Origin of the sequence: Streptomyces sp. NPDC001270 (genome assembly GCF_042896695.1) — a bacterium.
In the GTDB taxonomy this organism is placed as follows: Bacteria; Actinomycetota; Actinomycetes; order Streptomycetales; family Streptomycetaceae; genus Streptomyces.
The window spans coordinates 1-110,918 of record NZ_JBIAXM010000031.1 but is presented as its reverse complement, the minus strand read 5'-3'; the positions used below and the strand labels follow the sequence as shown (position 1 = coordinate 110,918).

Genomic DNA, 110,918 nt, shown 5'->3' with positions numbered 1-110,918 from the left:
ACTCACCCTCTCGGGCTTTCCTCCGGGCGCTTCCCTTCGGTGTTTCCGACTCTATCAGACCTTTTCTCGGTCCGATTTCCTCGGTGCTTTCCAGGATCTCGCTCTCGCGTTTCCCTTTCCGGCGGTTCCGACTTTATCAGATCCTTTCGGCGTCTGATTCCCAGTCGGCGGGGTTTGTCTTCCTGGCTTGCGGGCCGTTCCGACGAGTGAGACTTTAGCGGATTCCCGGCCCCCGAGCTAATCGGGGTCCTGCGTTCTTTCGAACGTGGATTCCTCATTTCACAAATACACACCACAGCCCACGGCGACGTATCGCCGATTGCTGGCTGGTACCTGCGGAATGGCTGTCCGGGGACCGACCGAGGTCGGCGCTCACGTCGGACAACTCGGAGAACAGTACGTAGCCGTTGGGGGTGTGTCAACTCACGGCCCGGGGCTGTCGGGGGCGTATCGTGGGGGTCGTGATGACGCGTACGTGTAACCAACAGTGGTGGGCCGCCTGACGGCGGCCGGAGTCACGTATGCATCCAACGGCCGCCGCCTCGGCGGCCGTACTCGTATCTCCCTCCGGATCCTCCGAGGGCCGGCCGCCCGGAGCGGCGGTCCCTACCAGGAGGTGGAGAGGGAATGACACGGGTTTTCAGCGGGATCAAGCCGACCGGGCACCTGACGCTGGGGAACTACCTGGGGGCCATGCGGCGGTGGGCCGACGTGGACCAGCACCAGTCGGACGCCTTGTTCTGCATCGTCGATCTGCACGCGCTGACCGTGGAACACGACCCGGCGCGGGTGCGCCGGCTCAGTCGGCAGGCGGCGACACTGTTGCTGGCGTCCGGACTGGATCCGCAGTTGTGCACCGTGTTCGTACAGAGTCACGTCGACGAGCACACGCGGTTGTCGTACGTGCTGGAGTGCGTGGCGACCGACGGTGAGATGCGGCGGATGATCCAGTACAAGGAGAAGTCCGCGCGGGAGCGGCAGCGGGGCGGCAGCGTGCGGTTGTCGCTGCTGACGTATCCGGCGCTGATGGCGGCGGACATCCTGGCCTACGGGGCCGACGAGGTGCCCGTCGGGGACGACCAGACGCAGCACGTGGAGCTGACGCGGGATCTCGCGGTGCGGTTCAACCAGCGGTACGGGCACACGTTCGTGGTGCCGAAGGCGACGCGTCCGGAGGTGGCTGCGCGGGTGATGAACCTTCAGGAGCCGGCGTCGAAGATGGGTAAGTCGGACGATTCCGGTCCGGGCATCGTCTATCTGCTCGACGAGCCGGACGTGGTGCGCAAGAAGGTGATGCGGGCCGTGACCGACAGCGGGCGGGACGTCGTGTACGACCGGGAGGCGCGGCCGGGGGTGGCGAATCTGCTGGAGATCCTGGCGGCGTGCACGGGTGGGAACCCGGAGGTCTTGGGCGGTGTATATGAGTCGTACGGCGCCTTGAAGAAGGACACCGCGGAGGCCGTGGTCGAGGTGCTGAGGCCCGTACAGGCCAGGCACAAGGAGTTGTGCGCGGATCCCGCGTATGTGGAGGGGGTGTTGCGGGATGGTGCGGAGAAGGCGCGGGTGATGGCGCGGCCGACGGTCGATGCGGCTTACCGGGCTGTCGGGCTGCTGGAACCCGGGGCCAAACCGGCGTCGAAGGCGGTGTCGGGGTCAGTGCCGGGACCGGTGTCGGAGCCGCCGGTGCTGAACGCGGCTCCGTAGGCGCGGTGGGTTGCCGCCCCGGGCGAGGCGGCTCACCGGGACCCGGTAGCGGTTCCCGGCAGCGGCTTCGGCTCGTCCGGGGTCAGTCCTTCTTGCCGGAGGCCAGTTCGCGGCTGCGGTCGCGGGCGGCTTCGAGGGCGGCGATGAGGGCGGCTCGTACGCCGTGGTTCTCCAGCTCGCGGATGGCGTTGATCGTGGTGCCGGCCGGCGAGGTGACGTTCTCACGGAGTTTGACGGGGTGCTCTCCGCTGTCCCGGAGCATCACTGCGGCGCCGATGGCGGACTGGACGATGAGTTCGTGGGCCTTGTCGCGGGGCAGGCCGAGCAGGATGCCTGCGTCCGTCATGGCTTCGACCAGGTAGAAGAAGTACGCCGGGCCGGAGCCGGAGAGGGCGGTGCAGGCGTCCTGCTGGGACTCGGGGACTCGGAGGGTCTTGCCGACGGCTCCGAAGATCTCCTCGGCGTGGGCGAGGTGTGCGGCGGTGGCGTGGGTGCCGCCGGAGATCACGGACATGGCCTCGTCAACGAGGGCGGGGGTGTTGGTCATGACGCGGACGACCGGGATGCCTGGGACCAGGCGTTCCTCGAAATAGGAGGTGGGGATACCGGCCGCGCCGCTGATGATCAGGCGATCGGCGGGGAGGTGCGGGACGAGTTCGTCCAGGAGGGTGCCCATGTCCTGCGGCTTGACCGTGAGGATGAGGGTGTCGGCGGTCTTTGCGGCCTCGGGGTTGGTGACCGGGGTGACTCCGTGGCGCGCGCGGAGTTCCTCGGCCCGTTCGGGGCGGCGGGCGGTGACGAGCAGGTCGGCGGGCGTCCAACCGGCTCGGATCATTCCGCTGAGCAGGGCTTCGCCGATCTTGCCGGTGCCGAGGACGGCGACTTTGTGGGTCATGGTGCGGGTGCCCTCCGGGGGTGCGTCTTCCGGGGTACATCCTCGCACCGGGGGTCCGGTGTGGGGGGTGTTGTCCGCTGGGCGGACGTGCCTTCGGCAGTCGGGTCACGAGCCGGGTCACGCCGTACGGCGCCGCAGGGTGGCCGCACCGAGGCCCAGGACCAGCACCGCGCAGCCCGCCACGATGACGACGTCCCTGATGAAGGTCCCCGTCGTGTCGGTGTGGTGGAGGACCTCGTTCATGCCGTCGACCGCGTAGGACATCGGCAGGACGTCGGAGATGCCTTCCAGGACGGGATGCATGGCGGGGCGGGGAGTGAAGAGACCGCAGAGGAGGAGCTGGGGAAAGATCACCGCGGGCATGAACTGGACCGCCTGGAACTCCGAGGCCGCGAAGGCCGAGACGAACAGGCCGAGGGCGGTGCCGAGCAAGGCGTCGAGCAGGGCGACCAGCAGGAGCAGCCAGGGCGAGCCGACGACGTCCAGGCCGAGGAACCACACGGCGAGCCCGGTGGCCAGGGCGGTCTGGATGATCGCGAGCGCACCGAAGGCGAGGGCGTAGCCCGCGACGAGGTCGGCTTTGCCGAGGGGCAGGGCGAGGAGTCGTTCGAGGGTGCCGGAGGTGCGTTCGCGCAAGGTGGCGATCGACGTGACCAGAAACATCGTGATCAGCGGGAAGATGCCCAGAAGGGAGGCGCCGATGCTGTCGAAGGTGCGTGGGCTGCCGTCGAAGACGTGGCGGAGCAGGACCAGCATCACGCACGGGACCAGGAGCATCAGGGCGATGGTGCGCGGGTCGTGGCGCAGTTGGCGCAGGACCCGGGTCGCGGTGGCGGTGGTGCGGGAGAGGTTCAGGGGGCTGGTGGGGGTGGCGGGCTTGGTGGCCGTGGCCATGGTCGTCGTTGTCGTACTCATCAGGACGTCTCCTTGGTCCGGTCGGCTGCGGCCGCTTCGTCCACGAGGTGCAGGAAGGCCGCCTCGACGGTGGCCGCGCCGGTGCGGGTCCGGAGGGCGTCGGGGGTGTCTCCCCCGGCCTCCGGCCGGGAGGTGCCCCCAGCGAGGATCTCGCCGTCGCGCATGAGCAGCAGACGGTCGCAGCGCTCCGCCTCGTCCATGACGTGGGAGGAGACGAGCAGGGTGGCGCCGCGGGTGTCGGCGATGTCGTGGAAGAGGGTCCACAGGTCGCGGCGCAGGACGGGGTCGAGGCCGACGGTGGGTTCGTCCAGGACCAGGAGTTCGGGGGTGCCGAGCAGGGCCGCGGCGAGGGAGACGCGGCTGCGCTGGCCGCCGGAGAGGTTTCCGGCGAGGGCGTCCGCGTGGCTGGTGAGGTCGACGTCGGCGATGGCGCGGGTGACGTCGTCGTGGCGGCGTGTGGCGGCGGCCCGGCCGGGGGTGAGGATCGCGGCGAAGTAGTCGAGGTTCTGACGGATGGTCAGGTCGTCGTAGACGGAGGGGTGCTGGGTGACGTAGCCGATACGGGTGCGCAGGGCGGGGTGGCCCGCGGGGCGGCCGAGGACGTCGAGGGTGCCGGTGACCTTGGCCTGGGTGCCGACGATCGCGCGCATCAGCGTCGATTTGCCGCATCCCGACGGGCCGAGCAGACCGGTGATCTGGCCGCGGGGGATCGTGAAGTCCAGGCCGCGCAGGACGGTGCGGGGGCCGCGTTCCACGGTCAGGGCCGCGGCGTGCACGGCGGGCGTCACGGGCACGCCCGGAGGGCCGGAAGCATTATTCATCACGTGATGAATAATGCTCTCGGCGCCAACGGGCGTCAAGGGCCCTCAGACGTTGCGGGCGACCAGCAGCTCCACGTCGTAGACCTCCTCCACGGTGCCGTCGGGGAAGGCGGCCAGGAGGTGGGTGCGCTCCTGGGTGAGGAATGCGGTGGCGTTCTCCTCGCCGTGGGTCAGGAAGATCGAGTGACTGCTGATGTTGGCCAGGTGGGTGTCGAGCGGGACGCGACGGCTCCAGCGGACCGTGCGGTGGGTGAAGTCGAGTCGGCCGCTGGGGTCGGCGAGGGCGGTGCGGACGCCGCTGCCGTTCTTCGCGACCACCCTGTCCTGGCCGAAGTGGCGTTCGATGCGGTCCGCCTGGGCGTCGATCCAGGGGATGTCGAGGGCGTTGGTGTTCCACCACAGCGCGAGGGCGCCGCCGGGGCGCAGCACCCGCAGCGCCTCCGGCACCGACCGGGCGGGATCGGTCCAGTGCCAGGACTGGGCGTAGGTGATCAGGTCGACACCGGCGGCGGCGAGGGGCAGAGCGTTCCCGTTGCCCCGGACCACCGGGACACCGGGGAGGCCGCGCCGGAACTCGGCGGCCATGCCGGCGCCGGGCTCGACGGCCACCACGTCGGCGCCTCGGCCGCGCAGCAGCGCGGTCGCGATTCCGGTGCCCGCGCCGACGTCCACGACCCGGGCGCCGGTCAGCGGACGGGCGGCCAGTTCCTCGATGGTGTCGAAGAGGGCGGCCGGATAGGAGGGCCGGTTCGCTCCGTACTGCGCGGCGGCGGCGTTGAAGGAGTGGGCCCGCGCGGTGTGGGAGGGGGGTGGGGTCGACGGTGGTGTAGTGGTCATACGGCCATGGTCCTGCGGGCTGAGCGGAAAGCGACAGCGGGGAGGAGGATGCCGGGCTGTCGTGAGGGTGTGGCGGGCGGTCGTGGGGGGTGGCACGCGGAGGTACGGCGGGCGGTCGTGCGCGGTGCGGTGCACAGTTGCGCGGTGCGGTGCACAGTTGCGCGGGGTGGGGCAGGTGGTCGCGCGGTGGTGTGGTGTGGCGGGGGGCGTGGCCGTGCTCAGCGGGGGCGTTTCTTCTTCGAGGGGTTGCCGGTGCGGCGGGTGGCGCGGCGTTCGTGCCGGTCGCGGGCCGCCTCGTATTCCGTGCGGTGCAGTCTCTCGCCGGGGGCCTCGATCAGGGAGCGGAAGAAATAGGCGAGGAGGGAGCCGACGAAGCCGATGGCCAGGAGGCCGCGGAGGGACGCCTGGCGGTCGGGGTCGGGGCGCTTGCCGAAGCGGTCCCAGGTGTTGCGGAAGGCCAGCGCGCTACAGATCGCGAACATCGCCACGACCAGTACGGTCACGAAGGACCCGGTGTCGGCGATCTGCAGGCCCTGGTAGGCGAAGCGGAGGATCAGGCAGGCGACGGCCGCCGCCGCGAGAGAGCCCGCGGCGACGCCTGCGCGGCGGGCCGCGTAGCCGTCGTCGTGGTTCACCCAGGACGTGCCGAAGAAGCGCAGGGGCTCGGGGCGGGGGCCGGTCGGGCCGCCGGTGGAGCCCGCGGTGGTGTCCGGGGTGCCGGGTTCGTCGCTCACGGGACGATTATGGCGCCGAACGGTCGCGGGCTCCGGGGCGGGTCAGATGGCGCAGCGTGAGGCGACGTAGCCGTCGCTACCCGTGTAGACGTAGGCGTCGGAGATGTACTCGCCGTTGTCGATGTTGTCCCAGATGTTCGAGGTGCCGTACGGGCCGCTGACCGTGGTGCCCGGCGCCTGGCAGAAGATCGGGACGTGCATGCCGGCCGGGAGGACCCGGATGATGCCGTAGTTGGTGCCGGGGCCGCTGCGGACGTTCAGCCGGACGCCCGGGGCCACCGGGTAGGTGCGTACGGTCGCCTGCGCCTCGACGGACTCGGTCCCGGCCTCGGCCCGGACGGCGTTCGCGGTCGCTTCCGCGGTTTCAGCAGTTTCCGCTGCTCCAGCGGTTTCCGCCGCTTCAGCAGGTGTCGTGTCGTTGTCTTCCATCGTCCCGTGCGTCCCCTGCGTCCCCTGCGTCCCGTGCGTCCCGTGCGTCCCGTGCGTCCCGTGCGTCTTTGCAGCCACTTCCGTCGCTTCCACACCGTCGACAGACATGAGAAACCTCCCCCCGTCACACCCCATGACCACCATGGGGCCCCGTTGATTCCCCTGATTCGAGCCACGAAACACTCGTGCGCGGCTCGCACGCGGAGGCTAGTGCCGCCGCTGTCCCGTACGAGTCATCGACTAGGCTCCGAGCGTCGCGCGCGCGGACGAACAGCACGGGGGTGGTCCCATGGCGCCACAGAGGAACATCGGAGCGGGCGCGGAAGCGGAACTTCCGGAGTACGCCGGTCATTACCGTCTGGAGGCACACCTCGGGGCGGGCGGCATGGGTGTGGTGCACTTGGCCCGCAGCACCTCGGGGCTGCGGCTCGCCGTGAAGGTCGTACATGCCGAGTTCGCCAAGGACCGTGAGTTCAGGGGACGTTTCCGGCAGGAGGTGGCGGCCGCCCGGAGGGTGAGCGGTGCTTTTACCGCGCCCGTGGTCGACGCCGATCCGGAGGCCGAACGGCCGTGGATGGCGACCCTGTTCATTCCCGGTCCCACGCTTGCCGATCATGTGAAGCGGAATGGCCCGATGGAGCCTGCGCAGTTGCGTCGGCTGATGGCCGGGCTGGCCGAGGCGCTGCGTGACATCCATCGGGTCGGGGTCGTGCACCGCGATCTGAAACCCAGCAACGTCCTGCTCGCCGAGGACGGTCCGAAGGTCATCGACTTCGGGATCTCGCGGCCGAAAGACAGCGAACTGCGCACCGAGACCGGCAAGTTGATCGGTACGCCTCCGTTCATGGCGCCGGAGCAGTTCCGGCGGCCCCGCGAGGTCGGCCCCGCCGCGGACATCTTCACGCTGGGGTCGGTACTGGTGCACGCGGCGACCGGGCGCGGTCCGTTCGACTCGGACAGCCCGTATGTCGTGGCTTACCAGGTCGTCCACGACGAACCGGATCTGACCGGTCTGCCGGAGAATCTCGCCCCACTGGTCCTGCGCTGTCTCGCCAAGGAGCCGGAGGACCGGCCGACGCCCGACGAGTTGATGCGGGAACTGCGGTCGGTCTCGGCCTCGTACGACACGCGGCCGTTCATACCGACGCAGCGGACGCAACAGACACAACAAGGGCATCAGGAGCAACAGGCACAACGAGATCTGCAGGGAGAACAGGCACAGCAAGGGCACCAGGCATGGGGTGAGGTCCGGGAGCCGGGCGGTGCGGATCATGCGGGGCCCAGTGGTCATCCGACTCACGGGGGGCGCGCGGGACGGCTGGGTCACGCCGACGGCGCGGAGCGGGCTGCTCACGCCGGTCGCCCGGATCCCACGGGCCGCGCTGATCGTACGGATCGCACGGATCTCGCGGATCTCGCGGATGGGGCTGGTGGCGCTGTTGGTGCTGATCAGCGGGTCGCGGACCCGGGTGCGTCCGGGGATCCCGGGGTCGGTACGGCGGAGGGGGCCGTGGCCTCGCGGGCGCCGCGGAGGCGGTGGCTCGCCAGGCGTGCGGTGCTCGTGGGCGGGGCGCTCGCCCTGGCCCTGTGCGGTGTGGCCGCCTCGGTGCTGTGGTTCGACGACGGTGGCAAGCCGACCCCTGTCGTGACCGGGGACGCGTCCGGGGACGCATCCGGATTCGACGCGTGGCGCGCCGAGCCGGCCGGCAAGGGCTCCGGCATGCCCCGCTGCACCTACGGCGGCGACAAGGTGCTGTGCTTGCGTTCCGGCCTGGCCTACGCCCTCGACCCGGCGGACGGGTCGCTGCTGTGGCGGCACACCGTCGCCGGGGAGCGGACGAGTGTGGCGCCCGGCCTGTCGGGCGGGCTTCTGCACCTGCCGTCCGACGAGGGGCGGCAGGTGGAGGCGGTCGACCCCGCCTCCGGGACGACGCGCTGGAAACGGGAGGTGCCCGGGTACGGTGCGCCGCGCTTCGCGGGCGGCATGCTCCTGGTCACCGGCGCCGACGGATCGGTCACCGGCGTGGACGGCCTGACGGGTGCCACGAAGTGGACGCGGCGGGTGGCCTCCGGGGCCGAGACGCCCTCCTTGGCCTGGTTCTCCGGCGATTCGTCGGCGTACGCGACCACCTCGGCCGACGGGACGCACACGCGGGTGACGGCCGTGGATCCCGTGACCGGCGACGAGCGCTGGCAGGCACGGCTGGCCGGGAATCTGAAGCCCGTCGGCAGCCAGGGCGGCTCGCTGTTCCTGCTGTCGGTCGACGGTGTCACCGGCGAGACGGACGAGGTGGTGCGCTACACACCGGGCTCGGGGACCACACGCCGGGTGCCGCTGCCGGTGCCGCGGCTGACTCCGCAGGCCACCGTCCGCGGCGATGTCGTGTACCTGTTGTCCGCGGGCGGTGCGCTGGAGGCCGTCGACGTGGACGCCGGCAAGCGGTCGTGGCATCTCGAAACGTCCGTGAGCCGCGGCTCGGAACCGGTCGCCGACGACCGGCACGTCTACTTCAGCGCGGCCGACGGGCGGCTGCTCGCGGTCGACGCCCGCGACGGGCGCTTGGTGGGGCAGACCCCGCCACGGCTCGGCACGAACTCGGACGAGGTCACGGCCGTGCTCCCGGCCCCCCTGCTCATCGACGGCCACCTCTACGCCGGTGCGCCTGACGGCACCGTCTTCGCCCTGGACGCCCGCGACCCCGCGGCCTGGTGACGCCGAGCCGCACGCCTCCCGAGGACCGACTCCCGGAGCCGATCGCCTCCCGAGCACCGAGCGATGACCGAAACCGGATTGTTCCCCGGCCCAGGTGGCCACCGGGCGGGTCCGGTGCACCCCCCGAGCGGGTCCGACCACCTGCGGACGGCCCGGTGACCTGCGGACGGCCCGGTGACCTGCGGACGGTCCGACGGCCCGCGGACGGCCCGGTGACCGCGGACGCCTCGGTGACCGCGGACGCCTCGGTGACCTGCGGACGGCTCCAGTCCCCTGTGGACGGCTCCGAAGGTGTGCCGACAGACGGCGGGGCCGCCCCCGTCGGAGGGGCGGCCCCGTGCCCGGCTGTGCCGGGAAGGTCAGCCCAGCCTGCTGACGTCCCGGACGGCGCCCTTGTCCGCGCTGGTCGCCATCGCCGCGTAGGCCCGCAGCGCCGCCGAGACCTTACGGTCGCGGTTCTTCGGGGCGTAGACGCCGTTCAGCGCCTGCTCGCGGCGGGTCAGCTCGGCCTCGTCGACCAGCAGCTCGATGGTGCGGTTCGGGATATCGATGCGGACGCGGTCGCCGTCCTCGACCAGGGCGATGGTGCCGCCGGACGCCGCCTCGGGGGACGCGTGGCCGATGGACAGGCCGGAGGTGCCGCCGGAGAAACGGCCGTCGGTGACCAGCGCGCAGGTCTTGCCCAGGCCGCGGCCCTTGAGGAACGACGTCGGGTAGAGCATCTCCTGCATGCCGGGGCCGCCCTTGGGGCCCTCGTAGCGGATGACGACCACGTCGCCGTGGGTGATCTGCTTGGCCAGGATCTTCTCGACGGCCTCCTCCTGCGATTCGCAGACCACCGCGGGACCCTCGAAGGTCCAGATGGACTCGTCGACGCCGGCCGTCTTCACCACGCAGCCGTCGACGGCCAGGTTGCCGCGCAGGACGGCCAGGCCGCCGTCCGTTGAGTAGGCGTGCTCGACGGAGCGGATGCAGCCGCCCTCGGCGTCCTCGTCCAGCGCCTCCCAGCGCTCCGACTGGGAGAACGCCTCCGCCGAGCGGACGCAGCCGGGGGCCGCGTGCCACAGCTCGACGGCCTCGGGCGACGGGGAGCCGCCGCGCACGTCCCAGGTCTTCAGCCAGTCCGCCAGGGACGGGCTGTGGACCGCGTGCACGTCCTCGTTGAGCAGGCCCGCGCGGTGCAGTTCGCCCAGGAGGGCGGGGATGCCGCCGGCCCGGTGCACGTCCTCCATGTAGTACGTGCGGTCCTTGGCGATGTTGGGCGCCACCTTCGCCAGGCACGGCACCCGGCGGGAGACGGCGTCGATCTGCTCCAGGCCGAACGCGACGCCCGCCTCCTGGGCCGCAGCCAGCAGGTGCAGGATTGTGTTGGTGGAGCCGCCCATCGCGATGTCCAGGGCCATGGCGTTCTCGAAGGCGGCGAAGGTCGCGACGTTGCGCGGCAGGACCGTGTCGTCGTCCTGCTCGTAGTAGCGGCGGGTGACGTCCATGACCGTGCGGGCCGCGTCCTCGTACAGCGCGCGGCGGGCGGTGTGGGTGGCCAGGACCGAGCCGTTGCCGGGCAGGGCCAGGCCGATCGCCTCGGTGAGGCAGTTCATCGAGTTCGCGGTGAACATGCCGGAGCAGGACCCGCAGGTCGGGCAGGCGTTCTCCTCGATGCGGAGGATGTCCTCGTCGGAGACCTTGTCGTTGGCGGCCTCGGACATCGCGTCGATCAGGTCCAGCGTGCGGACCGTGCCGTCGACCAGGGTGGCCCGGCCGGCCTCCATCGGGCCGCCGGAGACGAAGACCGTGGGGATGTTCAGGCGCAGCGCGGCCATCAGCATGCCCGGGGTGATCTTGTCGCAGTTGGAGATGCAGACCAGGGCGTCGGCGCAGTGCGCCTCGACCATGTACTCCACGCTGTCCGCGATCAGGTCGCGGGAGGGCAGGGAGTACAGCATGCCGCCGTGGCCCATCGCGATGCCGTCGTCGACGGCGATGGTGTTGAACTCGCGCGGGATGCCCCCCGCCTCCCGGATCGCCTCGCTGACGATCCGGCCGACCGGCTGGAGGTGGGTGTGGCCGGGCACGAACTCGGTGAAGCTGTTGGCGACGGCGATGATCGGCTTCCGGCCGATGTCCGCACCTGGTACACCGGAGGCGCGCATAAGGGCGCGGGCGCCCGCCATGTTGCGGCCGTGGGTGACTGTGCGGGACCTCAGCTCGGGCATCGTCGCTCGCTCCTTCGAACCTTCGGAGACCTTCTGCCGGAGGGTTCTGACTCCGGAGAGTTCTGACTCATGCCGAGCGTACGCCGGTCATCCAGGGATCGGGACGGCGTGTCCGAAATGCGGGATGCCTGTCTCGGCGAGCCGGGGTGCGGAGAGGGCGTGCGCGGGCCCATGGCGCCGGGCGCCGGGGCAGGCTGTGCCACCGGCGCGCGACACGTCGTACGGGCAGGTCGCACAGGCCAGTCGGGTCGTACGGGCAAGTCGCACAGGCGGGTCGTACGGGCGGGTCGTACGGGCGGGTCGTACGGGCGGGTCGTACGGGCGCGTCGTACGGGCGCGTCGTACGGGCATGTCGTACGGGCATGTCTCACGCGCCGGTGAGATGCCCCTGCACCACCGGCGCCAGCCGCGCGATGACCTGTTCCACGTCCGCCGACGCCAGCGGCTCCATCTTGATCACGTACCGCAGCATCGCGCACCCCACCAGCTGTGCCGCCGCCAGTTCGGCGCGCAGCTCCGCGTCCGGCGCGTCCAGCCGCCCGGCGACGCGGCTCAGCACCTGGGTGACGATCATCCGGCGGAAGACGGCCGCGGCGGTCTCGTTGTTGACGGCCGAGCGGACTACGGCCAGCAGGGGCGCGCGGTAGACGGGGTTCTCCCAGAGGCCGAAGAGGAAGCGGGTCATCCGCTCGCCGGCCTCCTCCAGCGGGCCGTCCGCCACTCCGGGCGTCGCGTTCAGCGCGGGTGCCAGGGTGAGCGCGACCGCCTCGAAGACCTGCTCCTTGGTGCCGAAGTAGTGGTGGACGAGCGCGGAGTCCACACCCGCCGCCTTCGCGATGCCGCGTACGGAGGTCTTCTCGTAGCCGCGCTCGGAGAACTCCTCACGGGCCGCGGCCAGGATGCGCTCGCGGGTGTCGCCCGCCTCGGTGCGCGGGGGCCGGCCGCGGCGGCGGGCGGTCGTCGGGTCCCGGTCCGGGGTGGCGCCGCTCATCGCCGCGGCACCTTCACCGCGGAGGCCAGGTGGAGCCGGGTGAAGGCCAGCGCCTCCGCCAGGTCGGCCTCGCGCTCGGCGCTGGACATGGCCCGCCGGGTGTTGACCTCGATGACGACGTGTCCGTCGAAACCGCCGAGCGCGAGCCGTTCCAGCAGTTCGGCGCAGGGCTGGCTGCCGCGTCCGGGGACCAGGTGCTCGTCCTTGCCCGACCCCCTGCCGTCGGCGAGGTGGACGTGGCCGAGGCGCGGGCCCATCCGGTCGATCATCTGGAGGGCGTCCGTGCGGGCGGTGGCCGTGTGGCTGAGGTCGATCGTGAAGTGGCGGTAGTCCTCCCTGGTGACGTCCCAGTCGGGGGCGTACGCGAGCATCTCGCGGTCGCGGTAGCGCCAGGGGTACATGTTCTCGACCGCGAACCGTACGTCGGTCTCGTTCGCCATCCGCCACACCCCGGTGACGAAGTCACGGGCGTACTGGCGCTGCCAGCGGAACGGCGGGTGGACGACGACCGTGCCGGCCCCGAGCCGCTCGGCGGCCGAGCGGGCGCGCTGGAGTTTGGTCCAGGGGTCGGTGGACCACACGCGCTGGGTGATCAGCAGACAGGGGGCGTGCACGGCCAGGACCGGGATGCGGTGGTAGTCGGCCAGCCTGCGCAGCGCCTCGATGTCCTGGCTGACCGGGTCCGTCCAGACCATGACCTCGACGCCGTCGTATCCGAGGCGCGCGGCGATCTCGAAGGCGGTCGCCGTCGACTCCGGGTAGACCGAGGCCGTCGACAGGGCGACCTTCGCATCCGGGATACGGACGGGGACGTCCCTTGCTTCAGCCACGAAGGACAGGGTACGGGGTGGCGTTGGTGCGGGTGCCGGACGCCCCGTTCGCCGCTCGGGGCGTCCGGCACCCGGGCGGGTGGGAGTCGGCGCGACGGGAGTCGGCGCGGTGGGCGGTCCGGCTGCGTCCGGGACCGCGGTTCCACGCGGTGGGCGGGTACGCGGGTACGGGGCGAGACGTGCGACGCGGGCGGGTACGGGTGCGGCATTCCGCGCAGACGGGCCGGGGGTGAGGCATTCCGCGCGGGCGGACCGCCGTGAGGCGCGTTCCGCGCGGGCGGGCCGGAGAAAAACTGCGACGCGGGCGGGTACGGGTGAGACATCCCACGCAGACGGGCCGGGGGTGAGACATTCCGCGCGGGCGGACCGCCGTGAGGCGCATTCCGCGCGGGCGGACCGGAGAAGACCTGCGACGCGGGCGGACCGGAGCGAGACGCCCGGCGCGGACGAACCGGAGGAGACCCGCGGCGCGGGCGGACCGGAGCGAGACGCCCGGCGCGGGCCCGAGGTGAGGCATCGAGCGCGCCGGATGCGGCGGGGTGGCGCAAGCGATGGCTGAGGCGGAGGGCGGCCGTTCCAGGGAGTGGATACGGCCTGCCGCATCGACCAGGACGTTCAGGACGCGCCCATGTGGTCCAGGCGGCGCAGGATCACGCCCTCCCGCAGGGCCCAGGGGCAGATCTCCAGGTTCTCCACGCCGAACAGGTCCATCGCGCCCTCGGCGACCAGGGCGCCGGCGAGGAGCTGGCCGGACCGGCCCTCGGAGACCCCGGGGAGTTCGGCGCGCTGCTCGGCGGTCATGCCGGCCAGACGGGGCACCCATGCCTCCAGTGACTCCCGCTTCAGCTCGCGCTGGACGTACAGGCCCTCGGCGGAGCGTGCGGCGCCCGCGATGCGGGCCAGTTGTTTGAAGGTCTTGGAGGTGGCGACCACGTGGTCGGGGGCGCCGAAGCGGCTGAACTCCCCCACCGTGCGGGCGATCTCGGCCCGTACGTGCCGCCGCAGTGCCCGCATATCCTCGGGCCCCGGCGGGTCGCTGGGCAGCCAGCCCGCGGTCAGCCGGCCGGCGCCGAGTGGCAGCGAGACGGCCGCGTCGGGTTCCTCGTCGATGCCGTAGGCGATCTCAAGGGAGCCGCCGCCGATGTCCAGGACCAGCAGTTTCCCAGCCGACCAGCCGAACCAGCGGCGGGCGGCGAGAAAGGTGAGCCGGGCCTCCTCGGCGCCGGTGAGCACCTTCAGTTCGACGCCGGTTCCGTCCTGCACGCGCGCGAGGACGTCATCGGCGTTGCTGGCCTCCCGTACGGCGGAGGTGGCGAAGGTCAGCAGGTCCTCGACGCCCTTGTCCTCGGCGGCCTGGAGGGCGTCGCGGACGACCCCGACCAGCCGGTCGACGCCGTCGGACCCGATCGCCCCGTCCGTGTCCAGGAGTTCGGCGAGCCGCAGCTCCGCCTTGTGCGAATGCGCGGGCAGCGGGCGCGCACCCGGGTGCGCGTCCACCACCAGCAGATGCACCGTGTTCGATCCAACGTCCAGGACACCGAGTCTCATGAACGGAACGCTACTGCCACCTGGGATGCCGGCCGTCCCCGGAGTCGGCTGGGGCGGCATACCCTGGACAGGTGCCAAAGACGAAAAAGGCGAAGGACCACAAGGCCCCCAAATCGTCCAACGGTTCTTCGCAGCCGAAGCCACCGAAGAATCCGCAGAACTCGCAGAACCCGCAGAAGGTGACGAAGGCGAAGAAGGCGAAGAAGGCCGAGCAGGCGGCGCCGGGCGCGGCAGCCGACGAGAAGGGGCTCGACTTCGCGCGGGCGTGGGTGGAGTTCCCCGACCCGGCGGACGGCGAGCAGGTCTTCCGGTGCGATCTGACCTGGCTGACCTCTCGGTGGAACTGCATCTTCGGCAGCGGCTGCCAGGGGATCCAGGCGGGCCGCGCGGACGACGGGTGCTGCTCGCTGGGCGCGCACTTCTCCGACGAGGACGACGAGAAACGGGTCGCCGAGCATGTGGCGCGGCTCACGCCGGAGATCTGGCAGCACCACGACGAGGGCATGGAGCACGGCTGGGTCTCGGAGGACGAGGAGGGCTCCCGGCAGACGCGCCCGTACCAGGGGTCGTGCATCTTCCAGAACCGGCCCGGTTTCGCGGGTGGCGCGGGCTGCTCGCTGCACATCCTCGCCCTGCGGGAGGGCCGCGAGCCGCTGGAGACCAAGCCGGACGTGTGCTGGCAGCTGCCGATCCGGCGGACGTTCGACTGGATCGACCGGCCGGACGACACGCGGGTGCTCCAGGTGTCCATCGGTGAGTACGACCGCCGGGGCTGGGGGCCGGGCGGGCACGACCTGCACTGGTGGTGCACGTCGGCGACCTCGGCGCACGGCGCGGGCGACCCGGTGTACGTCTCCTACCGGGCCGAGCTGACCGAGCTGATGGGCAAGGCCGGGTACGACCGGCTGGTCGAGCTGTGCGAGGAGCGGCTGGCCTCGCACCTGCCCCTGCTGGCAGCGCATCCGGCGGACCCGAGGTAGGCGCCGCACCCGGCGGACCCGAGGTAGGCGCCGCACCCGGCGGACCCGAGATGGGCATCTGCGGCACGCCGGTCGGCCGCTCCCGCCGCCGGCGCAGCGCTCCCGCTCCCCTCCCCCTGCTCGGGCGCCGTCGCGTTCCTGAGGGTGCTCCCTCGGACGTGTCCTGCGCAGGGGCGATGGGGCGGGGCGTGCCTAGCCGTCCGAGGGGCTCGGATCCGTGGTGTCGGCGAGTGGTGGGGGCGAGGACGGCTGGGTCGACGGGGGCGGCTCGGACGGGGAGGCGCTGGTGGGCGTCGGGCTCGGCGTGGGACTGGTCGGGGTGGGTGAGCCGCTGGTCGGCGGGGCGGTGGGGGCCGATGTCGTGGGTGTCGGGCCGGGAGTGCCGGTACTGGGCCGTCCGCCCGGGTCCGACGGGCGGGTGGGAGCGCTGCCGTACCCCTGGATGGAGACGACGGCGCCCGCGGGTGCCACTGCGATCCGTGCGGTCCAGTACCCCGACGGCTCGCGCAGACGGTCGACGTGCACCTTGATCGTCAACGATTCGCCCGGCCGGAGCGTTCCCGAGCCGCGGCTCAGATAGAGCCAGCCGGCCGAGGTGGACGCCGACCAGCGGACCGGCGAGGGGCCGTCGGCGGTGAGGGTGACGAGGGTGGTCTCACCACTGCCGCGGGCCGACACCGTGAGGTGCCCCGCGTCCTTCCGCCCGGCCCCGGAGACGCTGACGACCTCGACGGAGACGTCGGGTGTCCTGTCGTCCAGGAAGCGGGCGCCGGATCTGGTCCCGGTGTTGCCGGTGTTCTCGTAGCCGCCGGTCATCTCCCCGCGGAGGCCGCCCGCGTCGTGCGCCTCCCGCGCGGTGGCGGCGGGGCCGTCCCCTTCGCCGGCCGGTTCGCCCCGGTGGGCGGCCCAGAGGGCGAGCACCGGCGCGGCGACGACGGTGGCGACGACGGTCGTGGTGACGGCACGCGCGCGCAGCCGGTCGCGGCGGGCCGCCCGGTCCTTGGGGTCCATCGGGAAGCCGCGCCGGTCGAAGCGGGGCACCGCGGTGCCCCGCGCGCGCGGGTGGTGCGCCAGGGCGTGGTGCAGGGCCGCGCGCGGGGCCGTGAGCACGGGCAGTTCGGCGGGGGTGACGGCGGCGCCGGGCCAGCGGCCGGGCGCCGCGCGCTCGGCGGTGCGGCGGCAGCGCGGGCAGTCGTCGACGTGCCGGACCAGTTCGCGTCGTACGGTGCTGCTGAGGACGAGTCGGTGGTCGCCGGCGAGGCGGGCCACCGCGGGGCAGCCGCCGGTCTCGACCACGGCGAGCGCGGCCCGCGTGCGCTCCACCTCGCAGGCGGCGGAGGCGAGCAGGTCGCGGGCGGCGTCCTGGTCCATGCCGAGGACGGCGGCGATCTCCTGGGCGGAGAGGTGGTGGCGGACGGCGAGTTCGAGCGCCTCGCGCTGCTCCGGGGTGGTCCCGGCCGCCTCCGGCCAGGCGAGCAGGGCGAGTTCGTGCCGCCGCTGCCGTGCCTCCTCGGTGGGCGGTGCGTCGGCGGCCTGCGGGTCGGGGCGGCGCGCGGTACCGGGTGGAGTCCCGGTACCAGGACCAGCTTGGGTCCCGGTGCCGGGCTGAGCCCCGGTGCCGGCCTGGGTCCCGGTGGCGGGCTGGGTCCCGGTGGCGGGGCGGCCGGAAGCGTGGGTGGCCGGATGTTTCTGCTTGGCCTCGGTCAGTTTGCGCAGGCATGCCCAGCGGGCCAGCGCGTACAGCCAGGACCTGCGGTCCTCGGCCGGCTCCGGCCCGCGGTGGCCGCGCCGTTCGGCCAGCGCGAGTGCGTCGCCGAGCGCGGCGGTCGCCGTGTCGTGGTCGCACAGCACCGAGAGGCAGTAGGTGAACAGGCCGTCCAAGTACGGCTCGTGGCGCGTCGGCGGGCGGTGCGCGAGCGTGCGGGCCGCGGATCGGTCACGCGCCTCTCGGTGCGCTCGATGTGCGCCGGTGGTGCGGGTCGAGGTTTCCGGACTGCTGTTCATCCGTGCGACCGTAGGCGGCCGTGGATGAGCTGTTCTCCCACCTTGAGCAGTTTTAATCCATACGGGTGAAACGATCCCTCATAAGGGGACAAGAACGTCGCATTCAGTGGCTTGTTCCCTGCGGCGGTGGCCGACGGCCGTATCCGGACGGCGGCCCGACGGCGGCCGGTGTCCGTGCCGTCACGGCGGCCCGCGTCCGGACTGTCACTGCCTGCGGCTACGGTTTCGTCCATGGCTGCCCGTACCAAGACCTCCAAGGACCGCCCGTCCTACCGCTGCACGGAGTGCGGCTGGCAGACGGCCAAGTGGCTCGGCCGCTGCCCCGAGTGCCAGGCGTGGGGGACGATCGAGGAGCACGGCGCGCCCGCGGTGCGGACGACGGCGCCGGGCCGCGTCACCAACTCCGCGCTGCCCATCGGCCAGGTCGACGGCCGTCAGGCGACCGCCCGCTCCACCGGCGTGCCCGAACTGGACCGGGTGCTCGGCGGCGGCCTGGTGCCCGGCGCGGTCGTCCTGCTCGCGGGCGAGCCCGGCGTCGGCAAGTCCACGCTGCTGCTCGACGTGGCCGCCAAGTCGGCGAGCGAGGAGCACCGCACCCTCTATGTCACGGGTGAGGAGTCGGCGAGCCAGGTCCGGCTGCGCGCGGACCGCATCAAAGCCATCGACGACCATCTGTACCTGGCCGCCGAGACCGACCTGGCCGCCGTCCTCGGCCACTTGGACGAGGTCAAGCCGTCCCTGCTGATCCTCGACTCCGTGCAGACCGTGGCCTCCCCCGAGATCGACGGGGCGCCCGGCGGCATGGCCCAGGTGCGGGAGGTGGCCGGCGCGCTCATCCGCGCCTCCAAGGAGCGCGGGATGTCCACGCTGCTGGTCGGCCATGTCACCAAGGACGGCGCCATCGCGGGCCCGCGGCTGCTGGAACACCTGGTGGACGTGGTGCTCCACTTCGAGGGCGACCGGCACGCGCGCCTGCGCCTGGTGCGCGGCGTCAAGAACCGGTACGGCGCGACCGACGAGGTCGGCTGCTTCGAACTGCACGACGAGGGCATCACGGGCCTCGCCGATCCGAGCGGACTGTTCCTGACCCGGCGCGACGAACCGGTCCCCGGCACCTGTCTGACCGTGACCCTGGAGGGCCGCCGCCCGCTGGTCGCCGAGGTGCAGGCACTGACCGTCGACTCGCAGATCCCCTCCCCGCGCCGCACGACCTCCGGCCTGGAGACCTCCCGGGTGTCGATGATGCTGGCGGTACTGGAGCAGCGCGGCCGGATCAGCGCGCTCGGCAAGCGGGACATCTACTCCGCGACGGTCGGCGGGGTGAAGCTCTCCGAGCCCGCCGCCGATCTCGCCGTCGCCCTGGCCCTGGCCTCGGCCGCGAGCGACACCCCGCTGCCGAAGAACCTCGTCGCCATCGGCGAGGTCGGTCTTGCGGGCGAGGTCAGACGGGTCACGGGCGTGCAGCGCAGGCTCACGGAGGCGCACCGCCTGGGCTTCACGCACGCGCTCGTGCCGGGCGATCCGGGCAAGATCCCGCCCGGGATGAAGGTCGCGGAGGTCGCCGACATAGGGGATGCGCTGAGGGTGCTCCCCCGCTCCCGTCGCCGAGAGGCCCCGCAGGACGCGGAGCACCGCCGGTAGACTTTGCCCTGGTCTCGCCCGTCCGTACGAACGCCGTGCGGGACGTGGGCGCCCCAGAACCTGCGACCGGAGGAGTGCAGTGGCAGCCAACGACCGGGCGGCGGCTCCCGGAAAGTCCGGTGGGAGTACCGGTACCGATGGCCTGATGCGCGCCTCGCTGAGCGCCGTGGCACCGGGTACGGGCATGCGCGACGGCCTGGAGCGGGTTCTGCGGGGCAACACCGGCGGGCTGATCGTGCTGGGCTGCGACAAGACCGTCGAGGCGATGTGCACGGGCGGGTTCGTGCTGGACGTGGAGTTCACCGCGACCCGGCTGCGCGAGCTGTGCAAGCTCGACGGCGGCATCGTGATCTCCTCCGACCTGTCGAAGATCCTGCGGGCGGGCGTCCAGCTCGTCCCGGACCCCACGATCCCGACGGAGGAGACCGGCACCCGGCACCGCACGGCGGACCGGGTCTCGAAGCAGGTCGGCTTCCCGGTGGTCTCGGTCTCCCAGTCGATGCGGCTGATCGCCCTGTACGTCGAGGGCCAGCGTCGCGTCCTGGAGGACTCCGCGGCGATCCTCTCCCGCGCCAACCAGGCCCTGGCGACCCTGGAGCGCTACAAGCTGCGCCTGGACGAGGTCGCGGGCACGCTGTCGGCGCTGGAGATCGAGGACCTGGTGACCGTCCGCGATGTGTCGGCGGTCGCCCAGCGACTGGAGATGGTGCGCCGCATCGCCACCGAAATCGCCGAATACGTGGTCGAACTGGGCACCGACGGCCGGCTGCTCGCCCTCCAGCTGGACGAGCTGATCGCGGGCGTGGAGCCCGAGCGCGAGCTGGTGGTCCGGGACTACGTGCCGGAGCCGACGGCGAAGCGCTCCCGCACGGTGGACGAGGCGCTCTCGGAGCTGGACGCGCTCAGCCATGCCGAACTGCTCGAACTCCCCACGGTGGCCCGTGCCCTGGGCTACACCGGCTCCCCCGAGGCACTGGACACCGCGGTGTCGCCGCGTGGTTTCCGCCTCCTGGCCAAGGTGCCGCGGCTGCCCGGCGCGATCATCGACCGGCTGGTGGAGCACTTCGGCGGCCTCCAGAAACTCCTCGCCGCGAGCGTCGACGACCTCCAGACGGTGGACGGCGTCGGCGAGGCCCGGGCCCGCAGCGTCCGGGAGGGCCTGTCCCGGCTGGCCGAGTCGTCGATCCTCGAACGCTACGTCTGACCCGTTCACCCGCCCGCCCGCTCGCCACCCCCTCCCGAGGACCGGCCGCGGAGTGCCGGCTGATCGGCGCCACGTACTCACGCACCCCTGGCCGGACCCGTCCCGCACGCGTCCGCCCGGCGCTCGGTGGCACGGCTCGCCGCCCTGCGGCCCCGGCGGCCACGGCGCTACTTGGCCGGGTCGTCGACCTTGATCGGGGCGCCGGTGTCGGAGATGAAGACCACCAGGAGCCTGGCGGGCTCGGTCCGGCTGGTGTTGACGGTGGCCAGGTGGTGGGCGCCGGGTTCCTCGACCCAGTTCTGGCCCTGGTGGTAGGTGCGGGCCGGCTGACCGGCGAGTTGGCTGCGGACGGTGCCGTCGAGGACGTACGCGTAGACGAACGCCTGGCCGTGCCGGTGCGGAACGGCGCGCGCGTTCGGCGGGAAGTCGACGACGGTCGAGGTGAACGTCTTGCCCTTGACGTTCGGCAGGGGCTGTTCGAGCAGCTTGGTGAGCTTCTCGGACGGGTAGGCCGTCGCAGCCGCCGGGGCGGTGGCGGATGCCCTGGGCGCGGGCTCGTCGGCACCGGTCCGGTCGGCGGCCGGGGCGCAGGCCACGGTCGCGAGCACTACGCCGCTGGTCAGCAGCGCGGAACGGGTGGGCATGCGGAACATGGGGGGCTCCCTTGCTCAGGCTTCTCGGTCTTGGGTGACGCCTTCTCGTGTCGTGGGTGACGCCCTCTCGGTCTGGGCTGATTACTTCTCGGTCTACTTCTTGGTCTGAGGTGACTGCTTCTCGGTCCCGGCGACGCGGATGATCGTCTTGCCGGGGGTGCGCCTGCCGGGGGCGAACGCGGCGGCGGCCTCGGCGAGCGGCCGGACCGATCCGACGATCGGCTTGAGCCGCCCGTCCCGCAGCCGCCGGGCGAGGTCGGCGAGGCGGGCGCGGTCGGGCTCGACGACGAAGAAGACGGCCCGCCCGTCCTCCGGATGGACGGTCACCGGGTGGGCGATGGTGACCAGCGTGCCGCCGGGACGCACCAGCGCGGTGGAGCGGTCGAGGATCTCGCCGCCGATCACGTCGAACACCACGTCCACGTCGCCGATGTCCTCCAGCCGCTCCGCCCCCAGGTCGAGGAACCTGTCCGCGCCCAGGCCGAGAGCGGTGTCCCGGTCGTCGGCCCGGCCGGTGCCGATCACCCGGGCGCCGGCCTCGCGGGCGAGTTGCACGGCGAGGGAGCCGACGCCGCCCGCGGCGCCGTGGATGAGCACGGTCTGGCCGGTGGTGAGGCGGGCGTGGTCGAAGAGGCCCTGCCAGGCGGTGAGCCCGGAGATCGGCAGGGCGGCGGCCGTGATGTGGTCGACGTCGGCCGGCAGCGGGGCGAGGTTGCGGGCCTCGACCGCGGTGTACTCGGCCAGTGAGCCGTCGCGGCTCCAGTCGGCGAGCCCGAAGACCCGTTGCCCGACGGTCAGGCCGGTGGTGCCGTAGCCCAGTCCGGTGACCACGCCGGACAGCTCGTGACCGGGCACGCTAGGGGTGCGGTCACGGCCGGCCCGGTCGGTCCAGGTGCCGGGCCAGGACAGCTCGCCCGGGGTGAAGCCGGCCGCGTGGACGCGCACGATCACGTCGTTCTCCGCGGCGTGCGGGTGGGGCAGTTCGGTCAGGGTGAGGCCGCCGACTCCGGCGTCGCGGTCCTGAACGGTGATGGCTTGCATGAAGTCTTCCTCAGGGATGGGGGACGTCGACGGCGAGCCGCGCGCCCGGTCGGCGCGGACACCGGTCCCGAAGGAGTCCGGCCGCGCGTCCCGGCCGGACCGGTGCCCGACGACCCGGCCGGTGCCTGACGCCGGTCCGGCCACCGTGGGCGGTCGGCCCTGCCGTGCTCGTACTCCGACCGTAGACGCAAAGCGGCCCAGACCAGTGGGCCATTCCTGAGGCGATTTGCTGGGCCATTCGGGTGGTCTGGTTCTCGGTACGGCGCTCCACCCCGCCGGAGGGACGCGAGGACCATCCGGCGGGGCGCGGCTGCCGACCGTGTGAAGATCGCCGTACGGGCCCTACCGCCTGGTGTTGCCGCCCTTGTCGACGATGCTCGCCTTCCTGCACTTGTTCCAGTCCAGCTCGATGCCGGTGCTGCCGCCGCCCCGGCCGCCCCACTTGATCGTCGGGAGGCGCTTGCCGTAGTAGCCGGGTCCGTACTTGTTGCCCTTGAAGACGTTGCCGCTGCCGCAGGTCTCGCCCTTCTCCAGCCGGCCCCACTCACTGAACATGGCGTACTGGCCGGACTTGGTGAAGGTGTTCCCGCTGACCATGTTGTTCCGGCTGCCGTTCCTGATCCGTACCGGGTCGCCGCTGATCGACGAGAACGTGTTGCCGGTGACGGTGCTGCCCGAGGTCTTCACCAGGTAGACCCCGTGCATCTTCCCGCCGTTGCGCAGCCCGGAGAAGGTGTTCTTCCGGATCACGATGCCGGAGGAGTTCTGCACGTGGACGCCGGCGAACCCGTCGGAGCCGCTGAGCTTCTTGAAGGTGTTCCCGCTGACGGTGACCTTCGAGACGTTCCGTAGCAGGATCGCGTTGTCATGCCCGGAGAACGTCCGGCCGCTGATGGTGAAGCCGCCCGGGCCGCCGTCGATGCACACCTGGTAGTCGCCCCTGGGGCACTTGACCTGTCCCGGGTACTTGGCGGCGGTGGCACCCCAGCTCGGCGCGGCCGTGCCGCCGAGCAGCAGGGCGGTGCCGACGGCGGTGGTGAGTGCGGCGGTCGGTACGAGACGGCGGGTCTGCGCGCCGTGCGTGGTCATGGAACGGCTCCTGTCCGGTGGACGGCGGGACGGCGGAACGGTTGGACGGCGGGGCAGTTGGACGGTTGCGCCGCGCGGTCGTGGGGGGCGTGGAGCCGCGGCAACCCGGCCCTCCCCCGTGGGACCGGGCCACCGCGACAGCAACCGAGACTGGGCGACCGTCTCCCGTCCGGCAACGGCTTTGCGTGTCCGGGACAGGCGTACGGCTGTCCGGGCTGGTCAGCGGCTTGTCCGGACTGCGCGGCCGGGGCATCCGCGGTGTCCTGCAAGGGGGTTGTCGCCGCTGTGGGCCGCACTCACAATGACCGCATGACGATCACGGGGGGCTTACCGGATCCGGGCGCGGCACGGACCGCGGCCGAGTACGTCGCTCTGCTCAGGCGGCTCAAGGAGCACAGCGGACTGACCTTCCGTCTGCTGGAGCAGCGGGCCGCCGACCACGGCGACGTGCTCGCGCGCAGCACCCTGGCGAATGCGCTGCAACGGGACACGCTTCCGCGCGCGGAGATCGTCGCGGCACTGGTACGGGCGTGCGGGGCCGGGCGGGACGTGGCCTCCTGGCTGGCGGCACGGGAGCGGATCGCCTCCGGGCCCGCGCCCGAGCCGGCCACGGAACCCGGCCCCGGTTTCGAGTCCGCGTCCGAATCCGCACCCGGATCCGGGTCCGGGTCCGGATCCCCGTCGAGGTCGTCGGCATTCGCGTCCGTCGGGGACGGCCGGGCGGTCCCGGGCCCCGCCGCGGCGGACGGCCGGAACCGGCGTCCGTCGTTCCCCGGCGGCAGCCGGACCCGGTCGGCCTCCGTCACCGTCGCCGCCTCCCTGGGCGCGGTCGCCCTGCTCGTCGTCGGCGCCCTGGTGCTGGTGCCGTGGGACAAGGGCGGGGGCGACGGGGACAAGGAGGGGGCCGGACCCGCGCCGGGCCTGTCCCGCATTCGCCCGGCACGGGCGCCGGAGTTGTGTCTGACCGACGGTGAGGTGACCGCCGGCGGGGGGAGCAAGGTGGTCGCGGTCCAGCGGCCCTGCGCTCAGGCCGTTCCGCCGCGTACGTATCTGCTGCGGGCGGACGACGGCCTGTACCGCGTGCAGTGGGACCATCCGGTCGAGGGCAAGGGCTGTCTCACCCTCCTGGTCGACGAACCGTTCCGGAACATGCTCGAACCCCGGAACGACTGCACAGCCGGTTTCCAGCGGTTCCGCATCGACCGGGCCGAGGGCACCGACGGATGGCGGCTGCGCCCCGAGAAGGACGACCGCATGTGCGTCGCCATCCGCGGCGACGGCGCTGCGGCGGGCGCGGCGGCGGTGGCGGAGCGCTGCGCGGACGAGGCGGCGGACGGCAACGGGGAGGACGACCGGCAACTGTTCCTCATCGGGCCCGGCTGACGGCACATCGGACAACCGGCGGCCATGGGGACGGCGGACACCAGAACACCGCACCCCAAAGGGGCGCGGTGAGCTGCGCGACCAGCCACAACACCGCCGCAGACAAACACCGCGGCCCAGCAACGCCCCAAAGGGGCGCGGGGAACTGCGCGACCAGCCACAACACCGCCGCAGACGAACGACGGCACATCACGGCACCACCAGCATCACGGCGCCACCAGCATCCCCGCACTACAGGCATCACCGCACAACAAGCGGAGCGCTCAGTCGGCTGCCAGTACGAACGACGTCTGGGCCTTGCTGAAACCGGGTGTCGCCGCCTCCACCAGATAGGTCCCGGCCCCGGCCGAGCCCGCCGGAGGGGTGGCGCAGTGCGGGGCGCTCGGCTTGCGGTCCCACTTCGCGGTGTAGGTGATGCTGCTGCCGGCCGGCACCCGGTACACCAGGCTTCCCGCGCCCTTGGGGCAGTCGGCGGACGACCAGTAGTCGTCCCCGGCGTCCGCCGGTGTGATGGTCAATACGGCGTTCTTCGGGCCGAGATCGACCTTGCAGTCGGCGGCGGAGGAGTTCTTCGCGGTGAGTTCGAAGGTCGGCGTCTGGCCCGGCGAGTAGGAGTTGTGCAGGCTGCGGAGGCTCAAGGTGACCGCCCCGGAGGCACACTTGGGCAGCCCGGAGGAGGCGGGGAGCGTGGGACCCGTACCCGGGCCCGCACCCCCGCCCGTACCATCGCCCGGCCCACCGCCCGTACCATCGCCCGGCCCACCGCCGGAACCGGTACCGGAACCCGCCGTACCGCTGTCGTCCGCCCCGGACGGGCCGTCGGAGGCGCCGCCCGCGCCCGTCCCGGAACCGTCGCCGCTGCCGTCGGAGGCACCGCCGCCCGACTCGTCCCGCCCGCCCGGATGTTCGCTTATCGCGGACCCGGGCTGGGACGGTCCGGGCGTGATCGTGGACGCGGGGTTCTTGCCGTCGGACCCGGCCGTGTCCTTCTTCTTCCCGCCACCGCCGCCCGAGGTCACCATCCAGGTGATCAGCAGCGCCGCCAGGGCGACCACCGACACCAGTAGGACCCTCCGGCGCCAGTAGATGGAGGAGGGAAGCGGCCCGATCGGATTGCGCAGAGATCCCACGGCGCAAACTGTACGAGAGATCGGCGCGCTGGCTTGCGGCACCCGCCGTCCGAGTGCAACTTTTACAGATCATCATCCCGGCAACTGCCGTCGAACGGCGTGCCCTTCACCCGCCGCGCCCCGGCCCGGTGGTGCCGCGAAGCACGTCAGCCCCACCCGTGGCAGGATCGGAGGGCCATGACTGAGAAGCTCCACGACCCCGTGATCGCCTGGTTCGACGCCCATGCCCGCGACCTCCCCTGGCGCCGCCCCCAGGCGGGCCCATGGGGCGTGATGGTCAGCGAGTTCATGCTCCAGCAGACGCCGGTCAACCGCGTCCTGCCGGTCTACGAGCAGTGGCTGGCCCGCTGGCCGCGCCCCGCCGACCTCGCCGAGGAGGCACCCGGCGAGGCCGTCCGCGCCTGGGGCCGGCTCGGCTACCCCCGCCGTGCCCTGCGGCTGCACGGCGCCGCGGTCGCCATAACGGAGCGGCACGGCGGCGACGTACCGACGGACCACGCGCAGTTGCTCGCGCTGCCCGGCATCGGCGAGTACACGGCGGCGGCGGTGGCCTCGTTCGCGTACGGGCAGCGGCACGCCGTGCTCGACACCAATGTGCGCCGGGTCTTCGCGCGGGCGGTCACGGGTGTGCAGTACCCGCCGAACGCCACCACGGCCGCCGAGCGGAAGCTGGCCCGTGAGCTGCTGCCCGCGGAGGAGCGGACCGCCGCCCGCTGGGCCGCCGCCTCGATGGAGCTGGGCGCGCTGGTGTGCACGGCGAAGAACGAGATGTGCTCACGCTGCCCGATCGCCGACCAGTGCGCCTGGCGGCTGGCGGGCAAGCCGGAGCACGAGGGTCCGCCGCGCCGCGGCCAGACGTACGCCGGGACCGACCGCCAGGTGCGCGGCAAACTCCTCGCGGTCCTGCGCGAGGCGCGCGTCCCCGTCGCGCAGGCGGCCCTGGACCGGGTGTGGCACGAGCCGGTGCAGCGCGCCCGGGCGCTCGACGGACTGGTCGCGGACGGTCTGGTGGAGCCGCTGGCGGGTGGCCGGTACCGGCTTCCGCTGAGCTGACGTACAGACAAGTCACAGACCGAGGCGCCCGATGACGCGTCACCAAAAACGGCAAACCAACCCACAATAGGACATAGAGAAGGGCTTCCTTACCCCTCACCTACTTCCGTTACACAACCGACGGACAGCCGATTGCCATCCGCAGGCTGCTCCGCACAGCCCCGTGACAAGCGCTCCGTAACTTCATTTCCGTGCCCGGCAGACCACCGGACCACGGAATGACAGGCACGGAGCCGTAGCAGAACGGGGAACGGAGGCGGTTGGAATGGCGCAGGGCGAGGTGCTCGAATTCGAGGAGTACGTCCGCACCCGGCAGGACGCGCTGCTGCGCAGCGCCCGTCGGCTGGTCCCTGACCCGGTCGACGCCCAGGACCTGCTCCAGACGGCGCTGGCCCGGACGTACGGCCGCTGGGAGGGCATCGCGGACAAGCGGCTCGCCGACGCCTACCTGCGCCGGGTGATGATCAACACGCGGACCGAGTGGTGGCGGGCGCGCAAGCTGGAAGAGGTCCCCACCGAGCAGCTGCCGGACGCGTCCGTGGACGACGCCACCGAACAGCACGCCGACCGGGCGCTGCTCATGGACATCATGAAGGTGCTCGCTCCGAAGCAGCGCAGCGTCGTGGTGCTGCGACACTGGGAGCAGATGTCCACGGAGGAGACGGCCGCCGCCCTCGGCATGTCGGCCGGAACGGTCAAGAGCACGCTGCACCGGGCGCTCGCCCGGCTCCGCGAGGAGCTGGAGGCGCGCGACCTGGACGCACGCGCGCTGGAGCGTGAGGAGCAGGAGCGTTGCGCGGCCTGATGGGCGCCGGGCCCAGTGCCCGAGGGAGTGCGCAGGCGGTGAGCACGGCGGTGGCCGTGCTCGCCGCCCTCGCCCTTTTCGCCACCGCCTGCGCCGCCGGCGGCACGGGCGCCCGCGACGAGGGGCCGGCCCGCGCCGATTCGGTCGCGGGCGCGGCGCCCTCCCCCGCGCCCAGCCCTTCCGACAGCTACCGGCGGGTGAACCCGGTCACCCTCGTCAAGGACGACCCGAAGGTCTCCACCGCGGTCAAACGGGAGCTCAAGCCGTGCGCCGCCGACGAGTACCCGGTCGACGTGTCCTACGGCGACCTGACCGGGGCGACCGTCGACGACGTCGTGGTCAACGTCCTGACCTGCGGCGACGCGGTGGGCGTCGGGGCGTACGTGTATCGCAGTGAGGGCGGCAGGTACGAGAACGTGTTCAGGAGCGAGGAGTCACCCGTCTACGCCGAGATCGACCGCGGCGATCTGACGGTGACCAAGCAGGTGTACGAGAAGGGCGATCCGGTGTCGAGTCCCTCCGGGGAGAACGTGATCACCTACGCCTGGAAGACGGACCGCTTCGACGCGGTCTCCGCCCACCACACCGACTACGGCGACACCGTGGGCGGCGTGGCGGAACCGGTCCCGTCGACGGCACCGGCCAACTGAGGGCCGTCGCCGTGAACTTCGCACCCGAGATGAGCGTCACATGGACGACGGCACCAGAATCACATGAGGACTGAGAGCACCGGGATGGCAGACCAGACCCACGTCCTGTTCGTCGAGGACGACGACGTCATCCGCGAGGCCACCCAACTCGCGCTGGAGCGGGACGGCTTCGCGGTCACCGCGATGCCCGACGGACTGTCGGGCCTGGAGGCGTTCCGGGCCAGGCGCCCCGACATCGCCCTCCTGGACGTCATGCTGCCCGGCCTGGACGGGGTGAGCCTGTGCCGGCGCATCCGCGACGAGTCGACCGTGCCGGTGATCATGCTGTCCGCCCGCGCCGACTCCATCGACGTCGTCCTGGGCCTGGAGGCCGGTGCCGACGACTACGTGACCAAGCCCTTCGACGGCGCCGTCCTGGTCGCCCGCATCCGCGCGGTGCTGCGCCGCTTCGGGCACGCGGGCGGGATCGCGCGGGCCGCGGACGCCGCGGAGGCCGCCGGCGGGATGCTGGCCTTCGGCGACCTGGAGATCGACACCGAGGGCATGGAGGTGCGCCGGGCGGGCCGGCCGGTGGCGCTCACCCCGACCGAGATGCGGCTGCTCCTCGAGTTCTCCTCCGCGCCGGGCACGGTGCTCTCCCGCGACAAGCTGCTGGAGCGCGTGTGGGACTACGGCTGGGGCGGCGACACCCGCGTCGTCGACGTCCATGTGCAGCGGCTGCGGGCGAAGATCGGCCAGGACCGGATCGAGACGGTCCGCGGCTTCGGTTACAAGCTGAGGGCCTGAGCGGAGCGGCGGTATGTGGGGGTTCATTCGGCGTCCGGCACACGGACGACTGCTGCCGGCCGGCATCCGCACGGGGCTGAGGTGGAAACTGAGCGCGGCCATCGCCCTGGTCGGCGCGCTGGTCGCGGTCGCGCTCAGCCTGGTCGTGCACAACGCGGCCCGGGTCTCGATGCTGGACAACGCGCGCGACCTGGCCGACGAGCGGGTGCAGATCGCCCAGCGCAACTACGACCTGTCCGGCCGGCCGAATTTCCCCAGCATCAAGATCGACGACCCCGATCTGCCGTCCGCGCTGCGGGAGCGGGTCGAGCACGGGCGCCGCGCCACCTACGTCAGCGACCACAGCGGCGAGGTGCCGGACATATGGGCGGCGGTCCCGGTCAAGGACGGGCATGTGCTGTCCCTGCACACCCGTATCACCGACCGCAGCACGGACGTGCTCAAGGACCTCGACCAGGCGCTGGTCATCGGCTCGATCACGGTCGTGCTCGGCGGCAGTGCGCTCGGTGTGCTCATCGGCGGGCAGATGTCGCGGCGGCTGCGCAAGGCGGCGACGGCGGCGAACCAGGTGGCCAAGGGAGAGCCGGACGTCCGGGTGCTGGACGCCATCGGCGGTGTCGTACGGGACGAGACCGACGATCTCGCGCGCGCGGTGGACGCCATGGCGGACACGCTCCAGCAGCGGCTGGAGGCCGAGCGGCGGGTCACCGCGGACATCGCGCACGAGCTGCGCACCCCGGTGACCGGGCTGCTGACCGCCGCCGAACTGCTGCCGCCGGGACGGCCCACCGAGCTGGTCCTGGACCGGGCCAAGGCGATGCGCACGCTCGTCGAGGACGTGCTGGAGGTGGCCCGGCTCGACAGCGCCTCCGAGCGGGCCGAACTCCAGGACATCCTGCTGGGCGAGTTCGTCACCCGGCGGGTGGCCGCCAAGGACCCGGAGACGGAGGTACGGGTGGTGCACGAGTCGGAGGTCACGACCGACCCGCGCCGCCTGGAGCGGGTGCTGTTCAACCTGCTCGCCAACGCCGCCCGGCACGGCAAGCCGCCCATCGAGGTCACCGTCGAGGGCCGGGTCATCCGCGTCCGCGACCACGGGCCCGGCTTCCCCGAGGAGCTGCTCGCCGAGGGCCCGAGCCGCTTCCGCACCGGCAGCGCGGACCGGGCGGGCCAGGGTCACGGCCTGGGCCTGACCATCGCCGCCGGACAGGCCCGGGTGCTGGGCGCCCGGCTCACCTTCCGCAACGTACGGGCGGCGGGGGCGCCGGAGCACGTGCCCGCGGAGGGCGCGGTGGCCGTCCTGTGGCTCCCGGAACACGCGCCGACGAACACCGGCAGCTATCCGCTGCTGACCTAGGGCCTCGGCCGCGGACGGGGGCGGGCGCTACGGAGAGGCGCCGAGGGAAAACCTCGATGGGGAGCAACGGCGGGGAGGGTCGGCGGGGAAGCGCCGACGGCGCGAGTCGGCGGGCGCCGCCCGGCCCGCCGACGGGCGGCGGACCGATCCGGTCCGCGGACCAGGCCGTCGGGCCAGATCGGCAGGCCAGATCCTCACCCCCAGCCCTTCGACTCGTCCAGACCGCCCTCGCGGACCTGGGTGAAGGAGAACCAGTTGCCGGAGTCGTCGCGGAACAGCGCCTCCGTGCCGTACGGACGCTCCTGCGGCTCCTGGAGGAACTCCACGCCGTTCTCCTTGAGCCGCCGGTAGTCGCCGTGGATGTCGTCGGTGGTCAGCACCGCGGCGCCGAGCACCCCCTTGGCCACGAGCTTCTTCAGCATCTCCGCGGACTCGGGATCCATCGCGGACGCGCTCGGCACCATCAGGGTCAGCTCCACGTCGGGCTGGCCCGCGGCGCCCACCGTCAGCCAGCGCATGCCGCCCTCGCCCATCGTCATGTCCATACGGACCTCAAGGCCCAGCTTCCGCGTGTAGAACTCCTTGGCCCGTTCCTGGTCGAGTACCCAGACGGTGACGATGCTGACGCTCCTGTCCGCGGCTGTCGTCTCCTGCCCGGTCACCGTAGGCAGCGCCGCGCGCAGTCCGCTTCTTCGGAATTGCTCCGTGCCACGCCGGGGCCGCTGCGGAAGCCGCCCGCGTAGAGCATGGCGTAGCACCCCGGTATGAGCGCGGCGCCGCGTCCCACGTGCTTCGTCCGGTACTCGCTGGGTGTCAGCCCGGTCCAGCGCTTGAACCGGGCGGAGAACGTGCCCAGGCTGCTGAAGCCCACCAGATGGCAGATCTCGGTCACCGAGAGGTCGGCGGTGCGCAGCAGGTCCTGCGCCCGTTCGATGCGCCGGTGCGTCAGATACTGGCCGGGCGTCTCGCCGTACGCCTCTTTGAAGGCGCGGATGAAGTGGAAGCGCGAATACCCGGCGTGCGCGGCCACCGCGTCCAGGTCGAGGCCGGGGTCGGCCCAGTCGCGGTCCATGGCGTCCTTGGCCAGGCGCAACTGGCGCACCTTGTCCATGCGCCGATGGTGACACGCGGCACCGACACCACCACGGCCGGCGGGACGGTGCTGCCCCCGGGGCGGCACCGCGAGCGGCCGAACGGGAAAGGCCCCCGGGGCGTACGACGCCGCCGGGGGCCTTCGGCTCGGAAGGGAGTCGGAGGGCAGGGCCTCAGACCGCCTCCACCATCGGCGCCGGTGCCTGCGCGGCGTCCTTCGCGTCGCCCTTCTGCGGTCCGCCCTTGAGCGGGACCTCCTTGACGAACAGGGACGCGAGCAGCACGAGCACCGCGACCACCGCGCCGAGCAGGAAGGCGGTGTGCGTGCCCTCGGAGACCGCGTACTGGTACGCCTCGCGCATCGCCGCCGGAAGCTTGGCCAGACTCGCCGCGTCGAGCTGGGCGGACGGCAGACTGGCGCCCGCCGCGCCGGCCCGCTCCGCCATGACGTCCTGGACCCGGTTGTTGAACAGCGCGCCCATGATGGCGACGCCGAACGAGGAGCCGAGCGTACGGAACAGGGTGGTCGACGAGGAGGCGACGCCCATGTCCCGCATCTCGACGCTGTTCTGCGCGACCAGCATGGTGATCTGCATCAGGCAGCCCATGCCCAGGCCGAGGACGGCCATGTACACGCCGGAGGTGAAACGGGAGGTGCCCGTGTCCATCATCGACAGCAGGTACAGACCGGCGATCATCAGCACGCCGCCGGCGATCGGGAAGACCTTGTAGCGGCCGCTGTTGGTGGTGATCCGGCCCGCGACCATCGACGTGACCATCATGGCGCCGAGCATCGGCAGGAGCAGCAGGCCGGAGTTGGTCGCGGACGCGCCCTGCACGGACTGCTGGTACAGCGGCAGGAACAGCGTGGCGCCGAACATCACGAAGCCGGTGATGAAGCCGATGATCGACATCAGGGTGAAGTTGCGGCTGCGGAAGATGTGCAGCGGCAGCACCGGCTCGGCCGCCCGGGTCTGCCAGAACACGAAGGCGACCAGCGAGACGACGCCGAGGGCGATCAGTTCCATGATCCGCGCGGACGTCCAGGCGTACTCGGTGCCGCCCCAGGTCGTCACGAGCACGATCGCGACGATGCCGACGGTCAGCAGCAGGGCGCCCAGATAGTCGATGCGCGTCTCGGTCCGCTTCTTCGGCAGGTGCAGCACCGCGCTGATCGCGACCAGTGCGACGGCGCCGAGCGGCAGGTTGATGTAGAAGGACCAGCGCCAGCCCCAGTTGTCGGTGATGGTGCCGCCGACCAGCGGGCCGCCGATCATCGCGAGCGCCATGACACCGGCCATCATGCCCTGGTACTTGCCGCGCTCACGCGGCGGGATCAGGTCGCCGATGATCGCCATGACGCCCACCATCAGACCGCCGGCGCCCAGGCCCTGCACGGCCCGGAAGCCGATCAGCTCGCCCATGTTCTGGGCCATGCCGCTCAGCGCCGACCCGATCAGGAAGATCACGATCGAGGTCATGAAGGCGCCCTTGCGCCCGTACATGTCACCGAGCTTGCCCCAGATCGGGGTGGCCGCCGCGGTGGCGAGCGTGTACCCGGTGACCACCCAGGACAGGTGTTCCAGGCCGCCCAGTTCGCCGACGATCGTCGGCATCGCGGTGCCCACGATCATGTTGTCGAGCATCGCGAGCATCATCGCGATCATCAGCGCGAGCAGGACGACACGCACGCTTCTCGGTTGCTTGTCCTGCTCCGCGGGTTTCTCCTGGCCCGCCGGGGCCGGCTGTGTGTCCGCCATGGTGCGGTACCCCCCTGTGGCGGCTACTTACTTGCCGCCCGGCTAGTTGAGACTACACTCGGAAGGTAGACGCAGTACTTGCCGGTCGTCAAGTAAGTTTCGCGGGAGCTCAAGGAGTACGAAGATGGGCGTCACCATGGACGGCACCAGGCACCCGCGCCGCGGAAACACCCGCCAGCGCATCCAGGACGTGGCACTCGAACTCTTCGCCGAGCAGGGGTACGAGAAGACCTCGTTGCGGGAGATCGCCGAGCGGCTGGAGGTGACCAAGGCCGCGCTCTACTACCACTTCAAGACCAAGGAAGAGATAATCGTCAGTCTCTTCGAGGATCTGACGAAGCCGGTGGAGGAGCTGATCGCCTGGGGCGAGCGGCAGCCGCACACGCTGGAGACCAAGCGGGAGATCATCCGGCGCTACAGCGAAAGCCTCGCGGGCGCCGCGCCGCTGTTCCGCTTCATGCAGGAGAACCAGGCGACCGTGCGGGAACTGCGGATCGGCGAATCGTTCAAGGACCGCATGCGCGGAATGCGGGACATCATCATCGACCGGGACGCGGACCTGGTCGATCAGGTCCGCTGCGTGAGCGCCCTCTTCACGCTGCACGCCGGGATGTTCATCCACCAGGACCTGGAGGGCGACCCCGAGAAGAAGCGCGAGGCCGTTCTGGAGGTCGCCATGGACCTGGTCACCCGGGCGCACAAGGCCGCCCGGGACACCGGGACCTAGTTCCCCGAGACCAGCCCCGAGCCCGGCCCCTCCCCGGACGCCCGGACGCGGAAGGGGCCGGCGCCCGCTCAGACCCGTACGCCGTGGGAGCGCAGGAAGGTGACCGGGTCTATCGCGGAACCGTAGTTCGGGGTCGTGCGGATCTCGAAGTGCAGGTGCGGTCCGGTGGTGTTGCCGGTGTTGCCGGACCGCGCGATGTGCTGGCCGGTGCGGACGGCCTGGCCGATCCGCACGTCGACCCGCGACAGGTGGGCGTACTGGGAGTACGTCCCGTTGCTGTGCCTGATGACGATGGCGTTGCCGTAGGCGGGCCCGTCGCCGGCGCCGTAGCCGCCGGCCTTGACGACGACGCCCTCGTGCGCGGCGACCACGTCGGTGCCGATCGGCACGGCGAAGTCCTGGCCGCTGTGCCTGGCCTTCCACATGCCGCCGGCCTGGTTGAAGCCCGCGGTCAGCGTGTACCGCTGCACCGGGTCGACCCATGCGGCCGCGCTCCTGGCGGGCGCCTGCGCGACGCCGGTCTTCGGCGCGGCGGCTGGGGCCTGCGGCGCGGCGGCCGCGACACCGCCTCCCAGCACGGCCGAGACACCGAGACCGGCGGCCAGGACCGCGGCGCGGCTGCGGAGCAGGGACCTGGAGGAAGGGCGGGACGTGACACGCGGGGACATGGAAACCTCGTGTGATCGGGAACGGGGAACCCGGCCGGGACACGCACGGCCGCCGGTCGGGGCATCTCTTGGTAACCCCGGATCTCCCGCGCCTCCAAAACCCCCATCTACTATGAGATCTAGTACTCGATCGGCAGAAATTAACTACTCTTGACAAAATGCACAGGAACCGGACATGCCGCACAGCAAGGCCAACCCCCCTCAATACCGAGAATTAAATGTCCCGATTTGCCCATAAATGAAGTCTCACTACCCCGGGTAGTAACGGACATTTCGCCTGTGTGGCATATCACGAGCCCGCACCGCCCCACCCCCCTCGAATATGACCGGCGCCACACCGCCGGCACCCCACCGATCGCCCTGCCCCGCCCCGGCGTTCGGCGGACACGCTGCCACTAGGCTCCCCCCGTCCACACGCTGTGCACGACCACGGGGGGAACCGGATGGAACCGGCGGTACTGGGCGGCAAACTGGCGTCGAGCCTGATCGGCCCGCTGGTGCGGAAACTGTTCGTCCCGGACGGCCCCGGCGCCGGTCTGGTCGACCGGCCCGTCCGGCTGCGGGACCTGGTGTCCTTCCGCGGCGAACAGCGCAGCCTGGGCGATAAGCAGGTGCACCGGCTCGCCGGCCGGCTCGTCGAACGGGCCGTGGCGTCCCCCGGCGAGGCACCGTTCCCGGCCGGCGAACGGACCGCCGTGGCCGACGCCCTGGCCGGGCGGCTGCTCGCCCTCGGCGACCTGGACATGGACGACGTACAGGCCGTACGGCTCGGCCACCTGGAGCTGGCCCGGCGGCTGCGCGCGGACGGCCTCCCGCCCGGGGCCGGACTCTCCGCGGACGCCGAGCTGTTCCTCGACACCGCGACCGAGTGGGCCTGCCTGCACATCCTGGAGTTCTTCACCCGGCGCTCGGTCTTCGTGGCCCGCACCCTCGTCGAGCAGACCCGCGCCCAGGCCGAACTCATCGCCAAGGTGGACGAGTTGCTCGCCCGCACCCCGCGGCCCGACGCCCGTGACACGGCGTTCGAGCGCCGCTACCTGCCGTATGCCGCCCGCCGGCACGACCACCTCACCATCTACGGCGTCGACCTGCGCGACTCCCCCGACCGCTGGCCCCTGGAAGTCGCCTACCTGAGCCTGGAGACCACGGGCGACGACGCCGCCACGGCGGACGCCGCCCTGGACGCCGCACCGGACGAGCGCCAGGGCCCAACCACCGTCCGCCTCGCCGCCGAGGAGGCGCTGCGCGGCCACGACCGCGTCCTGCTGCGCGGCGACGCGGGCTCGGGCAAGACGACCCTGGTGCAGTGGCTGGCCGTCACCGCCGCCCAGGACGGGAGCGGCGGGCGCATCCCGTACGTCCTCCCGCTGCGCTCCCTGGTCCGCGCGGGCACCCTCCCGGCTCCGGCCGCCTTCCTCACGGCCGTGAACTGCCCGCTGTCCCCGCCCGAGGGCTGGGCGGAACGCGTCCTGACGGCCGGCCGGGCGCTCGTCCTCGTCGACGGGCTGGACGAAATCCCGGCCGCCGAGCGCCACCGCACCCGGGACTGGCTGCTCGCCCTGGTCCACGCCTTCCCGGGCAACCAGTGGCTGCTGACCTCCCGGCCCACCGCCGTACGCCCCGACTGGCTGGCCGCCGAGGGCTTCCGGGAACTGGCCCTGGCCCCGATGCGCGACACGGACGTCGCCACCTTCGTACGGCGCTGGCACACGGCCGCGGGGGCCAAGGAGTACGAGGCGAGACTGCTGGACGCCCTGCGCACCAAACGCGACCTGGCCCGCCTCGCCACCAACCCGCTGATGTGCGGACTGCTCTGCGCCCTGCACCGCGAGCGCCGCGGCTATCTGCCCACCGGCCGCAAGGAGTTGTACGACGCCGCCCTCACGATGCTGCTGTCCCGCCGGGACCGGGAGCGCGGCATGGACCCGCTGGACGAACCGGAGCTGGGCGAGGAGGCCCAGCTGGAACTGTTGCAGCGACTGGCGTACGCGCTCGTGCTGAGCGGCCGTACCGAGATGGACCGGGAGACGGCCGAGGGGATCGTGGAGCGGTGTCTGCCGTCGATCGCCCTGCCGGCGGGACAGCCGGAGGCGACCGGGGTCCTGCGGATGCTGCTGCTGCGCAGCGGGCTGATCCGCCAACCAGGCGACGGCGTCGTCGACTTCGTGCACCGCACCTTCCAGGACTACCTGGGCGCTCGCTACGCCGTCGAGCAGGGCCACCTCGACGTCCTCGCCGGCCGGGCGGACGACACCCAGTGGGAGGACGTGATCCGGATGGCGGTGGCGCACGCCCGGCCCCGGGAACGGGCCTGGCTGATCAGGCAGTTGCTGGCCCGTGAGGTGCCACGGCTGACCTTGCTGGCGCTGGCCTGCCTGGAGCACGCGACGGCCCTGGACCCGGCGGTGCGGGCGGAGGTGGAACGGCGGGCCGCGGAACTGATTCCGCCGGGTACGAAGGAAGAGGCGAGCGCCCTGGCCGAAGCGGGACCGCTGGTGCTGGAACTGCTGCCGGGGCCTGAGGGGCTGACAAACGAGCAGGCGCACGGAGTGACGGTGACCGCCTCGCTCCTCGGGGAGGAGGAGCCGGAGGGGGCGCTCGCGGTGCTGCGGCGGTTCCGGGAGCACCCGGATCTGACAGTGCGCCGCCAACTGGCGGGGACCTGGGGACGGTTCGGCACCGCCGAGTACGCGGCCGAGGTACTGGACCATCTGGAGCGGGCACAGCTGTTTCTGGTCTGCCGGTCGGCCCAGCAGCTCGCGGCGCTGGCGGGGATGCGGCCCTGGCACGAGCTCTGGATCGCGGGCGGGCACCGGACGGAGGACATCCTGGCCGTCGTGCCGTCCGCCGACGCCGTGACCTCCCTCCAGTTGTCGGACAACCCTCATCTCGGCGACGCGGGCGACCTGCTGCCCTTCGGCTCGCTCGACCGGCTGTGGATCGACGACTGCCCGGCAGCGGGCGGGCTGGACCGCCTCTCGGCGCTGCCGCTCAGGGTCTTCGGCTGCTCCGGCGCGGCCGACCTGACGGGGCTGCCGGCCTTGCGGTCGCTGGCCCGGATCAGTATCGGCCAGCGGCTCCCGGGCACCGCCCTCACCCACGCCCTGCCGCTCGACGCGCCGCTCGATTTCCTCTTCCTCGGCGCGCACAGCACCGATGGCACGGGCCTGCGCGGTTTGCGGCACTGGGGCGGTCTGACGACGCTCAGCCTCGGACCGCTGACCACGGAGCTGACGGCCGACGACTGGCGGGAGGTGGCCGCGCTGCCCGCGCTGACCCACCTCTTCTTCAATTCCCGGATCATCCGGGAGCTGCCGGACTCGATCAGCCGGATGCCCGGACTTCCCGGTGTCGAAGTTCTCCGGATCCCCGCGCTGACCGGCGCCGAGGATCTCTCCGGCCTGGCGTCCAGGCTGCCGAACGTGCGCTCGGTGCACTTGCAGAAGCGGCCGGGCCGCTCCTTCCCGGCCGCCCGTTTCGCGGACCTCTTCCCCGGGGCGGACGTCACCCTGGAACGCCGCTGAGAACGCCGAGAGGGGCCGGTGCCCGAAGGCACCGGCCCCTCTCGGTCGATCCGCCGGAGGCTTACGCCTCCTTGCTCAGGTTGGGACCGGCTCCGCCGGCCGCCTGCTCGATCGGCGGGGCGTCCGGCAGCGCGGACTTCTCCTCGCCGCGGAAGGTGAAGGTCTTCGTCTCGCCCTCGCCCTCCGTGTCGACGACCACGATGTGACCGGGGCGCAGCTCGCCGAAGAGGATCTTCTCCGACAGCGTGTCCTCGATCTCGCGCTGGATCGTGCGGCGCAGCGGCCGGGCGCCCAGCACCGGGTCGTAGCCCTTCTGGGACAGCAGCTCCTTGGCGGACTGGGACAGCTCGATGCCCATGTCCCGGTCCTTCAGGCGCTCGTCCACCTTGCCGATCATCAGGTCGACGATCTTCAGGATGTCGGACTGGGTCAGCTGCGGGAAGACCACCACGTCGTCGACGCGGTTCAGGAACTCGGGCCGGAAGTGCTGCTTCAGCTCGTCCTGGACCTTGTTCTTCATGCGCTCGTAGTTGGTCTTCGTGTCACCCGCGGCGGCGAAGCCCAGGTTGAAGCCCTTGGAGATGTCCCGGGTGCCGAGGTTGGTCGTCATGATGATGACCGTGTTCTTGAAGTCCACGACCCGGCCCTGGGAGTCGGTCAGCCGACCGTCCTCCAGGATCTGCAGCAGCGAGTTGAAGATGTCCGGGTGGGCCTTCTCGACCTCGTCGAAGAGGACGACGGAGAACGGCTTGCGGCGGACCTTCTCGGTCAGCTGGCCGCCCTCTTCGTAGCCCACGTAGCCGGGGGGCGAACCGAAGAGACGCGACACCGTGTGCTTCTCGCTGAACTCCGACATGTCGAGGGAGATCAGCGCGTCCTCGTCACCGAAGAGGAACTCCGCGAGCGCCTTGGACAGCTCGGTCTTACCGACACCGGACGGGCCGGCGAAGATGAACGAGCCACCCGGACGCTTCGGGTCCTTGAGGCCCGCGCGCGTACGGCGGATCGCCTTCGACAGCGCCTTGACGGCGTCGACCTGGCCGATGACCCGCTTGTGCAGCTCCTCCTCCATGCGGAGCAGGCGGCTGGACTCCTCCTCGGTCAGCTCGAAGACCGGGATGCCGGTGGCGGTGGAGAGGACCTCGGCGATCAGCTCGCCGTCGACCTCGGCGACGACGTCCATGTCGCCGGCCTTCCACTCCTTCTCCCGCTTCGCCTTGGCGGCCAGGAGCTGCTTCTCCTTGTCGCGCAGGGAGGCGGCCTTCTCGAAGTCCTGCGAGTCGATCGCGGACTCCTTGTCCCGGCGGACGGCGGCGATCTTCTCGTCGAACTCGCGCAGGTCCGGCGGCGCGGTCATCCGGCGGATACGCATCCGGGACCCGGCCTCGTCGATCAGGTCGATCGCCTTGTCCGGCAGGAAGCGGTCCGAGATGTACCGGTCGGCCAGGGTGGCGGCCTGGACCAGCGCCTCGTCCGTGATGGAGACCCGGTGGTGGGCCTCGTAACGGTCGCGCAGGCCCTTGAGGATCTCGATGGTGTGCGACAGGGACGGCTCGGCAACCTGGATGGGCTGGAAGCGGCGCTCCAGGGCCGCGTCCTTCTCCAGGTGCTTGCGGTACTCGTCCAGCGTGGTGGCACCGATGGTCTGCAGCTCACCGCGGGCCAGCATCGGCTTCAGGATCGAGGCGGCGTCGATGGCGCCCTCGGCGGCACCCGCACCGACCAGCGTGTGCAGCTCGTCGATGAACAGGATGATGTCGCCGCGGGTGCGGATCTCCTTGAGCACCTTCTTCAGGCGCTCCTCGAAGTCACCGCGGTAGCGGGAGCCGGCGACCAGGGCGCCGAGGTCCAGCGTGTAGAGGTGCTTGTCCTTGAGCGTCTCGGGCACCTCGCCCTTGACGATGGCCTGGGCGAGACCTTCGACGACGGCGGTCTTGCCGACGCCGGGCTCACCGATCAGGACCGGGTTGTTCTTCGTACGGCGGGAGAGCACCTGCATGACCCGCTCGATCTCCTTCTCGCGCCCGATGACCGGGTCGAGCTTGGATTCGCGAGCGGCCTGGGTGAGGTTCCGGCCGAACTGGTCGAGGACCAGGGACGTCGAGGGCGTGCCCTCGGCAGGGCCGCCGGCGGTGGCGGTCTCCTTGCCCTGGTAGCCCGACAGCAGCTGGATGACCTGCTGGCGGACACGGTTGAGATCGGCGCCCAGCTTGACCAGGACCTGGGCGGCGACGCCCTCGCCCTCGCGGATCAGGCCGAGCAGGATGTGCTCCGTGCCGATGTAGTTGTGGCCCAGCTGAAGGGCCTCGCGGAGCGACAGCTCCAGGACCTTCTTGGCACGGGGGGTGAAGGGGATGTGGCCGGACGGGGCCTGCTGGCCCTGGCCGATGATCTCCTCCACCTGCTGGCGGACCGCCTCGAGCGAAATCCCGAGGCTCTCAAGGGCCTTGGCGGCGACACCCTCACCCTCGTGGATCAGGCCCAGGAGGATGTGCTCGGTGCCGATGTAGTTGTGGTTGAGCATCCGGGCTTCTTCCTGAGCCAGGACGACAACCCGCCGCGCGCGGTCGGTGAACCTCTCGAACATCGTTAATCGCTCCTCAGAGCGGTCAGGCAGTAAGGGGACGCTCCCCTCTCTGTCCTTCCGCAGCTTAGTCCCGCAAGCGGGGACCGCTCATTCCAACTGCCGACACCGTCCGGATCACCTCCGCTCTCGCGGAGACAAGATGCTGCCTCCTGACCCCGAACGCCGACATGTGCTCCAACCCGATGGTGCGAGACGATGTTCCCGCAGGCCAGACAGTTACCCTCACCATCAGTACGCCGATGGCGAACGTGAGACAGTCCGTTCTGCGTGTCGCCCCCTCCCACTAGGGATGTCTTACCCGCAGGGACTGACACTCCATGCGGAGCGCCCCGGTTCCCTCCGCTATGGGCGAACAACCTTGCGCCTGCTCGGGCCCCCACACGCCCTCTCCTTAAGCACTCTGCGCAGTCATTTGCCTACCTAGCGTAACTCTCAGGGGGCTTCGTCTGTTGCGCTGGGCATGGCTGGCACCGTCCCCGTGGTCCCGTCCCCCCGTCGCCCCTCCCAGCCGGACTCACGGGCCCGGCACTGGTACGAGAACGCACTGGGGTGGGCCACGGTGCCCGGCGAGCCGCTGCGGCTGCGCACGGGCGTGCGCTTCGACGTCCTGGACGTCCCGGCGGAGGCGGGCGGCGCGGCGCTCAGACATCTGGCGCCGGGCTCTCCGGTGGCCGTCGACGGCGGCCGGATGCGGTTCCTGGTGGCCGCGGGCAGCGCCGAGGAACTGCCGGGGCTGCTGGACTGGCTGGAATGGGGTTCGCTGCCGCTGGATCTGCTGGCGCTCGGCGCGGACGGCAGTCTGGGGGCGCCGGCCCTCCCGGGGCCCGGTGCGAGCGGACCGCGGCCGCTTCCCGTCGGCCGTGGCGCGACAGCACTCCCCCCGCACACGGTCCCGGCACTCGCCGTACGCGCGCTCCCCGCGCCGCGGGCCGCGCGGTCCCGGCGTTCTTCCTGTCCGGCAGCGGGGGCCTGTCCCGTTCCCGCACAGGGGGTCTGTCCCGTGCAGGGGGCCGCCGTGTGGCTGCGGCCCCCCGAGCCGGGGTGCGAGGTAGAGACCTCGCTGCCGACGCTGTCGGCCGTGGGGGGCGGTGGGGGCGCCCCCGATCTCGTACGACTGGTGGACACGGTGGCGACTCACTGCCACCGGATCCGGCTGCGGCGCGCGTGCGCCGGGCCGTCGGCTGTTCAGCCGTTGGCCTTCTCGTAAGCCTCGCGGATGGACGCGGGAACGCGGCCACGGTCGTTGACCTCGTAGCCGTTCTCCTTCGCCCAGGCACGGATCTGCGCGGTGTCCTGGCTGCCGCCGGCCGCGGCGCGGGCCTTTCCACGTCCGCCGGAAGCACGGCCACCGGTACGACGACCGCCCTTCACATAGGCGTCGAGAAGTCCCCGCAGCTTGTCCGCATTGGCGGTCGTGAGATCGATCTCGTACGTCTTGCCGTCCAGCGCGAACGTCACGGTCTCGTCCGCCTCGCCGCCGTCGAGGTCGTCGACAAGAAGGACCTGAACCTTCTGTGCCACCGGATTTCCTTTCATCGATAACGTGAGGGCTCGGGGTCTGCGGCGTCCGCCGTTTCACCGCCCCTTGTTATATGCAGTACAGCAGTACGTCGGAAAGCAAACCGCTTTTGCGGGAAAAACACAAACCCCCGGGAGAGAACCGGGGGGCTCCGCAGACCGGAAACATGCGCGTTTCGGACATAGGGAACCTGGGCAACCCCGGAGACCCGGAATACCGGGCAAGCCCCGGCGATCGACGATCACAGATGCAGAAGCATCCGGCTGTTGCCCAAGGTGTTCGGTTTCACTCGTTCGAGACCGAGGAACTCGGCGACGCCTTCGTCATAGGAGCGCAACAGCTCCGCGTAGACATCGGTGTCGACGGGCGTCTCACCGATCTCCACGAAGCCGTGCTTCCCGAAGAAGTCGGCTTCGAAGGTCAGGCAGAATACGCGCCGAACACCGAGCCACCGGGCGGTCAGCAGCAACTTCTCCAGCAACTGGTGACCAACGCCGGCCCCCTTCAGGCCGGGCTTCACCGCGAGAGTGCGGACTTCCGCGAGATCTTCCCACATGACATGCAGGGCGCCGCAGCCGACCACCTCGGCGTTGTCGTCGCGTTCCGCGACCCAGAACTCCTGGATGTCCTCGTAAAGCGTCACGGTCGCTTTGTCGAGCAGGATGCGCTCACGGGCGTACGCGTCAAGGAGGCGGCGCACGGCCGGGACATCGCCGGTCCGGGCCCGCCGGACGGTGATGGCTTTTGCGGTGGCTTCGGGGCGCTCTGCTGACATGAGCGGACGCTATCGCCCGCCGTCTCCCTGCGCCGAGCCGGGGTTCTCGGCCCCGGTATCGGAGAGGGTATCCCCGGTTTCATCCCCGGTTTCCGGGCCCTGGGCGATGCGGACGGCGTCCCTGAGGGCCCGGCGCTGTTCGTCGCTCATCATGCCGAAGAAGGCGACGAGAGCGGCCGCCGGGTTGTCACTGTGCGACCATGCGTCGTTCATCAGGGCGGCCGCGTAGGCGGCCCGGGTGGAGACGGCCTCATATCGATAGGCCCGGCCTTCGGCCTCGCGGCGCACCCAGCCCTTCTGATGGAGATTGTCCAATACGGTCATCACCGTGGTGTAGGCGATCGACCGTTCCCGCTGAAGGTCTTCCAGGACTTCCCGAACGGTCACCGGGCGGTTCCACTTCCACACCCGCGTCATGACCGCGTCTTCGAGTTCTCCCAATGGGCGAGGCACAGCCAGAACAATAGTAGGAGAACCGGTCAATGGCGTGCCGGACGGGCACTTTTAGCGACGTAGACGAACAAAAGGGGTGCTGTCGTCGTCCGGGCGGGGTTCGGCCGGGAGCACGCCTCGGAGCGGGAGGGGGTGGCCGGGGGAGGCCGAGAAGGGCCGAGAGGGGGCCGCGGAAGACGGCGAGAACCGGGGGTGGACCAGGCCGCCGGTCGTGCGTCGGGGGCAGTACCGCGGCACGGGGAACGGCGGGTGTGCGGCGGGCGGCGCGGCCGGTGCGTCACGGGAGGGAGTCGCCGGGTGCGCGGCGGGGGCCGTTCGGGCGGGCGGGCGTCGTCTGCCGGGGCCCGGTTGAGTTTCGCGCCGTGGGCGGCGAGCGCTCCGGCCGGGGGGCGGAGTACGCCGAGGGCGCGGGCGATGCCCGCTGGTGTGGGCGGAGTACGCCGAGGGCGCGGGCGATGCCTGCGGGGGCGGACGGGGCCGCGGTGCCGGACGGGGCGGGTGTGCCGCGGTGCGGGGCGGGTCAGACCTCGGAGCGGGCGGAAGCCTGTCGCACTTCCTCCGCGCGGGCGAGGGCGGCGTCGACGGCGGCGTCCTCCTTGGCCCTGGCGGTCCCGCCCTGGGTCTTGACGATCACCCTGACCACTCCGATGAAGAAGATGGCCATGACGACGGGGGGCACGAGCGCGGAGAGGTAGTCCATGGCCCCAGAGTAGCCACGGGCGGGCGTCGGGCGGGGACCGCCCCTCACCCGGCGGCGAGCCGCTGGCGAGGGGGACCGGCGTTGGCGGGGGGCGTGGGCGGCTTGCGGCGGGGGAAGACCTCGCCGGGGGTCGGGATGGGCCTCGACGGCTTGCGCGGGGCAGGCCGCGGCCGTTCCTCGGGGCGCTCCGCCGGCCGCTCGCGGGGCTTCTCGCCCTGCTCGCCGTTCCCGCCCTTCTCCTCGCCCGCGCCGCCGGGCAGCGCCATCAGCCGGGTGCTCCGGCGGGAGGCGGGGACGCTCGGCACGGCGACGCCGGTCCCGCGCGTACAGCGGTCCAGCAGGGCGGCCGCGGCGGGATTCCCGCGCAGCGCCCGGAGCGCGGCGAGGTCGTCGGCCGTGGGCCGGTGCCCGGCGGCGAGCGCCTCGTCGAGAAGGGCGAGGTAGCCGACGACGGTGCCGGGCAGGGCGGCGCGATAACGGGCGAGGTCGGCCACCAGGAAGGCGCGCAGCCGGGCGGCCTCGCGCATCGCCTCGTCGAGTGATTCGGCGAGCCGGAGACAGTCCTGGACGTCCTCGGCCGAAGCGGGGCCGGGGTGGAGGGCGAGGGCGAGGGCGCGGCGGAGCACACGCAGCTCCTCCGCACCGAACGCCATGCCGCCGCGGGATCCGTAGGGCGTGGGCATATACCGACGATACGCACTAATCAGACAAACTCGGCACAAAGGGGTGCGCGTGGCGTGTACACCCCACCCACCTGGACGCCGTGCCCGGCCCGGTCCGCGCCGCCGAGACGGCGCGGACCGAGCCGGGCACGCGGACGGGCGTTCGAGCGGCCCGTGGCCGGGCGTTCGGGCGGGCGTGTGGGCAGGGCACGTTCGGGTGGGCTCGTGGGTGGCCGTTCGGGCGGCGTGGGTGGCCGTTCGGGTGGGCTCGTGGGCGGCCGGTCGGCCGGGTCAGAGCCGGGACACGTTCCGCTCGTACACGAGGCGCAGCCCGATCAGCGTCAGCCACGGCTCGTGCTCGTCGATGACCGACGACTCGCCCAGGACCATCGGCGCCAGCCCGCCCGTGGCGATCACCGTGACGTCGTCGGGATCGTCGGCCAGTTCCCCGGCCATCCGGCCCACCACGCCGTCGACCTGCCCGGCGAACCCGTACACGATCCCCGCCTGCATCGCCTCCACGGTGTTCTTGCCGATGACGCTGCGCGGCCGGGCCACCTCGATCTTCCGCAGTTGCGCGCCCTTGACCCCGAGCGCCTCGACGGAGATCTCGATACCGGGCGCGATGACCCCGCCGATGTACTCCCCGCGCGCGCTGACCGCGTCGAACGTCGTCGCCGTACCGAAGTCCACGACGATCGCCGGACCGCCGTACAGCTCGACGGCCGCGACGGCGTTGATGATCCGGTCGGCGCCGACCTCCTTGGGGTTGTCGGTGAGGATCGGCACGCCGGTCTTCACCCCGGGCTCCACCAGCACCGCGGGCACGTCCCCGTAGTAGCGCCGCGTCACCTCGCGCAGTTCGTGCAGCACCGACGGGACGGTCGCGCAGATCGCGATCCCGTCGATGCCGTCGCCCAGTTCCTCGCCGAGCAGCGGGTGCATGCCCATCAGCCCCTGGAGGAGCACCGCCAGCTCGTCCGCCGTGCGGCGGGCGTCCGTGGAGATCCGCCAGTGCTCGACGATGTCGTCGCCGTCGAACAGACCCAGCACGGTGTGCGTGTTGCCCACGTCGATCGTCAGGAGCATGGTCTTACTCCGCCTCGCGCAGGTCCAGGCCGATGTCCAGGATCGGCGACGAATGGGTCAGGGCACCGACGGCCAGGAAGTCCACACCGGTGTCCGCGTACGCCCTGGCGTTCCCCAGCGTCAGCCGGCCCGACGCCTCCAGCAGCGCCCGCCCGGCCACGAGGGCCACCGCCTCCTCGCACTCACCGGGCGTGAAGTTGTCCAGCAGGATCAGGTCCGCACCCGCGTCGACGACCTCGCGCAGCTGGTGCAGGGTGTCCACTTCGACCTCGATCGGCACGTCCGGGAACGCCTCCCGTACGGACGTGAAAGCCTGCGCGACCCCGCCGGCGGCGACCACGTGGTTGTCCTTGACGAGCGCCGCGTCCGACAGCGACATGCGGTGGTTGACCCCGCCGCCGCAGCGCACCGCGTACTTCTCCAGGGACCTGAGGCCCGGCGTCGTCTTGCGGGTGTCGCGCACCTTCGTCCGGGTGCCGTCGAGGACGTCCGCCCACGCGCGCGTGGCCGTCGCGACGCCCGACATGCGGCACAGCAGGTTCAGCGCGCTGCGTTCGGCCGTCAGCAGGTCACGCGTGCGCGCGGTGACCGACAGCAGCGGCTGCCCCGCCGCCACCCGGTCGCCGTCCTCCACGTGCCGCTCGACCTCGAACTCGTCGGTGCAGACCACCGAGACCACCGCCTCGGCGACCCGCAGGCCCGCCACCACGCCCGCCTCGCGCGCGGTGAAGTCGGCGGTGGCCCGGGCGTCCTCGGGGATGGTCGCGACGGTGGTCACGTCCTCGCCGCCCGCCAGGTCCTCCTGGACGGCGAGGCCCGCGATGTCCTCGACCTCCACCGGGTCGAGCCCGGCGTCGGCCAGGAGCTGGGCGAGCGCGGGGTCGAGCCCGCACTCCAGGTACGCCTCGTCGCCCGCACCGCCGCAGGCGCAGCCGTCGCCGCAGCCACCGGTCGGGGCGAGGGGAAGGTCGGGGGTGCTCACTTCTGTCACTGCTCCTGGGGACGGTACGGCCGGGTCGGGGGGAAGTCTGCGGTGTCCGTGGTGCGCACGGCCAGCGTGCGGTCCGGATTCAGCCGGACGACGATGTGGCGCCGCCAGTCGGTGTCGTCGCGGGCGGGCCGGTCCTCGCGCCAGTGGCAGCCGCGGGTCTCCTCGCGCAGCCGGGCGGCGGCGACCAGGACGCGGGCCACGCACAGGAGGTTGGTGGCCTCCCAGGTGTCGACGCCCGGCTCGGCGGTCTTGCCGTCCTCGTCGAGGGCGTCGCGGGCCTCGGCGTGCAGTCGCTGGAGCTGGTCGGCGGCCTTGGCGAGGGATGCGTCCGAGCGCAGGACGCCCGCGCCGTCGGTCATGATCCGCTGGATCGCGAACCGGGCCTCGGGGGCGAGCAGCGGGTACGCGGGCCGGTCCGGTCGCCCGGCGGCCTCCGGCCGGGGCGGGGTCGGGCCGGCGGCGGGCGCACCCCGCAGACCCCACGCCTGGTCCGCGTGGTCCGCATGGCCCGGATTCTCCGCCCACTCCGCCTGGTCCGCGTGGTCCGCCGCGATGTCGGCGGCGATCCGCTCGGCGTAGACCAGTCCCTCCAGCAGGGAGTTGGAGGCGAGCCGGTTGGCGCCGTGCACGCCGGTGCAGGCGACCTCGCCGCACGCGTACAGCCCGGGGACCGTGGTGCGGCCCCGGGAGTCGGTGCGGACGCCGCCGGAGGCGTAGTGGGCGGCCGGGGCGATCGGGATGGGCTCCCGGACCGGGTCGATGCCATGCGCGCGGCAGGCGGCCAGGATCGTCGGGAAGCGGTGTTCCCACATGTCCTGGCCGAAGTGCCGGGCGTCGAGGAACATGTGCCCGGCGTCCTGCTCCTGCATCCGGCGCATGATGGCCTTCGCGACGATGTCCCGGGGCGCCAGCTCGGCCAGTTCGTGCTGCCCGGCCATGAAGCGCACCCCGGCGGCGTCGACCAGATGGGCGCCCTCGCCGCGCACGGCCTCGGAGACCAGCGGCTGCTGCCCCTCCGCGTCGGCGCCGAGGAACAGCACGGTCGGGTGGAACTGCACGAACTCCAGGTCGGAGACCTCGGCGCCGGCCCGCAGGGCGAGCGCGACGCCGTCGCCCGTCGACACCGACGGGTTGGTGGTCGCCGAGAACACCTGGCCCATGCCGCCGGTCGCCAGCACCACGGTGGGGGCGTGCACGGCGCCCACGCCGTCGTGCTGGCCCTCGCCCATGACGTGCAGGGTCACGCCCGCCGTCCGGCCGGCCGCGTCCGTGAGCAGGTCGAGCACGAGCGCGTTCTCGATGGTGCGCACCCCGCGCGCGTGCGCGGCCTCCACGAGGGTCCGGGAGACCTCCGCGCCGGTGGCGTCGCCGCCGGCGTGCGCGATACGGCGGCGGTGGTGACCGCCCTCCCGGGTCAGCTCGATGCCGCCCTCGTCGTCCGTGTCGAAGTGGGCGCCGGTGGAGATCAGCCGCCGGACCGCGCCGGGCCCCTCGGTGACGAGGATCCGTACGGCCTCCTCGTCGCACAGGCCGGCGCCCGCGACCAGGGTGTCGTCCAGGTGCTGTTCGGGGGTGTCGCCCTCGCCGAGCGCCGCCGCGATGCCGCCCTGCGCCCAGCGGGTGGAGCCGTCGTCGAGCCGGGCCTTGGTGACGACGACGGTCCTGAGGCCGGCGGCCTCGCAGCGCAGGGCCGCGGTGAGACCGGCGACGCCGGAGCCGACGACCACCACGTCCGCGGCGATCGACCAGCCGGGCGCGGGTGCGTGCAGTCGTATGCCTGTGCTGCTGCCGGTGCTGGTGCCTGTGCTGGTCACGAGGCGGCTCCGAGGGTTCCGAAGGTGAGGGGGAGGTTGTCGATCAGCCGGGTCGTGCCGACCCGGGCGGCCAGGGCGAGGACGGCCTCACCGGTGAAGTCGTCGTCGATCTCGGTGAAGTCGGCCGGGTCGACGAGGGCCAGGTAGTCCAGTTCCAGCGGCGGGTCGTAGTGCGCGGCCTCGTCGAGGACGGCGCGGGCGGCGGCGCGGACGGCCGCCGCGGCTCCCGGTACGGCCTTGGCGACCGCGTGCGCGTCGGCGGCGGCCCGGGACTCCCCTATGGCGCTGAGCGCCTCGGCACGCGCACGCGTGGACGGCACTTCGAGGGCACGCGCGCGCAGCGCCTCCTGCGCGGCGTGCCGGTCGCGGCCCGCGAACAGGGCCCGGGACAGGGCGAGCGCCGTGCGCCGCTCGTCGATCGAGAGGTAGCGGTTGCGGCTCGACAGGGCGAGGCCGTCGGGTTCGCGCACGGTCGGTACGGCGACGACGTCGACGCCGAAGTTCAGGTCCCGCACCATGCGCCGGACCAGCGCCAGCTGCTGGGCGTCCTTCTGTCCGAACAGGGCGACGTCGGGGCGGGTGAGGTGGAGCAGTTTGGCGACGACCGTGAGCATGCCGTCGAAGTGCCCCGGCCGTGCGGCGCCCTCCAGCCGGTCGCCCATGGGGCCCGCGGCGATGCGCACCTGGGGCCGGCCGCCGGGGTAGACCTCGTCCACGGAGGGCGCGAACACGGCGTCGGCGCCGGACTGCTCGGCGATCTTCAGATCGGCTTCGAGGGTGCGCGGGTAGCGGTCCAGGTCCTCGCCCGCGCCGAACTGGAGCGGATTGACGAAGACGGTGACGATGACGAACCCCTTGCCGCCGACGCGCTCGCGCGCGGCCCGGACCAGGGTGGCGTGGCCCTCGTGCAGCGCGCCCATGGTCATGGCGACGGCGGTACCGCCCGGCACCGCGAACCGGTCGCGCAGCCGCGTCAGGTCGTCGGCCGTGGCGGCGAGTTCGAGACGGCGGCGGCTCATCGGTCCTCCCCGTTCCCGGCCGGGTCGGTGCCGTCCGTGCCGTCCGTGCCGTCCGTGCCGTTCCTGCCGCCGTCGGCGAGCACCCCGAGCAGGTCCTCGGCGAGTTCCGGCTTCAGCAGGCCGTGCGCCAGCGCCCGGTCGGCGGTCGCGCGGGCCATCGCCAGGTAGCCGGCAAGGCTCTGCGGGGCGTGCTTGCGCAACTCGTCGACGTGCGCGGCCACCGTACCCGCGTCCCCGCGCGCGACGGGCCCGGTCAGCGCCGCGTCACCGGAGCGCAGGGCGTTGTCCAGGGCGGCGCCGAGCAGCGGGCCCAGCATCCGGTCGGGCGCCTCGACGCCGGCCGCGCGCAGCAGTTCCATGGACTGCGCGACCAGGGTCACCAGGTGGTTGGAGCCGAGGGCGAGGGCCGCGTGGTAGAGCGGGCGCTTGTCCTCGTCGACCCACTCGGGCTCGCCACCCATTTCGATGACGAGCGCCTCGGCGGCCAGCCGCAGTTCCTCGGGGGCGGTGACGCCGAACGAGCAGCCGGCCAGCCGCTGGACGTCCACGGGGCTGCCGGTGAAGGTCATCGCGGGGTGCAGCGCGAGCGGCAGCGCGCCCGCGCGCAGGGCCGGGTCCAGCACCCGCGCGCCGTACCGCCCGGAGGTGTGCACGAGCAGTTGCCCCGGTCGTACGGCGCCGGTCTCCGCCAGTCCCGCCACGAGGCCCGGCAGGGTGTCGTCGGGGACGGTGAGCAGGACCAGGTCGGCGCGGCGCAGGACCTCGGCGGGCGGCACGACGGGCACGTCCGGCAGCAGCAGCGCGGCGCGGCGCCTGGAGGCGTCGGAGACCGCGGAGACGGCTGCCGGGTGGTGCCCGGCGAGTTGCAGGGACGCGGCCAGGGCCGGGCCCACCCGGCCGGCGCCGACGACGCCCACGGTCAGCCGCGCCGGGCGGTCCTTGAGGTCTGGCTGTTGGTCTGTACTCACGCGAGGGTGGCCTTCCCGTTCCAGTCCGCTCCGGGTACCGGACGATTTCTCGTCATGTTAACGCGATCGGATCGAGGGCCGGCCGGTCGTCCACAGGCTGTGGGTTTCCGTACCCCCGGACCTACCCGGAACACCGGGACCACCGGGAACACCAGGAACACCGGGAAGTGGGGGCCGCCGGGAAATGGGGCTGCCGCGCACAGCGGGGCACGGCATGATCCGGTGCATGAATGACACGGCTGGGCAGGACGAAGGCCCCTCGCGGCACGAGCAGGAGCAGGAGCGGCTGCGGCAGCGGCGGACGGCGGCGAACCGGAACGCACGGCACGCGCTGGCACGCGCGAGCATGCGGGCCACGATCCGCGAACGGCTCGAAGAACTGCGGGAGGCCGGCCCCGAGGTGTACGACCTGGACGAACAGGTCGACGCGTACGGCGACCGGATCGTGACCGCGCTGGAGGACCGGGTCGCCGCGCTGCTGGGCACGGAGGCCGCCGCGTTCTTCCCGACCGGCACGATGGCCCAGCAGGTGGCCCTGCGCTGCTGGGCGGCCCGCACCGGCAACACCACGGTCGCGCTGCACCCGCTGTCGCATCCCGAGGTGCACGAGCGGCACGCGCTCAGCCAGGTCTCCGGGCTGCGCCCGGTCCATGTGACCACCGCGGCCCGGCTCCCCACCGCCGAGGAGATACGCGCCCTGGGGGAGCCCTTCGGCACGCTGATGCTGGAGCTGCCCCTCCGGGACGCCGGTTTCGTCCTGCCCACCTGGGAGGAGCTGACCGAGGCCGTGGCGGCCGCCCGGGAGCGGGACGCCGTGGTGCACTTCGACGGGGCCCGGCTGTGGGAGTCGACCGTCCGTCTCGGCCGCTCCCTGGACGAGATCGCGAGCCTGGCGGACAGCGTCTACGTGTCGTTCTACAAGTCCCTCGGCGGCCTGAGCGGCGCCGCGCTCGCCGGCAGCAGGTCGCTGGTGGAGGACGCCAAGGTCTGGCGGCACCGGTACGGCGGCACGCTGTTCCAGCAGTTCCCGGCCGCGCTGTCGGCGCTCGTCGGGCTGGAGCGCGAGCTGCCCCGGCTGCCGGAGTACGTGCGGCACGCGCGCGTGGTGGCCGGCGCGCTGCGCGAGGGGTTCGCCGATGCCGGCCTGTCGTGGGCGAGCGTGCACCCCGAGGAGCCGCACACGCACCAGTTCCAGGTCTGGCTGCCGTACGAGCCGGACGTGGTCGCCGAGGCGGCGGTGCGGCAGGCCGAGGAGACCTCGGTCGCCCTGTTCATGGGCGCCTGGCAGTCCGGCGGCCCGAGCCTCGCCGTCACGGAGGTCACCGTCGGGGCGTCCGGGCTGGAGTGGACGGCGGACGACGTACGGACAGCCGTGGCGGAGTTCACCGCCCGGCTCCCGAAGAGGCCCCGGCCCGGCGCCTGACCCGGTCCGGCCGCCGGCCTGGCGCGGCTCGTGCTCCGGTCCGGCTGTCGGCGCGGTGCGGTTCCTGGTCCGGTCCGGTTCCTGGTCCGGTCCGGCCGCCGGCCAGTGGCGTACCGCCGCGCCGGGACGGCCTGACCGCCCCCTGGTCCACTGGCCCGGGACGGCCGCCGTCGATTGACGGCGGCCGTCAATCGACGGCGGCGTTGTCAGTGGCGGCGTGCACCATGGGGACATGAGCGTGCGCATCGACATCGCGGGGCTGCGGCCGGAGCGGATCGTCGTCGCGCCCTCACCCCTGGCCGAGCTGGGCATGGCGCTGCACGCGCTGGCGGAGCCGGGACACCACCCGGGTCTGCGCGGCTGGGCGGCCGAGGTGACCGCGCGGCTCGACGCGCACCTCGCCGACCGGATGTGCGAGGCGGACTTCCTGTGGCGGACGACGTTCTCGGACCTGTTCATGCCGTTCGCGGGCATCCCCGGCGCCGTCCCGGGCACCACCCTCGCCGAGGAGCTGGACCTGCTGGACAAGCTGGCGGACGGCGACTTCGTGGCCGCGGCCCTGGAGTACACGTGCGTGCTCACGTACGACAGCCACGCTCCGGACATCCTGTCGGACACCGTCCTGCGGCGCCGCGCCCTGGACGCGGCCGCCGCGCGCGGACCGCAGCAGGTGCGGTTCACCGAGCGACTGCTCGACGACCCGCCGAGCGTCCGGGCCTGGCTGCGACGGTTCCTGGAGGACTGCGACGCGGCGTTCTTCGCCGACACCTGGTCCCGGCTCAGCCACCAGATGACGGCGGACGCCCGGCACAAGACCGAGCTGCTGCGGCACAAGGGGCTGGCCGAGGCACTGGCCGCCGTCTCACCGGCCGTGACGCTGGACGAGACCGCCACGCGTATCACCGTGGACAAGCTCACCAAGGGCCGCACGGTCGCCACGAGCGGCCTGCTCCTGATACCGACGAACCTGGGCCGCCCACACCTGAGCGTGCTGCACCGCTACGGCTGGCAGCCCGCCCTGCACTACCCGCTCGCCTCCCCGGAGCCCGCCCCGCTCCCGTCGGTGGAACAGCTCACGCTGCGGATGACGGCGCTGTCCCACCCGGTGCGGATGCAGATATGCCGCCATCTGGCGCGCAGCGCGTACACCACGAGCGAGCTGGCCCAGGTGCACGGTCTGACCGCGCCCGAGGTGTCCCGGCACCTCAGGACGCTGAAGAAGGCGGGCCTGGTCTCCACCCGCCGCCGCGGCCGCTACGTACTGCACCAGCTGGACCTGACGGTCGTCGCCCGGCTGGGCGGCGACCTGCTGGCGGGGCTGCTGCGTTAGGCCGCCGCGCCCGGCCGGCCGAGTCCTGCCGGGCCGGCCAGGTCACCGCCCGGTCCTGCCCGGTCGGCCGTCGCAGGCCCGGTTCGGACCAGGGCCCGGGCCGGCGCGGCATGGCCCGGCTCAGTCGAAGCGGATGTGCCGCAGCCCCACGCCGGCCTGCCGGACCCGGGTCCGCAGCGGACCCTCGGTGTTGGGCAGCAGCGTCAGCCCGGCCAGCACCGCGATCCGGTCCGCCGTCTTGGCCACCGTGGAGTGGTCGGTCCACAGGTGCTCGGCGAACTCCGGCTCGCGCAGCCGCTCCAGGCAGTGGTCGAGCTGCTGGACGGCCCAACTCTCCCGGCGCAGCCCGGCGTTCTTCCCGGAGACGTACCGCAGCAGGTGTCCCAGGCCGCGCTCGCGCAACCGCTTCAGCACCGTCTCCCGCTCGGCGAGGAGCGTGAAGTGCCGGACGTCGTGGCCGAGTTCGCGCAGCCGGCCGACCGTCTCGGCGAAGTGGCCGGAGTCGGTCACCGTCATCGGCGCGATCACCACCCCGTCGTGCTTGCTCAGGGCGAGGTCGAGCACTTCGACGACGCCCTGCCGCCAGGCGGCCAGGTCCTGGAAGTCCGCGCGCAGTCCGGGCGGGAGCATGCGGTGCAGCCCGAAGCCGGGGTGCTCGGGGTCGCAGATCACACTGCCCGGCAGGCGGCGCTGGATCTCGTGCGCGGTCTGTGTCTTGCCGCCCCCGAAGGGGCCGTTGATCCACAGGAGCATGCGCACGACCCTATCGATGCCCTCGCATGCGGGTCAGCCCTGTCCGCCCGCTCGCACCAGACCCGTCTCGTACGCCAGGACCACCACCTGCACCCGGTCCCGCAGCCCCAGCTTGGTCAGGATGCGGCCGACGTGTGTCTTCACCGTCGCCTCGGACAGCACCAGCCGGGCCGCGATCTCGCCGTTCGACAGGCCCTGGGCGACCAGCACCATGACCTCGCGCTCGCGGTCGGTGAGCCGCTCCAGCTCCTTGTGCCGTGGTTGCGGGCCCGCGGTGGGCAGCATCGGGGCGAAGCGGTCGAGGAGGCGGCGGGTGGTGGAGGGGGCGACGACGGCGTCACCGCTGTGCACGGAGCGGATCGCGGCCAGCAGCTCGGCCGGCGGCACGTCCTTCAGCATGAAGCCGGAGGCCCCCGCCTTGAGCCCGGAGAAGGCGTACTCGTCGAGGTCGAAGGTGGTCAGGATCAGTACCTTCGGCGGATTGGGCGCGGAGCAGATGCGGCGAGTGGCCTCCACACCGTCCAGCTTCGGCATACGGACATCCATCAGGACGACGTCGACGGCGGTGGAGCGCAGCACCTGGAGGGCCTCGACGCCGTCCCCCGCCTCCGCGACGACCTCCATGTCCGGCTGGGCGGCCAGCACCATCCGGAAGCCGGTGCGCAGCAGCGCCTGATCGTCGACGAGCAGCACACGGATCGCCATCGGTTTCCTCTTCCGTTCCTCTTCCGTTTCCGGCTTCTCGGTCTCGGCGCCCCACCGGGTCAATGAGTGCATGGGTGTCCCACCGGGTCAATGCGCCGGTTTGAGCGGGAGCAGGGCACTGATGCGGAATCCTCCGCCCGGGCGGGGCCCCGCGTCGAGGGTGCCGCCGACCATACCGACCCGCTCGCGCATGCCGATCAGACCGTGGCCGCCGCCGTCGGCGCCGCCCTCCTCGTACAGCTCGTGCGGGGCGCCCCTGCCGTCGTCCTCGACGAGCAGGCCGAGCCCGTCGTCGAAATAGACCAGCCGCACGCTGGCCCCCGCGTCCGGCCCGCCGTGCTTGCGGGTGTTGGTCAGCGCCTCCTGCACGATCCGGTACGCGGTCAGCTCGACGCCGCTGGGCAGCGGGCGCGGGGTGCCCTCGACCTTGAAGTCGACGGGCAGCCCGGAGCTGCGGCACTGCTCGATCAGTTCGTCGATCTGCTCCACGTCGGGCTGCGGGACGTACTCGCCGCTCTCCTTGTGCTCACCGGTGCGCAGCACGCCCAGCAGACGGCGCATCTCGGCGAGTGCCTGACGGCCGGTGGAGGAGATCGTCTCCAGGGCCTTCTTCGCCTGGTCGGGCGCGGCGTCTAGGACGTAGGCGGCACCGTCGGCCTGCACCACCATCACCGACACGTTGTGCGCGACCACGTCATGCAGTTCGCGCGCGATCCGCGCGCGCTCGGCGGCGACCGCGACCTTCGACTGCGCCTCCCGCTCCTTCTCCAGCCGGGAGGCGCGCTCCTCCAGTTGCGCGAAGTAGGCGCGGCGCGTGCGCATGGAGTCGCCGAGCACCCAGGCGAGGGCGAACGGCACCGTCTGGAAGACCGCCATCGCGATCTGCCCCGCGTAGCTCGCGTCCTCGGCCGGCCAGCGGATCTGGGCGAGGGACGCCGCGCACAGACCGGCGACCAGGGCGAACCGGGAGGCCCACCGAACGCCGGTCGCGGCGACGGTGTAGACGATCACCAGCATGGCGAAGTCGGCGACGGTCGTCTCGATGTCCAGGACGAACTGGGCCACTCCGGTCGCGGCGGCCAGCAGCAGCATCGGCTCTGGCAGCCGGCGGCGCAGCGCTATGACGACGGACATCACGGCGGACACGGCCAGCGCGGCGCCGAGAGATCCATGGTGGTGCGACGCCCCGTTGATGTTGGTGACACCCACACAGGAGAGCCCGAACAGGACGACGGCCCAGAAGGAGTCGACCAGGGTCGGGTGTGTGCGGAGGTAGTCGTAGAGGCGCTGCACGTAACCCAGAGTAGGGAGGTGTGACGTGTGCAGGGGTCAACCGGAGGACCGATCCGAACCTGACGCGCGTACTCCGCTAGGTGGATGCCGTGATCATCTGCCCGCCTAGTCTGGTCGGATGACGGACGGGGCTACGAGCGGGGCCGCGGGGCCGACCACGGGCGGAACCGCGGACGGAACCGCGGACGGAATCGCGGACGGAATCGCGGACGGAATCGCGGAAGAAACCGCGGAAACCGCGCGTGGGAGCGCCCACGGAACCGGCGGAAACGCAAGCGGAAGCGGCGGGAACGCGGGCGGGACCGGCGGAAACGCGGGCGGGACCGGTGGTGCGGCGGTGGGCGGCGGCGCGTCGGGCGCGTGGCGTGGCTGGCGGTCGGCCGCCGAGGCGGCGCTCTACGGCCCGGACGGCTTCTACCGGCGGCCCGAGGGGCCGGCCGGCCACTTCCGCACCTCCGTGCACGCGTCGCCGCTGTTCGCCCGGGCGGTGGCGCGGCTGCTGTGCCTGGTCGACGAGGCGCTGGGACGGCCCGCGACGCTCGACTTCGTCGACATGGCGGCCGGGCGGGGCGAACTGGCCGGCGGGGTGCTCGCGGCGCTGCCCGCCGAGGTGGCCGCCCGCGCGCGGGGGTACGCCGTGGAGGTCGCCGCCCGCCCGGCGGGGCTCGACGAGCGAATCACCTGGCTGAGCGAGCCGCCCGCCAAGATCACCGGGCTGCTGTTCGCCAACGAGTGGCTGGACGACGTACCGCTGGAGGTCGCGGAGGTGGACGACGCGGGCGTGCCGCGGCTGGTGCTCGTGCGGGAGGACGGCGCCGAGCGGCTCGGCGAGCCCGTGGCGGGCGCCGAGGCGGCGTGGCTCGCGCGCTGGTGGCCGCTGCCGCCGGAGGAAGGGCTGCGCGCGGAGATCGGGCTGTCGAGGGACGTCGCGTGGGCGTCCGCCGTCGCCCGCGTCGAGCGGGGACTCGCGGTGGCCGTCGACTACGCGCACACCGTACGGTCGCGCCCGCCGTTCGGAACGCTCACCGGGTTCCGGGAGGGACGCGAGACGGCGCCCGTGCCGGACGGGTCGTGCGACATCACGGCGCACGTCGCCCTGGACGCGTGCGCCGCGCTGGACCCGTACGCGGCACCGGTCACCGGCGCGGACGCGGACGCGTACGGCGAGCAGGACGCCGGTGCGCCGCCCCGCACGGCGCGTACGCTCCCGGATGCACGCCTGCTCACACAACGTGACGCGCTGCACGCCCTGGGCCTCACCGGCGCACGTCCCCCGCTCGCGCTCGCCTCCACCGATCCCCCGGCGTACGTCCGGGCCCTCGCGAGCGCCGGTGCGGCCGCGGAACTCACCGCGCCCGGCGGCCTCGGCGACTTCGGCTGGCTGCTCCAGCCGGTCGGCATCCCGCACCCGCTCGGCACGGACCCGGCACCCGGCCGCGGACCCGCCCACCGGTGACGGCCCCGCCCACCGGCCGCTCGGCCCGCCCACGCACACGCCGCCCGCTCATCCGTCGCCCACGCGCGCGTGCCGCAGCCCCCGCGCGTCCGCGCCACTTGCCGTCACTTGTCGCCGTTTGCCGCCGTTTGCCGCTACTTGTCGATGTCCCCGACCACGAAGAACATCGACCCCAGGATCGCCACCATGTCCGCGACCAGCGTCCCGGGCAGCAGCTCGGTCAGCACCTGGATGTTGTTGTACGAGGCCGACCGCAGCTTGAGCCGGTACGGCGTCTTCTCGCCCTTGCTGACCAGGTAGTAGCCGTTGATGCCGAGGGGGTTCTCGGTCCACGCGTACGTGTGTCCCTCCGGCGCCTTCAGGACCTTGGGCAGCCGCTGGTTGATCGGCCCTGGCGGCAGCTCCGCGAGCCGGTCGAGGGCGGCGTCGGCCAGCTCCAGGGCGTTGTGCGTCTGCTCCAGGAGGCACTCGAAGCGGGCCAGGCAGTCGCCCTCCTGCCGGGTCACCACCCGCAACGTGTCCTGGAGCTGCCCGTACGCCAGGTACGGCTCGTCGCGCCGCAGGTCGAAGTCGACCCCGGCCGCCCGGGCGATGGGCCCGCTCACGCCGTACGCGTGCACGGTCTCAGGCGCGAGCGTCCCCACGCCGCGCGTGCGCCCGCGGAAGATCTCGTTGCCGAGGACCAGGTCGTCGAAGACGTCCATGCGGGAGCGCACCGCGGCGACGGCGGCACGCGCACGTGCCGTCCAGCCGGCCGGAAGATCGTCCTTGAGGCCGCCGACGCGGTTGAACATGTAGTGCATGCGCCCGCCGGAGACCTCCTCCATGACGTTCTGCAGCACCTCCCGCTCCCGGAACGCGTAGAAGACCGGGGTGATGCCGCCCAGCTCCAGCGGATAGGAGCCGAGGAACATCAGGTGGTTGAGCACCCGGTTCAGCTCGGCGAGCAGCGTGCGCGTCCACACCGCGCGCGCGGGCACCTCCATGCCGAGCATCCGCTCCACGGCGAGCACCACGCCCAGCTCGTTGGAGAACGCGGACAGCCAGTCGTGGCGGTTGGCGAGCATGATGATCTGGCGGTAGTCGCGCGCCTCGAAAAGCTTCTCCGCACCCCGGTGCATGTAGCCGATCACGGGGTGCGCCCGCACGATGCGCTCGCCGTCCAGCACGAGCCGCAGCCGCAGCACGCCGTGCGTGGAAGGGTGCTGAGGGCCGATGTTGAGCACCATGTCCGTGCTCTCCGCCGCACCGCCGATCCCGACCGTGGTCTCCGTCGTAGGAGTCATGCGTCCAGTCTCCCCTACGTAGGCTGGCCGTATGGAGACGGGCAGCCCGCGCGAGGCGGGAGCGGCGGGATCCGCGGACGCGCCGGGGACGACGGACGGGACCGGGACCACCGACGCGCCGGGGACGGTGTGGGCGGCGGGGACGGCGGGCGCCGAACCGGTGTGGAACGGGCTGCCGCCGGGGCTGCTGCGGATGCGCCGCATGCTGCTGTCGGTGTGGCTGGGAGCGGTCGCCCTGGCCGCGGGGCTGCTGCCCGGGCTGCTCGCCGGGCCGGCCTGGGCCGCCTTCGCGCTGCTGCCGCTCGCCCTGCTGGCCTGGGGCCTGCGGATGCTGGGCCGCAACTGGCGCTCCTGGCGGTACGCCGAGCGCGCCGACGACCTGCTGATCAGCCGCGGGGTCCTGTGGCGCGAGGAGACCGTCGTGCCCTACGGGCGGATGCAGCTCGTCGAGGTGACCTCCGGACCCGTGGAGCGGCACTTCGGGCTGGCCAGCGTCCAGCTGCACACCGCCGCCGCGGCCACCGACGCCACCATCCCCGGCCTCGACCCGGCCGAGGCGGAACGGCTGCGCGACCGGCTCACCGAACTGGGCGAGGCCCGATCGGCCGGCCTGTGAGCGCGCCGGGCGTCGAGGACGGCATACGGTCCGGGCGGACCGTGACCGAGCGGCGGCTGCACCCCGTGACGCCGCTGCGGCGGGCCTGGGCGCCGCTCGCCGTGCTCGCGGGCTGGGCGGTGCACGACCCGAACCAGGCACAGGAGCAGCTGACCAGGCTGACCACGGCATGGCTCCTCGCCGGGCTCGCCGTGCTGGTCCTGGCAGCCGCCCTCTACGGCTTCCTGTCCTGGTGGTTCACGCACTTCGCGGTGACCGACAGCGAACTGCGCATACGCACCGGCCTGTTGTTCCGGCGCACCGCGCACATCCGGCTGGACCGGATCCAGGCCGTCGACGTCACCCGTCCGCTCCTCGCGCGCGTGGCGGGCGTCGCGAAGCTGCGGATCGACGTCATCGGGACCGACAAGAAGGACGAACTCGCCTTCCTGAGCGAGCGCGACGCGCGGGCCCTGCGCGCGGAACTGCTCGCGCGCGCCGCCGGTTTCGCGCCCGAGACGGCGCACGAGGTCGGCGAGGCACCGCAGCGGCAGCTGATGCGGGTGCCCGCGCGCGACCTGGTGGTCTCCCTCGTGCTGTCCGGCGCCACCTGGGGTTCGCTGGTGGCCGCGCTCGTCGTACCGACCGTGCTCTTCCTGGCCACCCACAGCGTGTGGACGGTGCTCGCCACCGCACTGCCGCTGTTCGGCGCCGCGGGCGCACACAGCACGGGCCGGTTCGTCACCGAGTACGACTGGACGGTGGCCGAGTCCCCGGACGGGCTGCGGATCGACCACGGGCTGCTCGACCGGGCGCACGAGACGGTGCCGCCGGGACGGGTGCAGACGGTGCGGATCGTGGAGCCGCTGCTGTGGCGGCGGCGGAACTGGGTGCGGGTGGAACTGGACGTCGCCGGGTCGTCGAACGCGCTGCTCGTTCCGGTCGCCCCGCGCGCGGTCGCCGAATCGGTCATCGCGCGCGTGCTGCCCGATGTGGCCGTGCCGCGGTCGGTGCACCGCCCGCCGCGGCGCGCCTGGCGGTGCCTGCCGCTGTGGTGGCGCGGGCACGGCGTCGCGGTCACCGGCGCGGTGCTCGCGTCCCGGCACGGGCTGCTGTGCCGGAGCCTGTCGCTGGTGCCGCACGCCAAGGTGCAGAGCGTACGGCTCACTCAGGGCCCCTGGGAGCGCCTGTGGCGCCTTGCCGACGTGCATGTGGACACGGGAGCCGGCAAGACCGTCACGGCCCGTCTGCGGGACGTACAGGAGGCCGCGGAGCTGCTGCACGCGCAGGCGGAGCGGTCACGGACGGGACGCAGGGACGCGCCGCCGGACCGGTGGATGGCCTGAACCCGGGGACGTGCCGCCGGACCGACGAATGACCCGAACCCAGGTACGCGCCCCCGGACCGGTGAATCGCCTGAGCGCGCCCGCCCGTTCAGGAGGCCGCGTTCAGGAGGCCGCGCTCACGAGGCCGCGCTGCGCAGGCCCTGGAGGTCGATCTGTTCCGTCTCGTCGTGCGCCGTCAGGTCGATGACCTCGCCGCTGTCGCGCGTCTGCTCGTCGGCGGACGTCGACGCCACGCCGGACTCCGCTTCGTGGAGCGCGAGGGCCTCCTGGCCCACCACGTCGGCCAGATCCTCGTGCTGTACGGCGTCCAGGGGCGCCGACGGGGCGTCCGAGGGCGCCGACCGCGCGCCCTTCTCCATGCCGAAGAAGTCGAACCCGCCCTCGGCCGCCGCGCGCCGCGTGGGCGCGGCGGCCGGTACGACGGCCACCGCGGTCGGCACCGTGAAGTGCCCCGCGGGCCGCTGCACGGAACTGGTGGACGCGGCAGCCTCCGGTGTGGTGCCGGCGGCCGCCTGCTCGTGCGCGGCGACCGCCTCGGGCTTCCCCTCCGCCTCGTCCTCCGGGGCGGAATCCACGGCAGGCTCCGTGGCGGAATGCGCAGTGGAATCCGCGGCGGGATCCATGGCGGACCCCGTGACGGACTCCGCGACCCGCTCCGCGCGGTCCGTGCTCGGCCGCGCCCCGGTGGCCGTCCGCGTCACGCCGTCGACCCTGCGCTCCCCTTCGGGCGCGGCGGCCGGGGCGGATCCGGAGGCGCGCTCGACGGCGGGACCGGCCGCGGCTGCCTCCTCACCGTCGCCGGAACGGGACACGGAACCGGACTTGGACGCCCTCTCGCCGTCAGCGCCACGAGTCCCGGACGCCTCCTCGCCGTCGGCGGAACGGGACGCGGAACAGGGCTTGGACACCCCCTCGCCGTCGGCGAAGCGGGACAGCGCCGCCCGGGCCCGCCGGAACAGTTCGGAGCCCTCCGGGGAGAACACCGCGAAAGCCGTCGGCCTCTCCCCGGCCGCCCCGGACCGCCCCGCACGTGCCTCGGGTTCGCCGGCCGCGCCGCCGGAGTCCGCCGCGCGCGCCTCGGCCGCGACGGCCCCGGACGCCAGGTCCCGGGAGGATCCGAGGGCCCTGGACCCGGCTGCCCCGGACTCGACCGCCCGAGCGCCGGCAGCTCCGGACTCGACCGCCCTGAACTCGACGGACCGGGTGTCGACGGCCCGGGAGTCGGCCGCCCGCGACTCGGCCGTACCCCGCACCGGACCGGCCGCCGGCGGCAACGCGCGCGCGGGCACGGCCTCCAACTCCAGCAGCCGGCGGCCCTCCAGGGCGCTGGCGCGCTCGGTCTCCGCCGTGGCGTACCGCCGCAGCAGCGCGGCGTGCTCGTTGCGCAGCCCCGTCAGCTCCGCCCGCTTGGCGCGCAGCCGCTGCTCCAGCTTGCCGCGCAGTTCGCGCGACTCCTCCAGATCGGTCTCCAGTTCGGCGACCCGTTCCTCGTGACGCCACTCGTCACCGGCACGCGCGCGTGTGAGGTCGGCGACCTCTTTGCCCGCATGGGTGTCCCAGCGGCGCATCACGACCGCGCCCACGACCGCCGTCGCCGCGGCGGCCGCGGACAGCGAGCGGAGCACCAGCGGTTCCGAGAACACCCAGGGACCCGACGCGCAGACGAGGGAGACGCCGGCGATCGCCGACGGCGGCAACAGCCTGTGCAAAGGCGGGGAATGGCGGTGACGTCCACGTGGCATGGCCAGAAACTTACCGCGCGTAGGCGAATCCTGGTTGCCCACCCCGCAAAAACACAGTCATTCCGAAGCCTTCTCGCGACATCCGCAACGCCCCGGGCGGAGTTCCCTCCGCCGAATTCCCCAAGATCATTTTCAACGGACGGTCAATCGCTCGCTCAGCCACTGCAACATGGCCGGGATCTCGCGCCTCCAGGTGTTGAAGTTGTGGCCGCCGCTGTCCAGGATGATCGACGAGATCCGGGTCAGCTTCGTGGCTTCCACGCGTTTGATGAATTCCAGCGTGGCCTTGTAGTTGGTCTCGCCGACCTTGCTGCTGCTGACGAGCAGTGAGGTGTCGGGCGCCGGCTCGTGGTCGAGGAACCACCGCAGATCCGCGCGATTGCGCAGCGCCTTGTCGCCGTGGAAGAGATCGCCGGTCGTGGGATCGATCGGCGCCTTGTAGTACGGCGACAGACCCGCGCCCGCCGCGTACACATCGGGATGGTGCATCGCGAGCTTCAGGGCGCAGTAACCGCCGGTGGAATCGCCGGCGATGCCGAGGCCGCCCGGATTTCCGCTCACCCGGTAGTGGGCGCGCAGTGCCTCGGGCAGATCCCTGGCGAAGAACGTCTCGGCGCGCGGGCCGCCCGGCACGTCCACGCACTCGGTGTCCCGCGGCGGCGCCACCGTCGGCCGCAGCATCACCAGGATCATCGGCTGCATGCGCCCTTCCTGGGCGAGTTCCCGCGCGGTACGCGGATAGTGCAGCTTGTCCACCAGGGAGCGCGCCGTGCCGGGGTACCCGGTGAGGACGACGGCCGCCGGGAACCTGCGCGTGGCGTGCCCCGGCTGGAAGTACTCGGGCGGCAGGTACACGTACGCGGGGGTGACGATGTGCGTCGTCCGCCCCATGACGTTGACCTGCTGCACCTCCCCGGTCCTCTGCGGCAGCGATCCGCTCGTCCCGAGCACCCGCGTGGTGCCGACCACCTGGACCGGGCCGTCGAACCGGGCGGCGTGGTCGACGACGACGCCCTGGCCGGTCTCCTGCCCGAACAGGTCGGCCCAACTGGCGTAGAAGCCGAAGGACTGGTTGGCCGCGAGCCCCACAGAGGCGAACAGCGCCACCTGGGTGGCCAGAAGAAGGGCGACCCGGCCGCTGACGGCCGGCCAGGTCGCGCGGGCCAGCCGCGGCCAGATCCACACGGTGCCCGCGAACAGCAGCACCGCGGACCCGACTGCCAGCACCAGCACTTTGTCGCTCGTGAGACCCATGGGCTTCCCCTGCCTGCGCTTTCCGCCCACGGCCCGCCGACGCTCTCGTCGCGAGGGCTTGCCCCGGGCTTTCCGTTGCCTTTGAACCGGTTTTCCGGTGGGGAGTGAACCTCCCCGGTCGAGACACCGTCCTAGAGGGCGCAATGTCGCCGGATGCCCGATCGGCACCGGGTTCAAGGTCTCTCGCAGAACTACGGGATGCGATGTCTGTCAGGATAGATGGGGATGTGTCGGGCGAGGTTCCGAGGCGGCCGAGCGCGGCGCGGCGCATACTCCGCGGCCCGCGCCCCGAAGCCGTCCCCGCCCTGATCGGCCGGGCGGGCGCCTTCGTGGGCCTCCTGGACATCGCGGCCAGTGTCTTCCCGCGCTTCAGGCACAGCCGCATGCACGCGCTGGCCGAGGTGCTGCCCGGCGCCCTCGGCCCCTTCGCCGCCGCGCTCTCGCTCAGCACCGGCGTGCTCCTGCTGCTGCTCGCGCACGGGCTCAAACGGCGCAAGCGCCGGGCGTGGCGGGCCGCGGTCGCGCTGCTGCCGGCCGGCGCGGTGGCGCAGTTCGCCTACCGGCACTCCGTCATCGGAGCGCTCATCTCGCTGGTGCTGCTCGTGGCGCTGCTGCGCCACCGCGGCGAGTTCGCCGCCCTGCCCGACCCGCGCAGCCGCTGGCGCGCGGTCGCCAACTTCGTCCTCATGGGGGCCGGTTCCCTCGCCCTCGGCCTGGTCATCGTCAGCGTCCACCCGAGGCGGACGATCGGCGACCCGAGCCTGGCCGACCGCCTGACGCACGTCCTGTACGGCCTGTTCGGCTTCGAGGGACCCGTCGACTACCGGGGCGCCACCTCCTGGACGGTCGCCTTCTCCCTCGGCGCCCTCGGCCTGCTCACCGCGGTCACCACCATCTACCTCGCCTTCCGCCCGGAACACCCGGCCGCGCGCCTGACCGAGGAGGACGAGGCCCGGCTGCGCGCGCTGCTGGTGAAACACGGCGGGCGCGACTCCCTCGGCCACTTCGCGCTGCGCCGCGACAAGGCGGTCGTGTTCTCACCCAGCGGCAAGGCGGCCGTGACCTACCGCGTGGTCTCCGGCGTGATGCTCGCCAGCGGCGACCCGATCGGCGACGTCGAAGCCTGGCCCGGCGCCATCGAACGCTTCATGGACGAGGCCACGGCCCACTCGTGGACCCCCGCCGTGATGGGCTGCTCGGAGACCGGCGGCGAGGTGTGGACCCGGGAGACCGGCCTGGACGCGCTGGAACTCGGCGACGAGGCGGTGGTGGACGTCGCGGATTTCTCGCTGGCCGGACGCGCGATGCGCAACGTCCGGCAAATGGTCAAGCGGATCGAACGAGCGGGTTACGAAACCCGGGTCCGGCACATTCGTGATCTCAGCGAGGGAGAACTCGAACGCATCCGGCGGGCTGCCGAGGACTGGCGCGGCACCGACACCGAGCGCGGCTTCTCCATGGCGCTCGGCCGCATCGGCGACCCGGCCGACGGCGACTGCCTGATCGCCACCGCGCACCGGTCCGACGGCGCCACACCGGACGGCGCCACACCGGGTGCCGCGCGGAGCGAGGACCAGCCCGGCCCGTACGGCGACCTGAAGGCCATCCTGCACTTCGTGCCCTGGGGCAAGGACGGCGTGTCCCTGGACCTGATGCGCCGCGACCGGACGGCCGACCCGGGCATGAACGAACTGCTGATCGTCGCCGCCCTCCAGGCGGCGCCGAAGCTCGGCATCACCCGGGTCTCGCTCAACTTCGCGATGTTCCGCTCGGCCCTGGCCCGCGGCGAGAAGATCGGCGCGGGACCGGTGCTGCGCGCCTGGCGCGGGCTGCTGGTCTTCCTCTCGCGCTGGTTCCAGATCGAGTCGCTGTACAAGTTCAACGCCAAGTTCCAGCCACGCTGGGAGCCGCGGTTCGTCGTCTACCGCGCCTCCGGCGACCTGCCCCGCATCGGGCTCGCCGCCATGCAGGCGGAGGGCTTCGTGAGCCTCGCCCTGCCGCTGCCGCGCTTCCTGCGGCGCCGCTCGGCCGCCGCCGCCCGCGCGTGCGCCCACAGCGTGCCGGAACGGGACGTACGAGCCGCCTGAGCCGCGCCGGGCCGGGCACTCTGCCCGTCCCGCCCGGGGCCTACGCTGAGCATATGAACTACCAGAGCGGCCGTGGCCGAGTGGCGGGCCTTCCGGCATGGGACCGCTGCGCGGTCATGGGCGTCGTGAACGTGACCCCCGACTCCTTCTCCGACGGCGGCCGCTTCTTCGACACGTCCGCCGCCGTCAAACACGGCCTCGACCTCGTCGCCGAGGGAGCCGATCTGGTCGACGTCGGCGGCGAGTCCACCCGCCCCGGTGCGACCCGCGTGGACGAGTCCGAGGAGCTGAGGCGGGTCGTCCCCGTCGTCCGCGGCCTCGCCGCCGAGGGCGTCGTCGTCTCCGTCGACACCATGCGCGCCTCGGTCGCCGCGCAGTCCCTCGCGGCAGGCGCCGTCCTCGTCAACGACGTCAGCGGCGGTCTCGCCGACCCCGCGATGATCCCGGTGGTGGCCGAGGCGGGCGCCCCCTTCGTCGTCATGCACTGGCGCGGCTTCCTGGAAGGCAGCACCGTCCAGGGCGTGTACGAGGACGTCGTCACCGAAGTCGTCGACGAACTCCACGCGCGCGTGGAGGCGGTCCTGGCGGGCGGCGTCGCCGCCGACCGCGTCGTCGTCGACCCCGGACTCGGCTTCTCCAAGGATGCCGGGCACGACCTCACCCTCCTCGCCCACCTCGACCGCCTGCTCACCCTGGGCCACCCGCTGCTGGTCGCCGCCTCCCGCAAGCGGTTCCTCGGCCGGGTCCTGGCCGGCCCGGAGGGCGCGCCGCCGCCCGCCCGGGAGCGCGACGCCGCCACCGCCGCCGTCTCCGCGCTCGCCGCGCAGGCCGGCGCCTGGGCCGTGCGCGTCCACGAGGTGCGCGCCACGGCGGACGCGGTACGCGTGGCCCGAGCCGTGCAGGAGGCGCGCGACCCGGAGCACCCGGCGCACGGCACGCCGGTCGCGGGCCCCGCACGCGGCACCGGAGCAAGCCGGTGAGCGCCGCCCGCACGGACGTCGAACAGGTCGAGCTGGCCAACACCGCCTACTACGAGGCGATGGAGGAGGGTGACTTCGAGAAGCTGTCCTCGCTCTGGCTCGACCCGGCCGACCTGGGCGTCGACGAGGAATACCACGATCCGGCGGACACCGGCGTGATGTCCTGCGTGCACCCCGGCTGGCCGGTGCTCACCGGCCGCGGCGAGGTCCTGAGGTCGTACGCGCTGATCATGGCGAACACCGACTACATCCAGTTCTTCCTCACCGATGTGCACGTCTCCGTCACCGGTGACACCGCCCTGGTGACCTGTACCGAGAACATCCTCAGCGGCGGACCCGCCCCCGAGGCCGGCGCGGAGCTGGGCCCGCTGGTCGGCCAGCTCGTCGTCGCCACGAACGTGTTCCACCGCACATCCGACGGCTGGAAGCTCTGGTCGCACCACGCCTCCCCGGTTCTGACCGAAAACAATGAGGCCGAGGACGACGACTCTCCGGCCTGAGCGGGTAGGCGCCTGCCAGGAACCGGGAAGTGGCTGGGATCACGGACCGGCGGGCAGGCCGGCCACCGGCCTGTGAGCCGCCGGGTTCCCCGAGGGAAAGCCGTGGTGAAACCTCCCGGTACCCGGCCGGGCGCACACCCCCGTGACCCGGTGCTGTCAGTGCCCGCAGGTAGATTCGTCTGAGGCCGGTGCGCCGCCCGCACTCGGTACGAATCGGCCGTCCCGACGATTGCAGGAGTGATTCGCGTGGATCGTGTCGCGTTGCGCGGCCTCAAGGCCCGCGGGCACCACGGTGTCTTCCCCGAGGAACGCGAGAAGGGCCAGCTCTTCGTCGTCGACCTCGTCCTGGGCCTGGACACCCGGCCGGCCGCTGCCGACGACGACCTGACGAAGACCGTGCACTACGGCATCGTCGCCGAGGAGGTCGTGGCCGTGGTCGAGGGCGACCCGGTGGATCTCATCGAGACCCTCGCCGAGCGCATCGCCCGCACCTGTCTGAAGCACGAAGGGGTCGAGGAGGTCGAGGTCTGCGTCCACAAGCCGGACGCGCCGATCACGGTTCCCTTCGACGACGTGACCGTCACCATCACCCGGAGCCGAGTATGACCGCATCCTTCACGCACGGTCCGAGCGACCCGACCGTCCAGCCGGTGCCCGCCTCCGTCGTCGAGAAGGTCGACGCCGCCGACACCACCCTCCAGAACCCCAAACGCGCCGTGCTCTCCCTCGGCTCCAACCTCGGCAACCGGCTGGAGACCCTCCAGGGCGCCATCGACGCCCTGGAGGACACCCCGGGCGTCCGCATCAAGGCGGTCTCCCCGGTGTACGAGACGGAGCCGTGGGGCGTGGCGCCCGGCAGCCAGCCCTCGTACTTCAACGCGGTGGTGGTGCTGCGGACCACCCTGCCGCCGTCCTCCCTGCTGGAGCGGGCGCACGCGGTCGAGGAGGCGTTCAACCGGGTGCGGGACGAACACTGGGGGCCGCGCACCCTCGACGTGGACATCGTGTCGTACGCCGACTTCGTCTCCGCCGACCCGCAGCTCACCCTCCCCCACCCGCGCGCGCACGAACGCGCCTTCGTGCTGGCGCCCTGGCACGATCTGGACCCCGACGCCCACCTCCCCGGCCGCGGTGCCGTCGCCGACCTGCTCGGCACCGTCACCCGCAGCGGCGTGGAAGCCCGCGCGGACCTGGAACTCCGATTGCCGGAGTAGTCGTTAAGGTCGAGACGACCACGGGACGGACACGCGGAAGTGGCCGCCCACGACCACCGTGCGGGGGAGCTGAACAAACACCGTGAAAGAGCTGCGCATCAGGATGCTGGTCGGCGTGTTCGTCATCGCCGGAGTGCTGTCCTGGGCAGGCGCCCGGCTGTGGAACTCGGTGGGGACGCTCCCCAGCGTCCCGCTGGCCGCGCCCATCGTCCTCGCCCTGATCGCGGTGGTCCTGCTGTCCACGGCGCTGTCGCTGCGCGCCCGTCTCCGGGCCCAGCGGGAGCGCCGTCCCGGCGCCAAGGGCGTCGACCCCCTGATGGCCGCCCGCGCGGTCGTCTTCGGCCAGGCCAGTGCCCTGGTCGCCGCCCTCGTCGCCGGTATGTACGGCGGGACGGGCGTCTTCCTCCTGGAGATCCTCGACATCCCGGCCCGCCGCGACCAGGCGTTCTACGCCGGTTTCTGCGTCCTGGCCGGAATCGCGGTGATAGCGGCCGCCCTGTTCCTGGAGCGCGTCTGCAAGCTCCCCGAGGACGACGACGACAACGACCACCCGGGAGCGCAGCCGGTGGCCTGACGGCTGCCGGGACCGGTCAGCGCGCCAGTATCAGGCTCATCGCCTCGGCACGCGTCGTGGCGTCCCTGAGCTGCCCGCGCACGGCCGACGTCGTGGTCCTGGCACCGGGCTTGCGGATGCCGCGCACGGACATGCACATGTGCTCGGCCTCGATCACGACGATCACGCCCCGGGCCTCCAGGATCCGCACCAGGGAGTCGGCGATCTGCGTGGTGAGTCGTTCCTGCACCTGTAGCCGGCGGGCGAACACCTCCACCAGACGTGCCAGCTTCGACAAGCCGGTGATCTTGCCGGTCTCGGCCGGAATGTATCCGACGTGCGCCACGCCGTGGAACGGCAGCAGATGGTGTTCACACAGCGACACGATCTCGATGTCCTTCACCAGGACCATCTCGTCGTGGCCCAGGTCGAACGTCGTCGTCAGAACGTCCTCCGGCTCCTGCCGCAGCCCTGCCAACAACTCCCGGTAGGCCCGCGCCACCCGCGCCGGTGTCTCCGTCAGCCCCTCGCGGTCCGGGTCCTCGCCGACCGCGATCAGGAGTTCGCGTACGGCGTTCTCGGCGCGTTTCTCGTCGAACTCGCCGATGGTGCCCTCGCCGTCCAGGGTCACGGGGTCGGTCATGGGGTGCCTCGTTCCTGTAGCTCGCACGCGGACATACCGAAATGCCACGCCCCCCAAGGCTAGAACCCTGGGGGGCGCGGCATTCATCCCGGACCGGTGTGGCCATGGCCACACCGGTGGGTCAGCTCTCCGGGCGGTCCTCCGGCGACGGCTCGGCCACCGGGGCGGACTCGGCCGCCGTGGACTTGACCGTGCTGATCGCCGGCGTCGAGCCGTTCGCACCGTTGGTCAGTGCCAGCTCCTTGGGGGAGAGCACCGGCGGGCGGGTGGACGGCGTACGCCGGGAGGAACCGGTCCAGGCGGGCCGCGGCGGGCGCTTGACGATCGGCGCGAAGATCTCGGCGATCTCCTCCTTGCCCAGGGTCTCCTTCTCCAGGAGGGCCAGGACGAGGTTGTCGAGGACGTCGCGGTTCTCGACCAGGATCTCCCAGGCTTCGTTGTGCGCGTTCTCGATGAGCTTCTTGACTTCCTCGTCCACCAGAGCGGCGACCTCTTCCGAGTAGTCACGCTGGTGAGCCATCTCACGTCCGAGGAACGGCTCGGTGTTGTCGCCGCCGAACTTGATCGCGCCGAGACGCTCGGTCATGCCGTACTGCGTGACCATCGCGCGGGCCGTGGTGGTGGCCTTCTCGATGTCGTTCGCGGCGCCCGTGGTCGGGTCGTGGAAGACCAGTTCCTCGGCCGCGCGACCGCCCAGCATGTAGGCGAGCTGGTCCAGCATCTCGTTGCGGGTCGTGGAGTACTTGTCCTCGTCGGGGAGCACCATCGTGTAGCCGAGGGCCCGGCCGCGGGACAGGATGGTGATCTTGTGCACCGGGTCGGAGTTCGGGGAGGCCGCCGCGACCAGGGCGTGTCCGCCCTCGTGGTACGCGGTGATCTTCTTCTCCTTGTCCGACATGATCCGGGTCCGCTTCTGCGGGCCCGCGACCACCCGGTCGATCGCCTCGTCCAGCATCTGGTTGTCGATCAGTTTCCGGTCGCTGCGGGCCGTGAGCAGCGCCGCCTCGTTCAGCACGTTCGACAGGTCGGCACCGGTGAAGCCGGGGGTGCGACGGGCGACGGCCGAGAGGTCGACGTCCGGGGCGACCGGCTTGCCCTTCTGGTGGACCTTGAGGATCTCCAGACGGCCCTGCATGTCCGGGCGGTCGACCGCGATCTGACGGTCGAAACGGCCGGGGCGCAGCAGCGCCGGGTCGAGGATGTCCGGTCGGTTCGTCGCGGCGATGAGGATCACGCCGCCCTTGACGTCGAAGCCGTCCATCTCGACGAGCAGCTGGTTCAGCGTCTGCTCGCGCTCGTCGTGACCGCCGCCCAGGCCGGCACCGCGGTGGCGGCCGACGGCGTCGATCTCGTCGACGAAGACGATCGCCGGAGCGTTGGCCTTCGCCTGCTCGAACAGGTCACGGACCCGGGAGGCACCGACACCGACGAACATCTCGACGAAGTCGGAACCCGAGATCGAGTAGAAGGGGACCCCGGCTTCGCCGGCCACGGCGCGCGCGAGCAGGGTCTTGCCCGTACCGGGCGGGCCGTACAGCAGCACGCCCTTGGGGATCTTGGCGCCGACGGCCTGGAACTTGGCCGGCTCCTGGAGGAACTCCTTGATCTCCTGGAGTTCCTCGACGGCCTCGTCCGAGCCCGCGACGTCCGAGAAGGTCGTCTTGGGCGTGTCCTTGGTGATGAGCTTGGCCTTCGACTTCCCGAAGTTCATGACCCGGGAGCCGCCGCCCTGCATCTGGTTCATCAGGAACAGGAAGACGACCACGATCAGGACGAAGGGCAGCAGCGAGAGCAGGACGCCGACGAACGGGTTCTGCTTGGACGGCGACACGGTGTAGCCGTCCGGGATCTGCTTGGCCTGGTACTTGGTCTGCAGCGTGTCCGCGATGGTCACGCCCTGGTCGCCGATGTAGCTCGCCTGGATCTTCGAGCTGCCGTCGACCTTCTGGCCGTCCTTGAGGGTGACCTTGATGCTCTGCTCGTCACCGGTGGTGAGTTTGGCCGACTCCACCCTGTTGTCGTTGATCGCCGCCACGACCTGGCCGGTGTCCACCGTCTTGTAGCCGCCGGACGAGCCGACGACCTGCATCAACACGACCACGGCAAGGACGGCCAGCACGATCCACATGACCGGCCCACGGAAGTATCGCTTCACGTCCATCCATACGGAGCGGTTTCGCCCCGTCCCTCCTGCCATAGTGAGTTTGATAAGACAGTTCTTCTGACGGTACCCCAGCATTGTTGCCCGAAGGCGCACGGACGGCTGGCAATCCCGTCTCTGCATGCTCCAACGGCGCGAGACCCGCTGGGGTTCCCGGTCGCGCCACGGGCCTGTACCCGATGGGTTCAGCCGCCGTAGACGTGAGGCGCGAGCGTACCGACGAACGGGAGGTTGCGGTACTTCTCGGCGTAGTCGAGTCCGTAGCCGACCACGAACTCGTTGGGAATGTCGAACCCGACCCACTCCACGTCGATGGCGACCTTCGCGGCCTCGGGCTTGCGCAGCAGCGTGCACACCTTGAGGGTGGCGGGCTCGCGGGAGCCGAGGTTGGAGATCAGCCAGGACAGGGTCAGGCCGGAGTCGATGATGTCCTCGACGATGAGGACGTGCTTGCCCTTGATGTCGGTGTCGAGGTCCTTGAGGATCCGCACCACACCGGAGGACTGGGTGCCCGCGCCGTAGGAGGACACGGCCATCCAGTCCATGGTGACGGGGGTGGACAGCGCCCGGGCGAGGTCCGCCATGACCATCACGGCCCCCTTGAGGACACCGACGATCAACAGGTCCTTGCCCGCGTACTCCGCGTCGATCTTCGCGGCCAGTTCGACCAGCTTCGCGTCGATCTCTTCTTTGCTGATGAGCACCTGCTGGAGGTCGGCACCCATGTCTTTCGCGTCCACCCGCATCACTTTCGGTCGTCCCGCAGTTACGGCCCCGGCCCGTCCGGTCCCTCCACGCGGAGAGGTGGGTTTCAGGCTTGCCGGATGACCAGTCTGCCACCCTGCCTCTGGGCGACGACTTTGCCCGGGAGGTTGATGGCTCCCTGGCCGCGCCAGCCGGTGATCAGCCGGTCGACCTCCTCGATGTGCCGGGCGAACAGCGAGCCGGCCGGAGCGCCCGCCTCGATGGCGGCACGGCGCAGGACGCGGCGGCGCACGGCGGACGGCAGCGCGCACAGCTTGGCGCACTCCAGGAGGCCGGTGGCGTCGCGTACGGCGGTCTCGGCCTGGCTGGCCCACGTGTCGAGGGCGTCGGCGTCGTCGCGGGACAGTTGCGCGGTGCGGGCCAGCGCCTCCACGACGCCCTTGCCGAGCGCCTTCTCCAGCGCGGGCAGCCCCTCGTGGCGGAGCCGGGAGCGGGTGTACGCCGGATCCGCGTTGTGGGGGTCGTCCCAGACCGGCAGGGACTGGACCATGCACGCCTTGCGGGCCGTCTGCCGGTCGAGGTGGAGGAACGGGCGCCGGTAACGGCCGCCGGCCCCCGAGACCGCGGCCATGCCGGACAGGGAGCGGATGCCGGAGCCCCGGGCGAGGCCGAGCAGGACGGTTTCGGCCTGGTCGTCACGGGTGTGGCCGAGCAGGATCGCGAGGGCCCCGTGGCGGTCGGCGGCGGCGTCGAGGGCGGCGTAGCGGGCGTCGCGGGCGGCTGCTTCCGGGCCGCCCGAGCGGCCGACCCGCACACTGATGGACTCGACCGGTTCGAGACCTAGTTCCCGCAGCCGCAGCACGACCTCGCCGGCGCGGGCGTCGGAGCCCTGCTGGAGGCCGTGGTCGACGGTGATGCCGCCGGCGCGGATGCCGAGTTTGGGGGCTTCGAAGGCGAGTGCGGAGGCGAGTGCCATGGAGTCGGCGCCGCCGGAGCACGCCACGAGCACGAGCGGGGACGGGGAACGCTCGTACACGGCGCCGCGGACACCGCCGCGCGGGACCGCGCGCCGATGCCCGGCTGCCGGGGGTGCGGGGGATGCGGGGGTGTCGTGGGCGAGGAGGTCGGTCAGGACGCGGCGGACCGCCAGGCGTATCGCCGCGACCGCAGGATGGGGACCCATGTCCGGTTCCCTTCATGAAGTTTTCGGGGGGTGAGCCCGATGCCAGTCACTCAGAGTGTGTAGATGGTGACAGAAACGGGCCGTTCCCCGAGCATTGCACGCCTACCCATGGCACACGGTCCCTCGGACGGGTGATTGAAGGGGCGTTTGCCTGCCGTGGACCGGATCGGTTTCACGACGCCCGCGTGCCGTTCACGACTCCGTCCTGCCGTGCACCCGCGTGACCCAGTCCGCCGGTTTGGCGATCTCCGCCTTGGTGGGCAGGGTGTTCGGGGACGTCCACACCCGGTTGAAGCCGTCCATGCCGACCTGCTCGACGACGGCTCGCACGAACCGCTCGCCGTCCCGGTACTGCCTGAGTTTGGCATCCAGGCCGAGCAGCTTGCGCAGGGCCATGTCCAGCCGGGAGGCGCCCTTGGCCCGGCGCTGCTGGAACTTCTCGCGGATCTCGGCGACGCTCGCCACGACGTCCGGGCCGACCCCGTCCATCACGAAGTCGGCGTGGCCCTCCAGCAGCGACATGACGGCGGTGAGCCGGCCCAGGATCTCCCGCTGGGCGGGGGTCTGCACCAGTTCCACGAAGGACCGGCCGCCGTCGGCCTCCTCCGCCTCGGGGCGCCCGCCGGCCAGCGACTGGGCGGCCTCGCGGATGCGTTCCAGGACGGTCATGGGGTCGACGTCGGTCTCCGCGAGGAACGCCTGGATCTCACCCTCCAGGTGGTCCCGCAGCCAGGGCACCGCGGAGAACTGCGTACGGTGCGTCTCCTCGTGCAGGCACACCCACAGCCGGAAGTCGTGCGGCTGGACGTCGAGTTCGCGCTCCACGTGGACGATGTTCGGCGCGACCAGCAGCAGCCGGCCGCCGCCGTTCTCGCCCGCCGGGAGGTCCCGGGTGGCCGGGGCGAAGGTCTCGTACTGGCCGAGGACGCGGGAGGAGAGGAAGGACAGCAGCATGCCGAGTTCGACGCCGGTGACCTTGCCGCCGACGGCACCGAGGACCGCGCCGCCCGGTGTGCCGCCGCGCCGCTCCTGCATCTTGTCGAGCAGCGGCCGCAGGATCTCCCGGAACCCGGCGACGTTCGCCCGGATCCAGCCGGGGCGGTCGACGACGAGGACGGGGGTGTCGTGGATGTCCTCGCCGCCCATCCGGGTGAAGCCCCGGACGTGCTCCTCCGACGCCTTCGCGTGCCGGCGCAGCTCCGCGACGACGGCCCGGGCCTCGTCGCGGCTCACCTCGGGGCCCGGCCGTACGAGCCGGGTCGCGGTCGCGACCGCGAGATTCCAGTCGACCATCCCAGAAGAAGCGGCACCGCCGATGCTCGTCATGCGTCAACGGTACGTGAGCGTTACCACTTGGGGCAGGCCGTACGGGGGCGCTCCGCTGGGTGGCGGGGGGTTGGGTGGCGGGGGCCGCCGTGGGGTTGTGCGGGGGCCGTGGGTTTGTGTGGGGGCGTCGTGGCCGGGCGGTCGTCACCTGCGGGTGCGTCGTGGCTGGGCGCGCCGTTCCCCGCGCCCCTATCGGGGCGCCCGTCGTGCGCGGCGCGGGCGTGAGTAGGGGCAGAACGTCCGGCCGTCAGTCGTCACCTGCGGGGGCATCGTGGCCGGGCGCGCCGTTCCCTGCGCCCCTATCGGGGCGCTCGTCGTGGTGTTTTCGGTGGGTTTCAGTTCGTGAGGGCTGTGGCCGTTGTGTCCAGGGCTGTCTGGGCCTCGGTGGGGTTTGTCGTGTTCGATGCGAGGAAAGCGAAGGCCAGCAGCCGGCCGTCCCGGTCGACCACGGTTCCGGCCAGTGCGTTCACGCCCGTCAGGGTGCCCGTCTTGGCCCGTACGAGGCCCGCCGCGGCGTTCTTGTAGCGGTCGCTGAGGGTGCCGGAGAAGCCGGCCACGGGCAGGCCGGTGAGGACCGGGCGCAGGTCGGGGCGGGCCGGGGAGGCGGCCTTGGCGAGGAGGGCGGTGAGCAGGTCCGCCGTCAGCCGGTCGGCGCGGTTGAGGCCGCTGCCGTCGTGGAACACGGCGCCCGCCGTCGGCAGGCCCAGCTTCGTCAGCTGGCCGGCGATCGCCCGCCCGCCGCCGGCGAAGTCGGCGCGGACACCGGTGGCGACGGCGGTCTGCCGGGCCAGGGCCTCGCCGAGGTCGTTGTCGCTGTTGGTCAGCATGCGTTCGACCAGGTCGGAAAGGGGCGGTGAGGAGACGCTGGCGAGGGTGGCGGCGCGGCCCGCGGCCTTGGCGGGGGCGGGCGCGGTCGTCCGCACGCCGGCGTCCGCCAGGAGACCGGCGAAGGTGCGGGCCGCGGCCGCCGCGGGATCGGGCACCCGGGGCGCCGGGCCGCTCGTCGAGCCGTCGGTGCGGCCCTCGTCGGTCATCAGGGCATCGACGCGGGCGAGGTTGTCGTTGACGCCGATGGGGTGCAGGTCCGAGCCCGCGTACAGGGTGCTGTCGTAGGACAGCGTGACCTTGTGGACGCCGCGGGCGCGCAGCGCCTTCGCGGTGTCGGTGGCGAGCGTGCGCAGGCTGGCCCAGCCGCCGGTCTCCGTGCGGGCGGTGAGGGTCGGGTCGCCGCCGCCGACCAGGACGAGCCGGTCGGTGCCGGGCTCCAGGGCGGTACGGGTGGTCAGGCGGTGGTCGGGACCGAGGGCGGAGAGGGCGGCGACCGCCGTGGCGATCTTCGTGGTGGAGGCGGGGGTCAGCGGTTTGTCCCCGGCGGTGCCGTACAGATGTGCGCCGGACGCCATGTCGACGACCACGGCGGCGTGCGCGTCGCCGAGCGCCGGGACGTCCAGCAGCGGGCCGAGGACATCCGCGAGGGACTTTCCGCCGCGGGCGGCGTCCGCGGCCCGCGCGGTGCCGCCGAGGCCCGTCAGCACGGGCGCCGCGCTCGGGGCGGGCCGGGGCTGCGCGACGGTGCCGGAGTCGGCACCGTGATCTGTGCCACCTGCCCGCCCCAGGGCGGCGGCCCGGTCCCGCTCGGCCGTACGCTGACCCGTGGCGTCCCAGGGGCCGGCGGCCGTCACCACCCCGGCGGCCAGTGCCAGCCCGGCGGTGGCGGCGCCCGCGGTGTACTGCCAGGTCCGCGCGGTCCGGGGCCCGGGGATCCGCGCGAGCTGCGGTTTCACGGTCCGAACGAGCCGCGCGAGCCGAGGTTTCACGGTCCGAACGAGCCGCGCGAGCCGTGGCCGGGCGGTCGCCGCGAACCCTGCCAGACGCGGTCGTACGGCGTTCGCGATCCGCACCAGGTGCGGCCTCGCGGCACGCCAATGCCTCAGCTCTGGCATGACCACCAGCCCCTTTCGCGATCACACAGCTGCGTGAGGGACACTTAACCACCAGAACTATGTGCTGATCATGGAGGAGCCACCGGTGGAGTTCGACGTCACGATCGAGATCCCGAAGGGTTCGCGGAACAAGTACGAGGTGGACCACGAGACCGGTCGTATCCGCCTGGACCGTCGTCTCTTCACCTCGACCGCCTACCCGGCCGACTACGGCTTCGTCGAGAACACCCTCGGCGAGGACGGCGACCCGCTGGACGCGCTGGTCATCCTGGAGGAGCCGACCTTCCCGGGCTGCCTGATCCGCTGCCGCGCGATCGGCATGTTCCGTATGACGGACGAGGCGGGCGGCGACGACAAGCTGCTGTGCGTACCGGCCACCGACCCGCGCGTGGAGCACCTGCGCGACATCCACCACGTGTCCGAGTTCGACCGCCTGGAGATCCAGCACTTCTTCGAGGTCTACAAGGACCTGGAGCCCGGCAAGTCGGTCGAGGGCGCCAACTGGGTGGGCCGTACGGACGCCGAGGCGGAGATCGAGCGGTCCTACAAGCGCTTCAAGGAGCAGGGCGGTCACTGAGCCGCTGCTCCACGGACGGGCCGTACGCGCACGCGTACGGCCCGTCGGTGCGTCCCCGCGCATACTGGGGCCTTCGGAGGTTGCCGTTCGGGAGCGTCGTCTCCCAGAATCTTCCAGGACCTTCCCGAGAGACAGGACCTTCCCGAGAGACAGGACCTTCCCGAGAGTGTCGCCGTCCGGGGGACGTAGCCGTTCAGGGGGCGTTGAGGAGTGACGGAGGCAGCAGACCGCAAGCCTCGCTCGGACGAGGCGCGGTACGACCCCGAGCTGACCTCGGAATTCACCGTTCCCGAGGGGCTCGCGGTGCCCCGGACCTGCGGTGAGTCCGACACGACCTCCGAGTTCGCCGTGCCGGACGGTCTCGACGCGCCGCACCCCTCGGGCGCCGAACCGGAGGGTTCGGCCTTCACCCCGCCCAACGGCTACAGCCCCCAGCACGGCCTTTCCGCGTTCACCCCGCCCACCGGTGTCCCGGCCGTCAGCCTGACCAAGGACGCGCCCTGGCAGGACCGGATGCGCACGATGCTGCGCATGCCGGTGGCCGACCGCCCGGCGCCGGAGCTGGTGCAGAAGGCGGAGGAGGGCGGCCCGGCCGTTCCGCGCGTGCTCGACCTGACCCTGCGCATCGGCGAGCTGCTGCTGGCGGGCGGTGAGAACGCCGAGGACGTGGAGGCCGCGATGTTCGCGGTCTGCCGGTCCTACGGGCTCGACCGGTGCGAGCCCAGCGTCACCTTCACCCTGCTGTCGATCTCGCACCAGCCGTCGCTGGTGGAGGACCCGGTGATGGCCTCGCGGACGGTCCGCAGGCGCGGCACCGACTACACGCGCCTGGCGGCCGTCTTCCGGCTCGTGGACGACCTGACCGACCCGGAGACCCATATCTCCCTGGAGGAGGCGTACGGGCGGCTCGCGGAGATCCGCCGCAACCGGCACCCGTACCCCGGCTGGGCGCTGACCGCGGCGAGCGGGCTGCTGGCCGGTGCCGCCTCGGTCCTGGTCGGCGGCGATCTGATCGTGTTCTTCGCCGCCGCGCTGGGCGCGATGCTCGGCGACCGGCTCGCCTGGCTGTGCGCGGGGCGCGGGCTGCCGGAGTTCTACCAGTTCACGGTGGCCGCTATGCCACCGGCCGCGATCGGGGTGGCGCTCACCCTGGCGCACGCCGACGTACGGGCGTCGGCCGTGATCACCGGTGGACTGTTCGCGCTGCTGCCGGGGCGGGCGCTGGTGGCGGGCGTGCAGGACGGTCTGACCGGCTTCTACATCACCGCGTCCGCGCGCCTGCTGGAGGTCATGTACTTCTTCACCGGCATCGTCATCGGGGTGCTGACGATCCTGTATTTCGGGGTGAAGCTGGGCGGTCGGCTCAACCCCGAGGCGGCGGTGAACATCGAGGGCCGGCCGCTGCTCCAGATCGCCGCGTCGATGCTGCTGTCGCTGACCTTCGCCGTGCTGCTCCAGCAGGAACGATCCACCGTGCTGGCCGTCACCCTCAACGGGGGCGTCGCCTGGGCGGTGTACGGCGCCATGCACGACGTCGGCGGCATCTCACCGGTCGCCTCCACGGCGGTGGCGGCGGGTCTGGTGGGCCTCTTCGGACAGTTGCTGTCGCGCTACCGGTTCGCGTCCGCGCTGCCGTACACGACGGCCGCGATCGGGCCGCTGCTGCCGGGCTCGGCCACCTACTTCGGGCTGCTGTCCATCGCGCAGAACGAGATCGACAAGGGGCTGGTGTCGCTGGCGAAGGCCGTGTCCCTCGCCATGGCCATCGCGATCGGGGTCAACCTCGGGTCGGAGATCTCGCGGTTGTTCCTCCGGGTCGGTTCCGCCCGGAAGCGGCGGGCGGCCAAGCGGACCAGGGGTTTCTGACCCGCTTGCGCCGAGGGGCCGTTGCGTCGCCGGCCTTTGCGTAGCCGACCGTTGCGTTGCCGGCCGCTGCGTCGCTCAGGGGCGGTGGTCGCCCTGGCGGGAGTCGTACGGGTACTGCCGGCCGCCGTATCCCCCGTTGTCGTGACCCTGTTCGCCGTACCCCTGGCCGCCGTGGCCCTGGTGGTCGTACCCCTGACCGCCGTAGCCCTGACCGCCGTACCCCTGGTGGTCGTACCCCTGGTTGTCGTAACCCCGGCCGTCCTGGCCCTGGTTCCAGCCGCCGTACGGGTCCTGGGGCTGCTGCGGCTGCGGCTGCTGGGGGTGGGACTGCGGCTGGGGCTGCTGGGGGTGGGACTGCGGCTGGGGCTGCTGGGGGTGGGACTGCGGCTGGGGCTGCTGACCATAGGGCTGCTGAGGCTGCTGACCGTAGGGCTGCTGGGGCTGCTGGCCGTAGGGCTGCTGAGGCTGCTGACCGTAGGCCGGCTCGATGCGGCGCAGCTGGGTCGTGGCGTCGTCCCCGGCCGGGGGCTGCTGCTGGAAGGGCTGCGCGGCGGTCTGCTCGGCGGGCAGGTTCTTCTTGCTCTTCGCACGGGCGCGCAGGTACTCGATGATGAGCGGAACCACCGAGACGAGGACGATCAGGATCAGGATCGCCTCGATGTTCTTGTTGACGAACTCGATCTTGCCGAGCCAGGACCCGAGCAGGGTCACGCCCGCGCCCCACAGGACGCCGCCGATGACGTTGAAGGTCAGGAACGAGCGGTACTTCATACCGCTGACGCCCGCGATGATCGGCGTGAACGTGCGCACGACGGGCACGAAGCGGGCCAGGATCAGGGACTTCGGGCCGTACTTCTCGAAGAACTCGTGCGCTTTGGCGACGTTCTCCTGTTTGAAGAGACGGGAGTCGGGGCGGTTGAAGAGGCTCGGGCCGACCTTCTTGCCGAACATGTAGCCCGCCTGGTCACCGAGGATCGCGGCGACGCAGATGAGGGCGATGGCGCCCCACAACGGGAAGTCCAGCTGGCCCGAGGTGATCAGCAGCCCGGCCGTGAACAGCAGCGAGTCACCGGGCAGGAAGAAGCCGATGAGCAGTCCGGACTCGGCGAAGACGACGAGCAGCAGACCCCAGACGCTGTAGGTGTCCAGGAGGTAATTGGGGTCCAGCCAGCTCGGGCCGAGGGCAAGCGGCATCACGGTTCCGGGCTCCTGAGGAGTGAGGATGGCGGTGGCGTCCAGGTACGAGCGCACAACGCTATCAACGCGATGTGCACGCCCCAGGTTCCACCGGTGGGTCCAGGATGCACTGTGGGCCGGCTGGGACAAAGCTGTGGACCATGAGTAAGGCTGTGGACCATGAGTATCGATGAATACGGCGGTGGCCAGGGACCCCAGCCCGATGTGCTGGTCGTCACGACGAACGACGTTCCCGGGTACCGGGTGCGCGAGGTCATCGGTGAGGTCTTCGGGCTGACCGTGCGCTCCCGGCACCTGGGCAGTCAGATCGGCGCCGGTCTGAAGTCGATGATCGGCGGTGAACTGAAGGGACTCACCAAAACGCTCGTGCAGACCCGCACCCAGGCCATGGAACGGCTCGTCGAGCAGGCGCGCGCGCGTGGCGCCAACGCCGTCCTGGCCTTCCGGTTCGATGTGACCGAGGCGGCCGACGCGGGGACCGAGGTCTGCGCGTACGGGACGGCGGTGATCCTCGACAGGGCCTGAGCGCCTAGTCGGCGGCTGTGCCGTGGCGGGCCGCGTTCGCGTCGATCGCGGCCCGCAGGTGCTCGGCCAGGCCCGGCCGCATCGAGTCGTAGAAGGACTTGAAGCGTTCGTCGGCCACGTACATCTCGCCGAGGCAGCGGTGCACGGCGTGGGGGCACTCGTAGAACCACGTGGAGATGTGCCGCCGGTGCGCCTCGGCCATGTCCATGGCCGGCTCACCGGCCGGGTCGGCGCCCGCGTCCACCAGCGCCGCGTACCGCTCGCTCCAGTCGTCGACCTCGGCCTGGAGCCGCTTCCAGTCCTCCTTGGTGTAGCGGGCGGCGCGGCGCTGTGACTCGGCGTACGCCTCCGTGCCGCCCCACCGTGTCTCCGCCTCCTCCGCGTACTGCTCGGGATCCTTGTCCCCGAAGACCTCGAACCGCTCCTGTGGTGTGAGGTTGATGCCCATCCTGCGTGCCTCCATGGCGTGCTCCACGGCCTCGGCCATCCGCTGCAACTTCTCGATCCGGGCGGTCAGCAACTCGTGCTGGCGGCGCAGGTGCGCGCGCGGGTCCGCGTCCGGGTCGTCGAGCAGCACCGCGACCTCGTCGAGCGGAAAGCCGAGCTCCCGGTAGAACAGGATCTGCTGCAACCGGTCGAGGTCGGCGTCGCTGTAGCGCCGGTGGCCCGCGTGGCTGCGTCCACCCGGCACCAGCAGGCCGATCTCGTCGTAGTGGTGCAGGGCGCGCACGGTGACTCCGGCGAATCCGGCGACCTGTCCCACGGAGTAGCTCACTTCCGCTCCTTCTCTCGGTACGCGCTCCACGGTGCCGCCTCACGTGACGTGAGGTGCAAGCGCGCCCCCTCAGGGCATTCACCCACTTATGTCCATTTATTTAACTTACGTCCGTCTATCGTGAGCCCGCACCGACCCTCCAGGAAGGCACACCTCCATGGCACTGCACAAAGGTCCGCAGAAACACGAACACCGGCGGCTGTCCGTCAACCCGTTCTTCGGGGAGGCCAATCCGGTCGGCGGCATGACCCAGGCCCCGCCCACCAACCGGCTGCCGAACGAACCGCTGGCTCCGTCGACGGCGTACCAGCTGGTGCACGACGAACTGATGCTGGACGGCAACTCCCGGCTCAACCTGGCCACCTTCGTCACCACCTGGATGGAGCCGCAGGCCGGTGTCCTGATGTCCGAGTGCCAGGACAAGAACATGATCGACAAGGACGAGTACCCGCGCACGGCCGAGTTGGAGCGGCGCTGCGTGGCGATGCTCGCCGACCTGTGGAACGCGCCGGACCCGTCGTCCGCCGTGGGCTGTTCGACGACCGGCTCCAGCGAGGCGTGCATGCTGGCGGGCATGGCGCTCAAGCGGCGGTGGATGCAGCGCAACACCGACCGCTACCCGTCCAGCGGGGTACGCCCCAATCTCGTCATGGGGGTGAGCGTCCAGGTCTGCTGGGAGAAGTTCTGCACCTTCTGGGAGGTCGAGGCCCGCCAGGTGCCGATGGAGGGCGAACGGTTCCACCTCGACCCGCAGGCGGCGGCCGAGCTGTGCGACGAGAACACCATCGGGGTCGTCGGGATCCTCGGCTCCACCTTCGACGGGTCGTACGAGCCGATCGCCGACCTGTGCGCGGCCCTGGACGCCCTCCAGGAACGGACCGGCCTGGACGTGCCGGTGCACGTGGACGGCGCGTCCGGCGCCATGGTCGCGCCGTTCCTCGACGAGGACCTGGTGTGGGACTTCCGTCTGCCGCGGGTGGCCTCGATCAACACCTCGGGGCACAAGTACGGCCTGGTCTACCCCGGTGTCGGCTGGGCGCTGTGGCGGGACCAGGAGGCGCTGCCCGGGGAACTGGTCTTCCGGGTCAACTACCTCGGCGGCGACATGCCGACCTTCGCGCTGAACTTCTCCCGGCCCGGTGCGCAGGTGGTCGCGCAGTACTACACGTTCCTGCGGCTGGGCCGCGAGGGCTACCAGGCGGTGCAGCAGTCCACCCGGGACGTGGCGCGCGCGCTCGCCGAACGGATCGAGGCGTTCGGTGACTTCCGGCTGCTGACCCGGGGCGACGAGTTGCCGGTGTTCGCCTTCACCACGGCCCCCGACGTGACGTCGTTCGACGTCTTCGACGTCTCCCGGCGGCTGCGCGAGGGTGGCTGGCTGGTGCCCGCCTACACCTTCCCGCCGCACCGGGAGGACCTGTCCGTCCTGCGGGTCGTGTGCCGCAACGGGTTCTCCACCGACCTCGCCGATCTGTTCGTCGAGGAGCTGGGCCGCCTTCTGCCGGAACTGCGCCGGCAGCCGCGTCCGCTGACGCGGGACAAGGCGGCGGCTACCGGTTTCCATCACTGAGCGGAGCGCTCCGCTGGGGAGGGCCGTGTTACGTCGTCGGTTCTCTGCGGGTACGTCGTGGTCGGTGGCGCAGTTCCCCACGGTGGCGCTCCGCTGGGGAGAGCCGCATTACGTCGTCGGTCATCTGCGGGTACGTCGCGGCTGGTCGCGCAGTTCCCCGCGCCCCTATAGGGGCGTCTGCCCCGCCGGAATCCGGAGCGTGCCGATGAGGGGGCTAGGTGGTCGGGGGCGGGGCGCGTGCCGACGTCGGTCATCTGCGGGTACGTCGCGGCTGGTCGCGCAGTTCCCCGCGCCCCTATAGGGGCGTCTGGTGGGGGCTCAGTGGCTGAGGCGGGTGAATCTGTGGATCGCCAGGGGGAGGAACACCGCGAGCAGGGCGAGCGGCCAGAGCACCGCGGGCAGGGCGTGGCCGGGTTCGCCGGCCGGGCCGCCGAGGAGTTCCCGTACGGCGGTGGCCGTGTGGGACAGCGGGTTCCACTGGACGGCCGTGCCCAGCCAGCCGGGCATGGCCTCCGGGGTGGCGAAGGCGTTGGAGAGAAAGCCGACCGGCCAGACGAGGATCTGCACGGCCTGCACCAGTTCCGGCGTGCCGGCGACCAGGGCCAGGTGGATGCCGATCCACAGCATCGCGAAACGGAACAGGAGCAGCAGGCCGAGGGCCGCGAGCAGAGCCCCCGGCCCGCCGTGCGGCCGCCAGCCCAGCGCGTACGCCACCGCGGCCATCAGCACGAGGCCGGCCGCCGACTGGAGCATGTCGGCGGCCGAACGGCCCACCAGCACCGCTCCGTTGACCATCGGCAGGGCGCGGAAGCGGTCGATGACCCCCTTGTTGAGGTCCTGGGTGACGGCGAGCATCGTGCCCTCCAGGCCGAAGGCCATGGTGAGCGCGAGCATGCCGGGCACCAGATAGTCGACGTAGTCGCCGCGTACGCCTCGGCCGCCGCCGACCAGATAGCCGAACATGAGCAGCAGCATCACCGGAAAGAGCAGGGCGACGACCAGCTGTCCGGGTTGCCGTGCCCAGTGGGCGAGTTCGCGGCGGGTCATGGTCCAGGAGTCGGCCAGGGCGTGGCTGCTCACGCTGTCTCCTTCGTCCGGTCCGTACGGTTCTCGCGCCCCGTCAGGTGCAGGAACACCTCGTCCAGGGTCGGCCGGCGCAGCGCGATGTCCGCCGCCTCGATGCCGGAGGTCTCCAGGGCCCGTACAACCCCGGAGAGCGCGGCCATCCGGTCGGTGACCTGGACGCTGAGCAGCCGGCGGTCCTCGTCCACGGTGGCGTCGGCGCCCCGCGGCGGCAACAGGGCCAGCGCGGCGTCCAGTTGGCCCGCGTCGCGCAGCACGACGTCGATCCGGTCACCGCCGGTCAGCGCCTTGAGTTCGTCGGCGGTGCCGTCGGCGACGACCCGGCCGTGGTCGACGACCGAGATCCGGTCGGCGAGCTGGTCGGCCTCCTCCAGGTACTGGGTGGTGAGCAGGACCGTGGTGCCGCCGCCGGTCAGGGACCGCACCGCGGCCCAGACCTCGGCCCGGCCGCGGGGGTCGAGTCCGGTGGTCGGCTCGTCCAGGAAAAGTACCTCCGGGTCGACGATCAGCGACGCGGCGAGGTCGAGGCGGCGCCGCATTCCGCCGCTGTACCGCTTGACGGCCTTGCGCCCGGTGTCGGCGAGTCCGAAGCGCTCCAGGAGTTCGCCGGCCCGTACGCGCGCGTGCCGGGCACCGAGGTGGTGGAGGCGGCCGAACATCTCCAGGTTCTGGTGTCCGCCCAACTCCTCGTCGAGCGCCGCGTGCTGCCCGAGCAGGCCGATGCGGTGCCGGACCTCCTGCGCCTGGGTCCGCACGTCGTACCCGGCCACCTCGACGCGTCCGGCGTCCGGCCGCAACAGGGTGGACAGGACCCGGACGAGGGTCGTCTTGCCCGCCCCGTTGGGGCCGAGCACGCCGTGCACCGTGCCGCGGCCGACGACGAGATCGAGTCCGTCCAGTGCGTTCCTGGCCCCGTATTTCTTGTATGCGCCTTCGACGGTGACAGCCGCGTCGGCCGCTGTTCCACCCAACCCCACTGTTCATCCTCCCCATCCGACTAGTCAAACTTGACTAATGCTTCGAGAGGCTAGCCACGGGGTGGCGATTGGTCAAACTTGATTACTGCGGCGGCTGCGTCCGCGGAGCACCCGCCCCGCCGGTCGAGGCGGTCCCGGGTGCGTGCCTCAGCGTGCGTCTTCCGGATGCCGCTCGGTCGTGGCGTACGGGTTCTCCTGCCCGTCGACGAGGACGCCCACGAACGGCTCGCCCTCCCCGGCGAACGTGTAGGCCCCGCCCTGGACCCGCTCGATCAGCCCGCGGGTCCACTCGGCGCCCGTGTCGGCGGTGTGCACCCAGAGGTTCATGATCTCGCCGATGTGGCCGAACTGGCCCGGACCGTCCTCGGGCGTGTAGTGCTCGACGACGGTCCTGCGCCACGCCTCGATGGCCCGCACCCGCTCCTCCAGCAGGTCGAGGGCCTCCTCGCGACGGAGGTCGACCATGAAACCCAGGGCCGCGGTGAGCACGTCCGGCCGCTGGTCGTAGGCCGTGAGGTAGGTCCGCAGCAGCGAGAAGTACTCCTCGGTGCCCGCCTCGGTGATCTCGTACTCGGTGCGCGGCGGCCCGCCGGCCGTGGACGGCGCGATCTCGTGCGCGAGTAGCAGCCCCTGCTTGGCCATCTGCTTCAGGGCGTGATAGATCGAGCCGGGCTTGGCGTTGGACCACTCGTGCGCGCCCCAGTACTCCAGGTCGTTGCGCACCTGGTAGCCGTGGGCCCGCCCGTGCTGGCGGACCGCGCCCAGCACGAGGAGACGGATCGCTGACATGTGATCCAGGTTATTGCCCGGCGTGAACCGCGCGACGGTCAGGGACGGAGCGTCCCGTTCCGGACCCCGCGGACGAACGACGACCACGCCGAGCACGGGAGCAGCAGGGCGGGGCCGTGGGGGGTCTTGGAGTCGCGGACGGGTATGCCGGAGGGGTGGTCGTCGAGGACTTCTAGGCAGCTACCGGCTTCACTCCCGCTGTAGGACGACTTGCGCCAGCCACTCAGCAGGGCGGCGTTCGAGACGGTGCGGTCGTCAGTCATGGTTTCCGTAGTCCTTCGCTGTTGTCCTGAGCACGGTCAGCGACTCCTTCAGCGGCAGCGCGTCGCTCAGCGCGAGATCGTATCGGCCGTGCAATTCACTGACCACGGACGGAGAGTCGTGCAATTTCCCCACCCGCTGCCCCTCGGCGTACCCAACAGAAGGCTGGTCCTCGAACCACATCAGCGTGAGCATGCTCTCCATCATGGGATGAATGCCCACACCGAACGGCAGTAGGTGTACTCGGATCCGGCCGGTCTCGGCGAGGCGGACGATGTGCATGATCTGCTCCGCCATGACGCCCTCGCCCCCCACTGGACGGCGCAGCACCGCTTCGTCCAGCAGCGCCCAGACTACGGGCGTCAGCGGATCATCGAGGATCTTCGCGCGCTCAAGGCGTGTGACAACGCGCCTGTCACATTCCTCTTCACCCACCGGAGGGAACGCCGAGCCCAGAACCGCACGGGCGTACCTTTTCGTTTGCAGGATGCCCGGCACGAAGGACAACGCGAACTCCCTGATCATCACCGCCTGTTGTTCGAGCGCCAGCGCTGCGCCGAAGTAGTCGGAAACCGCCGCGTCGTCCTTGGGCAGAAAGCTGCTCAGCACATCCCCCGTGTTCAGAACGCTGTCGAGCCGCCGCGCATCCTCCTTCGACGGCACCCGGCGCCCGGCCTCGATGTGCGCAATGTACGAACGGGTCATCACCGCCATGTCGGCCAGTTGCTGCTGGGTCAGGCCCGCCGACTCGCGCTGTTGTTTGAGCCAGTCCCCGTAGATGGCGCCCATCGGATCAACTCCCTTGTGACAAATGCTCTGTCACACGCTTCCCTCTGGCGAGCCTAGCCCCGACAGCTCCAGGCTGTAACCGCATCGCTACACATAGCGAAACCCCCGCGACCGAGCGACCGGTCCGGGGGCATGGCCGCCAATGAACAAAGGAAGTTGACGACGTGAGTCACCGTATCGCCCGCCGTCTCCTGGAACCGCTGCTTCGCCTCTTTCTGCCCGGGACGGGGCGTCGACGACGGAGCAGCACGACGGGCAGGGGATGGAGGGAAGACCGCCCGGCCGTCACCGCCCCTGTCGGCGGCGGGCCTGCGCGTCGCAAGGAGACACATCCGCTGTGCGGTGAGGACCACGCTCTGGTTCGCCCCTGCCTCCTCGCCCCCGAGCGACGCCAGGACGACGCACAGCGCCAGGAAGTACGACGTCAGCGCGCCCGGCGGCGTGCGCTCTGGCTCGCCGTGCACGGCATCGACGTCGGGCCGCGCGTGATCCACGGCGTGGAGGTGTCGGCATGAAGGACGGCATCACCCGGCCGACGCGGCTGCTGCCCTGGACGGGTCCTGAGGGCAAGCCCTGCTGTCTCGCGACGGACGGAACGACCCGTGCCGACGGTCTCTCCCGGGTCGCCGACGCCGTCGAGAGCGTGCAGCTCGGCATGGCCGGTGACCTCCTCGGTCACGCCGCCGACATGCTCGCCGACCAGGACGTGACGCCCGCGCAACTCCGCTTCCTCCTGGCTCGGATGAACGAGGCGCTGATTGACGTACTCCGGATCGCGCGGAGCCGCGGCGCCCGCCTGCCCGGACCCACCGACGACGACTGCGACGGCACCAACGGCGTCAACGGCATTCTCCGAGGCGTCACTCACCTCTCTTCCGAAAATGATCCTGCGGTTCGGGTCCGGTGGTGGGCATGAACGCCGACTTCCACTCCTGATCCGTGAGTTGAACCGGCCCGCTTCGCCGACACGTTGTCCCCCACGCAAGGGTCACGGGGAGTTGACGGGCCGAATTCGGGCGGCGCGTCCAGCACTCCACGATCTCCGTCGGCGTCAGAAAAGAGGAAGTCAGCGCACATGAGTCCTTCCCCCAGCGATCCCAGCGATGTCGACTATTTCGGCGATACCAGCAGTTACGAGACGTCACGCTATTACACCCAGCACCAGCGAGGCGCCTTGGCCTACCTCAACCAGCTTTTCAGGGACAACGAGCAGCGCGGCTGGAGGCAACACTTCCGCGATCATCCCATGAATGAAGAAATGGAAGCAGCGAGGGACTACGCACTGGCCACGCTGCAAGATTTCATCGAGACCGGACGTACAGTCCAGGACGCCCGGACGGCATATCATCGCGACCAGAACTCGCGGTTGCGTTGGGGCACTTACGAAAGCGCCAAGAACCTGCATCGTGAAGCTGCTGACGTGTGGATAGCTTACGGGACCACATTCTACGAATACGTGAGAACTGCTTTGGATTATCGGGACGCGAACACAGCCCAATTGACCACCCGGCGCATACCCTCAGGACTTCCGGCACAACTACTGGCGGAACAGAATCCCTATAACCAACGGCGAGGGACAAGGACTCCACCCCCGCAACAAAACAACGGATACAACGGATACTCACCGGGCGGAGCAGGTCAGCAGTCTCGCCCACGCGGCCGATAACACCCATCCTTCCGCTTTCCGAGCGGAGTACATGCCCGCCCCGACGCGAACGGGCACGCTTGGAAATTGGAAGGCATCTGGAGCAGTCGCGGGGTCACGGACTCAGAACGGGAACCGGCTCCTGCCGTGCTGCACCGAGATCCACTTCAGGGTGGTGAAGGCGTCCGCCGTCGTCTCGCCGTTCAGCCGGCCGAGGCCCGAGTGCTTCTCGCCGCCGAAGGGCACGATCGGCTCGTCGTGCACGGTGCCGTCGTTCACGTGGAACATGCCGGTGTCGATCCGCTTGGCGAACGCCACTCCGCGCTCGATGTCGCCGGTGTGGACGGCGCCGCTGAGGCCGTACGGGGTGTCGTTGACGATCCGGACCGCCTCCTCCTCGCCGTCGAAGGGCACGAGAAAGACGACCGGGCCGAAGATCTCCTGCTGGAGCAGGGCCGAGTCGGCGGGGACGCCGGTGAGCACGCTGGGCTCGACCAGGTTGCCGGTGACTGTGCCGCGCACCAGGGCCGTGGCGCCCTCGGCGAGCGCCTGCTCGACGGCGCCGGACATGGCGGTCGCCTGGGTGGAGTTGATCACCGGGCCGATGACGGTCTGCGGGTCACGCGGGTCGCCGACCTTGAGCGTCCGGACCTTGGCGACGAACTTCTCGGTGAACTCGTCGGCGACGGAGCGGTCCACGAGGACCCGGTTCGCGGCCATGCAGACCTGGCCCTGGTGGACGAACCGGCTGAAGACCGCCGCGTCGACCGCGTAGTCGAGGTCGGCGTCGTCCAGGACCACCAGCGCGCTGTTGCCGCCCAGTTCGAGCACCGAGCGCTTGAAGTTCGCGGCGCAGACGGAGGCGACGTGCCGGCCGACCTTGTCGGAACCGGTGAAGGAGATGACCTTCGGGACCGGGTGCTCGATGAAGGCGTCGCCTATCTCCGCTATGTCGGTGATGACGACGTTGAACAGACCGCCCGGCAGCCCCGCGTCCTCGAAGATCCTCGCGAGCAGGGTGCCGCCGGCGATCGGCGTGTTCTGGTGCGGCTTGAGCACCACGCCGTTGCCCAGGGCGAGCGCCGGGGCCACCGATTTGAGCGACAGCAGGAACGGGAAGTTGAACGGGCTGATCACGCCCACCACGCCCACCGGGACCCGGTACAGGCGGTTCTCCTTGCCGTCGCCCGGCGAGGGCAGGATCCGGCCCTCGGAGCTCAACGCCAGATGGACCGCCTCGCGCAGGAACTCCTTGGCGAGGTGCAGTTCGAAGCCCGCCTTCACCCGCGTGCCGCCCAGCTCCGCGATGATCAGGTCGGCGATCTCCTGCTCACGGTCCTCGATCAGCCTGAGCGCCCGCTCGAAGACCCCGCGCCGGGTGTACGGATTGGTCTCGGCCCACTGCTTCTGGACCCGCGCCGCGGCCCGGTACGCCTGGTCGACCTCGTCGACGGTGGCCACGGTGATCGAGGCCAGCTTCGTGTCGTCGTACGGATCGAGGTCGATGACGTCCCAGGCACCGGTGCCCGGACGCCACTCACCGTCGATGTACTGCTGGGCCAGGTCGGTGAAGTAGGACGACATGTGATCCCTCGATCCCCTCGCTGCCGGAGCAGCCGGTCAGACACCCAATCAACTTCACGGTCTGTTCACGTTCACGGTCGGATGACACTGATCACCCGTCATCGTACTTGTGTTCATGGTGAGTTGGGGTGGCGCCTGGGGACAGGAATCCCCGCGGAGGCCGGATGCCGCGCGGGCGGACGGGGCGGAATCATGACAGTTGAAGCAGCCCCCGCAGCAGATCACGGCTCTCGTCCGGACCCGGGCAGTCCTGCTGCAACTCCTTGAGCGCGTGCTCGTACTGGGTGACGTCCTCGCGCTTGTCCAGATAGAGCGCGCTGGTGAGCTGCTCCAGATAGACCACATCGGACAGATCGGACTCGGGGAAGCTGAGGATGGTGAAGGCGCCGCTCTCACCGGAGTGCCCGCCGAGGCTGAACGGCACGATCTGGAGCCGCACGTTGGGCCGCTCGGAGATCTCGATCAGGTGCTGGAGCTGGCCGCGCATCACCTTCCGGTCGCCGTACGGGCGGCGCAGGGCGGCCTCGTCCAGGACGATGTGGAGGTCGGGCGCGTTCTCGGAGACGAGGTACTTCTGCCGCTCCAGGCGCAGCGCGACGCGCCGCTCCACGTCGGCGACGCTCGCCCCCTTCATACCGCGCTGCACGACCGCCCGTGCGTACTCCTCGGTCTGGAGCAGCCCGTGCACGAACTGCACCTCGTACACCCGGATGAGGGATGCCGCGCCCTCCAGGCCCACGTAGGTGGGGAACCAGTTGGGCAGCACGTCGGAGTAGCTGTGCCACCAGCCGGCCACGTTCGCCTCCCTGGCCAGGGAGAGCAGCGACTCGCGCTCCGCCTCGTCAGTGATGCCGTACAGCGTCAACAGGTCTTCCACATCCCGTGTCTTGAAGCTCACCCGGCCCAGCTCCATGCGGCTGATCTTCGACTCCGAGGCGCGGATCGAGTACCCCGCGGCCTCACGTGTGATGCCGCGGGACTCGCGCAGTCGCCTGAGTTGCGAGCCGAGCAGCATGCGTCGCACCACCGATCCGGGCTCTCCCGCGCTCACGTTCGCCAGCCTCCCCAACCGTCTTCAAGCCCCGAAGTCTGCCACTAAAACACTTCGAGCTGTACTCGACCGGTTACGGAAATGGAAAGGAGGTCAAAGTTTCCCCGCAGGATGGCGCAAGGGTCAGGTGAGCCAACGTACGACAGGTTGGCGGAAAAAATGGCCAACAAGTAGTACGTGAGGGTCCATTTCGGTCGCGTGCACGTGCATCTGCCCTTGCATCTGCCCTGCGCATCCGAAACCATGGTCCCGCGCCACCGCTGCATCGCAACGACCGCGAATTCCGGGGAGTGCCTCGCATGGGGACGAATGGATCGACCATGCTCAAGCCGCTACGGCAGGGCCTTCCTCCACTGGATCCCGCGGCCGTGGCCAGCGCCGCCTCCTGCGCCCTGCCGCCCCGGTACGAAGCCGTCCGCGAAGCCCGCAGGTTCACCCGTGGCACCCTCGACCAGTGGGACGTCGGCGACCGTTTCGACGACATATGCCTGGTCGTCTCGGAACTCGTCACCAACGCCCTGCGGCACGCGCTGCCCGGCGACCCCGGCACCGACCCGTCCGCGGCGGTGCGGCTGCACCTGATGCGCTGGACCGAACGGCTGGTGTGCGCGGTGCGCGACCCCAGCCACGAGACCCCGGTCGCGCGCACCTCCGAGGACCACGTGGCCGAGTCGGGGCGCGGCCTGTTCCTCGTCGAGTCCTTCAGCGACAGCTGGGGCTGGCACCCGCTCGCGGGCACCCTCAGCGGCAAGGTCGTCTGGGCGATGTTCCGGCTCCCGCAGGACGATTGACGCGACCGGCGCCGTCCGGGGTCGGTCGTCCACGCGCATTCCCCCGACCGGCGCGGCCCTTGCCCTTGCCCTGAACGACGCCCGCGCAGGACGCCCGCGTCAGCTCGCTATCAGATGGTCGAACTCGCCGTCCTTGACCCCGAGCAGCATCGCCTCGATCTCCGCGCGCGTGTAGACGAGCGCGGGACCGTCGGGGAAGCGCGAGTTGCGCACCGCCACGTCCCCGCCGGGCAGCCGGGCGAACTCCACGCAGGAGCCCTGCGAGTTGCTGTACCTGCTCTTCTGCCAGGCCACTCCGTCCAGCTGCGTGGCAGCCATGCCGTTGTACACGTCGTACCCCCCGTACACGCCGTCAACGTCGAGGTTCACAAGTTGCTCCCCGCTGGTGCACTGGCTGGTGTGGCCATTGATGCAGTGGTCAACTGACCGGGATCATAACCCCGATCATGTGCAGATGCATGGGCAGATGCACGTGCACGGAAGGTGCCCTTCCGGTTACAGCTTTGACGCCCCCTTTACCGAAGTCCTTGAAGCGTGTGCCCCAGACTCCGCATGACATGCGTGCGCCAGCCCCCGCCCATGATCTTCCGCGCCATCATCTGCGCCGGGTCGTCCGGATCGAACCCCTCGTGCACTAGGAACAGACGCGTGCCGCGCCCTTCCTGTTCCAGTGTCCACGTGATGGTCCAGTCCGCGGGATCGGCGGGGTCGGCGTCGGTCCACCGGACGGACAGCATCCGCTCGACGTCGTAGGCGAGAACCTGCACGTCGACGACGCCGGAGAAGCGGGAATTGGGGCGCGGGACGGACGTCATCCGGTACCGGTGGCCGACTTCGAGGCGGAAGTCCTCCGAGCCGGGCATCTGCCACTGCACGAGCAGACCGGGCTCGGTGAGGGCCCGCCAGACCTTGGCGGGCGGGTGCGGGAGGAACTGGTCGACGCGGACGGTGGTGAGGTCGTCGGCGTCGCCGTCCGGGGCGGGCGCACTCATGGGCGGCCCTCGTCGGGCAGGCGGTCGAGCAGTTCGCCGAGCCCCTTCAGGCGGTCGCGCCAGAACCGCTCGTACGGGTGGAGCCAGTCCTGCAACTCGGCGAGCGGTGCCGCCTCCAGGCGGTAGATGCGCTGCCGGCCGGAGCGCTCCTCGGAGACCAGGCCGGCCTCCCGGAGCACCTTGAGGTGTTCCGAGAGGCTGGGGCGCCGCATGGCAAAGTGGTCGGCCAGGGCCTGGACGGGCTGGGGTCCGCCGTCGCGCAGCAGGCGCAGCACCTCGCGCCGGGTGGCGTTGGCGAGCGCGGCGAAGACGCGGTCCTCGGTGTCCTCGCGGACCCCGGTCGTCGTCATGCGTTCCCTCCTGTCCCGTCCCGCCTAGGACTGAGCCTCGGTGAGCAGCATCAGGCCGTTGCCGTCCGGGTCCCGGAAGGAGGCCATCCGGCCCCAGGGAAGTTCGTCCGGGCCTTGCACGTCGGTGCCCGCCTCGGCGAGCCGCGCACAGTCGGCGTCGACATCGGTCGTCACCAACATGATCCCCCGGGTCGAACCGGGCTCGAAACCGCCCATGCCCGGCCCGGAGAGCGTGAAGACGGTCTGGGCGCCCTCGGGGGCGACCTGGAGCCAGCGGCCCTGGGGCATGTCCAGGTCGGCGGTGACCCGGAAGCCGAGCACGTCCGTGTAGAAGCGCAGGGCCCGGTCCTGGTCAGTGACGGGGAGTGTGACGAAGGAGGCGTGTGTGATGTTCATGCGCCCGACAATAGGTAGGGGATTCCCTACGCGCCAATCGTAGGGAATCCCCTACCTGATTATGTGGGGGGTGTCACAGCCCGTGTCACGGCCGGCGGGGTGCACTCAGCGGCTGGATCCGGAGTACGGCAGCAGGGCCATCTCCCGGGCGTTCTTGATCGCGCGGGCCAGGAGCCGCTGCTGCTGCGCGGTGACGTGCGTGACCCGGCGGCTGCGGATCTTGCCGCGGTCGGAGAGGAACTTCCGCAGCAGGTCGGTGTCCTTGTAGTCGATGTACTCGACCCCGGCCCGCTCCAGCGGGTTGGCCCGTTTCCCGGCGGGCTTGTGCACACTCTTTCGCCGCATGGCGGTCAGACCTCCAGGAAGGTGTCGAAGGCGGACGGGAGCAGCTTCCACGCCTCGCGCCCGGCGGCGTACTCGGCGTCGGTCAGCAGGCAGGACTCCAGCAACCGCGCCAGTCCGTCGCGGTCGAGGCCGGGCGAGGTGAAGACGAGGTGCTGGCAGCGGTCACCGTGCTCCGGGTGCCAGTCCAGCGCGGCGGCGGCCCGCCGCACCGGCGGGATCAGGTCCCAGGCGGCGTCGGGCAGCGCGGCCAGCCACGGCCCCGCGCCCTCCACGCACAGGGCGCCGCCGGCCGCGTCCCAGTGCAGCAGCGTGTCGGGCCGGTCGGCGAGCCAGAACCGCCCCCGGCTGCGGGCGGCGGCGCAGGTCACGTCCTCCAGTGCCGCGTACAGCCGCTCCGGATGGAACGGCCGGAGCCGCCGCCAGACGAAGGTGGCGACCCCGTGCGCGTCGGCCTCCGCGGGCAGCCGGGCGCAGGCCGGGTGCTGGGCCGCCGCCGCGGCCTCCACGTCGAATCCGGCGAGGGCGGCGCGCGCGAGCGCCGAGAGGGGATGGGTGTCGGCGGGCCTCTCCGAGATGCCTGACGTGCGCGGCGCGTTCGGCGCGCTTGGCGTGCTTGGCGCGTTCGCGGCGTCGGCTTCGTTCGCCGCATCCGTCGCGTCCGCCGCGTCTGCCGCCTCTGCCACCTCTGCCACCTCTGCCGCGTCTGCCGCGTCCGCTGTGTCCGTCTCCGGCGGTCCTTCGGCCTCGTGCCGCGGCCGGTTGTCCGGGATCGGGATCCGGCGGGCCGTCGGATGGAGCTGGGACAGCAGCTCGCGGTCCTCGTCGTCGGCCTCGGGAGAATCGGCCACGGCGAGCACGGGGGCGTACTCCAGTTGGCGGGCGAAGGTGTCGGCGACCGTGCGCTGGTCGTCGGCCGCCGCCGCGAGAGCGCGTTCGGCGAGGTCGTCGCCGTTGCCGAGGTACGGCAGCACGAGCGCCGGGTCGACGGCGGTGATCACGCCGGTGACGGTGAACCCGCCCGCCGTGACCACCTCCGCCATCGCCTTGGGCTCGACGGAGTCCCACAGTTCGACGACCGCGAGCCGGGTGCGCCCGTCCTGGGCGAGCCGGCGCAGTTCGGGCACCAGGTCCTCGCGCAGCGCGCAGCACGCGCAGTCGTTGACGAGGGGCGCCTCACCGACGTCCAGCAGCCCGCCGGCGTCCCGGACCGACCGCACCACCGTGCCGGCCGCGGCCGTCTCCAGGTCGTGGTGGAGTACGACGCTGCCGGGCACGTCGGCGAGGAGGCGGGCCACGGTCGCCCTGCGGGCGTCGGCGTGCAGCCCCGCGACGATCGCCACCGGGAGGCTCACGCGCCGCCCCGCTTCCCGTTCTGCCGCCGGTCCCCGTACCGCCGCTCGAAGCGCTCGACGCGTCCCGCCGTGTCCAGGACGCGCGCGGTGCCGGTGTAGAAGGGGTGGCTGACGTCCGAGATCTCGACGTCCACGACGGGGTAGGTGTTGCCGTCCGCCCATTCGACGGTCTTCTCGCTGGTCATCGTCGACCTGGTGAGGAAGGCGTGGTTCGCGGCCCGGTCCCGGAAGACCACGGGACCGTAGGCCGGATGGATTCCTTTGCGCATGGCGGTCAGCGCTCCTCACGGAAGTCGGTGTGCCGGCCGAGGACCGGGTCGTACTTGCGCAGGGTCATGCGGTCGGGGTCGTTGCGGCGGTTCTTGCGGGTCACGTAGGTATAGCCGGTCCCGGCCGTGGAACGGAGTCTGATGACCGGACGGAGTTCGTTGCGAGCCATGCTGCTATCTTACTGAAAATGACTTCCATTAACAGTTGGCGACGAGGAGAGGTACGTCACCCATGTCCGCGCACTGCATGCTGACCGGCACACGACCCGGCTTCGGCAACCGCATCTCCCACTCCCACCGGCGCACGTCCCGCCGCTTCGACCCGAACATCCAGACCAAGCGCTACTGGCTGCCGAGCGAGGGCCGGTACGTACGGCTGCGGCTGAGCACGAAGGCGATCAGGACCGTCGACGTGATCGGCGTCGAGGCGGCGGTGGCGCGCATCCGCGCGCGCGGAGTGAAGGTCTGAGGGGGACGGAGCACCGATATGGCGAAGAAAAGCAAGATCGCGAAGAACGAGGAGCGGCGGCGGACCGTCGCCCGGTACGCCGCCCGCCGAGCCGAACTGAAGGAGATCGTCCGGCGGCCGTCCAGCACCGAGGAGGAGCGGCTGGCCGCCCAGCGGGAGCTGCGCGGCCAGCCGCGCGACGCCAGCGCCACCCGCGTGCGCAACCGTGATCAGGTGGACGGCCGCCCGCGCGGCTACCTCCGGACCTTCGGGCTGTCCCGGGTGAACCTGCGGGAGCAGGCGCACCGCGGACACCTGCCCGGCGTACGGAAGTCTTCCTGGTAGGTCCTGATAGCTTGCTGCGGTCGTTCGGCAGACCGGCTACAGCTTGGGAGCTTCCAGTGACTTGGGCGACTAGGACGGTGCGGATCGCGGCGACGGCCGCGGGGCTGACGGGCGCGCTCACGCTGACCGCGTGCGGCGGCGGTGACTCCGCGGACGACACCACGCCGCGGTCGAGCACGTCCGCGGCCACGGGGTCCGCGTCGGCCACCGCCGGCGCCACGGCCTCGGCCGGCACCTTGCAGGGCAGTTGGCTCACCACGAACGGCGGCAAGGCCGTGGCCCTGGTGGTCAACGGCAAGCAGGCCGGTCTCTTCACGACCGGCGGGTCCGTGTGCAGCGGTACCGCCGGTGAGGAGTCGGGCATGCAGATGATCCACCTGACCTGCACCGACGGCAGCAGCGACCGCGAGACCGGGATGGTCGACTCGGTGGCCGGGGACAGCCTGAAGGTGACCTGGTCCGGCAAGCTCGGCACGGAGACCTACACCAAGGCGGAGGGCGGCAAGCTCCCGGAGGGACTGCCGACGGCGAACCTCGGTTCTTGACGGCCGGTTCGGTCAGCAAGGGACCGGGCCGGTTCGGCCGGGGCAGGGCCGGTTCGGCCGGCAGGGGGCCGGGCCGGTTCGCGAAGGGCCCGGTTTCGGCGCACTGTCGGTTCGTGAAGGTTCTCGGTCCGTGTGGCTGTCGGTTTTTGAGAGCCTGGTACTTCAAAGGCTCGGTTTCTGATCCATGGCCGGGCTCCTGCCCGCGATCCGGAGGGGCGCGTGACGGGATGCCCGCGCCACGCGTGATGATGCTGGATACACCGTCACGACCTCGACAGGGACCCACACACATGCGCGTCATTCCGCTCAGCGTCACCCTCCTCGCCGCCGCCCTCACCCTGACCGCCTGCAACGACGGGGGCGGCGCCACGAACGGCAAGGGCGACTCGGCCTGCGCGATCGGCGGGGTGTCCGTGCAGATCGGCTCGGCGAGCGTGGCCCCGGGCGCCGGGGACACCGGCGAGGTGCCCGTGAGCATCACCAACCAGAGCGCTCCGTGCACGCTGGACGACTTCCCCGGCGTCGAACTGGTCACGGGCGGCAGCAAGGTCGCCGTCCCCGTGGCCCAGGACGCGAAGGCGCAGAAGCTGAAGCTCGCCAAGGGGGACTTCGCGTCCTTCACGATCAGCTATGTGCGCGGTGCGGCGGGCGACGGGACCAGTCTGGCGGCGAAGACGGTGGAGATCAGCCTGCCCGGCGCCAAGGACACCGAGAGCTTCCCGTGGTCGTACGGCCCCGTCGCGGGCAAGGGCGGCTCGGACAACACCCCGAACGCCTCCGTCGGCGCCTTCCAGCAGAGCGGCGACTGAGACCGGGAGACGCCGGGGCGGGCGGGCCTGCCCGGGCCGCGCGCGTGGGGGCGTGGCGCGGGCCCGGGGGAGGGAGGAGGTCCGGGGCGCGTGTGGGCACGGAGCGCGCGCCGGCCGGATCCGCCCGCCGACCCGCCTCCGTGGTGGCCGCGCCCGGTCCCCGCCCGCGGCCCCGCGCCTTCCTTCCGGGTACGTACGAGACGTCCGGGCCGCTCACGCGCGCGCCGAACGGGCCGCCTCGTGGAACTCCACGTACTCGACGATCGCGCCGCCGGGGAGCCGCACGGTCACGTTGCGGCCGGTGGGCACCTCGTCGGGTCCGTTGAGGATCTCTCCGCCGTGTTCCTCGGTGATGCGCAGGGCCTCGTCGACGGATTCGACGATCGCGGTGGCATGGGTGGCGCGGAACGGAGCGAGGGCTTCCGCCGTACCCGCGAGCAGCAGGAAACCGCCGATGGCGGCGAGTTCCAGGCCGCGGTGGCTGAACCGCAGCCGTGGCTGCTCCCCGGTGAGCCGGACGAAGACGGGCAGCGCCACGGCCAGATCGTCGACGTGGACACGGGCAAAGGTGGCGAGCACGGCCATGGGCGCTCTCCTAGATCATTTCGATATCTCCGAATCGTCGAAGCAATCCGCACACTACGAGCGTCGCGTGAGTTCGGACGAGGAGGGCCGGTGGGACAGCCTGACGACGCACCGGCGGACGCCGCCGCGGAGCTGGACCTGGCCGTGGTGCTGCACGCCCTGGGTGATCCGGTGCGGCTGGATCTGGTCCGCCGGATGGCCGAGCACGGCGAGAGCGCGTGCAGCCCGGACGGCGTGGACGTGGCCAGGTCGACCCTGTCCAATCACTGGCGGATCCTGCGCGAAGCCGGGATCACCCGCACCCGGCGGGCGGGCAAGGCCCGCCTGATGACGCTGCGCCGCGCCGATCTCGATGCCCGCTTCCCCGGGCTCCTCGCCGCCGCGCTGGGCACAGACGGGCGATGATGCCGGGGACCCGCCGGGTTCCGCCCGGCGGGTCCGGAGACCTGGCCGGTCCGGAGACCTGGCCGGTCCGGGGACCCGGCGCGTCCGGAGACCCCGCCGTGCCCGGCAAGCCCGGCGCGTCCGGCGACCCCGCCGTGCCCGGCAAGCCCGGCGCGTCCGGCGACCCCGCCGTGCTCACTCCAGTCCGGGGCGGGCCGCGACCTGGGCCCGGTCCGCCGCCCGTCGGCCTTCCGTCCAGCCCGCCGCGTCGCTGACGCCGCGCAGGCGGGTCGAGGTCGTGCGCGGGAACATGCGCTCCAGGTGCTCGCTGACCGCGACCTCCCGGGTGGCCAGGACCGGGAGCAGGTCCGGGCCGGCCTGGGTCGCGGCGGCGGCCGTGAGGCGGTCGCCGACGCGGTGGGCGTAGGCCGCGAGGAACGACTGCCGGAAGGTCTTGGTCCGCTTGCGTCCGCCCGCCCGCTGCGCCGCCTCCGCCTTCGCCATCGCGCGTGTGGCCTGCACCAGGAGCGAGGTGTAGAGCAGTTCGACCGCCTCCAGGTCGGCCGCGAAACCGACGACCGTGGAGAAGCCGAGCGACTCGTCCCACACGGCGCGGCAGTGGTTCGCCGTGGCGACCGCGTCCAGCAGCACCGCCTTGACCTGCTCGTACGGCGGCTCGACGCCGATCCGCCAGGCCCCGGGCGCGTCCGGAGCGGGTGCCTCCGCCGCCAGCAGCGCCTCGTCGACGCTGTGCCGGGCCATCAGCTCCTGTGCCTTCGCGCTCAGCGCCTCCGCCTCCTCCGGATACCCGGTCGCCTCCGCCTTGGCGAGCAGCGCGCGGATGCGGGAGAGCATGCGGGCGGCCGGGCGCCCCCGGTCCGGTGCCGCCGTCCCGTGCGGCTCCCCCGCATTCCCCGGTCCCTCCGGAGCGCCCCGACCCCGTGGCGTGCTCGGGGGGTCCGCCAGCGGCTCCAGGGTGGGCAGGCGCAGCAGCAGCCGGTACAGCTCCAGGACGGCGGTGGCATGCGAGAAGCGGTCCGCCTCGCGCGCCGGGGCGGTCGGGAGGGCGGCGAGCTGTGCCGCCCAGCGCGGGCCGCGGGGGCGGTCGGCCGGCGCCTGGGCGCGGATCAGCGCCGCGGTCAGCCGGACGTGCCCGTCCTCCAGGTCGCGCCGCACCAACCGGACGACATCGGCGGGCTGCCAGCCGCGCCGCCATGCCGCCGCCACGAACTCCGCGCCGCGGCGTGCGAGTTCGGCGTCCGCGGCGGGATCGGCCGCGAGGAGGGACGCGCCGGTGTCGAGGCCGGAATCGGTGCCGTCGTAGAGGGCCGCCTGGAAGGCTCGCTCCACGGTGCTGGTCGTACTGCTGCTCACCCGTCGATCGTGCCACGCGCCGCCGACAACGGGGCGCACTGTCCACACCCTGTGGACAACTCCCTTCGCCGGGCCGCCGGCTCACCTCGCGGCCACCCGGAAAGCCGGAAGCGGAACCCGCAGGGGGCCGAACAGACCTCAACAGAACCCGGAGCACTGTCAACTCACGGTTGACGCCCTGCGGTCGTCAACCTAAGGTTGACACATGACGACCCAACCCGAGGGCAACACGTCCATCCGCCTCGACGACCTCATCGACGCCATCAAGAAGGTGCACAGCGAACCTCTTGACCAACTCCAGGACGCGGTGATCGCCGCCGACCACCTGGGCGACGTGGCGGACCACCTGATCGGCCACTTCGTCGACCAGGCGCGGCGCTCGGGCGCCTCCTGGACCGACATCGGCAGGAGCATGGGGGTCACCCGGCAGGCGGCACAGAAGCGCTTCGTACCGAAGGAGTCGGCCGACCTCGACCCCAACCAGGGCTTCAGCCGCTACACCGTGCGCGCCCGGAACGTGGTGATGGCCGCCCACGCCAAGGCCAAGGAATCCGGCAACACCGAGGGTCTGCCCGAACACCTCGTCCTCGGGCTGCTCACCGAGCCGGACGCCCTCGCCGCGAAGGCGATCACCGCGCAGGGCGTGTCGCTGGAGGAGGTCGGCGCGGCGGCGGGCGCGGCACTCCCGCCGGCCGCCGACCGGACACCCGAACTGGTCCCCTACAGCGCGGGCGCCAAGAAGGTCCTGGAACTCACCTTCCGCGAGGCCCTGCGCCTCGGCCACAACTACATCGGCACCGAGCACATCCTGCTGGCCCTGCTGGAGCACGAGAACGGCCAGGGCGTGCTCAACGGCCTCGGCATCACCAAGGAGACGAGCGAGCAGTACATCGCCAAGGTGCTGGAGGTGCTGGTTCGGCAACGGGAAGAGCTCCGGGACGTGCTACAGACCGAACCGGACCAGCCGAACCAGAAGGACCAGCCGGACCAGAAGGACCAGAAGGACCAGAAGGACGACTGAAACCGCAGGTCACGGCGGATTGTCAGACCTGCCTGCCACACTCTGCGACATGGCCGACCGGTGGGCACTCGCTCCGGCCGAGGACGGAGGCGTGGACGTCGCCCCCCTCGGCCCGGACGGGCTGCCCGCCGGTCCGGTCCGGCGGGAGCCAGATCTCGCCGGGGCGGTGCGGGACCGGCCGGAGGTGACGCGCTGGGTGTGGCGGTCGACCCCCGAGGTGTATCCCCGTCTGCTCGCCACGGGGGTGCGAGTGGACAGGTGCTACGACATCGAGGACGCCGAAACACTCCTGCTGGGCCATGAGGGGCGGCACGGCGAGCCACGCTCGGCGGCCGCCGCCCTGGCCCGGCTGCGCGGCGGTCCCGTACCGCCCGATCCGCCCCTGCGCCCGGCCGAACCCGGCGCGCAGTCACCGCTGTTCGAGCCGCAGGGCGCCCGCCTGTCGCTCGACGACCTGCTCGCGGTCTACGGCGACCAGCAGCGCCGGCACACCAGGACGGCCCACCCCGACCGGATGCGGCTGCTGACGGCGGCCGAGTCGGCCGGGATGCTGGTCGCCGCCGAGATGAACCACGCGGGTCTGCCCTGGCGGGCGGACGTGCACCGCGAGGTGCTGGACGGCCTGCTCGGCGAGCGGTATCCGGGCGGGGGTGAACCGCGCCGGCTGGCCGAGCTGGCGGACGAGGTGTCGGCCGCCTTCGGCCGGCGGGTGCGGCCCGATCTGCCCGCCGACGTGCTCAAGGCGTTCGCGCAGGCCGGGATCAAGGTGAAGTCCACCCGCCGCTGGGAGATCGAGTCCGTCGACCACCCGGCGGTCGCACCGCTGCTGGAGTACAAGAAGCTGTACCGCGTCTGGGTGGCGCACGGCTGGACGTGGTTGCAGGACTGGGTGCGGGAAGGGCGGTTCCGGCCCGAGTTCCTGGCGGGCGGGACGGTCACCGGGCGCTGGGTGACCCATGGCGGGGGCGCGCTCCAGATCCCCAAGGTGATCCGGCGGGCGGTGGTCGCCGACCCCGGCTGGCGGCTCGTCGTGGCCGACGCCGACCAGATGGAACCGCGCGTGCTGGCCGCGATCTCCCGCGATCCCGGCCTGATGGAGGTGGCCGGGCGCCCGGCCGATCTGTACCAGTCCGTCTCCGACCACGCCTTCTCCGGCGACCGCGAACAGGCCAAGTTCGCCGTGCTCGGCGCGGTCTACGGCCAGACCTCCGGCGACGGCCTGAAGAACCTCGCCGCACTCAGACGCCGCTTCCCCCGGGCGGTGGCGTACGTCGACGAGGCGGCCCGGGCCGGTGAGGAGGGCCGGCTGGTGCGGACCTGGCTGGGCCGGACCTGCCCGCCGGCGGCTGGGGCCGGGGCCGCCGAGGAGGCGGGTCTCCCCCAGGACGACGACCCGGGCGAGCGGGCCGACGAGGGCTGGGTGCCCGGGTACGCCTCCACCAACGCGCGCGCCCGGGGCCGGTTCACGCGCAATTTCGTCGTCCAGGGCAGTGCCGCCGACTGGGCCCTGCTGCTGCTCGCGGCGCTCCGCAGAACCTGCGCGGACCTGGCTGCCGAACTGGTGTTCTTCCAGCATGACGAGGTGATCGTGCACTGTCCGCAGGAGGAGGCCGACACCGTCGTCGCGGCGATCGCGGAGGCGGCGGAGCTGGCGGGGAAGCTGACGTTCGGCGAGACCCCGGTGCGGTTTCCGTTCACGACGGCCGTGGTGGAGTGCTACGCGGACGCCAAGTGAGCGGGGACCCGGCACCCGTCACCTGGCACCCGGCACCCGGCACCCGGCACCCGGCAGACGTCAGACGACTGGCGGGCGCCCCAGCCGGGTCAGCCGCCACACCGTCCGCCAGCGCATGGGCCGACGCTCGCCGGCCGGTTGCCGCACCCCCTCGACGAACCCGCCGAACCAGGCCCGTAGCCCGCCCACCGACCGGGTGCGGACGAGGGTGAGCAGTATCCACACCGCGAGGTGGACCGGGATCAGTACGAGGGGCAGCCGGCGCCGGACCAGCCAGACCCGGTTGCGGGCGGTCACCCGGTGGTAGATGGCGTGCCGGGCGGGTGAGGTCCTGGGGTGCCGCAGGAGCAGTTCGGGCGCGTAGAGGATCTTCCAGTCGGCATCGGCGGCCCGCCACGCCAGGTCCGTCTCCTCGTGCGCGAAGAAGAACTCGGCGGGCCAGTCCCCGGTCTGGGCCAGCATCGCCATGCTCAGGGCGTGCGCGCCGCCGAGGAAGCCGGTGACGTAGCCGCCGCGCAGCGGATCGGAGGTGCCGATCCGGGGCACGTGCCGCTGCTGGGTCTCCCCCTTCTCATCGGCGATGCGGAAGGCGACGATGCCCAGCCGGGGGTCGGCGGCGTACAGGTCCCGCACGCGGCGCAGCACATCGGCGTCGACGAGCAGCCCGTCGTCGTCCAGTTCGACGACCACGTCGGTGTCGCCGTACTCCCGCAGCCGGGCGAGCGCGACGTTGCGGCCTCCCGGGCAGCCCAGGTTCTCCTCGACGTCCACGGCGGTGACCTCGCCGGGCAGGGAGAGCCGCCGGGCGAACTCGGGCAACCGGCACCCGTTTCCGACGATCACGATCCGGGCGGGGGCGAGGTCCTGCTTGGCCACGGATTCCAGCAGGGCATCGACCTCGGCGGGACGGTTCCCCATGGTCACCACGGCGATGGCGATCCTCGGCTCCACCACGTCTCTCACCCCATCCGGCCGACGGCGGCGGCCACGCCCGGCCGCGCGGCGCCCACCGTTCACCAAGATGTTGCCTCAGATCCCCCGATCTCTCTGACCCCGCTTCACTTTCCCGCCCTTTTGCTCCGCCTTTGCTGCTGATTTTCCGGCCGGGACCCGGCGGCCTTGCCGGCCCTGTCGGCCCCCGTCGGCTCTGCCGGCCCGTCGGCCCCATCAGCCCGGCCGGAACATTCCGACACCCGGCCGGCAGACCCGCGCGCGGATCAGGAGACGGCTGGCCCCCGCAGCGAGGTGGTGAGCAGCTCGATCATGCGGCTGTAGCGGGCGGGGAAGTCGACGTGGGCGGCGAGGAGCGCGGGGTCCTCCACGGCGGCGGCGACGGTGGGTCCGGGATGGGCGAGCGGCCACAGTCCCGCGATCAGTACGTTGGTGGCCGAGGCCAGTTCCTTCGCGGCCGCCCGGTCCAGGCCCGGGACGCGGGCGTGGATGATGTCGGCGAGCCGGTCGTTGTTGGCCAGCGCGTTGCGCTTGTAGGCACGGACCGTCTCCACCGAGACCGTCCGCTCCAGCACGCTGGCCAGCACGCTCGCCAGCTCGCACAGCACCGGCCGGGCGGCGAGCGAGGCGGCGTACGCGTCGGCGAACCGGCGGGCCGCTGCGGCCGGCCCGTCGTCCTCCGCACCGGCGGGCGCGAGGTCCGCCGGGAGCGAGTCCAGCCAGGCGCGGTACTGCCGGTTGAGGAGTTCCAGGAACACCGCCTCGCGGTTCTCGAAGTACCGCAGCACGTTCGAGGTGGCGATCCCCGCCTCCCGGCCGATGTCGCGCAGCGTGATGTCGGCGACCTGTGCCTTGCCCAGCAGGCGCCCGGCCGCGTCCAGGATCGACTGCCTGCGCAGTTCCCGGTTCTCCGGGCTGCGCGCGCGGATGAACCCCTGCCCGGTCTCGCTCATGGCCCTCTCTCCACCGCCCCCCGGCTGCGCCGCTCGCCGTGTCACTGCGGCCAGGATACCGGCCCCCCTCGATAAGCGAACGGCGTTCTGTTACAGTCGGATCGTAAGAGAACGTCGTTCGGCTAAATGGCCGGGCCGGTTTGGGAGGACATCGTGATCACGTACGACAAGCTGCTCGTGGGCGGGGTCTGGACCACCCCCGCCACCACCGACGTCCTGCGGGTGCGCTCCCCGCACGACCAGTCCCCGGTCGGTGCGGTGCCGGAGGCGTCCCGCGCCGACGTCGACCGCGCGGTGGCCGCGGCCCGCGCGGCCTTCGACCACGGGCCCTGGCCGCGGCTCTCACCCGAGGAGCGCCGGCGGGTGGTCGCGCGCTTCAACAAGCTGCACTCCGCGCGCGCCGACGAGCTGGCCGCGCTCATCACCTCGGAGAACGGCTCGGCCACGTGGTTCACCACCTGGATGCAGCACAGCCTGAAGGACTTCGTGGACGACTTCATCGAGGTCGCGACGGGCTTCGACTGGGAGACCGACCTGCCCGCCCAGGACGGTCACCGCACCGTGGTGCGCCGCGCCCCCGTGGGGGTCGTCGCGGCGGTGATCCCGTGGAACGCGCCGCACCAGTCCGCCCTGGTCAAGATCATTCCGGCGCTGCTGGCCGGTTGCCCGGTCATCCTCAAGCCGTCGCCCGAGACCGCTGTGGACGGTCTGCTGCTCGGGGAGATCCTGGCCGCTGCGGGGTTCCCCGAGGGCGTGGTCAGCGTGCTGCCCGCCGACCGCGAGGTCAGCGAGTACCTGATCGGACACCCCGGCATCGACAAGGTCGCCTTCACCGGCTCGACCGCGGCAGGCCGCCGTATCGCCGCCGTCGCCGGCGAGCAGTTCAAGCGCGTCAGCCTGGAGCTGGGCGGCAAGTCGGCGTCCATCGTCCTGCCGGACGCGGACGTGGCCCGGGTCGCGGCGGGCCTGAAGGGCCTGTCGCTGGGCAACAACGGCGAGGCGTGCGTCGCCCACACCCGCATCCTGGCCCCGCGCAGCCGCTACGACGAGGTCGTCGACGCCGTCGCCACGATGATGAGCGGCCTCACCGTGGGCGACCCCTCGGACCCCGGCACCTGGATCGGCCCCATGGTCAAGCAGGCACAGCAGCAGCGCATCCAGTCCTCCATCGAGGCCGGCCTCGCCGAGGGCGCCCGCGTGGTGGTCGGCGGCCCCGGCGCACCGGACACCCCGGGCCTGGAGAAGGGCTTCTACGTACGCCCGACCCTCTTCGCCGACGTCGCCAACTCCATGAAGATCGCCCAGGAGGAGATCTTCGGCCCGGTCCTGGCGGTCATCCCGTTCGACACCGAGGACGAGGCCGTCGCCCTCGCCAACGACTCCGCCTACGGCCTGTCCGGCGGCGTGTGGACCGCCGACCCGGAGCACGGCCTCGACGTGGCCCGCCGCATCCGCACGGGCACGTTCTCCGTCAACGGCGCGTCCCGCGACATGCGCGCCCCCTTCGGCGGCTTCAAGGCCAGCGGCTTCGGCCGCGAGTACGGCGCGGTGGGGCTGAGCGCCTACACCGAGTACCAGTCCATCGCCGTGTGACCGACGGCCACTGCCACCGGCCGCCGGCTCCCAGCCCCTGGCCCCGGCCGCCTACCGGCTACCGGCTACCGGCTACCGGCTACCGGCTACCGGCTACCGGCTACCGGCTACCGGCTACCGGCTACCGGCTACCGGCTACCGGCCGGCGTACGCCGTGAGAACCGGCTGGAAGAAGCCCGTCTCCTCGGGCATCCGCCACACGGGGTCCACGAATCCGGCGGCGGTCACGAGACCGGCCAGCCGGTCCCGTCCGAGGGCCCAGTAGACGGTCCGGCGGACCCGGACGCGCCACTCGCCGTCCGCCGGCAGCAGTTGGAAGTGCTCCACGTCGTAGTGCTCGCCGTCGTCGTGCCAGTGCCAGAGCTGGAAGGTGACGGTCCGCTCTCCCCCGTCCACGGGCTGGTGGAGTTGCGGGGGCGCCGAAGCGGGACGGGTGCGCAGCAGGTCGTCGTAGGGGCGGGTACTGATCACCAGCCGGCCGTCGGTACGCAGCACGCGGCGCATCTCCGCCAGAGCGGCGCCGATGTCCTGCTCCGTCAGAAGATGCGGCAGGGCGTTGTCGGCGCAGACCACGGCGTCGAACCGGGCGTCGGTGAAAGGGAGCTGCCGCATGTCGGCCGCGGCCGTGCGCAGCGTGACATCCCGCCGGGCGGCCTCTCGGGCCGCGCGGGCAGCGGCGCGGGGGCTCAGGTCCGTCCCGGTGACCTGGTGCCCGCGCAGCGCGAGACCGATGGCCTGGGTGCCGATACCGCAGGAGCAGTCGAGCACCGCCGCACCGTCCCGGCCCAGCAGGGCGTGCAGGGCGTTCCCCTGCCGTCGGACGCCCGCGTCCCAGTCCGCGTAGATCAGGTGATAGTCGTCGGCGAGTTCGTCGTAGAAGCGTGCCACCGGATTCTCGGACATGGCCCGAGGCTACGGCCGTCGGCCGGTTCCCCGAAGACGTCCCGCGCAGGTAACCGGCGAAGGCCCGGTTCCGCGAAGCGGCCGGCGAAGGCATCCGGCGGCGTCGGCGGGGACGGTCCGCGAACGCCCCGGATCGTGCACTCGTCCGACGTTCCGCCGGAGTGGATCACTCAACTCAATCACAGGGAAACAAAAGCACCCGCACATGACCGACCAGCACGCTCTGGGTTGTCAGCCATAGACCACCCGACCACCCGACCGAGGAGCGTCCTCATGAACGACAACGACCCGACACGCCACTCGCCCGCTGGAGCGCCTCTGGCGACCGCGGCTCCGCGGGCGCGCCGAGGCGGTGCGCCGCGCGTGCTGTCGAAGAAGAAAGGCGCGTGGATCGTGGCCGCCGGGCTCACCTGCGCGCTGGCCGGTGTCGCCGGCATCAGCACGTCGGCCGCGGCGGCCACCCCGACCGCGGCGACGGTGCTGCCGTCCGGCACGCCGACCGATGGCGGTTCCCGGTCCGACCCGTCCGACGGGGGCGCGACCGGCATCGTCGGCTCCACCTCCGACTCCGGCTTCACCTTCGCGACGGCCACGGGTGTGGAGGTGACCGTCGACGAGACGTCCACGACCACCTACGCGAAGAAGAACCGCGCCGCCTCCGCGAAGATCGTGAAGGAGGGCGAGAGCGTCCTCGTCCTGGGCCTGGTCGACAGCGCGACCATCACGGCCACGCACGTCGTCGTCCAGCCCGGCGGCGACGGCGGCGCCGCGGCGGCCGAGGCGGCCGGCGTGATCGCCTTCCAGCAGGGCACCCCCTCCCCCGACAAGTCGGTCGGCCAGATCCCCGACTACACCGAGGGAGAAGGCACGATCGTCAACGGCACCACGGCGTACAAGGCCACCAAGGCCGCCCAGGCCCTCGTACCCGGAGGCATCGCCGACCGCGTGGTGCAGCTCAGCAACGGCGAGTACGAAGTGCACAACATCAGCATCAACTGGCCGCACCACGTCTTCGTCAGCAAGGACTTCAAGGTCCTCGGCTACAACTGACCGAGCGGCGCCGGCCGCGTCCGCCTGCCTTGGCTCGGTGCCCCTGGTGAGGTGCCGCCAGGGGCGACCGGGCGTCACAGCACCGGCGGGCCCTGCTCGATGCGGCGCAACACCGGTGTGAGCCGGTCGAGTGAGTCGCTGGTCTGGATCTGCCGCTCGTCCCACCAGGTGGCGCCCGCCTCGGCCAACGGGCCGATCAGAGCACGGGCCCTGGCGGTGTCTCCGCCCGGCGTGGCACCGCCCAGGACGATCTCGAAGGGCGCGCCGGGCTCGTCCTCGCGCTGTGTGCGAACGTATGCAACCAGGTCACGGACCTGATCGACAGGCGGCACATGGCCGTGCCGGGCGTCCGTGAACAGCGGCACCACGCCGTCCCAGCGAGCGGCCCGGCGCATGGGCGGGCGGTTCGGCCAGAAGCCGGCGACCCAGACCGGCGGCCGGGGACGTTGCACGGTGGCGGGCGGCAGCGTCACGTCCCGTACCCGGTAGTGCCGTCCGTCGTGACTCACCGGATCGCCCGACCAGTAACGCCGCAGCAGGTCCAGGCCCTCGTCCAGCCGCTCGGCCAGGACCTTGGGGTCCGTGGTGTCTCCAAAACTCGCGTACTCGTCCTCGATGGGCCCGCCCAGCCCCGCGCCGAAGGTGACCCGACCACCGCTCACGGCGTCCAGGGTCGCCACCTGCCGGGCGAGTTGCTCAGGACGCCGCCGGGCGACCGGAGTGACCAGCGTGCCCAGCCTGATCCGGGAGGTCGCCAGCGCGGCGGCCGTCAGCAGCATCCAGGGATCGCCGAAGGGCCTGCCCGCGTGCTTGCGATGCAGTACGTGATCCCAGACGAACAGCCCGTCCCACCCGGACTCTTCCGCTGCCGCTGCCACCTTCGCCACGGTCCTGGGGTCGGCGAAGTCACCGAAGTTCGGGATGTTGACGGAGAAGCGCATCCCCGCATCCTTCTGCACGGCGGCGGGACGGGCAACCGATCAGCTGGTCCGCCGAGGGTTGCTCGACCGGGTTGCTCGACGATCACGGGAGCGTGCTGCGGGGTTCAGGCGGCCGCCTGAACCCCGCAGCACGTGTTGCACGCCACCCGGCGTGTCACCACGACCACGCCCGCCGTGTGTTTGCCGGGGGCCGTGTCGACCCTTGCGTGGGTGGCGCAGACGGCCAGACCGCAGAAGGAGCAGATTCCGATGGCGGACCTGGCTCCCGCCCCTGTCCGGGCGCAGTCGTAGCAGTTCATCTCTACCTCCTGTTGGGGTGGGGGCCGCTGGGGATCCGGGCGCGTCCCGGTTCAGCGGCGCCGTTCCTTGACCGCCGCCTCCAGACGGCTGCCGAGGTCCGAATCCGCCTGGCGGAAGTTGTCCACCGCCCGCCTGACGATGTCGTCGCGGTCGGCCGAGACGCCTCCGATGGCGTTCGCCAGGTTGTCGATCAGGCGTTCCTGCTCGGCCTCGGACATCAGGCGGTAGAGGTTGCCCGCCTGCACGAAGTCGTCGTCCTCGGCGTGCGCGGGTGCCTCGTGGGTGCCCGTACCGCCGGACACCGCCGTGGACTGCCACAGCGGACGGTCGGTCTGGGCCGGGCCGCCGAAGCTGTTCGGCTCGTAGTTCTTCGCGCCCTTGTGACGGCCGTCGTACAGGTGGCCGTCCCGGGAGTAGGTGCGCGCCTCGGCGGCGTGCGGGCGGTTCACCGGGAGGTGGTCGGCGTTGATGCCGACGCGGTAGCGGTGGGCGTCACCGTAGGCGAAGAGGCGGCCCTGGAGCATCTTGTCCGGGGACGGACCGATGCCGGGCACGAAGTGCGCCG

The 110,918-nt window shown here is 71.8% G+C and carries 107 protein-coding genes; 41 read left to right on the top strand and 66 right to left on the bottom strand.

The window, feature by feature from the left end:
- The first annotated feature begins 627 nt into the window (after positions 1-627).
- Positions 628-1,704: a tryptophan--tRNA ligase gene (trpS, locus tag ACFY2B_RS36535; protein WP_390767345.1), complete on the top strand. Its 1,077-nt coding sequence runs from the start codon at positions 628-630 to the stop codon at positions 1,702-1,704.
- Between the two features lie 82 nt (positions 1,705-1,786).
- Here the strand turns inward: trpS and proC are convergent, their stop codons facing one another.
- From proC to ACFY2B_RS36505, 6 genes are all read right to left on the bottom strand, one after another.
- The gene (gene proC / locus ACFY2B_RS36530; protein ID WP_390767344.1) at positions 1,787-2,599 is read right to left on the bottom strand and encodes a pyrroline-5-carboxylate reductase; all 813 of its coding nucleotides are present in this window, start codon (positions 2,597-2,599) and stop codon (positions 1,787-1,789) included.
- A 117-nt stretch (positions 2,600-2,716) separates the two neighbouring features.
- Complete coding sequence (locus ACFY2B_RS36525; protein ID WP_390767343.1) at positions 2,717-3,514, bottom strand: ABC transporter permease; 798 nt, start codon at positions 3,512-3,514, stop codon at positions 2,717-2,719.
- Positions 3,514-4,335 (bottom strand): ABC transporter ATP-binding protein, encoded by an 822-nt coding sequence (locus tag ACFY2B_RS36520; protein ID WP_390767342.1) that lies wholly within the window; start codon positions 4,333-4,335, stop codon positions 3,514-3,516. The genes ACFY2B_RS36525 and ACFY2B_RS36520 overlap by 1 nt, the downstream gene beginning before the upstream one ends.
- A gap of 45 nt (positions 4,336-4,380) precedes the next feature.
- Positions 4,381-5,172 carry a class I SAM-dependent methyltransferase gene (locus ACFY2B_RS36515; protein WP_390767341.1) on the bottom strand — a complete coding sequence of 264 codons (792 nt, stop codon included), beginning with the start codon at positions 5,170-5,172 and terminating at the stop codon, positions 4,381-4,383.
- 218 nt (positions 5,173-5,390) lie between these two features.
- On the bottom strand, positions 5,391-5,906 hold the full coding sequence (locus ACFY2B_RS36510; protein WP_390767340.1) for an EamA/RhaT family transporter: 516 nt from the start codon (positions 5,904-5,906) through the stop codon (positions 5,391-5,393).
- A 42-nt stretch (positions 5,907-5,948) separates the two neighbouring features.
- Complete coding sequence (locus ACFY2B_RS36505; protein ID WP_390767339.1) at positions 5,949-6,335, bottom strand: SH3 domain-containing protein; 387 nt, start codon at positions 6,333-6,335, stop codon at positions 5,949-5,951.
- Positions 6,336-6,624: 289 nt separating this feature from the next.
- Here ACFY2B_RS36505 and ACFY2B_RS36500 point away from each other — a divergent pair, with 289 nt between their 5' ends.
- Positions 6,625-9,048 carry a PQQ-binding-like beta-propeller repeat protein gene (locus tag ACFY2B_RS36500; RefSeq protein ID WP_390767338.1) on the top strand — a complete coding sequence of 808 codons (2,424 nt, stop codon included), beginning with the start codon at positions 6,625-6,627 and terminating at the stop codon, positions 9,046-9,048.
- A gap of 359 nt (positions 9,049-9,407) precedes the next feature.
- On the opposite strand, the gene ilvD is transcribed toward ACFY2B_RS36500, so the two are convergent.
- The 4 genes from ilvD to ACFY2B_RS36480 all read right to left on the bottom strand — a co-directional run bounded on the left by ilvD (position 9,408) and on the right by ACFY2B_RS36480 (position 14,630).
- Entirely contained in the window at positions 9,408-11,261 is a 1,854-nt protein-coding gene (ilvD, locus tag ACFY2B_RS36495) for a dihydroxy-acid dehydratase (RefSeq protein WP_390767337.1), read from the bottom strand.
- Between the two features lie 367 nt (positions 11,262-11,628).
- Positions 11,629-12,252: a TetR family transcriptional regulator gene (locus tag ACFY2B_RS36490; protein WP_390767336.1), complete on the bottom strand. Its 624-nt coding sequence runs from the start codon at positions 12,250-12,252 to the stop codon at positions 11,629-11,631.
- The gene (locus ACFY2B_RS36485) at positions 12,249-13,082 is read right to left on the bottom strand and encodes a sugar phosphate isomerase/epimerase family protein (protein ID WP_389010211.1); all 834 of its coding nucleotides are present in this window, start codon (positions 13,080-13,082) and stop codon (positions 12,249-12,251) included. The genes ACFY2B_RS36490 and ACFY2B_RS36485 overlap by 4 nt, the downstream gene beginning before the upstream one ends.
- 615 nt (positions 13,083-13,697) lie before the next feature.
- The gene (locus ACFY2B_RS36480) at positions 13,698-14,630 is read right to left on the bottom strand and encodes a Ppx/GppA family phosphatase (protein WP_390767335.1); all 933 of its coding nucleotides are present in this window, start codon (positions 14,628-14,630) and stop codon (positions 13,698-13,700) included.
- Positions 14,631-14,701: 71 nt separating this feature from the next.
- On the opposite strand from ACFY2B_RS36480, the gene ACFY2B_RS36475 reads away from it, so the two are divergent.
- Positions 14,702-15,610 (top strand): hypothetical protein, encoded by a 909-nt coding sequence (locus tag ACFY2B_RS36475; RefSeq protein ID WP_390767334.1) that lies wholly within the window; start codon positions 14,702-14,704, stop codon positions 15,608-15,610.
- A gap of 192 nt (positions 15,611-15,802) precedes the next feature.
- On the opposite strand, the gene ACFY2B_RS36470 is transcribed toward ACFY2B_RS36475, so the two are convergent.
- Positions 15,803-17,614: a hypothetical protein gene (locus ACFY2B_RS36470; protein WP_390767333.1), complete on the bottom strand. Its 1,812-nt coding sequence runs from the start codon at positions 17,612-17,614 to the stop codon at positions 15,803-15,805.
- A 231-nt stretch (positions 17,615-17,845) separates the two neighbouring features.
- On the opposite strand from ACFY2B_RS36470, the gene radA reads away from it, so the two are divergent.
- Both radA and disA read left to right on the top strand, forming a co-directional pair.
- Entirely contained in the window at positions 17,846-19,255 is a 1,410-nt protein-coding gene (gene radA, locus ACFY2B_RS36465; protein ID WP_390767332.1) for a DNA repair protein RadA, read from the top strand.
- A gap of 79 nt (positions 19,256-19,334) precedes the next feature.
- Complete coding sequence (disA, locus tag ACFY2B_RS36460; RefSeq protein WP_390767331.1) at positions 19,335-20,459, top strand: DNA integrity scanning diadenylate cyclase DisA; 1,125 nt, start codon at positions 19,335-19,337, stop codon at positions 20,457-20,459.
- A 167-nt stretch (positions 20,460-20,626) separates the two neighbouring features.
- Here the strand turns inward: disA and ACFY2B_RS36455 are convergent, their stop codons facing one another.
- The 3 genes from ACFY2B_RS36455 to ACFY2B_RS36445 all read right to left on the bottom strand — a co-directional run bounded on the left by ACFY2B_RS36455 (position 20,627) and on the right by ACFY2B_RS36445 (position 23,242).
- Complete coding sequence (locus tag ACFY2B_RS36455) at positions 20,627-21,112, bottom strand: cupin domain-containing protein (protein ID WP_390767330.1); 486 nt, start codon at positions 21,110-21,112, stop codon at positions 20,627-20,629.
- Between the two features lie 93 nt (positions 21,113-21,205).
- A complete protein-coding gene (locus tag ACFY2B_RS36450) occupies positions 21,206-22,153 on the bottom strand; it encodes an NADP-dependent oxidoreductase (RefSeq protein ID WP_390767329.1) in 948 nt (315 codons plus the stop codon).
- A 342-nt stretch (positions 22,154-22,495) separates the two neighbouring features.
- A complete protein-coding gene (locus tag ACFY2B_RS36445) occupies positions 22,496-23,242 on the bottom strand; it encodes a right-handed parallel beta-helix repeat-containing protein (RefSeq protein WP_390767328.1) in 747 nt (248 codons plus the stop codon).
- Positions 23,243-23,551: 309 nt separating this feature from the next.
- Between ACFY2B_RS36445 and ACFY2B_RS36440 the strand changes: the two genes are divergently transcribed.
- The gene (locus ACFY2B_RS36440; protein ID WP_390767327.1) at positions 23,552-24,625 is read left to right on the top strand and encodes an XRE family transcriptional regulator; all 1,074 of its coding nucleotides are present in this window, start codon (positions 23,552-23,554) and stop codon (positions 24,623-24,625) included.
- Positions 24,626-24,888: 263 nt separating this feature from the next.
- Here ACFY2B_RS36440 and ACFY2B_RS36435 read toward each other — a convergent pair whose 3' ends face one another.
- Entirely contained in the window at positions 24,889-25,755 is an 867-nt protein-coding gene (locus ACFY2B_RS36435) for a hypothetical protein (protein WP_390767326.1), read from the bottom strand.
- A 177-nt stretch (positions 25,756-25,932) separates the two neighbouring features.
- Here ACFY2B_RS36435 and ACFY2B_RS36430 point away from each other — a divergent pair, with 177 nt between their 5' ends.
- From ACFY2B_RS36430 to cseC, 5 genes are all read left to right on the top strand, one after another.
- On the top strand, positions 25,933-26,808 hold the full coding sequence (locus ACFY2B_RS36430; protein WP_390767325.1) for an A/G-specific adenine glycosylase: 876 nt from the start codon (positions 25,933-25,935) through the stop codon (positions 26,806-26,808).
- A gap of 265 nt (positions 26,809-27,073) precedes the next feature.
- On the top strand, positions 27,074-27,613 hold the full coding sequence (locus ACFY2B_RS36425) for a SigE family RNA polymerase sigma factor (protein ID WP_389010236.1): 540 nt from the start codon (positions 27,074-27,076) through the stop codon (positions 27,611-27,613).
- Entirely contained in the window at positions 27,613-28,263 is a 651-nt protein-coding gene (locus ACFY2B_RS36420; protein ID WP_390767349.1) for a hypothetical protein, read from the top strand. The genes ACFY2B_RS36425 and ACFY2B_RS36420 overlap by 1 nt, the downstream gene beginning before the upstream one ends.
- Positions 28,264-28,347: 84 nt before the next feature.
- Positions 28,348-29,049, top strand: a complete 702-nt coding sequence (cseB, locus tag ACFY2B_RS36415) for a two-component system response regulator CseB (protein WP_376537146.1) — start codon at positions 28,348-28,350, stop codon at positions 29,047-29,049.
- Positions 29,050-29,062: 13 nt separating this feature from the next.
- Positions 29,063-30,406 carry a two-component system sensor histidine kinase CseC gene (cseC, locus tag ACFY2B_RS36410; protein ID WP_390767324.1) on the top strand — a complete coding sequence of 448 codons (1,344 nt, stop codon included), beginning with the start codon at positions 29,063-29,065 and terminating at the stop codon, positions 30,404-30,406.
- A gap of 194 nt (positions 30,407-30,600) precedes the next feature.
- On the opposite strand, the gene ACFY2B_RS36405 is transcribed toward cseC, so the two are convergent.
- The 3 genes from ACFY2B_RS36405 to ACFY2B_RS36395 form a co-directional block, all read right to left on the bottom strand.
- Positions 30,601-31,068, bottom strand: a complete 468-nt coding sequence (locus tag ACFY2B_RS36405; protein ID WP_390767323.1) for a VOC family protein — start codon at positions 31,066-31,068, stop codon at positions 30,601-30,603.
- Complete coding sequence (locus ACFY2B_RS36400; RefSeq protein WP_390767322.1) at positions 31,065-31,517, bottom strand: helix-turn-helix transcriptional regulator; 453 nt, start codon at positions 31,515-31,517, stop codon at positions 31,065-31,067. The genes ACFY2B_RS36405 and ACFY2B_RS36400 overlap by 4 nt, the downstream gene beginning before the upstream one ends.
- A 154-nt stretch (positions 31,518-31,671) precedes the next feature.
- Positions 31,672-33,258 carry an MDR family MFS transporter gene (locus tag ACFY2B_RS36395; RefSeq protein ID WP_390767321.1) on the bottom strand — a complete coding sequence of 529 codons (1,587 nt, stop codon included), beginning with the start codon at positions 33,256-33,258 and terminating at the stop codon, positions 31,672-31,674.
- A 124-nt stretch (positions 33,259-33,382) separates the two neighbouring features.
- On the opposite strand from ACFY2B_RS36395, the gene ACFY2B_RS36390 reads away from it, so the two are divergent.
- Positions 33,383-33,985, top strand: a complete 603-nt coding sequence (locus ACFY2B_RS36390; RefSeq protein WP_390767320.1) for a TetR/AcrR family transcriptional regulator — start codon at positions 33,383-33,385, stop codon at positions 33,983-33,985.
- Between the two features lie 68 nt (positions 33,986-34,053).
- Here the strand turns inward: ACFY2B_RS36390 and ACFY2B_RS36385 are convergent, their stop codons facing one another.
- Positions 34,054-34,653: a M23 family metallopeptidase gene (locus tag ACFY2B_RS36385; protein WP_390767319.1), complete on the bottom strand. Its 600-nt coding sequence runs from the start codon at positions 34,651-34,653 to the stop codon at positions 34,054-34,056.
- Between the two features lie 443 nt (positions 34,654-35,096).
- On the opposite strand from ACFY2B_RS36385, the gene ACFY2B_RS36380 reads away from it, so the two are divergent.
- The gene (locus tag ACFY2B_RS36380) at positions 35,097-38,177 is read left to right on the top strand and encodes an NACHT domain-containing protein (protein WP_390767318.1); all 3,081 of its coding nucleotides are present in this window, start codon (positions 35,097-35,099) and stop codon (positions 38,175-38,177) included.
- 61 nt (positions 38,178-38,238) lie between these two features.
- On the opposite strand, the gene ACFY2B_RS36375 is transcribed toward ACFY2B_RS36380, so the two are convergent.
- Positions 38,239-40,764 (bottom strand): ATP-dependent Clp protease ATP-binding subunit, encoded by a 2,526-nt coding sequence (locus ACFY2B_RS36375; protein ID WP_376537161.1) that lies wholly within the window; start codon positions 40,762-40,764, stop codon positions 38,239-38,241.
- Between the two features lie 460 nt (positions 40,765-41,224).
- Here ACFY2B_RS36375 and ACFY2B_RS36370 point away from each other — a divergent pair, with 460 nt between their 5' ends.
- Complete coding sequence (locus tag ACFY2B_RS36370) at positions 41,225-41,971, top strand: SCO3374 family protein (protein WP_390767317.1); 747 nt, start codon at positions 41,225-41,227, stop codon at positions 41,969-41,971.
- On the opposite strand, the gene ACFY2B_RS36365 is transcribed toward ACFY2B_RS36370, so the two are convergent.
- The 10 genes from ACFY2B_RS36365 to ACFY2B_RS36320 all read right to left on the bottom strand — a co-directional run bounded on the left by ACFY2B_RS36365 (position 41,950) and on the right by ACFY2B_RS36320 (position 50,754).
- Complete coding sequence (locus ACFY2B_RS36365; protein ID WP_376537164.1) at positions 41,950-42,285, bottom strand: Lsr2 family protein; 336 nt, start codon at positions 42,283-42,285, stop codon at positions 41,950-41,952. The genes ACFY2B_RS36370 and ACFY2B_RS36365 overlap by 22 nt on opposite strands.
- 239 nt (positions 42,286-42,524) lie before the next feature.
- On the bottom strand, positions 42,525-43,058 hold the full coding sequence (locus tag ACFY2B_RS36360) for an amino-acid N-acetyltransferase (RefSeq protein ID WP_390767316.1): 534 nt from the start codon (positions 43,056-43,058) through the stop codon (positions 42,525-42,527).
- A 9-nt stretch (positions 43,059-43,067) separates the two neighbouring features.
- Entirely contained in the window at positions 43,068-43,475 is a 408-nt protein-coding gene (locus ACFY2B_RS36355) for a BlaI/MecI/CopY family transcriptional regulator (protein ID WP_390767315.1), read from the bottom strand.
- 556 nt (positions 43,476-44,031) lie between these two features.
- Entirely contained in the window at positions 44,032-44,211 is a 180-nt protein-coding gene (locus ACFY2B_RS36350; RefSeq protein WP_390767314.1) for a hypothetical protein, read from the bottom strand.
- Positions 44,212-44,255: 44 nt separating this feature from the next.
- Positions 44,256-44,894: a hypothetical protein gene (locus ACFY2B_RS36345; protein ID WP_390767313.1), complete on the bottom strand. Its 639-nt coding sequence runs from the start codon at positions 44,892-44,894 to the stop codon at positions 44,256-44,258.
- Positions 44,895-45,164: 270 nt separating this feature from the next.
- A complete protein-coding gene (locus ACFY2B_RS36340) occupies positions 45,165-45,962 on the bottom strand; it encodes a type III pantothenate kinase (RefSeq protein ID WP_390767312.1) in 798 nt (265 codons plus the stop codon).
- A 4-nt stretch (positions 45,963-45,966) separates the two neighbouring features.
- Complete coding sequence (gene nadC / locus ACFY2B_RS36335; protein WP_390767311.1) at positions 45,967-46,944, bottom strand: carboxylating nicotinate-nucleotide diphosphorylase; 978 nt, start codon at positions 46,942-46,944, stop codon at positions 45,967-45,969.
- 5 nt (positions 46,945-46,949) lie between these two features.
- Positions 46,950-48,767 (bottom strand): L-aspartate oxidase, encoded by a 1,818-nt coding sequence (locus ACFY2B_RS36330; RefSeq protein ID WP_390767310.1) that lies wholly within the window; start codon positions 48,765-48,767, stop codon positions 46,950-46,952.
- Positions 48,764-49,786, bottom strand: a complete 1,023-nt coding sequence (gene panC, locus ACFY2B_RS36325; protein ID WP_390767309.1) for a pantoate--beta-alanine ligase — start codon at positions 49,784-49,786, stop codon at positions 48,764-48,766. Before panC ends, ACFY2B_RS36330 begins: the two co-directional genes overlap by 4 nt.
- Positions 49,783-50,754 carry a Rossmann-like and DUF2520 domain-containing protein gene (locus tag ACFY2B_RS36320; RefSeq protein WP_390767308.1) on the bottom strand — a complete coding sequence of 324 codons (972 nt, stop codon included), beginning with the start codon at positions 50,752-50,754 and terminating at the stop codon, positions 49,783-49,785. The genes panC and ACFY2B_RS36320 overlap by 4 nt, the downstream gene beginning before the upstream one ends.
- A 226-nt stretch (positions 50,755-50,980) precedes the next feature.
- Between ACFY2B_RS36320 and ACFY2B_RS36315 the strand changes: the two genes are divergently transcribed.
- Together ACFY2B_RS36315 and ACFY2B_RS36310 are read left to right on the top strand one after the other, a co-directional pair.
- Entirely contained in the window at positions 50,981-52,177 is a 1,197-nt protein-coding gene (locus tag ACFY2B_RS36315; protein WP_390767307.1) for a threonine aldolase family protein, read from the top strand.
- Positions 52,178-52,409: 232 nt separating this feature from the next.
- Complete coding sequence (locus ACFY2B_RS36310; protein WP_390767306.1) at positions 52,410-53,507, top strand: DUF5937 family protein; 1,098 nt, start codon at positions 52,410-52,412, stop codon at positions 53,505-53,507.
- Positions 53,508-53,627: 120 nt separating this feature from the next.
- Here the strand turns inward: ACFY2B_RS36310 and ACFY2B_RS36305 are convergent, their stop codons facing one another.
- From ACFY2B_RS36305 to ACFY2B_RS36295, 3 genes are all read right to left on the bottom strand, one after another.
- On the bottom strand, positions 53,628-54,260 hold the full coding sequence (locus ACFY2B_RS36305; RefSeq protein WP_390767305.1) for an AAA family ATPase: 633 nt from the start codon (positions 54,258-54,260) through the stop codon (positions 53,628-53,630).
- A gap of 33 nt (positions 54,261-54,293) precedes the next feature.
- Positions 54,294-54,965 carry a response regulator gene (locus ACFY2B_RS36300; RefSeq protein ID WP_390767304.1) on the bottom strand — a complete coding sequence of 224 codons (672 nt, stop codon included), beginning with the start codon at positions 54,963-54,965 and terminating at the stop codon, positions 54,294-54,296.
- A gap of 87 nt (positions 54,966-55,052) precedes the next feature.
- On the bottom strand, positions 55,053-56,258 hold the full coding sequence (locus tag ACFY2B_RS36295) for a sensor histidine kinase (RefSeq protein WP_390767303.1): 1,206 nt from the start codon (positions 56,256-56,258) through the stop codon (positions 55,053-55,055).
- Between the two features lie 337 nt (positions 56,259-56,595).
- Between ACFY2B_RS36295 and ACFY2B_RS36290 the strand changes: the two genes are divergently transcribed.
- The gene (locus ACFY2B_RS36290; RefSeq protein ID WP_390767302.1) at positions 56,596-57,714 is read left to right on the top strand and encodes an SAM-dependent methyltransferase; all 1,119 of its coding nucleotides are present in this window, start codon (positions 56,596-56,598) and stop codon (positions 57,712-57,714) included.
- Positions 57,715-57,848: 134 nt separating this feature from the next.
- Here ACFY2B_RS36290 and ACFY2B_RS36285 read toward each other — a convergent pair whose 3' ends face one another.
- Positions 57,849-59,000: an NADH-quinone oxidoreductase subunit D gene (locus tag ACFY2B_RS36285; RefSeq protein WP_390767301.1), complete on the bottom strand. Its 1,152-nt coding sequence runs from the start codon at positions 58,998-59,000 to the stop codon at positions 57,849-57,851.
- Positions 59,001-59,193: 193 nt separating this feature from the next.
- On the opposite strand from ACFY2B_RS36285, the gene ACFY2B_RS36280 reads away from it, so the two are divergent.
- Positions 59,194-59,616, top strand: a complete 423-nt coding sequence (locus ACFY2B_RS36280; RefSeq protein WP_390767348.1) for a PH domain-containing protein — start codon at positions 59,194-59,196, stop codon at positions 59,614-59,616.
- Positions 59,613-60,941: a PH domain-containing protein gene (locus tag ACFY2B_RS36275; protein WP_390767300.1), complete on the top strand. Its 1,329-nt coding sequence runs from the start codon at positions 59,613-59,615 to the stop codon at positions 60,939-60,941. The genes ACFY2B_RS36280 and ACFY2B_RS36275 overlap by 4 nt, the downstream gene beginning before the upstream one ends.
- A gap of 116 nt (positions 60,942-61,057) precedes the next feature.
- Here ACFY2B_RS36275 and ACFY2B_RS36270 read toward each other — a convergent pair whose 3' ends face one another.
- Both ACFY2B_RS36270 and ACFY2B_RS36265 read right to left on the bottom strand, forming a co-directional pair.
- Entirely contained in the window at positions 61,058-62,683 is a 1,626-nt protein-coding gene (locus ACFY2B_RS36270; RefSeq protein WP_390767299.1) for a hypothetical protein, read from the bottom strand.
- 132 nt (positions 62,684-62,815) lie between these two features.
- Positions 62,816-63,937: an alpha/beta hydrolase gene (locus tag ACFY2B_RS36265; RefSeq protein WP_390767298.1), complete on the bottom strand. Its 1,122-nt coding sequence runs from the start codon at positions 63,935-63,937 to the stop codon at positions 62,816-62,818.
- 227 nt (positions 63,938-64,164) lie between these two features.
- Here ACFY2B_RS36265 and ACFY2B_RS36260 point away from each other — a divergent pair, with 227 nt between their 5' ends.
- From ACFY2B_RS36260 to ACFY2B_RS36235, 6 genes are all read left to right on the top strand, one after another.
- Entirely contained in the window at positions 64,165-66,024 is a 1,860-nt protein-coding gene (locus ACFY2B_RS36260; RefSeq protein WP_390767297.1) for a phosphatidylglycerol lysyltransferase domain-containing protein, read from the top strand.
- 53 nt (positions 66,025-66,077) lie between these two features.
- The gene (gene folP / locus ACFY2B_RS36255; protein ID WP_390767296.1) at positions 66,078-67,004 is read left to right on the top strand and encodes a dihydropteroate synthase; all 927 of its coding nucleotides are present in this window, start codon (positions 66,078-66,080) and stop codon (positions 67,002-67,004) included.
- Positions 67,001-67,504, top strand: coding sequence for a nuclear transport factor 2 family protein (locus ACFY2B_RS36250; protein WP_390767295.1), 504 nt, complete (start codon positions 67,001-67,003; stop codon positions 67,502-67,504). Before folP ends, ACFY2B_RS36250 begins: the two co-directional genes overlap by 4 nt.
- Positions 67,505-67,750: 246 nt before the next feature.
- Positions 67,751-68,110, top strand: a complete 360-nt coding sequence (gene folB, locus ACFY2B_RS36245; protein ID WP_390767294.1) for a dihydroneopterin aldolase — start codon at positions 67,751-67,753, stop codon at positions 68,108-68,110.
- Positions 68,107-68,718 carry a 2-amino-4-hydroxy-6-hydroxymethyldihydropteridine diphosphokinase gene (folK, locus tag ACFY2B_RS36240; RefSeq protein ID WP_390767293.1) on the top strand — a complete coding sequence of 204 codons (612 nt, stop codon included), beginning with the start codon at positions 68,107-68,109 and terminating at the stop codon, positions 68,716-68,718. Before folB ends, folK begins: the two co-directional genes overlap by 4 nt.
- A gap of 82 nt (positions 68,719-68,800) precedes the next feature.
- Positions 68,801-69,292: a DUF3180 domain-containing protein gene (locus tag ACFY2B_RS36235; protein WP_390767292.1), complete on the top strand. Its 492-nt coding sequence runs from the start codon at positions 68,801-68,803 to the stop codon at positions 69,290-69,292.
- Positions 69,293-69,308: 16 nt separating this feature from the next.
- Here the strand turns inward: ACFY2B_RS36235 and folE are convergent, their stop codons facing one another.
- From folE to dacB, 6 genes are all read right to left on the bottom strand, one after another.
- Positions 69,309-69,914, bottom strand: a complete 606-nt coding sequence (gene folE / locus ACFY2B_RS36230; protein ID WP_390767291.1) for a GTP cyclohydrolase I FolE — start codon at positions 69,912-69,914, stop codon at positions 69,309-69,311.
- 121 nt (positions 69,915-70,035) lie between these two features.
- Entirely contained in the window at positions 70,036-72,075 is a 2,040-nt protein-coding gene (gene ftsH, locus ACFY2B_RS36225; RefSeq protein WP_390767290.1) for an ATP-dependent zinc metalloprotease FtsH, read from the bottom strand.
- Positions 72,076-72,260: 185 nt separating this feature from the next.
- Positions 72,261-72,821: a hypoxanthine phosphoribosyltransferase gene (hpt, locus tag ACFY2B_RS36220; protein ID WP_390767289.1), complete on the bottom strand. Its 561-nt coding sequence runs from the start codon at positions 72,819-72,821 to the stop codon at positions 72,261-72,263.
- A gap of 65 nt (positions 72,822-72,886) precedes the next feature.
- Complete coding sequence (tilS, locus tag ACFY2B_RS36215) at positions 72,887-73,963, bottom strand: tRNA lysidine(34) synthetase TilS (RefSeq protein WP_390767288.1); 1,077 nt, start codon at positions 73,961-73,963, stop codon at positions 72,887-72,889.
- 192 nt (positions 73,964-74,155) lie between these two features.
- Positions 74,156-75,289, bottom strand: a complete 1,134-nt coding sequence (locus ACFY2B_RS36210) for a zinc-dependent metalloprotease (protein WP_376534889.1) — start codon at positions 75,287-75,289, stop codon at positions 74,156-74,158.
- 335 nt (positions 75,290-75,624) lie between these two features.
- Positions 75,625-77,238, bottom strand: a complete 1,614-nt coding sequence (dacB, locus tag ACFY2B_RS36205; protein ID WP_390767287.1) for a D-alanyl-D-alanine carboxypeptidase/D-alanyl-D-alanine-endopeptidase — start codon at positions 77,236-77,238, stop codon at positions 75,625-75,627.
- A gap of 79 nt (positions 77,239-77,317) precedes the next feature.
- Between dacB and ACFY2B_RS36200 the strand changes: the two genes are divergently transcribed.
- Both ACFY2B_RS36200 and ACFY2B_RS36195 read left to right on the top strand, forming a co-directional pair.
- Positions 77,318-77,809 carry an inorganic diphosphatase gene (locus ACFY2B_RS36200; protein ID WP_376534969.1) on the top strand — a complete coding sequence of 164 codons (492 nt, stop codon included), beginning with the start codon at positions 77,318-77,320 and terminating at the stop codon, positions 77,807-77,809.
- A 210-nt stretch (positions 77,810-78,019) separates the two neighbouring features.
- Complete coding sequence (locus tag ACFY2B_RS36195; RefSeq protein ID WP_390767286.1) at positions 78,020-79,675, top strand: threonine/serine exporter ThrE family protein; 1,656 nt, start codon at positions 78,020-78,022, stop codon at positions 79,673-79,675.
- Positions 79,676-79,750: 75 nt separating this feature from the next.
- On the opposite strand, the gene ACFY2B_RS36190 is transcribed toward ACFY2B_RS36195, so the two are convergent.
- Entirely contained in the window at positions 79,751-80,869 is a 1,119-nt protein-coding gene (locus ACFY2B_RS36190) for a DedA family protein (protein ID WP_390767347.1), read from the bottom strand.
- Between the two features lie 162 nt (positions 80,870-81,031).
- Here ACFY2B_RS36190 and ACFY2B_RS36185 point away from each other — a divergent pair, with 162 nt between their 5' ends.
- Positions 81,032-81,397 carry a YbjQ family protein gene (locus ACFY2B_RS36185; RefSeq protein ID WP_390767285.1) on the top strand — a complete coding sequence of 122 codons (366 nt, stop codon included), beginning with the start codon at positions 81,032-81,034 and terminating at the stop codon, positions 81,395-81,397.
- A gap of 4 nt (positions 81,398-81,401) precedes the next feature.
- Here the strand turns inward: ACFY2B_RS36185 and ACFY2B_RS36180 are convergent, their stop codons facing one another.
- Positions 81,402-82,172, bottom strand: coding sequence for a MerR family transcriptional regulator (locus ACFY2B_RS36180; RefSeq protein ID WP_390767284.1), 771 nt, complete (start codon positions 82,170-82,172; stop codon positions 81,402-81,404).
- 157 nt (positions 82,173-82,329) lie between these two features.
- On the opposite strand from ACFY2B_RS36180, the gene ACFY2B_RS36175 reads away from it, so the two are divergent.
- Positions 82,330-83,742 carry a glutamate decarboxylase gene (locus tag ACFY2B_RS36175; RefSeq protein ID WP_390767283.1) on the top strand — a complete coding sequence of 471 codons (1,413 nt, stop codon included), beginning with the start codon at positions 82,330-82,332 and terminating at the stop codon, positions 83,740-83,742.
- A gap of 318 nt (positions 83,743-84,060) precedes the next feature.
- Here ACFY2B_RS36175 and ACFY2B_RS36170 read toward each other — a convergent pair whose 3' ends face one another.
- From ACFY2B_RS36170 to ACFY2B_RS36150, 5 genes are all read right to left on the bottom strand, one after another.
- Positions 84,061-84,822: an ABC transporter permease gene (locus ACFY2B_RS36170; RefSeq protein ID WP_390767282.1), complete on the bottom strand. Its 762-nt coding sequence runs from the start codon at positions 84,820-84,822 to the stop codon at positions 84,061-84,063.
- Positions 84,819-85,796 (bottom strand): ATP-binding cassette domain-containing protein, encoded by a 978-nt coding sequence (locus ACFY2B_RS36165; RefSeq protein ID WP_390767281.1) that lies wholly within the window; start codon positions 85,794-85,796, stop codon positions 84,819-84,821. The genes ACFY2B_RS36170 and ACFY2B_RS36165 overlap by 4 nt, the downstream gene beginning before the upstream one ends.
- A gap of 153 nt (positions 85,797-85,949) precedes the next feature.
- Positions 85,950-86,591 carry a PadR family transcriptional regulator gene (locus tag ACFY2B_RS36160; protein ID WP_390767280.1) on the bottom strand — a complete coding sequence of 214 codons (642 nt, stop codon included), beginning with the start codon at positions 86,589-86,591 and terminating at the stop codon, positions 85,950-85,952.
- A 38-nt stretch (positions 86,592-86,629) separates the two neighbouring features.
- A complete protein-coding gene (locus tag ACFY2B_RS36155; protein ID WP_390767279.1) occupies positions 86,630-86,854 on the bottom strand; it encodes a DUF397 domain-containing protein in 225 nt (74 codons plus the stop codon).
- The gene (locus tag ACFY2B_RS36150) at positions 86,847-87,641 is read right to left on the bottom strand and encodes a Scr1 family TA system antitoxin-like transcriptional regulator (protein WP_390767278.1); all 795 of its coding nucleotides are present in this window, start codon (positions 87,639-87,641) and stop codon (positions 86,847-86,849) included. Before ACFY2B_RS36150 ends, ACFY2B_RS36155 begins: the two co-directional genes overlap by 8 nt.
- Before the next feature lie 511 nt (positions 87,642-88,152).
- Between ACFY2B_RS36150 and ACFY2B_RS36145 the strand changes: the two genes are divergently transcribed.
- Entirely contained in the window at positions 88,153-88,557 is a 405-nt protein-coding gene (locus ACFY2B_RS36145; RefSeq protein WP_390767277.1) for a hypothetical protein, read from the top strand.
- Positions 88,558-88,716: 159 nt separating this feature from the next.
- A complete protein-coding gene (locus ACFY2B_RS36140) occupies positions 88,717-89,307 on the top strand; it encodes a hypothetical protein (protein WP_390767276.1) in 591 nt (196 codons plus the stop codon).
- A 102-nt stretch (positions 89,308-89,409) separates the two neighbouring features.
- Here the strand turns inward: ACFY2B_RS36140 and ACFY2B_RS36135 are convergent, their stop codons facing one another.
- The gene (locus ACFY2B_RS36135) at positions 89,410-90,870 is read right to left on the bottom strand and encodes an aldehyde dehydrogenase family protein (protein WP_390767275.1); all 1,461 of its coding nucleotides are present in this window, start codon (positions 90,868-90,870) and stop codon (positions 89,410-89,412) included.
- A gap of 190 nt (positions 90,871-91,060) precedes the next feature.
- Positions 91,061-91,885, bottom strand: a complete 825-nt coding sequence (locus ACFY2B_RS36130) for a helix-turn-helix domain-containing protein (protein WP_390767346.1) — start codon at positions 91,883-91,885, stop codon at positions 91,061-91,063.
- A gap of 335 nt (positions 91,886-92,220) precedes the next feature.
- Between ACFY2B_RS36130 and ACFY2B_RS36125 the strand changes: the two genes are divergently transcribed.
- The gene (locus tag ACFY2B_RS36125) at positions 92,221-92,712 is read left to right on the top strand and encodes an ATP-binding protein (RefSeq protein WP_390767274.1); all 492 of its coding nucleotides are present in this window, start codon (positions 92,221-92,223) and stop codon (positions 92,710-92,712) included.
- Between the two features lie 99 nt (positions 92,713-92,811).
- On the opposite strand, the gene ACFY2B_RS36120 is transcribed toward ACFY2B_RS36125, so the two are convergent.
- The 8 genes from ACFY2B_RS36120 to rpmG all read right to left on the bottom strand — a co-directional run bounded on the left by ACFY2B_RS36120 (position 92,812) and on the right by rpmG (position 96,586).
- Positions 92,812-93,030 carry a DUF397 domain-containing protein gene (locus tag ACFY2B_RS36120; RefSeq protein WP_376534974.1) on the bottom strand — a complete coding sequence of 73 codons (219 nt, stop codon included), beginning with the start codon at positions 93,028-93,030 and terminating at the stop codon, positions 92,812-92,814.
- 197 nt (positions 93,031-93,227) lie between these two features.
- Complete coding sequence (locus ACFY2B_RS36115; protein ID WP_390767273.1) at positions 93,228-93,704, bottom strand: SRPBCC domain-containing protein; 477 nt, start codon at positions 93,702-93,704, stop codon at positions 93,228-93,230.
- Entirely contained in the window at positions 93,701-94,054 is a 354-nt protein-coding gene (locus ACFY2B_RS36110) for an ArsR/SmtB family transcription factor (protein WP_390767272.1), read from the bottom strand. Before ACFY2B_RS36110 ends, ACFY2B_RS36115 begins: the two co-directional genes overlap by 4 nt.
- 24 nt (positions 94,055-94,078) lie before the next feature.
- Complete coding sequence (locus ACFY2B_RS36105) at positions 94,079-94,450, bottom strand: VOC family protein (RefSeq protein ID WP_376534915.1); 372 nt, start codon at positions 94,448-94,450, stop codon at positions 94,079-94,081.
- Between the two features lie 105 nt (positions 94,451-94,555).
- Complete coding sequence (gene rpsR / locus ACFY2B_RS36100; RefSeq protein ID WP_390767271.1) at positions 94,556-94,795, bottom strand: 30S ribosomal protein S18; 240 nt, start codon at positions 94,793-94,795, stop codon at positions 94,556-94,558.
- A 5-nt stretch (positions 94,796-94,800) separates the two neighbouring features.
- Entirely contained in the window at positions 94,801-96,147 is a 1,347-nt protein-coding gene (locus ACFY2B_RS36095) for a GTP-binding protein (protein WP_390767270.1), read from the bottom strand.
- Positions 96,144-96,416, bottom strand: coding sequence for a type B 50S ribosomal protein L31 (locus ACFY2B_RS36090; RefSeq protein ID WP_376534921.1), 273 nt, complete (start codon positions 96,414-96,416; stop codon positions 96,144-96,146). Before ACFY2B_RS36090 ends, ACFY2B_RS36095 begins: the two co-directional genes overlap by 4 nt.
- Before the next feature lie 5 nt (positions 96,417-96,421).
- Positions 96,422-96,586, bottom strand: coding sequence for a 50S ribosomal protein L33 (rpmG, locus tag ACFY2B_RS36085; RefSeq protein WP_376534923.1), 165 nt, complete (start codon positions 96,584-96,586; stop codon positions 96,422-96,424).
- Between the two features lie 62 nt (positions 96,587-96,648).
- Between rpmG and rpmB the strand changes: the two genes are divergently transcribed.
- The 4 genes from rpmB to ACFY2B_RS36065 all read left to right on the top strand — a co-directional run bounded on the left by rpmB (position 96,649) and on the right by ACFY2B_RS36065 (position 98,563).
- Entirely contained in the window at positions 96,649-96,885 is a 237-nt protein-coding gene (rpmB, locus tag ACFY2B_RS36080; protein ID WP_390767269.1) for a 50S ribosomal protein L28, read from the top strand.
- A gap of 18 nt (positions 96,886-96,903) precedes the next feature.
- On the top strand, positions 96,904-97,209 hold the full coding sequence (gene rpsN, locus ACFY2B_RS36075) for a 30S ribosomal protein S14 (protein WP_390767268.1): 306 nt from the start codon (positions 96,904-96,906) through the stop codon (positions 97,207-97,209).
- 56 nt (positions 97,210-97,265) lie between these two features.
- A complete protein-coding gene (locus ACFY2B_RS36070) occupies positions 97,266-97,754 on the top strand; it encodes a hypothetical protein (protein WP_390767267.1) in 489 nt (162 codons plus the stop codon).
- Between the two features lie 290 nt (positions 97,755-98,044).
- Complete coding sequence (locus tag ACFY2B_RS36065; RefSeq protein WP_390767266.1) at positions 98,045-98,563, top strand: DUF4232 domain-containing protein; 519 nt, start codon at positions 98,045-98,047, stop codon at positions 98,561-98,563.
- A gap of 213 nt (positions 98,564-98,776) precedes the next feature.
- On the opposite strand, the gene ACFY2B_RS36060 is transcribed toward ACFY2B_RS36065, so the two are convergent.
- The gene (locus ACFY2B_RS36060; protein ID WP_390767265.1) at positions 98,777-99,148 is read right to left on the bottom strand and encodes a VOC family protein; all 372 of its coding nucleotides are present in this window, start codon (positions 99,146-99,148) and stop codon (positions 98,777-98,779) included.
- Positions 99,149-99,238: 90 nt separating this feature from the next.
- Here ACFY2B_RS36060 and ACFY2B_RS36055 point away from each other — a divergent pair, with 90 nt between their 5' ends.
- The gene (locus tag ACFY2B_RS36055) at positions 99,239-99,553 is read left to right on the top strand and encodes an ArsR/SmtB family transcription factor (RefSeq protein ID WP_390767264.1); all 315 of its coding nucleotides are present in this window, start codon (positions 99,239-99,241) and stop codon (positions 99,551-99,553) included.
- A 174-nt stretch (positions 99,554-99,727) separates the two neighbouring features.
- Here ACFY2B_RS36055 and ACFY2B_RS36050 read toward each other — a convergent pair whose 3' ends face one another.
- On the bottom strand, positions 99,728-100,906 hold the full coding sequence (locus ACFY2B_RS36050; RefSeq protein WP_390767263.1) for a DUF2786 domain-containing protein: 1,179 nt from the start codon (positions 100,904-100,906) through the stop codon (positions 99,728-99,730).
- A 205-nt stretch (positions 100,907-101,111) separates the two neighbouring features.
- Between ACFY2B_RS36050 and ACFY2B_RS36045 the strand changes: the two genes are divergently transcribed.
- The gene (locus ACFY2B_RS36045) at positions 101,112-101,927 is read left to right on the top strand and encodes a Clp protease N-terminal domain-containing protein (RefSeq protein WP_390767262.1); all 816 of its coding nucleotides are present in this window, start codon (positions 101,112-101,114) and stop codon (positions 101,925-101,927) included.
- A gap of 49 nt (positions 101,928-101,976) precedes the next feature.
- Complete coding sequence (locus ACFY2B_RS36040; protein ID WP_390767261.1) at positions 101,977-103,662, top strand: bifunctional 3'-5' exonuclease/DNA polymerase; 1,686 nt, start codon at positions 101,977-101,979, stop codon at positions 103,660-103,662.
- A gap of 60 nt (positions 103,663-103,722) precedes the next feature.
- Here the strand turns inward: ACFY2B_RS36040 and ACFY2B_RS36035 are convergent, their stop codons facing one another.
- Together ACFY2B_RS36035 and ACFY2B_RS36030 are read right to left on the bottom strand one after the other, a co-directional pair.
- A complete protein-coding gene (locus tag ACFY2B_RS36035) occupies positions 103,723-104,616 on the bottom strand; it encodes a glycosyltransferase family 2 protein (protein ID WP_390767260.1) in 894 nt (297 codons plus the stop codon).
- 263 nt (positions 104,617-104,879) lie between these two features.
- Positions 104,880-105,566 (bottom strand): TetR/AcrR family transcriptional regulator, encoded by a 687-nt coding sequence (locus tag ACFY2B_RS36030; RefSeq protein WP_390767259.1) that lies wholly within the window; start codon positions 105,564-105,566, stop codon positions 104,880-104,882.
- Positions 105,567-105,719: 153 nt separating this feature from the next.
- Here ACFY2B_RS36030 and ACFY2B_RS36025 point away from each other — a divergent pair, with 153 nt between their 5' ends.
- Positions 105,720-107,159, top strand: coding sequence for an aldehyde dehydrogenase (locus tag ACFY2B_RS36025; RefSeq protein ID WP_390767258.1), 1,440 nt, complete (start codon positions 105,720-105,722; stop codon positions 107,157-107,159).
- A gap of 135 nt (positions 107,160-107,294) precedes the next feature.
- Here the strand turns inward: ACFY2B_RS36025 and ACFY2B_RS36020 are convergent, their stop codons facing one another.
- The gene (locus ACFY2B_RS36020) at positions 107,295-108,062 is read right to left on the bottom strand and encodes a class I SAM-dependent methyltransferase (protein WP_390767257.1); all 768 of its coding nucleotides are present in this window, start codon (positions 108,060-108,062) and stop codon (positions 107,295-107,297) included.
- 273 nt (positions 108,063-108,335) lie between these two features.
- On the opposite strand from ACFY2B_RS36020, the gene ACFY2B_RS36015 reads away from it, so the two are divergent.
- Positions 108,336-109,112: a hypothetical protein gene (locus ACFY2B_RS36015; RefSeq protein WP_390767256.1), complete on the top strand. Its 777-nt coding sequence runs from the start codon at positions 108,336-108,338 to the stop codon at positions 109,110-109,112.
- A gap of 74 nt (positions 109,113-109,186) precedes the next feature.
- On the opposite strand, the gene ACFY2B_RS36010 is transcribed toward ACFY2B_RS36015, so the two are convergent.
- Both ACFY2B_RS36010 and ACFY2B_RS36005 read right to left on the bottom strand, forming a co-directional pair.
- Positions 109,187-110,053: an LLM class flavin-dependent oxidoreductase gene (locus ACFY2B_RS36010; RefSeq protein ID WP_390767255.1), complete on the bottom strand. Its 867-nt coding sequence runs from the start codon at positions 110,051-110,053 to the stop codon at positions 109,187-109,189.
- Positions 110,054-110,403: 350 nt separating this feature from the next.
- Positions 110,404-110,918: catalase (locus tag ACFY2B_RS36005; RefSeq protein ID WP_390767254.1), on the bottom strand; the 515-nt coding region annotated here is incomplete at its 5' end.

What these genes read in the sequence shown, in the direction of transcription:
- trpS (WP_390767345.1), top strand. Translation starts at nt 628, where the DNA reads ATGACACGGGTTTTCAGCGGGATCAAGCCGACCGGGCACCTGACGCTG.
- proC (WP_390767344.1), bottom strand. Translation starts at nt 2,599, where the DNA reads ATGACCCACAAAGTCGCCGTCCTCGGCACCGGCAAGATCGGCGAAGCC.
- ACFY2B_RS36525 (WP_390767343.1), bottom strand. Translation starts at nt 3,514, where the DNA reads ATGAGTACGACAACGACGACCATGGCCACGGCCACCAAGCCCGCCACC.
- ACFY2B_RS36520 (WP_390767342.1), bottom strand. Translation starts at nt 4,335, where the DNA reads ATGAATAATGCTTCCGGCCCTCCGGGCGTGCCCGTGACGCCCGCCGTG.
- ACFY2B_RS36515 (WP_390767341.1), bottom strand. Translation starts at nt 5,172, where the DNA reads ATGACCACTACACCACCGTCGACCCCACCCCCCTCCCACACCGCGCGG.
- ACFY2B_RS36505 (WP_390767339.1), bottom strand. Translation starts at nt 6,335, where the DNA reads ATGGAAGACAACGACACGACACCTGCTGAAGCGGCGGAAACCGCTGGA.
- ACFY2B_RS36500 (WP_390767338.1), top strand. Translation starts at nt 6,625, where the DNA reads ATGGCGCCACAGAGGAACATCGGAGCGGGCGCGGAAGCGGAACTTCCG.
- ilvD (WP_390767337.1), bottom strand. Translation starts at nt 11,261, where the DNA reads ATGCCCGAGCTGAGGTCCCGCACAGTCACCCACGGCCGCAACATGGCG.
- ACFY2B_RS36490 (WP_390767336.1), bottom strand. Translation starts at nt 12,252, where the DNA reads ATGAGCGGCGCCACCCCGGACCGGGACCCGACGACCGCCCGCCGCCGC.
- ACFY2B_RS36480 (WP_390767335.1), bottom strand. Translation starts at nt 14,630, where the DNA reads ATGAGACTCGGTGTCCTGGACGTTGGATCGAACACGGTGCATCTGCTG.
- ACFY2B_RS36470 (WP_390767333.1), bottom strand. Translation starts at nt 17,614, where the DNA reads ATGAACAGCAGTCCGGAAACCTCGACCCGCACCACCGGCGCACATCGA.
- radA (WP_390767332.1), top strand. Translation starts at nt 17,846, where the DNA reads ATGGCTGCCCGTACCAAGACCTCCAAGGACCGCCCGTCCTACCGCTGC.
- ACFY2B_RS36455 (WP_390767330.1), bottom strand. Translation starts at nt 21,112, where the DNA reads ATGTTCCGCATGCCCACCCGTTCCGCGCTGCTGACCAGCGGCGTAGTG.
- ACFY2B_RS36450 (WP_390767329.1), bottom strand. Translation starts at nt 22,153, where the DNA reads ATGCAAGCCATCACCGTTCAGGACCGCGACGCCGGAGTCGGCGGCCTC.
- ACFY2B_RS36445 (WP_390767328.1), bottom strand. Translation starts at nt 23,242, where the DNA reads ATGACCACGCACGGCGCGCAGACCCGCCGTCTCGTACCGACCGCCGCA.
- ACFY2B_RS36440 (WP_390767327.1), top strand. Translation starts at nt 23,552, where the DNA reads ATGACGATCACGGGGGGCTTACCGGATCCGGGCGCGGCACGGACCGCG.
- ACFY2B_RS36430 (WP_390767325.1), top strand. Translation starts at nt 25,933, where the DNA reads ATGACTGAGAAGCTCCACGACCCCGTGATCGCCTGGTTCGACGCCCAT.
- ACFY2B_RS36425 (WP_389010236.1), top strand. Translation starts at nt 27,074, where the DNA reads ATGGCGCAGGGCGAGGTGCTCGAATTCGAGGAGTACGTCCGCACCCGG.
- ACFY2B_RS36420 (WP_390767349.1), top strand. Translation starts at nt 27,613, where the DNA reads ATGGGCGCCGGGCCCAGTGCCCGAGGGAGTGCGCAGGCGGTGAGCACG.
- cseB (WP_376537146.1), top strand. Translation starts at nt 28,348, where the DNA reads ATGGCAGACCAGACCCACGTCCTGTTCGTCGAGGACGACGACGTCATC.
- cseC (WP_390767324.1), top strand. Translation starts at nt 29,063, where the DNA reads ATGTGGGGGTTCATTCGGCGTCCGGCACACGGACGACTGCTGCCGGCC.
- ACFY2B_RS36400 (WP_390767322.1), bottom strand. Translation starts at nt 31,517, where the DNA reads ATGGACAAGGTGCGCCAGTTGCGCCTGGCCAAGGACGCCATGGACCGC.
- ACFY2B_RS36395 (WP_390767321.1), bottom strand. Translation starts at nt 33,258, where the DNA reads ATGGCGGACACACAGCCGGCCCCGGCGGGCCAGGAGAAACCCGCGGAG.
- ACFY2B_RS36390 (WP_390767320.1), top strand. Translation starts at nt 33,383, where the DNA reads ATGGGCGTCACCATGGACGGCACCAGGCACCCGCGCCGCGGAAACACC.
- ACFY2B_RS36385 (WP_390767319.1), bottom strand. Translation starts at nt 34,653, where the DNA reads ATGTCCCCGCGTGTCACGTCCCGCCCTTCCTCCAGGTCCCTGCTCCGC.
- ACFY2B_RS36380 (WP_390767318.1), top strand. Translation starts at nt 35,097, where the DNA reads ATGGAACCGGCGGTACTGGGCGGCAAACTGGCGTCGAGCCTGATCGGC.
- ACFY2B_RS36375 (WP_376537161.1), bottom strand. Translation starts at nt 40,764, where the DNA reads ATGTTCGAGAGGTTCACCGACCGCGCGCGGCGGGTTGTCGTCCTGGCT.
- ACFY2B_RS36370 (WP_390767317.1), top strand. Translation starts at nt 41,225, where the DNA reads ATGGCTGGCACCGTCCCCGTGGTCCCGTCCCCCCGTCGCCCCTCCCAG.
- ACFY2B_RS36360 (WP_390767316.1), bottom strand. Translation starts at nt 43,058, where the DNA reads ATGTCAGCAGAGCGCCCCGAAGCCACCGCAAAAGCCATCACCGTCCGG.
- ACFY2B_RS36355 (WP_390767315.1), bottom strand. Translation starts at nt 43,475, where the DNA reads ATGACGCGGGTGTGGAAGTGGAACCGCCCGGTGACCGTTCGGGAAGTC.
- ACFY2B_RS36350 (WP_390767314.1), bottom strand. Translation starts at nt 44,211, where the DNA reads ATGGACTACCTCTCCGCGCTCGTGCCCCCCGTCGTCATGGCCATCTTC.
- ACFY2B_RS36345 (WP_390767313.1), bottom strand. Translation starts at nt 44,894, where the DNA reads ATGCCCACGCCCTACGGATCCCGCGGCGGCATGGCGTTCGGTGCGGAG.
- ACFY2B_RS36340 (WP_390767312.1), bottom strand. Translation starts at nt 45,962, where the DNA reads ATGCTCCTGACGATCGACGTGGGCAACACGCACACCGTGCTGGGTCTG.
- panC (WP_390767309.1), bottom strand. Translation starts at nt 49,786, where the DNA reads ATGAGCCGCCGCCGTCTCGAACTCGCCGCCACGGCCGACGACCTGACG.
- ACFY2B_RS36315 (WP_390767307.1), top strand. Translation starts at nt 50,981, where the DNA reads ATGAATGACACGGCTGGGCAGGACGAAGGCCCCTCGCGGCACGAGCAG.
- ACFY2B_RS36310 (WP_390767306.1), top strand. Translation starts at nt 52,410, where the DNA reads ATGAGCGTGCGCATCGACATCGCGGGGCTGCGGCCGGAGCGGATCGTC.
- ACFY2B_RS36305 (WP_390767305.1), bottom strand. Translation starts at nt 54,260, where the DNA reads ATGCTCCTGTGGATCAACGGCCCCTTCGGGGGCGGCAAGACACAGACC.
- ACFY2B_RS36300 (WP_390767304.1), bottom strand. Translation starts at nt 54,965, where the DNA reads ATGGCGATCCGTGTGCTGCTCGTCGACGATCAGGCGCTGCTGCGCACC.
- ACFY2B_RS36285 (WP_390767301.1), bottom strand. Translation starts at nt 59,000, where the DNA reads ATGACTCCTACGACGGAGACCACGGTCGGGATCGGCGGTGCGGCGGAG.
- ACFY2B_RS36280 (WP_390767348.1), top strand. Translation starts at nt 59,194, where the DNA reads ATGCGCCGCATGCTGCTGTCGGTGTGGCTGGGAGCGGTCGCCCTGGCC.
- ACFY2B_RS36270 (WP_390767299.1), bottom strand. Translation starts at nt 62,683, where the DNA reads ATGCCACGTGGACGTCACCGCCATTCCCCGCCTTTGCACAGGCTGTTG.
- ACFY2B_RS36265 (WP_390767298.1), bottom strand. Translation starts at nt 63,937, where the DNA reads ATGGGTCTCACGAGCGACAAAGTGCTGGTGCTGGCAGTCGGGTCCGCG.
- folP (WP_390767296.1), top strand. Translation starts at nt 66,078, where the DNA reads ATGAACTACCAGAGCGGCCGTGGCCGAGTGGCGGGCCTTCCGGCATGG.
- folK (WP_390767293.1), top strand. Translation starts at nt 68,107, where the DNA reads ATGACCGCATCCTTCACGCACGGTCCGAGCGACCCGACCGTCCAGCCG.
- folE (WP_390767291.1), bottom strand. Translation starts at nt 69,914, where the DNA reads ATGACCGACCCCGTGACCCTGGACGGCGAGGGCACCATCGGCGAGTTC.
- ftsH (WP_390767290.1), bottom strand. Translation starts at nt 72,075, where the DNA reads ATGGACGTGAAGCGATACTTCCGTGGGCCGGTCATGTGGATCGTGCTG.
- hpt (WP_390767289.1), bottom strand. Translation starts at nt 72,821, where the DNA reads ATGCGGGTGGACGCGAAAGACATGGGTGCCGACCTCCAGCAGGTGCTC.
- tilS (WP_390767288.1), bottom strand. Translation starts at nt 73,963, where the DNA reads ATGGGTCCCCATCCTGCGGTCGCGGCGATACGCCTGGCGGTCCGCCGC.
- ACFY2B_RS36210 (WP_376534889.1), bottom strand. Translation starts at nt 75,289, where the DNA reads ATGACGAGCATCGGCGGTGCCGCTTCTTCTGGGATGGTCGACTGGAAT.
- ACFY2B_RS36190 (WP_390767347.1), bottom strand. Translation starts at nt 80,869, where the DNA reads ATGCCGCTTGCCCTCGGCCCGAGCTGGCTGGACCCCAATTACCTCCTG.
- ACFY2B_RS36185 (WP_390767285.1), top strand. Translation starts at nt 81,032, where the DNA reads ATGAGTATCGATGAATACGGCGGTGGCCAGGGACCCCAGCCCGATGTG.
- ACFY2B_RS36175 (WP_390767283.1), top strand. Translation starts at nt 82,330, where the DNA reads ATGGCACTGCACAAAGGTCCGCAGAAACACGAACACCGGCGGCTGTCC.
- ACFY2B_RS36160 (WP_390767280.1), bottom strand. Translation starts at nt 86,591, where the DNA reads ATGTCAGCGATCCGTCTCCTCGTGCTGGGCGCGGTCCGCCAGCACGGG.
- ACFY2B_RS36155 (WP_390767279.1), bottom strand. Translation starts at nt 86,854, where the DNA reads ATGACTGACGACCGCACCGTCTCGAACGCCGCCCTGCTGAGTGGCTGG.
- ACFY2B_RS36150 (WP_390767278.1), bottom strand. Translation starts at nt 87,641, where the DNA reads ATGGGCGCCATCTACGGGGACTGGCTCAAACAACAGCGCGAGTCGGCG.
- ACFY2B_RS36145 (WP_390767277.1), top strand. Translation starts at nt 88,153, where the DNA reads ATGAAGGACGGCATCACCCGGCCGACGCGGCTGCTGCCCTGGACGGGT.
- ACFY2B_RS36140 (WP_390767276.1), top strand. Translation starts at nt 88,717, where the DNA reads ATGAGTCCTTCCCCCAGCGATCCCAGCGATGTCGACTATTTCGGCGAT.
- ACFY2B_RS36135 (WP_390767275.1), bottom strand. Translation starts at nt 90,870, where the DNA reads ATGTCGTCCTACTTCACCGACCTGGCCCAGCAGTACATCGACGGTGAG.
- ACFY2B_RS36130 (WP_390767346.1), bottom strand. Translation starts at nt 91,885, where the DNA reads ATGCTGCTCGGCTCGCAACTCAGGCGACTGCGCGAGTCCCGCGGCATC.
- ACFY2B_RS36125 (WP_390767274.1), top strand. Translation starts at nt 92,221, where the DNA reads ATGGGGACGAATGGATCGACCATGCTCAAGCCGCTACGGCAGGGCCTT.
- ACFY2B_RS36120 (WP_376534974.1), bottom strand. Translation starts at nt 93,030, where the DNA reads ATGGCTGCCACGCAGCTGGACGGAGTGGCCTGGCAGAAGAGCAGGTAC.
- ACFY2B_RS36115 (WP_390767273.1), bottom strand. Translation starts at nt 93,704, where the DNA reads ATGAGTGCGCCCGCCCCGGACGGCGACGCCGACGACCTCACCACCGTC.
- ACFY2B_RS36110 (WP_390767272.1), bottom strand. Translation starts at nt 94,054, where the DNA reads ATGACGACGACCGGGGTCCGCGAGGACACCGAGGACCGCGTCTTCGCC.
- ACFY2B_RS36105 (WP_376534915.1), bottom strand. Translation starts at nt 94,450, where the DNA reads ATGAACATCACACACGCCTCCTTCGTCACACTCCCCGTCACTGACCAG.
- rpsR (WP_390767271.1), bottom strand. Translation starts at nt 94,795, where the DNA reads ATGCGGCGAAAGAGTGTGCACAAGCCCGCCGGGAAACGGGCCAACCCG.
- ACFY2B_RS36090 (WP_376534921.1), bottom strand. Translation starts at nt 96,416, where the DNA reads ATGCGCAAAGGAATCCATCCGGCCTACGGTCCCGTGGTCTTCCGGGAC.
- rpmG (WP_376534923.1), bottom strand. Translation starts at nt 96,586, where the DNA reads ATGGCTCGCAACGAACTCCGTCCGGTCATCAGACTCCGTTCCACGGCC.
- rpmB (WP_390767269.1), top strand. Translation starts at nt 96,649, where the DNA reads ATGTCCGCGCACTGCATGCTGACCGGCACACGACCCGGCTTCGGCAAC.
- rpsN (WP_390767268.1), top strand. Translation starts at nt 96,904, where the DNA reads ATGGCGAAGAAAAGCAAGATCGCGAAGAACGAGGAGCGGCGGCGGACC.
- ACFY2B_RS36065 (WP_390767266.1), top strand. Translation starts at nt 98,045, where the DNA reads ATGCGCGTCATTCCGCTCAGCGTCACCCTCCTCGCCGCCGCCCTCACC.
- ACFY2B_RS36060 (WP_390767265.1), bottom strand. Translation starts at nt 99,148, where the DNA reads ATGGCCGTGCTCGCCACCTTTGCCCGTGTCCACGTCGACGATCTGGCC.
- ACFY2B_RS36045 (WP_390767262.1), top strand. Translation starts at nt 101,112, where the DNA reads ATGACGACCCAACCCGAGGGCAACACGTCCATCCGCCTCGACGACCTC.
- ACFY2B_RS36040 (WP_390767261.1), top strand. Translation starts at nt 101,977, where the DNA reads ATGGCCGACCGGTGGGCACTCGCTCCGGCCGAGGACGGAGGCGTGGAC.
- ACFY2B_RS36030 (WP_390767259.1), bottom strand. Translation starts at nt 105,566, where the DNA reads ATGAGCGAGACCGGGCAGGGGTTCATCCGCGCGCGCAGCCCGGAGAAC.
- ACFY2B_RS36020 (WP_390767257.1), bottom strand. Translation starts at nt 108,062, where the DNA reads ATGTCCGAGAATCCGGTGGCACGCTTCTACGACGAACTCGCCGACGAC.
- ACFY2B_RS36015 (WP_390767256.1), top strand. Translation starts at nt 108,336, where the DNA reads ATGAACGACAACGACCCGACACGCCACTCGCCCGCTGGAGCGCCTCTG.
- ACFY2B_RS36010 (WP_390767255.1), bottom strand. Translation starts at nt 110,053, where the DNA reads ATGCGCTTCTCCGTCAACATCCCGAACTTCGGTGACTTCGCCGACCCC.